This window comes from Allobosea sp. 05T433 (assembly GCF_056396065.1).
On the sequence record NZ_JBFTKS010000024.1, the window covers coordinates 1 to 108,980 of the forward strand.

102 protein-coding genes and 2 tRNA genes are annotated in these 108,980 nt (G+C 65.8%); 41 read left to right on the forward strand and 63 right to left on the reverse strand.

The genetic code is table 11. The features are described 5' to 3' along the window. Positions 1–568: 568 nt before the first annotated feature. Positions 569–1,672, forward strand: a complete 1,104-nt coding sequence (locus AC1DGP_RS26195; RefSeq protein WP_441507407.1) for an NAD(P)/FAD-dependent oxidoreductase — start codon at positions 569–571, stop codon at positions 1,670–1,672. 75 nt (positions 1,673–1,747) lie between these two features. Further along, positions 1,748–2,200 carry a DUF1810 domain-containing protein gene (locus AC1DGP_RS26200; RefSeq protein ID WP_441507408.1) on the forward strand — a complete coding sequence of 151 codons (453 nt, stop codon included), beginning with the start codon at positions 1,748–1,750 and terminating at the stop codon, positions 2,198–2,200. 57 nt (positions 2,201–2,257) lie between these two features. On the opposite strand, the gene AC1DGP_RS26205 is transcribed toward AC1DGP_RS26200, so the two are convergent. From AC1DGP_RS26205 to AC1DGP_RS26245, 9 genes are all read right to left on the reverse strand, one after another. Beyond that, the gene (locus AC1DGP_RS26205; protein ID WP_441507409.1) at positions 2,258–4,087 is read right to left on the reverse strand and encodes a cobalamin-dependent protein; all 1,830 of its coding nucleotides are present in this window, start codon (positions 4,085–4,087) and stop codon (positions 2,258–2,260) included. A 36-nt stretch (positions 4,088–4,123) separates the two neighbouring features. Then, positions 4,124–4,918 carry an aspartate dehydrogenase gene (locus AC1DGP_RS26210; RefSeq protein ID WP_441492764.1) on the reverse strand — a complete coding sequence of 265 codons (795 nt, stop codon included), beginning with the start codon at positions 4,916–4,918 and terminating at the stop codon, positions 4,124–4,126. Between the two features lie 20 nt (positions 4,919–4,938). Beyond that, positions 4,939–5,451, reverse strand: a complete 513-nt coding sequence (locus tag AC1DGP_RS26215) for a cupin domain-containing protein (protein ID WP_476832660.1) — start codon at positions 5,449–5,451, stop codon at positions 4,939–4,941. Continuing rightward, positions 5,448–7,064: an ABC transporter ATP-binding protein gene (locus tag AC1DGP_RS26220; protein ID WP_441492762.1), complete on the reverse strand. Its 1,617-nt coding sequence runs from the start codon at positions 7,062–7,064 to the stop codon at positions 5,448–5,450. Before AC1DGP_RS26220 ends, AC1DGP_RS26215 begins: the two co-directional genes overlap by 4 nt. Then, positions 7,061–7,891, reverse strand: a complete 831-nt coding sequence (locus tag AC1DGP_RS26225) for an ABC transporter permease (RefSeq protein ID WP_441492761.1) — start codon at positions 7,889–7,891, stop codon at positions 7,061–7,063. Before AC1DGP_RS26225 ends, AC1DGP_RS26220 begins: the two co-directional genes overlap by 4 nt. Positions 7,892–7,893: 2 nt before the next feature. After that, complete coding sequence (locus tag AC1DGP_RS26230) at positions 7,894–8,874, reverse strand: ABC transporter permease (protein ID WP_441492760.1); 981 nt, start codon at positions 8,872–8,874, stop codon at positions 7,894–7,896. 28 nt (positions 8,875–8,902) lie between these two features. Continuing rightward, positions 8,903–10,507 carry an ABC transporter substrate-binding protein gene (locus AC1DGP_RS26235; protein ID WP_476832661.1) on the reverse strand — a complete coding sequence of 535 codons (1,605 nt, stop codon included), beginning with the start codon at positions 10,505–10,507 and terminating at the stop codon, positions 8,903–8,905. A 49-nt stretch (positions 10,508–10,556) separates the two neighbouring features. After that, complete coding sequence (locus tag AC1DGP_RS26240; RefSeq protein ID WP_441492758.1) at positions 10,557–11,408, reverse strand: VOC family protein; 852 nt, start codon at positions 11,406–11,408, stop codon at positions 10,557–10,559. Positions 11,409–11,783: 375 nt separating this feature from the next. Further along, a complete protein-coding gene (locus tag AC1DGP_RS26245) occupies positions 11,784–12,551 on the reverse strand; it encodes a GntR family transcriptional regulator (protein ID WP_441507410.1) in 768 nt (255 codons plus the stop codon). Positions 12,552–12,676: 125 nt separating this feature from the next. On the opposite strand from AC1DGP_RS26245, the gene AC1DGP_RS26250 reads away from it, so the two are divergent. Then, positions 12,677–13,453, forward strand: a complete 777-nt coding sequence (locus AC1DGP_RS26250; protein ID WP_441507411.1) for a pyrroline-5-carboxylate reductase family protein — start codon at positions 12,677–12,679, stop codon at positions 13,451–13,453. 11 nt (positions 13,454–13,464) lie between these two features. Here AC1DGP_RS26250 and AC1DGP_RS26255 read toward each other — a convergent pair whose 3' ends face one another. Genes AC1DGP_RS26255 through AC1DGP_RS26275 form a run of 5 tightly spaced genes read right to left on the reverse strand, consistent with a single transcriptional unit; the run spans position 13,465 to position 17,251 of the window. Continuing rightward, positions 13,465–14,220: an SDR family oxidoreductase gene (locus AC1DGP_RS26255; protein WP_441492755.1), complete on the reverse strand. Its 756-nt coding sequence runs from the start codon at positions 14,218–14,220 to the stop codon at positions 13,465–13,467. 23 nt (positions 14,221–14,243) lie between these two features. Beyond that, entirely contained in the window at positions 14,244–15,179 is a 936-nt protein-coding gene (locus AC1DGP_RS26260) for a 3-hydroxyacyl-CoA dehydrogenase family protein (RefSeq protein WP_441507413.1), read from the reverse strand. Between the two features lie 28 nt (positions 15,180–15,207). Then, entirely contained in the window at positions 15,208–16,008 is an 801-nt protein-coding gene (locus AC1DGP_RS26265; protein ID WP_441507414.1) for an alpha/beta fold hydrolase, read from the reverse strand. Continuing rightward, positions 16,005–16,889, reverse strand: a complete 885-nt coding sequence (locus AC1DGP_RS26270) for a hypothetical protein (protein WP_441492752.1) — start codon at positions 16,887–16,889, stop codon at positions 16,005–16,007. The genes AC1DGP_RS26265 and AC1DGP_RS26270 overlap by 4 nt, the downstream gene beginning before the upstream one ends. A 38-nt stretch (positions 16,890–16,927) precedes the next feature. After that, positions 16,928–17,251: an NIPSNAP family protein gene (locus AC1DGP_RS26275; protein WP_441507415.1), complete on the reverse strand. Its 324-nt coding sequence runs from the start codon at positions 17,249–17,251 to the stop codon at positions 16,928–16,930. 275 nt (positions 17,252–17,526) lie between these two features. On the opposite strand from AC1DGP_RS26275, the gene AC1DGP_RS26280 reads away from it, so the two are divergent. From AC1DGP_RS26280 to AC1DGP_RS26290, 3 genes are read left to right on the forward strand one after another with little or no spacing between them, the layout of a single operon-like run. Further along, positions 17,527–18,513, forward strand: a complete 987-nt coding sequence (locus AC1DGP_RS26280; protein ID WP_441507416.1) for a thiamine pyrophosphate-dependent dehydrogenase E1 component subunit alpha — start codon at positions 17,527–17,529, stop codon at positions 18,511–18,513. Further along, positions 18,513–19,487, forward strand: coding sequence for an alpha-ketoacid dehydrogenase subunit beta (locus AC1DGP_RS26285; protein WP_441507417.1), 975 nt, complete (start codon positions 18,513–18,515; stop codon positions 19,485–19,487). Before AC1DGP_RS26280 ends, AC1DGP_RS26285 begins: the two co-directional genes overlap by 1 nt. Before the next feature lie 13 nt (positions 19,488–19,500). Next, complete coding sequence (locus AC1DGP_RS26290; RefSeq protein WP_441507418.1) at positions 19,501–20,775, forward strand: acetoin dehydrogenase dihydrolipoyllysine-residue acetyltransferase subunit; 1,275 nt, start codon at positions 19,501–19,503, stop codon at positions 20,773–20,775. Positions 20,776–21,263: 488 nt separating this feature from the next. Here the strand turns inward: AC1DGP_RS26290 and AC1DGP_RS26295 are convergent. After that, positions 21,264–21,338 (reverse strand) — tRNA-Gly (locus AC1DGP_RS26295). A gap of 194 nt (positions 21,339–21,532) precedes the next feature. Between AC1DGP_RS26295 and AC1DGP_RS26300 the strand changes: the two genes are divergently transcribed. The 4 genes from AC1DGP_RS26300 to AC1DGP_RS26315 all read left to right on the forward strand — a co-directional run bounded on the left by AC1DGP_RS26300 (position 21,533) and on the right by AC1DGP_RS26315 (position 25,177). Continuing rightward, positions 21,533–22,057 (forward strand): prolyl-tRNA synthetase associated domain-containing protein, encoded by a 525-nt coding sequence (locus tag AC1DGP_RS26300; protein WP_441492747.1) that lies wholly within the window; start codon positions 21,533–21,535, stop codon positions 22,055–22,057. Between the two features lie 115 nt (positions 22,058–22,172). After that, positions 22,173–23,072 (forward strand): thioredoxin, encoded by a 900-nt coding sequence (trxA, locus tag AC1DGP_RS26305; protein WP_069878703.1) that lies wholly within the window; start codon positions 22,173–22,175, stop codon positions 23,070–23,072. A 30-nt stretch (positions 23,073–23,102) separates the two neighbouring features. After that, on the forward strand, positions 23,103–23,774 hold the full coding sequence (locus AC1DGP_RS26310) for an LON peptidase substrate-binding domain-containing protein (protein ID WP_441507419.1): 672 nt from the start codon (positions 23,103–23,105) through the stop codon (positions 23,772–23,774). After that, entirely contained in the window at positions 23,771–25,177 is a 1,407-nt protein-coding gene (locus AC1DGP_RS26315; RefSeq protein ID WP_441507420.1) for an MFS transporter, read from the forward strand. Before AC1DGP_RS26310 ends, AC1DGP_RS26315 begins: the two co-directional genes overlap by 4 nt. A gap of 56 nt (positions 25,178–25,233) precedes the next feature. Here AC1DGP_RS26315 and AC1DGP_RS26320 read toward each other — a convergent pair whose 3' ends face one another. Continuing rightward, positions 25,234–27,627 (reverse strand): transketolase-like TK C-terminal-containing protein, encoded by a 2,394-nt coding sequence (locus AC1DGP_RS26320; protein ID WP_441507421.1) that lies wholly within the window; start codon positions 27,625–27,627, stop codon positions 25,234–25,236. Between the two features lie 124 nt (positions 27,628–27,751). Between AC1DGP_RS26320 and AC1DGP_RS26325 the strand changes: the two genes are divergently transcribed. Next, entirely contained in the window at positions 27,752–28,234 is a 483-nt protein-coding gene (locus AC1DGP_RS26325) for an Lrp/AsnC family transcriptional regulator (RefSeq protein WP_043242082.1), read from the forward strand. A gap of 85 nt (positions 28,235–28,319) precedes the next feature. Here the strand turns inward: AC1DGP_RS26325 and AC1DGP_RS26330 are convergent, their stop codons facing one another. The 7 genes from AC1DGP_RS26330 to AC1DGP_RS26360 all read right to left on the reverse strand — a co-directional run bounded on the left by AC1DGP_RS26330 (position 28,320) and on the right by AC1DGP_RS26360 (position 34,735). Beyond that, positions 28,320–29,087: an ABC transporter ATP-binding protein gene (locus AC1DGP_RS26330; RefSeq protein WP_441492743.1), complete on the reverse strand. Its 768-nt coding sequence runs from the start codon at positions 29,085–29,087 to the stop codon at positions 28,320–28,322. After that, entirely contained in the window at positions 29,084–30,097 is a 1,014-nt protein-coding gene (locus AC1DGP_RS26335) for a FecCD family ABC transporter permease (RefSeq protein ID WP_441507422.1), read from the reverse strand. The genes AC1DGP_RS26330 and AC1DGP_RS26335 overlap by 4 nt, the downstream gene beginning before the upstream one ends. A 4-nt stretch (positions 30,098–30,101) precedes the next feature. Beyond that, the gene (locus AC1DGP_RS26340) at positions 30,102–31,136 is read right to left on the reverse strand and encodes an iron ABC transporter substrate-binding protein (protein ID WP_441507423.1); all 1,035 of its coding nucleotides are present in this window, start codon (positions 31,134–31,136) and stop codon (positions 30,102–30,104) included. Continuing rightward, a complete protein-coding gene (locus AC1DGP_RS26345) occupies positions 31,123–31,608 on the reverse strand; it encodes an SAM-dependent methyltransferase (protein WP_441507424.1) in 486 nt (161 codons plus the stop codon). Before AC1DGP_RS26345 ends, AC1DGP_RS26340 begins: the two co-directional genes overlap by 14 nt. Before the next feature lie 11 nt (positions 31,609–31,619). Next, on the reverse strand, positions 31,620–32,438 hold the full coding sequence (locus AC1DGP_RS26350) for a molybdate ABC transporter substrate-binding protein (protein ID WP_441507425.1): 819 nt from the start codon (positions 32,436–32,438) through the stop codon (positions 31,620–31,622). 310 nt (positions 32,439–32,748) lie between these two features. Continuing rightward, a complete protein-coding gene (locus AC1DGP_RS26355; RefSeq protein WP_441492738.1) occupies positions 32,749–33,537 on the reverse strand; it encodes a hypothetical protein in 789 nt (262 codons plus the stop codon). Between the two features lie 64 nt (positions 33,538–33,601). Beyond that, positions 33,602–34,735, reverse strand: coding sequence for a DSD1 family PLP-dependent enzyme (locus tag AC1DGP_RS26360; protein WP_441492737.1), 1,134 nt, complete (start codon positions 34,733–34,735; stop codon positions 33,602–33,604). Between the two features lie 143 nt (positions 34,736–34,878). On the opposite strand from AC1DGP_RS26360, the gene AC1DGP_RS26365 reads away from it, so the two are divergent. Then, complete coding sequence (locus tag AC1DGP_RS26365) at positions 34,879–36,699, forward strand: ABC transporter ATP-binding protein (protein WP_441507426.1); 1,821 nt, start codon at positions 34,879–34,881, stop codon at positions 36,697–36,699. Positions 36,700–36,711: 12 nt separating this feature from the next. Here AC1DGP_RS26365 and AC1DGP_RS26370 read toward each other — a convergent pair whose 3' ends face one another. The 3 genes from AC1DGP_RS26370 to AC1DGP_RS26380 form a co-directional block, all read right to left on the reverse strand. Next, positions 36,712–37,281 (reverse strand): invasion associated locus B family protein, encoded by a 570-nt coding sequence (locus AC1DGP_RS26370; RefSeq protein ID WP_441492735.1) that lies wholly within the window; start codon positions 37,279–37,281, stop codon positions 36,712–36,714. Positions 37,282–37,394: 113 nt separating this feature from the next. Further along, positions 37,395–38,438, reverse strand: coding sequence for a GTPase ObgE (obgE, locus tag AC1DGP_RS26375; RefSeq protein WP_441492734.1), 1,044 nt, complete (start codon positions 38,436–38,438; stop codon positions 37,395–37,397). Positions 38,439–38,483: 45 nt separating this feature from the next. Next, complete coding sequence (locus tag AC1DGP_RS26380) at positions 38,484–39,350, reverse strand: LysR family transcriptional regulator (protein WP_441492733.1); 867 nt, start codon at positions 39,348–39,350, stop codon at positions 38,484–38,486. Between the two features lie 105 nt (positions 39,351–39,455). On the opposite strand from AC1DGP_RS26380, the gene AC1DGP_RS26385 reads away from it, so the two are divergent. Continuing rightward, positions 39,456–40,367 carry a DMT family transporter gene (locus tag AC1DGP_RS26385; RefSeq protein ID WP_441492732.1) on the forward strand — a complete coding sequence of 304 codons (912 nt, stop codon included), beginning with the start codon at positions 39,456–39,458 and terminating at the stop codon, positions 40,365–40,367. Between the two features lie 158 nt (positions 40,368–40,525). Here the strand turns inward: AC1DGP_RS26385 and AC1DGP_RS26390 are convergent, their stop codons facing one another. Genes AC1DGP_RS26390 through AC1DGP_RS26400 form a run of 3 tightly spaced genes read right to left on the reverse strand, consistent with a single transcriptional unit; the run spans position 40,526 to position 45,625 of the window. Next, complete coding sequence (locus AC1DGP_RS26390; RefSeq protein WP_441492731.1) at positions 40,526–43,750, reverse strand: efflux RND transporter permease subunit; 3,225 nt, start codon at positions 43,748–43,750, stop codon at positions 40,526–40,528. A gap of 13 nt (positions 43,751–43,763) precedes the next feature. Further along, entirely contained in the window at positions 43,764–44,963 is a 1,200-nt protein-coding gene (locus tag AC1DGP_RS26395; protein ID WP_441492730.1) for an efflux RND transporter periplasmic adaptor subunit, read from the reverse strand. 20 nt (positions 44,964–44,983) lie between these two features. Continuing rightward, the gene (locus AC1DGP_RS26400) at positions 44,984–45,625 is read right to left on the reverse strand and encodes a TetR/AcrR family transcriptional regulator (RefSeq protein WP_441492729.1); all 642 of its coding nucleotides are present in this window, start codon (positions 45,623–45,625) and stop codon (positions 44,984–44,986) included. Between the two features lie 237 nt (positions 45,626–45,862). On the opposite strand from AC1DGP_RS26400, the gene AC1DGP_RS26405 reads away from it, so the two are divergent. Both AC1DGP_RS26405 and AC1DGP_RS26410 read left to right on the forward strand, forming a co-directional pair. After that, a complete protein-coding gene (locus AC1DGP_RS26405) occupies positions 45,863–46,666 on the forward strand; it encodes a glutamine amidotransferase (RefSeq protein ID WP_441507427.1) in 804 nt (267 codons plus the stop codon). Next, positions 46,663–47,904 carry an NAD(P)/FAD-dependent oxidoreductase gene (locus tag AC1DGP_RS26410; RefSeq protein WP_441507428.1) on the forward strand — a complete coding sequence of 414 codons (1,242 nt, stop codon included), beginning with the start codon at positions 46,663–46,665 and terminating at the stop codon, positions 47,902–47,904. The genes AC1DGP_RS26405 and AC1DGP_RS26410 overlap by 4 nt, the downstream gene beginning before the upstream one ends. A 159-nt stretch (positions 47,905–48,063) precedes the next feature. Here AC1DGP_RS26410 and AC1DGP_RS26415 read toward each other — a convergent pair whose 3' ends face one another. The 6 genes from AC1DGP_RS26415 to AC1DGP_RS26440 all read right to left on the reverse strand — a co-directional run bounded on the left by AC1DGP_RS26415 (position 48,064) and on the right by AC1DGP_RS26440 (position 54,624). Continuing rightward, complete coding sequence (locus tag AC1DGP_RS26415) at positions 48,064–48,849, reverse strand: succinate dehydrogenase iron-sulfur subunit (RefSeq protein ID WP_069878688.1); 786 nt, start codon at positions 48,847–48,849, stop codon at positions 48,064–48,066. A gap of 14 nt (positions 48,850–48,863) precedes the next feature. Then, entirely contained in the window at positions 48,864–50,696 is a 1,833-nt protein-coding gene (gene sdhA / locus AC1DGP_RS26420; RefSeq protein ID WP_043242101.1) for a succinate dehydrogenase flavoprotein subunit, read from the reverse strand. A 5-nt stretch (positions 50,697–50,701) separates the two neighbouring features. Then, positions 50,702–51,094 carry a succinate dehydrogenase, hydrophobic membrane anchor protein gene (gene sdhD / locus AC1DGP_RS26425; RefSeq protein ID WP_069878686.1) on the reverse strand — a complete coding sequence of 131 codons (393 nt, stop codon included), beginning with the start codon at positions 51,092–51,094 and terminating at the stop codon, positions 50,702–50,704. 11 nt (positions 51,095–51,105) lie between these two features. Then, a complete protein-coding gene (gene sdhC / locus AC1DGP_RS26430) occupies positions 51,106–51,501 on the reverse strand; it encodes a succinate dehydrogenase, cytochrome b556 subunit (protein ID WP_441507429.1) in 396 nt (131 codons plus the stop codon). A gap of 156 nt (positions 51,502–51,657) precedes the next feature. Then, a complete protein-coding gene (locus tag AC1DGP_RS26435) occupies positions 51,658–52,731 on the reverse strand; it encodes a MaoC family dehydratase (RefSeq protein WP_441507430.1) in 1,074 nt (357 codons plus the stop codon). Positions 52,732–52,911: 180 nt separating this feature from the next. Next, positions 52,912–54,624: a serine/threonine dehydratase gene (locus AC1DGP_RS26440; RefSeq protein WP_441507431.1), complete on the reverse strand. Its 1,713-nt coding sequence runs from the start codon at positions 54,622–54,624 to the stop codon at positions 52,912–52,914. Positions 54,625–54,724: 100 nt separating this feature from the next. Between AC1DGP_RS26440 and AC1DGP_RS26445 the strand changes: the two genes are divergently transcribed. Next, positions 54,725–55,600, forward strand: a complete 876-nt coding sequence (locus tag AC1DGP_RS26445; protein ID WP_441507432.1) for an HpcH/HpaI aldolase/citrate lyase family protein — start codon at positions 54,725–54,727, stop codon at positions 55,598–55,600. Between the two features lie 109 nt (positions 55,601–55,709). Here the strand turns inward: AC1DGP_RS26445 and ppa are convergent, their stop codons facing one another. After that, positions 55,710–56,246, reverse strand: a complete 537-nt coding sequence (gene ppa, locus AC1DGP_RS26450) for an inorganic diphosphatase (protein ID WP_441492722.1) — start codon at positions 56,244–56,246, stop codon at positions 55,710–55,712. Positions 56,247–56,400: 154 nt separating this feature from the next. Between ppa and AC1DGP_RS26455 the strand changes: the two genes are divergently transcribed. Continuing rightward, positions 56,401–57,123 carry a fused DSP-PTPase phosphatase/NAD kinase-like protein gene (locus AC1DGP_RS26455; protein WP_441507433.1) on the forward strand — a complete coding sequence of 241 codons (723 nt, stop codon included), beginning with the start codon at positions 56,401–56,403 and terminating at the stop codon, positions 57,121–57,123. Between the two features lie 6 nt (positions 57,124–57,129). Here the strand turns inward: AC1DGP_RS26455 and AC1DGP_RS26460 are convergent, their stop codons facing one another. Then, entirely contained in the window at positions 57,130–58,572 is a 1,443-nt protein-coding gene (locus tag AC1DGP_RS26460; RefSeq protein WP_441507434.1) for a lipopolysaccharide biosynthesis protein, read from the reverse strand. 220 nt (positions 58,573–58,792) lie between these two features. Here AC1DGP_RS26460 and AC1DGP_RS26465 point away from each other — a divergent pair, with 220 nt between their 5' ends. Beyond that, positions 58,793–59,800 (forward strand): ornithine cyclodeaminase family protein, encoded by a 1,008-nt coding sequence (locus tag AC1DGP_RS26465; RefSeq protein ID WP_441507435.1) that lies wholly within the window; start codon positions 58,793–58,795, stop codon positions 59,798–59,800. After that, positions 59,800–60,621: a phosphate/phosphite/phosphonate ABC transporter substrate-binding protein gene (locus tag AC1DGP_RS26470; protein WP_441507436.1), complete on the forward strand. Its 822-nt coding sequence runs from the start codon at positions 59,800–59,802 to the stop codon at positions 60,619–60,621. The genes AC1DGP_RS26465 and AC1DGP_RS26470 overlap by 1 nt, the downstream gene beginning before the upstream one ends. Here the strand turns inward: AC1DGP_RS26470 and AC1DGP_RS26475 are convergent. The 9 genes from AC1DGP_RS26475 to AC1DGP_RS26515 all read right to left on the reverse strand — a co-directional run bounded on the left by AC1DGP_RS26475 (position 60,618) and on the right by AC1DGP_RS26515 (position 69,399). Continuing rightward, complete coding sequence (locus AC1DGP_RS26475) at positions 60,618–61,574, reverse strand: ABC transporter ATP-binding protein (RefSeq protein WP_441492717.1); 957 nt, start codon at positions 61,572–61,574, stop codon at positions 60,618–60,620. The two genes, AC1DGP_RS26470 and AC1DGP_RS26475, sit on opposite strands and share 4 nt — an antisense overlap. Next, a complete protein-coding gene (locus tag AC1DGP_RS26480; protein WP_441492716.1) occupies positions 61,574–62,206 on the reverse strand; it encodes an ABC transporter permease in 633 nt (210 codons plus the stop codon). Before AC1DGP_RS26480 ends, AC1DGP_RS26475 begins: the two co-directional genes overlap by 1 nt. After that, positions 62,206–62,835: an ABC transporter permease gene (locus AC1DGP_RS26485; RefSeq protein WP_441492715.1), complete on the reverse strand. Its 630-nt coding sequence runs from the start codon at positions 62,833–62,835 to the stop codon at positions 62,206–62,208. The genes AC1DGP_RS26480 and AC1DGP_RS26485 overlap by 1 nt, the downstream gene beginning before the upstream one ends. Further along, positions 62,832–64,355, reverse strand: a complete 1,524-nt coding sequence (locus AC1DGP_RS26490; RefSeq protein ID WP_441492714.1) for an HAL/PAL/TAL family ammonia-lyase — start codon at positions 64,353–64,355, stop codon at positions 62,832–62,834. Before AC1DGP_RS26490 ends, AC1DGP_RS26485 begins: the two co-directional genes overlap by 4 nt. Before the next feature lie 25 nt (positions 64,356–64,380). After that, positions 64,381–65,280, reverse strand: a complete 900-nt coding sequence (locus AC1DGP_RS26495) for a glycine betaine ABC transporter substrate-binding protein (RefSeq protein ID WP_441507437.1) — start codon at positions 65,278–65,280, stop codon at positions 64,381–64,383. Between the two features lie 130 nt (positions 65,281–65,410). Further along, positions 65,411–66,094: a DUF1684 domain-containing protein gene (locus AC1DGP_RS26500; RefSeq protein WP_441507438.1), complete on the reverse strand. Its 684-nt coding sequence runs from the start codon at positions 66,092–66,094 to the stop codon at positions 65,411–65,413. Positions 66,095–66,345: 251 nt separating this feature from the next. Next, positions 66,346–66,888: a heme utilization cystosolic carrier protein HutX gene (hutX, locus tag AC1DGP_RS26505; protein ID WP_441507439.1), complete on the reverse strand. Its 543-nt coding sequence runs from the start codon at positions 66,886–66,888 to the stop codon at positions 66,346–66,348. Positions 66,889–66,899: 11 nt separating this feature from the next. Beyond that, positions 66,900–67,247: a heme-degrading protein HmuQ gene (hmuQ, locus tag AC1DGP_RS26510; RefSeq protein ID WP_441492710.1), complete on the reverse strand. Its 348-nt coding sequence runs from the start codon at positions 67,245–67,247 to the stop codon at positions 66,900–66,902. Positions 67,248–67,326: 79 nt separating this feature from the next. Further along, positions 67,327–69,399 (reverse strand): TonB-dependent hemoglobin/transferrin/lactoferrin family receptor, encoded by a 2,073-nt coding sequence (locus tag AC1DGP_RS26515; protein ID WP_476767822.1) that lies wholly within the window; start codon positions 69,397–69,399, stop codon positions 67,327–67,329. A gap of 301 nt (positions 69,400–69,700) precedes the next feature. On the opposite strand from AC1DGP_RS26515, the gene AC1DGP_RS26520 reads away from it, so the two are divergent. The 6 genes from AC1DGP_RS26520 to AC1DGP_RS26545 all read left to right on the forward strand — a co-directional run bounded on the left by AC1DGP_RS26520 (position 69,701) and on the right by AC1DGP_RS26545 (position 75,561). Continuing rightward, positions 69,701–70,657 carry a heme/hemin ABC transporter substrate-binding protein gene (locus tag AC1DGP_RS26520; protein WP_441507441.1) on the forward strand — a complete coding sequence of 319 codons (957 nt, stop codon included), beginning with the start codon at positions 69,701–69,703 and terminating at the stop codon, positions 70,655–70,657. Between the two features lie 26 nt (positions 70,658–70,683). Continuing rightward, positions 70,684–71,763, forward strand: a complete 1,080-nt coding sequence (locus AC1DGP_RS26525) for a FecCD family ABC transporter permease (protein WP_476832672.1) — start codon at positions 70,684–70,686, stop codon at positions 71,761–71,763. Continuing rightward, positions 71,756–72,589 carry a heme ABC transporter ATP-binding protein gene (locus AC1DGP_RS26530; RefSeq protein WP_476832662.1) on the forward strand — a complete coding sequence of 278 codons (834 nt, stop codon included), beginning with the start codon at positions 71,756–71,758 and terminating at the stop codon, positions 72,587–72,589. Before AC1DGP_RS26525 ends, AC1DGP_RS26530 begins: the two co-directional genes overlap by 8 nt. 58 nt (positions 72,590–72,647) lie before the next feature. Next, positions 72,648–73,724, forward strand: coding sequence for a tryptophan 2,3-dioxygenase family protein (locus tag AC1DGP_RS26535; RefSeq protein WP_441492706.1), 1,077 nt, complete (start codon positions 72,648–72,650; stop codon positions 73,722–73,724). Beyond that, entirely contained in the window at positions 73,724–74,902 is a 1,179-nt protein-coding gene (locus AC1DGP_RS26540; protein ID WP_441507442.1) for an aminotransferase class V-fold PLP-dependent enzyme, read from the forward strand. Before AC1DGP_RS26535 ends, AC1DGP_RS26540 begins: the two co-directional genes overlap by 1 nt. 173 nt (positions 74,903–75,075) lie before the next feature. Continuing rightward, positions 75,076–75,561: a L,D-transpeptidase gene (locus tag AC1DGP_RS26545; RefSeq protein ID WP_476832673.1), complete on the forward strand. Its 486-nt coding sequence runs from the start codon at positions 75,076–75,078 to the stop codon at positions 75,559–75,561. Between the two features lie 63 nt (positions 75,562–75,624). Here AC1DGP_RS26545 and AC1DGP_RS26550 read toward each other — a convergent pair whose 3' ends face one another. Beyond that, on the reverse strand, positions 75,625–76,572 hold the full coding sequence (locus AC1DGP_RS26550; protein ID WP_476832663.1) for a 2-hydroxyacid dehydrogenase: 948 nt from the start codon (positions 76,570–76,572) through the stop codon (positions 75,625–75,627). Positions 76,573–76,811: 239 nt separating this feature from the next. Between AC1DGP_RS26550 and AC1DGP_RS26555 the strand changes: the two genes are divergently transcribed. After that, positions 76,812–77,129: a DUF2853 family protein gene (locus tag AC1DGP_RS26555; protein ID WP_069878671.1), complete on the forward strand. Its 318-nt coding sequence runs from the start codon at positions 76,812–76,814 to the stop codon at positions 77,127–77,129. 116 nt (positions 77,130–77,245) lie between these two features. On the opposite strand, the gene AC1DGP_RS26560 is transcribed toward AC1DGP_RS26555, so the two are convergent. Both AC1DGP_RS26560 and AC1DGP_RS26565 read right to left on the reverse strand, forming a co-directional pair. Next, positions 77,246–78,547: a class I SAM-dependent methyltransferase gene (locus AC1DGP_RS26560; RefSeq protein WP_441507444.1), complete on the reverse strand. Its 1,302-nt coding sequence runs from the start codon at positions 78,545–78,547 to the stop codon at positions 77,246–77,248. 64 nt (positions 78,548–78,611) lie between these two features. Then, positions 78,612–78,899: a DUF1674 domain-containing protein gene (locus tag AC1DGP_RS26565; protein WP_441507445.1), complete on the reverse strand. Its 288-nt coding sequence runs from the start codon at positions 78,897–78,899 to the stop codon at positions 78,612–78,614. Positions 78,900–79,012: 113 nt separating this feature from the next. Between AC1DGP_RS26565 and htpX the strand changes: the two genes are divergently transcribed. From htpX to AC1DGP_RS26600, 7 genes are all read left to right on the forward strand, one after another. Then, positions 79,013–79,939: a zinc metalloprotease HtpX gene (gene htpX / locus AC1DGP_RS26570; protein WP_441492701.1), complete on the forward strand. Its 927-nt coding sequence runs from the start codon at positions 79,013–79,015 to the stop codon at positions 79,937–79,939. Position 79,940: 1 nt separating this feature from the next. Beyond that, entirely contained in the window at positions 79,941–81,302 is a 1,362-nt protein-coding gene (locus AC1DGP_RS26575) for an RsmB/NOP family class I SAM-dependent RNA methyltransferase (RefSeq protein WP_441507446.1), read from the forward strand. Positions 81,303–81,374: 72 nt separating this feature from the next. Next, entirely contained in the window at positions 81,375–83,102 is a 1,728-nt protein-coding gene (locus AC1DGP_RS26580; protein ID WP_476832664.1) for a heparinase II/III family protein, read from the forward strand. A 100-nt stretch (positions 83,103–83,202) separates the two neighbouring features. Next, complete coding sequence (purH, locus tag AC1DGP_RS26585; protein ID WP_441492698.1) at positions 83,203–84,795, forward strand: bifunctional phosphoribosylaminoimidazolecarboxamide formyltransferase/IMP cyclohydrolase; 1,593 nt, start codon at positions 83,203–83,205, stop codon at positions 84,793–84,795. 79 nt (positions 84,796–84,874) lie between these two features. Next, a complete protein-coding gene (locus tag AC1DGP_RS26590; RefSeq protein ID WP_441507448.1) occupies positions 84,875–86,053 on the forward strand; it encodes a low temperature requirement protein A in 1,179 nt (392 codons plus the stop codon). Between the two features lie 3 nt (positions 86,054–86,056). Further along, complete coding sequence (locus AC1DGP_RS26595; RefSeq protein ID WP_043242153.1) at positions 86,057–86,335, forward strand: hypothetical protein; 279 nt, start codon at positions 86,057–86,059, stop codon at positions 86,333–86,335. Next, positions 86,332–86,799 carry a YbaK/EbsC family protein gene (locus AC1DGP_RS26600; RefSeq protein ID WP_441507449.1) on the forward strand — a complete coding sequence of 156 codons (468 nt, stop codon included), beginning with the start codon at positions 86,332–86,334 and terminating at the stop codon, positions 86,797–86,799. The genes AC1DGP_RS26595 and AC1DGP_RS26600 overlap by 4 nt, the downstream gene beginning before the upstream one ends. Before the next feature lie 6 nt (positions 86,800–86,805). On the opposite strand, the gene AC1DGP_RS26605 is transcribed toward AC1DGP_RS26600, so the two are convergent. From AC1DGP_RS26605 to AC1DGP_RS26620, 4 genes are all read right to left on the reverse strand, one after another. Beyond that, positions 86,806–87,621 carry a DUF72 domain-containing protein gene (locus AC1DGP_RS26605; RefSeq protein ID WP_476832665.1) on the reverse strand — a complete coding sequence of 272 codons (816 nt, stop codon included), beginning with the start codon at positions 87,619–87,621 and terminating at the stop codon, positions 86,806–86,808. 150 nt (positions 87,622–87,771) lie between these two features. Next, the gene (locus AC1DGP_RS26610) at positions 87,772–88,839 is read right to left on the reverse strand and encodes an NAD/NADP octopine/nopaline dehydrogenase family protein (protein ID WP_476767815.1); all 1,068 of its coding nucleotides are present in this window, start codon (positions 88,837–88,839) and stop codon (positions 87,772–87,774) included. Between the two features lie 29 nt (positions 88,840–88,868). Next, positions 88,869–89,444, reverse strand: a complete 576-nt coding sequence (locus AC1DGP_RS26615) for a peroxidase-related enzyme (protein WP_441507451.1) — start codon at positions 89,442–89,444, stop codon at positions 88,869–88,871. Then, positions 89,441–89,944, reverse strand: coding sequence for a CMD domain protein (locus AC1DGP_RS26620; protein ID WP_441507452.1), 504 nt, complete (start codon positions 89,942–89,944; stop codon positions 89,441–89,443). Before AC1DGP_RS26620 ends, AC1DGP_RS26615 begins: the two co-directional genes overlap by 4 nt. A 102-nt stretch (positions 89,945–90,046) precedes the next feature. On the opposite strand from AC1DGP_RS26620, the gene AC1DGP_RS26625 reads away from it, so the two are divergent. The 7 genes from AC1DGP_RS26625 to AC1DGP_RS26655 all read left to right on the forward strand — a co-directional run bounded on the left by AC1DGP_RS26625 (position 90,047) and on the right by AC1DGP_RS26655 (position 100,724). Next, positions 90,047–91,420 (forward strand): ABC transporter substrate-binding protein, encoded by a 1,374-nt coding sequence (locus tag AC1DGP_RS26625; RefSeq protein WP_476832666.1) that lies wholly within the window; start codon positions 90,047–90,049, stop codon positions 91,418–91,420. Next, positions 91,417–93,360, forward strand: a complete 1,944-nt coding sequence (locus AC1DGP_RS26630; RefSeq protein WP_476832667.1) for an ATP-binding protein — start codon at positions 91,417–91,419, stop codon at positions 93,358–93,360. Before AC1DGP_RS26625 ends, AC1DGP_RS26630 begins: the two co-directional genes overlap by 4 nt. Beyond that, entirely contained in the window at positions 93,357–94,709 is a 1,353-nt protein-coding gene (locus AC1DGP_RS26635; RefSeq protein WP_476776556.1) for a sigma-54-dependent transcriptional regulator, read from the forward strand. The genes AC1DGP_RS26630 and AC1DGP_RS26635 overlap by 4 nt, the downstream gene beginning before the upstream one ends. A 194-nt stretch (positions 94,710–94,903) precedes the next feature. Next, on the forward strand, positions 94,904–96,241 hold the full coding sequence (locus AC1DGP_RS26640) for an ABC transporter substrate-binding protein (RefSeq protein WP_441507456.1): 1,338 nt from the start codon (positions 94,904–94,906) through the stop codon (positions 96,239–96,241). Positions 96,242–96,399: 158 nt separating this feature from the next. Continuing rightward, complete coding sequence (locus AC1DGP_RS26645; protein ID WP_476832668.1) at positions 96,400–98,112, forward strand: ABC transporter permease; 1,713 nt, start codon at positions 96,400–96,402, stop codon at positions 98,110–98,112. Positions 98,113–98,114: 2 nt separating this feature from the next. Next, entirely contained in the window at positions 98,115–99,212 is a 1,098-nt protein-coding gene (locus tag AC1DGP_RS26650) for an ABC transporter ATP-binding protein (protein WP_476832669.1), read from the forward strand. A 267-nt stretch (positions 99,213–99,479) separates the two neighbouring features. Continuing rightward, complete coding sequence (locus tag AC1DGP_RS26655; RefSeq protein ID WP_476825031.1) at positions 99,480–100,724, forward strand: Zn-dependent hydrolase; 1,245 nt, start codon at positions 99,480–99,482, stop codon at positions 100,722–100,724. Between the two features lie 30 nt (positions 100,725–100,754). Here the strand turns inward: AC1DGP_RS26655 and AC1DGP_RS26660 are convergent, their stop codons facing one another. The 9 genes from AC1DGP_RS26660 to AC1DGP_RS26700 form a co-directional block, all read right to left on the reverse strand. After that, complete coding sequence (locus AC1DGP_RS26660) at positions 100,755–101,225, reverse strand: aminoacyl-tRNA deacylase (protein ID WP_441492682.1); 471 nt, start codon at positions 101,223–101,225, stop codon at positions 100,755–100,757. 211 nt (positions 101,226–101,436) lie between these two features. Further along, complete coding sequence (locus AC1DGP_RS26665) at positions 101,437–102,672, reverse strand: metal-dependent hydrolase family protein (RefSeq protein ID WP_441507458.1); 1,236 nt, start codon at positions 102,670–102,672, stop codon at positions 101,437–101,439. 27 nt (positions 102,673–102,699) lie between these two features. Continuing rightward, complete coding sequence (locus AC1DGP_RS26670; RefSeq protein ID WP_441507459.1) at positions 102,700–103,188, reverse strand: GAF domain-containing protein; 489 nt, start codon at positions 103,186–103,188, stop codon at positions 102,700–102,702. A 15-nt stretch (positions 103,189–103,203) separates the two neighbouring features. Then, on the reverse strand, positions 103,204–104,118 hold the full coding sequence (locus AC1DGP_RS26675; protein ID WP_441492679.1) for a branched-chain amino acid ABC transporter permease: 915 nt from the start codon (positions 104,116–104,118) through the stop codon (positions 103,204–103,206). Beyond that, positions 104,118–104,981: a branched-chain amino acid ABC transporter permease gene (locus AC1DGP_RS26680; RefSeq protein ID WP_441507461.1), complete on the reverse strand. Its 864-nt coding sequence runs from the start codon at positions 104,979–104,981 to the stop codon at positions 104,118–104,120. The genes AC1DGP_RS26675 and AC1DGP_RS26680 overlap by 1 nt, the downstream gene beginning before the upstream one ends. Positions 104,982–105,000: 19 nt before the next feature. Continuing rightward, complete coding sequence (locus tag AC1DGP_RS26685; RefSeq protein ID WP_441507462.1) at positions 105,001–106,206, reverse strand: ABC transporter substrate-binding protein; 1,206 nt, start codon at positions 106,204–106,206, stop codon at positions 105,001–105,003. Between the two features lie 47 nt (positions 106,207–106,253). Further along, on the reverse strand, positions 106,254–106,979 hold the full coding sequence (locus AC1DGP_RS26690; protein ID WP_476832670.1) for an ABC transporter ATP-binding protein: 726 nt from the start codon (positions 106,977–106,979) through the stop codon (positions 106,254–106,256). Further along, the gene (locus AC1DGP_RS26695) at positions 106,976–107,740 is read right to left on the reverse strand and encodes an ABC transporter ATP-binding protein (RefSeq protein WP_441507464.1); all 765 of its coding nucleotides are present in this window, start codon (positions 107,738–107,740) and stop codon (positions 106,976–106,978) included. Before AC1DGP_RS26695 ends, AC1DGP_RS26690 begins: the two co-directional genes overlap by 4 nt. Continuing rightward, positions 107,737–108,390, reverse strand: a complete 654-nt coding sequence (locus AC1DGP_RS26700; protein ID WP_476832671.1) for a TetR/AcrR family transcriptional regulator — start codon at positions 108,388–108,390, stop codon at positions 107,737–107,739. The genes AC1DGP_RS26695 and AC1DGP_RS26700 overlap by 4 nt, the downstream gene beginning before the upstream one ends. A gap of 175 nt (positions 108,391–108,565) precedes the next feature. On the opposite strand from AC1DGP_RS26700, the gene AC1DGP_RS26705 reads away from it, so the two are divergent. After that, positions 108,566–108,919, forward strand: a complete 354-nt coding sequence (locus tag AC1DGP_RS26705) for a hypothetical protein (RefSeq protein ID WP_441507465.1) — start codon at positions 108,566–108,568, stop codon at positions 108,917–108,919. Here the strand turns inward: AC1DGP_RS26705 and AC1DGP_RS26710 are convergent. Beyond that, positions 108,893–108,969 (reverse strand) — tRNA-Met (locus tag AC1DGP_RS26710). The two genes, AC1DGP_RS26705 and AC1DGP_RS26710, sit on opposite strands and share 27 nt — an antisense overlap. Between the last annotated feature and the right edge of the window lie 11 nt (positions 108,970–108,980).

Sequence of the window (108,980 nt, forward strand, 5' to 3'; positions counted from 1 at the left end):
TGTCTTCAGTTTTCAAACAGCGGTGCGTCTAACAAAGACAAGCAGGCCAACCGATCTCTCGGCTACAAGGCCCGAAGCTCTCATGAAGCGCAGTAGAGCGGCCCCGCCAGCGGCGGCGCCGTCTCGATGGCTGCGTTATAGGCCCCACCATCTCGACCTGTCAACGCCAAAACAAAACTTTTCCGACAGTTCGATGACAGGGCCTCATATTTTGGCAATCCGCCGTCGGGAACGCTGGAATAAAGCCAATGATCGCAATGCCTTGCTGAGTTATCCACTCCCCGGGGCCCGCATCTGCTCCATTCCGAGGCGCGAGACGCCGCCATCGACGGCAGCGAAAGTCCTTGGCACGTGCACCGTCCTTGGGGGCCATCACTGACAGCGACCGGCCATTCCCACGACACGCCCGAGGGTCTGCGCTGCCGGCCTGGACGCCGAACGCGGCGCTCTGCACATTCCCAGGTCTGCCTCGCATCCGCTCGCGGCAGTCCAGGACGCCCGCCGGCAACAAGCCGGCGCGCGAACGGGACCGGATCAAGAGCGGGTTCACACCATGCCGGAGAATACTATGCCTGAGATCATCGTGGTCGGCGCCGGAGTCCTCGGAACCTCCGTCGCCTATCGCCTCGCCCTCGCGGGCGCGCGCGTCACCGTGCTCGAGGCGACACGGGTTGGCGGCGGTACGTCCGGCATCAGCTTCGCCTGGACCAACTCCTGCAACAAGGAGCCTCGCAGCTATCATGACCTGAACGTCGCCGGCATGAAGGCGCACGCAGCATTGAAGGAGGAGTTTGGCGCAACACCCTGGTGGCACGGCGGCGGTCGCGTCGAATGGAAGGCGGAAGCCGAGCGCGACGGTCAGCGCACCAAGGTTTCACGCCTGCAGGACTGGCGCTACGCGGCCGAATGGATCGACCGCAAGCAACTGCTCGAACTCGAGCCGGATATCGATCCCGCGGCGATCGGTGATGCGCCCATCGCCTGGTACCCGAATGATGGCTGGCTCGACCCGGTCGTCTACGCCCACGCCATGATGAGCGCGGCATGCCGGCTCGGCGCTGAGCTGAAGACCCAGACGCGGGTAAGGGCCCTCCTCGTCGAAGGCGGCAAGGTCAAGGGCGTACGCTGCGAAACCGGCGAGATATTTCATGCAGACCTGGTGGTGAACTGCACCGGGCGCTGGTCCAATGACACGATCGGCACGTCCGCTCCCAATGTCCCGCTGGAGCCCACGGTCGGTTTCCTGGTCTTTACACCGCCTGTGCCGGCTTCGATCCAGCGCGTGGTCTCCTCGCCGCTTTGCGATTTCCGACCGGATGGCGCCGGAAGGCTGATGGTGCATTGGGGACCGGCCGACGCGCAGGTGACGCCCGAGGTCAGCGAGCATCCCGGCATGGCGCAGGCTGCGGTCGTGATCGAACGGCTGACCAGGATCCTTCCCGGCATTGCGCCGATCCAACCCGAGGCCACGCGCGTCACCCAGCGCCCCATTCCCAGGGATGGCCTCTCGGCCATCGGGCCCGTGCCTGGCCTCGACGGCTATTATCTGATGGTCACGCATAGCGGCGCGACGCTCTCGCCGGCGCTCGGGGCCATGGCCGCGGACGAGATCCTCACTGGCATTGAACGGCAGGAGCTTGCCGATTTCCGCCCCGCGCGCTTCTTCACATAGAATGGGAATCCGCGGCGGCCCCCGGAGAACCGTCCAGCCGTGTGCTCGTCGCGCCGAATGATGGGAGGGCAAGCCGTGACGGAGGTTCACGACCTTCAGCGCTTCGTTACCGCCCAGGAGCCGATCTTCGAAACCGCGCTTGCCGAGCTGCGAGCAGGCCGGAAGCGGACCCACTGGATGTGGTTCGTCTTTCCGCAGCTGCGCGGTCTTGGCCTTTCGCCGACGGCGGAACGCTACGGCCTGGCGTCGCTGGCGGAAGCGCGTGCCTATCTCGCCCATCCCATTCTCGGCCCCCGCCTCGTCGCGTGCACCGCCGCCATCCTGGAGCTCGAGGGCCACTCAGCCCACACCATCTTCGGCTCGCCCGACGACAAGAAGCTTCGCTCGAGCTTGACCCTGTTTACGCTAGCCGCGGCTAGCGGCGACACTATCTTCCGGCAGGGCCTGCAGCGCTATTTTGGCGGCGAACCGGATCCGCGCACGCTCGACCTGATCGGGCAGCCCCCGTCCGGCGAAATGCGCCCATAGTCCGCAAGCGGCAGATCGCTCACCAGGGGCCGTGAAGCTACCCCTGGAAGCGGATTGTCATTGCCCTGTGCTCGCGGCAACCGGCCGGCCGGGCCCACTCCCCGACCGGAGATCGCCACGCTTCGCGAGGGCCAAGGCTTCAAGCTCGAGGACCATTCGCTCCGGTGTCTCACATGGGAGGGCGCCGAGCACTGAAATCTCGCGGGTCACATCGACCGGCAAGCCCGAGTTCGAGTCGTCGGGAATCTGATTCAGCCGGCCGCCGATGCAGACCGGGATGGACCGGCCGGCCCGCTCGAGAGCGCCCAGTACCTCGCTCGCGAACCGAAGGGCGATGCCGTTATATGTGCTGATGGCGATGACATCGCATCCCCGTGCCAGCGCAATCTCGACAAGATCATCGGGGTCGACCGATGTACCGCCATCGACCGCCTCAACCCCCAGGCTCGTGAGCAGGTGCTCGATCAGATTCTTGCCGTGCTCATGGACATCGCTGCTGGCCACACAGACCTTGAGACCACTCGCTTCGATCAGACGACGGGCACTGACCGGAACCTTCGCCACCCAGGATTCAGTGGCGTGCTGGAGCTCCTCGACCCATTCGGCAAGCACAATGGCCCGCCGCCCGCCCCATGCCGCACGGTCGGCTGCCCCCGCGCCATACAGCGCCTCTAGGCGTTTCGGGCCGATTCGGCGCAGGGCCAACATGAGTGCGGCAGGATCGCGCGTGTCGATTCCGGCTTCCCGCAGGCCCGTCAAGACCTTGCCGGCAAAGGCCCGGCCGCCATCGACGAGGCTTGCGGCCATCCCGTCGACCAAAGCCAGGTCGATCAGGCCGAGATTGGCGGACGCGTGCTCGACCATCCGGGCTGCGAAAACCTGCGCATCGATGATTTCGTCGGTATCGGGTATCCGCTCGTTCTCGGTCACCGGGACCGGATTGATCGCGTGCCCACTCGCCCGGCGCTGCAGCGACCAGATATCGGCCTGGAGGTAGCTCGCCAGACTTGCGAAATTGCCGGCCGGCGTGGATCTGTAACTCACCGTGTTGCCGAAAATCATGCTTCCCGGCGTGTCCGACACCTGCATCAAGGCATGATGGAAGGCGAGCCGCATGAGCGGGGCCGTGAAATGGTGTCCGTAGCAATGCGAGACTTTGGCGCCGATCAACTCATCGACGATATATTTCTCGATCAGCACCATGCCGAGCGCCGAACTCATATCGGCGAACAAACCGGCAAAGCCGTCGTCGAGGTTCGAATGAACCAACACCTCGACGGGTTGAGCAGCGATCAACCCAAGCGCCGTCACCGTGGCCTCGGTGGTGGCGACATCGTCGTCCCAATCGGGGAGGCGGAACGTGAAATATTGGCCGAGATTCCCGACAGTGGTGACCCCGGCTGCCAGCGCGGCCCGGGTATTCTCCACGGCTCCGGGCAAGCCCAGCATGAAGTCGCCGAAATGCGCCGCGGCCGGCACGATGCCGGTGATCCGCGAAAAATCCTCGGGCCCGTCGAGGACGATGCCGGTGCCGCGCGGACGCTGGGAGCGCTGCGCGAGCGGGTACCCCATCGACCAGTCCAGGGTGATGCCGAAGCGATCGACCACCGTGCCGAGCCGGGCGCAGCTTTCATGCACGGTCCGGATTGCGTCCAGCGTTCTGTCGACGCTGCGAAAGCCGATATGGGCGTGCTGCATGATGCGCCCCTGAACGGCAGTCCTGCGCTTGTAAGCCGCCTCGGAAGGAACGCCCATCGTATCGAGGAAAAGATTGCGGCCCACCTGCCAGGTGCGCGCCATGACCGCGCCCTCTGCAAGCAGCTCGGCGCCCGGCCGAAGCGCGCCGGGAACGAGATCCGCGAGAGGCGGCAACACCGTGTTGGTCATGAAATCCTCCCGGCCATGCGCTCCTGAATTCCCGCGTCAGATGGCCACGATGTCGAACTGGCGTCGGATCGCGGCGACCAGACTGGAGGCCGTGATCGCCGAGGTCTTTGGGTTGCCGGCGGAGGGCAAGTTGGTGAAGCGCAGATAGGCCGAGCCGAGCGAGCTCTCCGCCTCGATCTCGTGAATATTTCCCCTGGCAGCGGGATCGGAGACGATCCGCGTCGTCACCCGTGCGGCACGCGCTGCGAGCGCAATGGTGAGCCCGACATTCAGGTTCCTGGGATAGAGCCGCGCCGCTTCCTCCGCGCTGCCTTCATAGAGCACGATCTCGGCGACGAGCGACCGCTCGCTAAGCCCGGCCTGCGCCAGCTCGGCCGCCCACGCGGCCGGTGGCTTGCGCGAGGTGTAGCGAATCCGGGCATCGTCGGCTTCGCGTAGCGCCGCGAGATAGTCGAGCCCCCCGACAGCCCCGGATGGCAGGATGAGCCGCGCCCCGCTCCGTGCCGCGATCCCGGTCAGGCGAGCCAGGAAATCAGTATCGGCAAGGGCGCCCGTCGAAGCCGCAATGACCGGGAGACCAGCGGCCAGAACATCCGGCAAGGCCTCCACGACGGCGGCATGCCCGGCCGCCTCGACAACGAGGTCGGGTCGGCTGGCAATCAGTTCCGGCACCGTCGTGGCGACCTCGACGCCCACCGGCACCGTGGCGCAACTCGGAGAATCCGGCCGCAACAGCACGGTGAAGTGAAAGTCCGCCGACTGTTGGAGGCGCGCATGCACCTCGCGCGCGATCGTGCCGAAGCCGATCAACCCTATTCGCTTCCTGCTCATGGCAGTCCCATTGCGACAGATCAGGGGTTGCGCTGGTCGGTCGGCGGCACGGCGAACACGGTCTGGCGCTCGATTTCGAGAACGTTGTCCGGTCGGGGGAAATTGGCCGGCGCCGCCTCGCCCGCGACCCGCGAACGGCCGATCAGACGGAAGAAATCCTCGAGGCCATTCGGCACGATCAACCAGACCCAGTGCAGGTCCTCGGTCCCCTCGTTGATGAACATATGCCGACGGCTCTTGCCGACGAAGATCGCGGTGCCGGRTTGAAGCGGAACGTCCTTGCCGTCGAGCACGGCACGCCCCTTGCCCTTGATGAAATAAATCACCTCCTCGTGTCGATCGTGGCTGTGTTCACGGACATAGCCACCGGGCGGCACGGTCTGGGTTCCCAGAGCCAATGGGTGATCCATCCGCACCCGCGCGGGGTCGACGACCACCTCGATATGGCCGTTGGCCGGAACCGGCTGCCAATAGCTCGTCGCCTGGCCGGGCTGGATAACGAATGTCTCGCCGGGTTCGTGAATTTCGGTCATGGGGTCATCTCCATTCCGTTGGCTCTTCCCGGGACGGCGGAAAGCAACTTCTGCGTATAAGGATGCTTGGGAGCAGCGAAGATCTCGGCCGTGACGCCGTGTTCGACCACCTCGCCGCGCTGCATGATCGCGATCCGATCGCAGATCTGGGCCGCGACGCGCAGGTCGTGCGTGATGAAGATCATCGACAGGGAGAGCCGATCGCGCAGTTCGACGAGCAGCTGCAGCACCTGCGCCTGGACCGAGACATCCAGCGCCGAAACCGCCTCGTCGGCGACCAGGATCTTTGGCTCGAGCGCAAGCGCTCGGGCGAGCCCGATGCGCTGCCGCTGCCCGCCCGAAAACTGATGCGGCAAACGGTCGGTGGCGCTGGGATCAAGCCCCACCAGCGAGAACAGCTCCTTGGCTTTGGCCAAGGCCTTGTCCTGCTTGACGCCGCGGGCGATCAGCCCCTGGGAGACCAGGTCCCCGGCCGTGCGCCGCGGATTGAGCGAAGCGTAGGGATCCTGAAACACCATCTGGACGAGATGACGCTGGCGGCGCAGCGTCTCGCCGCGAAGCTTGCCGAAATCGACGCCGTCGAGTTCGATCGCTCCCTGATCGGGATCGAGCAGGCGTACGATGCAGCGCGCCAGAGTCGACTTGCCCGAACCGCTTTCGCCGACGATGCCCAAAGTAGCCCGGCTCGGCAGATCGATATCGACCGCCTTCACTGCGTAGGTCACGCGGCGCTGCCGGTCGAACCAACCGCCACCCGTCCGATAGGTCTTGGACAGATCGCGCACCGTTGCGATCGTCCTATCCGGCAACACCCGCGGCGGCGGCGGTGTGATGCTCGGAACCGCTGCGATCAGCGCGCGCGTATAGTCGGCCTTGGGGTTGTCGAGCACCTCGCGGACTGTTCCGCTTTCGACGACGCGACCATGCTGCATCACCATCACCCGGTCGGCGATCTCCGCGACGACGCCGAAGTCATGGGTAATGAACAGAACCGCCATGCCGGTCCGCCGCTGGATGTCCCTGATCAGCGTCAGGATCTGCGCCTGGATGGTGACATCGAGGGCAGTGGTCGGCTCGTCCGCGATCAGGATCTTGGGTTCCAGAGCCAGCGCCATGGCGATCATCACGCGCTGGCGCTGCCCTCCCGACAACTCATGGGGATAGGCCCGGTAGGCCGAAGCCGGCTCGGGAATGCCGACCTCGTCCAGCAGCTTCAGCGCGCGCTCCCGGATCTCCTGCTTCGACAGCTTGGTGTGAGCCCGGAACATCTCCGCGATCTGGTCGCCCGCGGTGCGCAGGGGGTTCAGGGCCGTCATCGGCTCCTGGAAGATCATGCCGATCTCGGGACCGCGGATCGCACGCAGCTCGTCCTCGGAGAGGCCGAGAATGTTCCGCTCGCCGAGCATGATCCTGCCGCCCCGCACCGGCAGGCTGGTGGGAAGCAGCCCCATCAGCGCCGACGCGGTCATCGACTTGCCGGAACCGCTTTCCCCGACCACGCAGACGATCTCGCCCGGCGTGAGGGTCAGCGAGAGCTTCTCGACCGCATAAGGCCGGTCGGCCCCTCCGGGCAGGGCGATGGATAGATCTTCGATACGAACGAGAGGGGTCATCGGCCGCGGAGCCTCGGGTTCAGCGCATCGTTGAGCCCCTGTCCGACAAGGGAGACGGACAGGATCGTCAGCAGGATCGCCACGCCGGGAATCGCGGAGACGTACCACTCGCTGCGCAACACCTTGCGGCCCTGGCCGATCAGATTGCCCCAGGAGGCAATGTTCGGATCGGACAGGTCGAGGAAGGCGAGCGCGCTTTCGAGGAGGATCGCCGTCGCCATCACGACGCTGCCATAGACGATGATCGGCGCCAGCGCGTTGGGCAGAACCTCGCGGAAGATGATCCAGCGATTGGTCAGGCCGAGCGTCCGGCAGGCCTGGACGAACTCGCGATTGCGCAGGGTCAGGAACTCGGCGCGCGTCAGGCGCGCCACCGCCGGCCAGGACACGATGCCGATCGCAATCGTTACCGCCGTCATGTTCGAGCCCACCACCACCACGAGCACAAGCAGCAGGATGAAGTTCGGAAGCGTCTGGAAGGCCTCCGTCATGCGCATCAACGCGTCATCCGTCATGCCGCCATAGAAGCCGGCGATCGCACCGACGACGATGCCGATTGCAATCGCAATCAAGGTCGAGACGATGCCCATCAGCAATGTGGTGCGGGCGCCGTGGGCGATCTGTGCCGCGATGTCGCGGCCCGACGCGTCCGTTCCCAGCAGGAAGCGACCGCCGAGCGAAGGCCATTGCAGCGGCCGACCGGCAAGCCCCAGTGGATCGCGCGGGTAGAGCAGGTCGGCAAAGATGGCGAGGCCGACGATGCCGATGAGCAGGAGCAGGCCAAGCACGGCAGCGGGGCTGAACAGGAAATATCGGAGCGCCTTCATGATCAGGACGCCCCGGCCGTGATCCGCGGATCAAGGCGCGCATAGATGAGATCGACGACGAAGTTCACGCAAATGACCATGATGGCAGAGACAAAGACGATCCCGAGCAGCGTGTTGAGATCGCGCTGAACTACGGATTCGTATGCGAGCCGCCCGATGCCGGGGAGCGAGAACACGCTTTCGATGACGACCGAACCACCCAGCATCGTGCCGGCTTGCAGGCCGATCAGCGTGACCATCGGCAAGAGAGCGTTCCGCAGGACATGCCGCCGGACGATCTCGCTCTGCCTCAGGCCCTTTGCCCGGGCGGTTCGCACGAAATCCAGCGTCGAGACCTCGAGCATCGAGGCGCGCATGATGCGCAGATAGATGGCGAGGAAGATCAGGGAGAGCGTGATCGTCGGCTGGACCAGATGCCGTGCGATATCGAGCACCAGCCAAATGCCCGTCAGCCCGGCACCGATTTCCTGAAAGCCACCGGGCGGGAGCCAGGCCAGCCAGATCGAGAAGACGACGATGCTCATCAGCCCGAGCCAGAAGGACGGCGTGGCATAGAAGATGAGGCCGAGCAGCGAAATCAGCGTATCGGCCCAGCCGTTCACGCGCTGTGCCGAGACGATGCCAAGCAGCATGCCGGCAAAGAAGGCGAAGCTCAGCGCCGAGAACATCAGCAGGAGCGTTGCCGGCAGCCGCTCCAGGATAACGGTGGCGACGGGCTTGTTGTAGATCGCGGAGAATCCGAGATCCAGACGGACGAGCCGCCAGAGATAGTCCAGCAAGCGGACAGCCGCGCTGCCTTCCAGCCCATAGAAGCGACGCAACTCTGCCGCAGTGGCAGGGTCGCCACCGCCCATCTGCGCCATCAATGCATCAACCGTGTCGCCGGGCGCGAACTGAAGCAGCACGAATAATCCGGCGAGCAGGATGAGCAGCGTCGGAACGCTGCTCATCAGGCGTCGTCCGGCCAGTTTGAGAATGTGCATGGCCGTACTTTTCTGGGGCGCGCCAGGATCAGGATTCGATCCAGAGATCCGCCCAGTGGCTCGAAGGCCAGCGCGGATTGTTGTGGTGGTTCTTGAGCTTCTTGCTGGTGACCGAGATGAACTGGCGTTCTGTCGCCATCCAGAGCGGGAGCTCGGTGTTCAGCAGCTTGACGATCTCGGGATAGGCGGCCTTGCGCTTGGCCGGATCGATCTCGAAGGCGGCATCGTCCATCATCTTGTCGGCCTTGGGATCTTCCCAGCCCCACTGGTTGGTGAACGCGGTGCCCTTCGGGCTGCCCGAGCGGTACCAGACCATGGTGCTGATCGCCGGATCGGCGCGATAGATGTGCCAGCCGGTCGAGAGATCATAATTCCAGTCGCGATAGACGGCCGTGAGATAGGTCGCCGCATCGGGACGCTGAAGCTCGACCTTGATGCCGACCTGCTGCAGCGACTGCTGGATGAAGGTCGACCAGAGCGGGATGTCCTCGCCGAAGGGCGGGCTCAGCATCTTGAGCGAGAAGCGCGTGCCGTCGGAGCCGCGCTTGAAGCCAGCCTCGTCGAGCAGGGCGTTGGCCTTCTTGACGTCGAACGGATAGTCGGGCGCTCCCGCCTTGTAGAAATTGGTCGAGACGGACGGAATCGGCCCGTGCGCCCGCTTGCCGTTGCCGTACAGGAAGTTCTCGATGAAGAAATCGGTGTCGACCGCGTGTACGATGGCACGGCGGACCCGGACATCGGCGAGTTCCTTGCGACGCAGGTTGAATTCGATCGTGTTCTGGAAGGGCTGGCGCTCGTTGCCGCGCGAGGAGACCTCGAAGCGGGCGTCCTTGCCCAGCCGATCGATGTCGGCCAGCGGCAGCGAGGAATAGTTGCTCATATGGACCTGGCCGGCCTCGATCGCGGCAGTCGCCGCGGCCTTGTCGGTGATGAAGCGCCAGATGATCTTGTCGAGATAGGGGTAACCCTTGCGCCAGTAATCGGGGTTGCGCTCGGCGATGACATACTGGCCGCGCTCATACTGCGCGAACTTGAACGGGCCTGTTCCGATCGGCGCGACGTTCGCCGGGTTGTCGAGGATGTTGGTGCCTTCGTAGATGTGCTTGGGCGCGATGTAGCCCAGGTCGGGCGCGGCGCCCATGAACAGGTCCATCGGCATCGGACGGTTGTAGCGGAAGATCGCCGTATGCGCGTCCGGCGTATCGACCGCCTCCAGGGCGGAGTGCAGCGCCGTGCCGTAGTTCAGGTGCTTCTTCCACAGCTCCATCGCCGTGTACTGCACGTCAGCGGAGGTGAAGGGCTTGCCGTCGTGCCACTTCACGCCCTCGCGCAGCTTGATCGTGATGGTCTTGCCGTCCGGCGAACCTTCCCAGCTCGTCGCCAACATGGGCTCGAGTTCGCCCTTCTCGTTCAGGTCGACCAGCGGCTCCATGATCTTGGAGGCGATGACATAGACACCGGTCGAGGCCCGCAATGCGGGGTTCGGGATGCGCTGCTCCTGCGGCATGTGCACGGTCACGGTACCGCCCCGCCGCGGCTCCTGGGCGAACGCTCCGATCGGCGAGCCCGCTAGCAGCGCCGCCGCACCGGCCGATGCGAGCATCTGACGACGCGTAAATGTTGATGCAGTCATGTTCCCCTCCATTATTGTGAATTCAGGCCTGCTGGCGTCAGGCGATCGATCAAGGCCGCGCGGACCGCCTTCCGGCTTCCCAGCCAATCAGAGCCCCTTCGACGGAGGCGCAATGCAGCGGCCATTCGCCGGCTATGCTCCATTCGGCGAATGGCTCGGCGGTCGTGCCAGCCGCGACGTCGAGGACAATTCCGCAGCCTGTGCCTTGAGCCTGCGCGCCGACCTGCCAACGCCTGTCGAAACTCGGCGCATCCATGAAGACGAGATCCGCCCCCCGCGGGCGCATAGCGACGCAGAAACCACCGTCCTCGCCCCGCGCGAATGTGAGGCCGAGCATTTGCGCGCAGAGCGCCGCGGCAGCCGGCGGATCCTCAGCCACGATCTCGATGCGGCTCAGGGCGCGGGCACCATTGGCATGGCTGACGAGATCAGGCAGCCAGACGGTCTCGCGCGTCAGATGCTGGCAGGCGAAGAGGCGCACACCGGCAGGCGCTGGCTCGAGCGGCCATTGGAAGATGCGAAACCCCGCCTCTCCCACGCCGCCGCTGCCCAGTTCGACTGGCCGACGGAATTCGAACGGCCCAGTCGCCGAAATGCCGCCTCTCTTGAGCGTATCGAGCGCCGCCTGCGCATCGTCAGTCCGCATCGCGAGGCGTTCCAGCCCCGCTCCCGCGGCGAGGAAGTCGCGGGTCGGCCGATTGAAGTCCGTCGGGGCAAGCACGCCGAGCAGTTCGACGTAGTCGTCCTCGAACATGATCGTGTGATTGGCGGTGCCGAGATAGTCGCTGTGGAGACCACGCGGCGACACCGAAAACCCCAGCGCGCGCCAACGTTCGGCCGATGCCGAGAGTTCGCTCACGGCAACAACGATATGGTCCAGGCCGAGTACGTGATCGAGCATCTCACTACCGTTTTGCGCGGAGCCGCTTCCCCTGACACCAGTGACCGTGTCATAAGTGCATGCAGTTGTACAGGCACTTTTGAAACTTCGATTTCTGGCCGTTGCACAAAGATGAGAACGCGCGTGGCGCAAGGGTGGGCAGGCCCTGCGAGGCCCCGCATCCAGCACCCCGAATCGCGGGGCATAGGGAATAAGAACGATCGCGATGTCAGCAGCTGGTTTGGCAGGCGGGCATTACCTGCACGCAGTCCCGCCTCGCCGGCTGACATTTGCCGGCCGAGTGAGCGCGCGCGCAAACGCGCGGCGGAAGGAAATGCGCGTCAGAGACGCAGCGGGTCTCGCCACGTCCTCATATCCCGTAGGCGGATCGGGATGTCAGTTCCGCGGAACGCGTGCCCGGCGCCGTACCGACCCCGACTCTTCCGGCACGAAAATCTTCAGAAGCGCATCCTTGAGAACACTGCGCGCCTCGGCGAAAGTCAGCGAAATATGTGCGCGCAGAATCTCAATGCCCTTTGCGGCGTCGCGCTCAGCAAGCGCCTGGACGATCCGCGAATGATCCCCGACGAGACTCGAGTGTTGCGGGCCGTTTTCGATCTGGACTCGTCGGATAAACCGGATTCGGGCGTTGACGCCGATAAGCTGGCGCACGACCTCGGGATTGCCGGCAAGCTCGGCGACATGGACATGAAAGGCTTCGTCCAGTTCGAGGATCTCGTCGGGATCGTTGTTGGCGTAGCGCCGACGCGCATCCTCCCAGAACGCCTGAAGGCGCTCGATCCCAGCCTGATCGACGCGCTCGCACGCAAGAGCGAACGCGCCGGTTTCAATGATGGAGCGCATCTCGAACAGATCGACGAGATCGTCGATATCGAGGCCGCGGAAGTAAAAGCCCCTGTTGGGCGTGAAGACGACAAACCCCTCGCTGGCCAGCCTGTTCAGCGCTTCTCGGACCGGCGTGCGCGACAGCTCCAGCATCTGCGCCAGATGAACCTCGTTGATGCGCTCCTCCGGCCGCATCTTGAATTCGACGAGCTGCTGCCGAATCGCGCGATAGGCGCGTTCTGCGCTGTCCGCCGCCCGACGCGGTGGGGCTGCCTTGACGGTCGGGGCCTTCGCGGTCTTCGGCATTCCGTCTCTCATTGTCGACGACGTTTCCCCGCTCTCGCATCACCAAGAAGCGGTCAGTGCAAGCTTCAAATCGCGCAACCGGAAAAAATCAACCAGCGCCCTCCGAATCCGGCCGGCAGCTTCTTCTTGGGATCATCATGACACGGATCGCATTTCTCGGAGTCGGCCATCTGGCCGAGGCGATGATTGAAGGCCTCTTGCGCGACCAGCAGACGGTTCCCCACCTCGCCCTGTCGCCGCGCGGTCAGGGACCGAAACTGGCCGAACGCCATGAGCTTGAGCTGGCCGAGTGCAATTCCACGCTCATATCCGGTGCGGACATCATCTTTCTCGCGACGCGGCCGGCCGATGCCATTGCAGCTATCTGCCATCTGCCATGGCGCCCGGAGCATATCCTGGTTTCGGCCTGCGCGGGCGTGCCCATTGCGCATTTGGAAAGAGCCGCCGCCCCTGCCCGCGTCATGCGGATCATGCCGCTCACAGCCGCATCTCTCGGCGCGAGCCCGACAACGGCGTTCCCGAGTTTTCCCGAAGTCCAGGCGCTGCTCGCACGGCTCGGCCCCGTCATTGTCCTTGAGAATGAAGCCCAGTTCGAGACCGCAACGGTCAGCGCCGCCATCTATGGCTGGGCTCAGAGCCTCATCGGCCTCGGTCGCGACTGGTCCGTCGCTCATGGCATGAGCCCTGAGGCAGCCCGCGAACTTGCCGCGACGACCTTCGTGGCGGCTGGCCGGATGATTGCCGAACGGCCGGAGCCGGTCGAAACGCTGATTGCGAATCTCGCGACGCCAGGCGGGATCACGGAGCGCGGCCTTACGGTGCTGTCCGAGCACGGCGCCAAAGAAGGCTGGACCGCGGCCTGCGACGCCGTTCTTGCCAAGCTCACTGACGGGAGGCCGGGCAGGCGCCCCTGAGCCCCCCTCCTTCAGGCCGGCTGCGACTTGTAGACATGACCGCCCACAGCCTGATCGGTTGGCGACACCTCGATTTCGGTGACGTCGACATGCTCAGGCAGGGCAAGCACGGCCGCGATCGTTTCAGCGATGTCCTGCGGTTTCAGCGCCCGAACGGCGCCATACATCGAATCATGCAGGCGGGCGCGATCGCCCGCGAAGGCCTGCAGATAAATGTCAGTCTCGACGCGGCCTGGAGCGAGATCGGTGACGCGGACATTGCTGCCGGCGAGATCGTAACGCAGAGAACGACCGGCATGGGCGAGCCCCGCCTTGGCCCCACCATAGGCCGACGTTCCCGCAAACACGCCGCGTGCGGCAGTCGTCGTGATATTGATGACATGACCGCGACGACGCTCAACCATGCCGCCCAGTAACGACTGCATCAGCAGCATGGGCGCAGTGAAGTTCACCGCGATCGTCTCGGAGATTTCCTCCGCGGTCTGCTCGTAGAGCGGTTTCACCGAGGCGACCATACCGGCATTGTTGACCAGGATGTCGATCTTGGCCCCGTCGAGCGCGGCGACGATCGCCGCAACATCGCGAACATCGGCAACCACCGGGATGACCCCGGCCTCGGCGACGACGGTTGCGAGTGCATCCTCGCTACGTGCAACGCCGTAGACCGTAAGCCCAAGGGTCGCGAGCTTGCGGCAAATCGCGGCGCCGATTCCGCGCGATGCGCCCGTGACGAGGGCGGTTTGATAGGGGAAGGCGCTCTGCATCATCCGGTCCTCTTCATTGCCTGCGTTCAGAGTGCCGCACGCTGCGACATCACCCGCAGCAGGTCGACCAGCCCGGCATCGCGCTGGCTGCGCAGGTCGTCATCGCTGCGTTCACCGATCGCCTCACGCACGGCTTTCGCCACGCGTGACACGGTCGGGGTATCAAGCCGGGCATCGCCGAGATCGTCCCAGATGTCCTGATAGGTCTTGCCGTATTTGGTCAGGAAGGTTTCGATACCCTCGGCGTTGAGGTGGTTCGAGATGAACGAGCCCTGCAAGGTCCATTTCGGGCCAGGGCCGTAGCAGAAGGCTCGGTCGACATCCTCCGCCGTCGCGACGCCGCTTTCGACGAGTGCGATGGCCTCGCGCCACATCGCTCCCATCAGCCGCAGGGCCAGATGGCCTGTGACCTCGCGCCGGAGCACGGCTGGCTTCTTGCCGAGATCCTCATAGAAGGCACGCGTCTGCTCGACGACCTCCGGCGAGGTCGCCTTCCCGCCGACGATCTCGACGAGCGGCATCAGGTGGACGGGATTGAACGGGTGGGCGAGGACCACCCGCTCGGGATGCGCACAGGCCGACTGCATGTCCGAGACGAGCAGGGCCGAAGAGGAGGACGCGATCACCACATCCGCAGCGATATGCTGTTCGATCTCCGCCAGCAGTGCCTGCTTCAATGGGAGTTGCTCCGGCCCCGATTCCTGGACGAAGCGAACACCGGCCATCGCGGTTGCGAGATCGCTCGCGAAGCGAATGTCTCCCGTTTCGGCCTTGGCCGGCGAAAGACGCTGCAGGTCGTCGGCAAGCGTTGCGCGCAGGGATTGAAAGGCCTCCCAGCGGGCGGGATCGGGATCATAGCAGGATACGTCATAGCCGGCATGGGCAAAGGTCGCCGCCCAGCGCTGGCCGATCGTGCCGAGGCCGACGACGCCGATCGGTCCACGTCCCAGAATGTCTTGCATCGGTTCAGATCCTTGTCATGCGGGCCGGTCAGCCGCGCAGAAAATCGAGTACTGCGTCCCGGTAGAGCGCCGGCTCAGCCCGCATGGCGTAGTGACCGCCACGAGGGAGCACGGCGAGTTCGGCGCCGGGGATGGAATGCGCGAGGCGCTCGGAGTGATAGGGCGGGGTCACGATGTCGTCGGCCGCGACCACGATCCTGGCCGGACAGGCGATCGTATCGAGGGACTCGTCGACACCATGTCCCAGCACAGCCTTGATACGCGCGCGGATGGTCGCGGCGTCCCGTTCGGTCGCAGGCGCACCGCCGGTCAGCTCCGCAGTGACGCGGGCGTCGTTCTCGGCGAGCCAGTACGGCGCGTTCAGCAGGGTGACGGCATGACGTCGATAGGCATCGACGCCGAGCCGGTCGAGGATCTCGATACGGCCGGCGAACAGTCGCTCCATATAGGCGCACGGTCGCGCGAAGGTCGCCGAGAGGACGAGGCGCGAAAGACGTTGCGGATTGTCTATCGCCAATCGCTGCGCGATCGCGCCGCCGGTGGAGTGGCCGAGGATCATCGCTTGCTCAATGCCCAGATGATCGAGCAGGCCAATGAGATCGTCGCACATCGCGGCGATGCTGGTCGATCCGTCCAGTGGGCTCGAACGCCCGACGCCGCGATGATCGTAAGTGATCACGCGGAAATGGCCGGCACAGACGCTGGCGAAATCCTTCCAGAACGACGCGAGCCCGCCCAGCCCTGAGATCAGGACAAGCGGCACGCCGGCGCCGGTCTCGGTGAAGGCGAGCGTGCCGCCATCTTGCAGGGGAGCGAGCGCGCTGGTCATGCCGCTTCGGCCCTCGCGTCCAGTGCCGTGCGGACGGCACCGTTGACGGCCGACCACGGGATCCGCAGGTCGAGCCAGGCTGCGAGACGACCTGCACACAGGATCGCCTCGTCGGTCAGCTCCGCCAGCGCAATCTCCGGGCGCCGGAACGCAGCCTCGAGCGCAAACAGGATTTCGGCGCTCTCACCGAGATGGCAGAAGTCGCGCAGGCGGGTACCGGCCTTGTTGCAGGCCAGCGCGGCGACGCTCCGCGAAACCTGCGGCTCCTCGCTCGCGAGACCGCTGCGGACCCACCACAGCAGCTCCTGCAGGATGCGCGCCTCGGATTCGGCCAGGAAGAGCGGGCCGGAGGGGTGCATGATCGCGCGCGAGGCGAGCATGCCGTCGATATCCGGCGGACTGGCCCGCCACAGCGTCTCGCGCCGCGCGACGAGCGCCTCGGGCAAGCTCGAAGCCGGGGACGCCGTCATCTGTGGCTGCGCGCCCTCGGCGAGCACCAGCCGCCCGTCGAACGCCTTCACTCCATGTCCTTCGCGCAGGCTCAGGCCAAGCGCCTGCAAGGCGGGCAGGCCACCTTCGATCTGGCCCAGCAGCGTGACCGTGGCGGTCTCGGCCTGAAGGGGTGCGAAGGTCAGCTCGAGGAACTGCCGCGCCGGCCAATACAGGAAGGCGCCGGGAGGCGCCTCCATGACATCGACCCCGCCCTCGGCGTCCTCGACGAACGGTGCATGCCAGTAGATGTGCTGGCCTGCGATCTTGGGCGTGTGGAGTTGCAGAGGCGCCGGCAGGGTGGAGGCCAGGGACCGAAGCGTGCGGGGCGCGCGCGCGGTATCGCAGGCGATCCGCCAACTCTCGTTGCCGGCAAAGAAATCGAGTTTCATGAAATCAGGATTCCGCGTGGACCGGCAAGCCGACCGGGTCAAGCCTTCGGGTTGAAGAACGATACCGGCTTCAGAATCTGGTTGCGCATGTCCATCAGCGGATCGGCCTCGACCACCTGGCGGCGATAGGCTTGCCACGCCGGATCGGCCTCCATCGCATCGCGGCGAGCTTCACGGTCGGCGAGGCTGTCGTATTTCCAGAGATGAACGACACGGCTGAGATCGCCGATATGGGTTTGGAAGAAGCCGAAGGGCTCACCCAGATAGTGGCGCTGCATCGGCAGGCCGACATCCTCATAGAGCCGCAGGAAGTCCGGAAGACGGTTTGGTCGGGCCGTGTAGACGCGGTGGTCGAAGATCATCGTGCTTCTCCATGTTTGCGGAAGCGCTCTGCCCGCTCAACTCATGTGGGACAGAGAAACGTCCAAGCCGATCGGGCACGAGGCCCTCTCGAGATCGAACGTTCGCCGCCGTGCAAATAGTGCATTCCATTGTGCGTACACTTATAGCGCTCTGTCGGGAAATGCGCTAGAGCCGATCTCCGAAAACGCTTGGCTTTCTCCACGCATGCGCCGGTCACGCGCGGCGAACGTCTCGCATCAGGACGCTCGACTCGACCGCGCGGAGAACACCGACGATGAGGAATTCGCCCACGATTGACGAACAGATCGAGATGTTGCGCCGCATGATTGCGGTGCGGCATCTTGAGGAACGGCTGGGTGAGCTTCACAAGGCCGGCAAGACCCGCGGCCCGATCCATCGCTGCGACGGACAGGAAGCGGTTGGCATTGGCGCGACTGCGATGCTCGATGCCTCCGATTTGCTGACCAGCACCCATCGCGGCCACGCCCATTACGTCGGCAAGGGCGTCGGACTTCATCCGATCGTGGCCGAGATTCTCGGCCGTTCAACCGGGACATGCGCTGGCCGCGCCGGTCATATGCTGATTGCCGATGTCGCGAACGGCCTTCTCGGGGGCAATGCTATCGTCGGCGGCGGAATCCCGGCAGCCACGGGCTTTGCGGTTTCGCTCCAGATGCGCAATCGCGCCGATGGCGGCGCTCGCGTCGCCATGTGCCTCTTCGGAGACGGCGCCGCACAGACCGGCATCTGCCATGAATCCATGAATATCGCAGCCTTGTGGAAGCTGCCGGTCGTCTTCGTGCTCGAGCACAACCAGTACGGTCTGACCGCGCATCACTCGACCCAGTCCTCGGTTCCGGATCTGGTGGTTCGCGCTGCCGGCTATGGCATGCCTGGCGACAGTGTCGACGGCAACGACATCACGGCCGTCTATCGGGCGGTGGCCGCAGCGGTCGACCGGGCGCGGCGCGGCGAAGGCCCCTCGCTTGTCGAAGCCAAGACCTATCGGATGGTCGGGTTCTCGACCAGCGATGTCGGCGGCTATCAGAGCGCAGAAGACCGTGCAGCGTGGCGCGAGCGCGACCCGATCGTCCTCGCCCGCCGCTCGCTGGCCGCAAGCGTATCGCCGGCACACCTGGATGCTGTCGGCGCCGAAGCACGTGCTGCCGTCGATGCCGCCGTCGACCAAGCGCTGGCTGATCCGTTGCCGGGCTTCGTCGACCATGCCCCGAGCGCCCCCTACTACGCTGGAGCCGTGTGATGGCAATGATGCGTTATGCCGAAGCCCTGCGTGCCGCCCTGCGCGAGGAAATGCAGCGCGATCCCAATGTCTGGCTCTTCGGCGAGGACATCGCGGTCTATGGCGGCGTCTTCAAGGTGACGAAGGACCTGCTCGCGGAATTTGGCCCCGAGCGTGTTCGCGACACACCGATCTCCGAGCAGACGCTGACCGCCATGGCCGTCACTGCCGCGATGGCCGGCACGAGACCCGTGCTCGAAATCATGTATGCGGATTTCTTGCCCCTGAGCATCGACGCGCTCATGAACCAGGCATCGATCTACAACTATATCTGGAACGGTCAGGTCACCATGCCGTTCGTGCTCCGCACCCAGGGCGGCGGCGGGGCTGGTGCCGGGGCACAGCATTCCAAGAGCCTGGACGCGCTCGTCGCCCATATTCCCGGCCTGAAAGTGGTCGCACCGGCGACTGCCGCCGACGCCAAGGGCCTCCTGAAGGCTGCGATCCGCGACGATCACCCGGTGATCTTCCTTGAGCATAAGCTCCTCTACAACAGCCGCGACGAGGTGCCGGACGGCGATCATCTGGTCGAGATCGGCAAGGCCCGCATCGCGCGGGAAGGCAGCAACGTCTCGATCATCGCCTCCTCGCGCATGGTAGTCGAATCGCTGAAGGCGGCCGAACTCCTCGCCGGCGAAGGAATTTCCGCCGAGGTGATCGACCTGCGCAGCCTGCGCCCGCTCGACCGCGACACCATCCGGGCCTCGATCGCCAAAACCCATCACGCCGTAGTGGTCAATGAAGGCTGGCGCTTCTGCGGCTATGGCGCGGAGCTGAGCGCCACCATCATGGAAACGGCATTCGACGAGCTCGACGCTCCCGTCGAACGCGTTGCGACCCACGATATTCCGATCCCCTACAGCGAGCCGCTCGAAAACGCCGTGCTGCCGGATGCGGCCAAGATCGCGGCAGCAGCGCGGCGGGCAGTGGCATGAGCGGAGGCCAGTCATGACGAGCGAGATCAGGCTCACCGGCGGCGCCGGCGAATACATGGAAAGCGCAACCGTGGTGTCCTGGGCGGTTGCCGTGGGCGACAGGGTGAAGCAAGGCGATGTCGTCGTCGTCGTCGAGACTGCGAAAGCAGCGACTGAAATCGAGGCGGAGCGCGACGGCATGCTCGTCGCAATCGTCGCTGCGGCAGGGGCCGAGGTCGGCGTCGGCAGCGTGCTGGGCCATATCGGCAATGACGGGGATGCGATCGGCGAAGCCGACATGCCCGAGCCAACCGTTGCGATTGCCACCCCGGAGCCTACCCGGTCCGCATCAATCAGCCTGTCCAGGGATCGAACCCCGATTTCCCCACTGGCTCGCCGCCTTGCCAGGCAGGCGGGGCTGGACACGACGGCGATGGTTGGCACGGGTCCGGGAGGTCGAATCAAGAGCCGCGATATCGAGCGGATCTTGGCCGAGCAACGGCCCGAGCCAGTACAAGTCGGTTCCGCGCCTCGGCAGGGGAGCCCTGTTGCCCGGCACAAGGGCGGGCTCCCTCCGATAGTCTTCATTCATGGCTTTGGGGCCAATTCGGGCGCCTGGAACAACGTCCGCGCATATCTCGACCCCACCATCGCGTCATTCGCTCCCGATCTGCCCGGCCACGGCCGCACTGCGGCGGCGGGCAGCCCGAGCCTGAACGCGTTGGTGGATGCAACGCTCGCCTATCTCGAGGACACCGGGCTGACGGAATGCCACATCGTCGGGCATTCCCTGGGTGGCGCTGTCGCAGCCGCCATCGCCGCGAATTCGGCGATTCGTGCACGATCCTTGACCCTGATTGCGCCAGCCGGCCTCGGTCCGGACATCGATGGTGAATTTCTGGAGGGTTTCTTAAGGGCCCGCTCGGCAGCCAGCCTGCTGCCTTGGCTGGAACAACTGGTCGCCGATCCCGCCTTGCTTCCCCAAGGCTATGCCGAAGCGGTTTTGCGGGAAAGGTTGCGGCGCGGCGTGGACGCGCCGCAACGGGAACTCGCAGCCCGCCTGTTTCCAGACGCGACCCAGACGATTCAGATCGGGAATGCAATCGCGTCGCTTCACATCCCGACCCGCGTGATATGGGGCAAAGCCGACCGCATCATTCCGGTCTCCCATAGCAGAGGTCTTCCGGGCTTCGTCGCTCTTCACGTGCTCGCCGACATCGGACACATGCCGCATGTCGAAGCCCCCGAGCTCATCTCGCGTCTCATCGTGCAAACGGCCAGGAGTGCGAATCTGCAGGCGGGGCAATAAGCCTGCCGGGCGCCCGACGGCCGGAAGCGAACCATCGCCGGCCGCGTTTCGCGGTCGACCAGGCTGATCGGGACGACGGCACAACCAGCGCGGAACGTAAGGAACCGATCCGTCCGCGGCGCGAGGACCACCGGCTGCGTCGGGCGGCGATATCCTGTCGAAGGCGGTGGCCTGGTTTGCGCACGAGAGCACGGCATGCCGGAACCGGCTCTCCGGCTCCCAAGGGCCCATCGGCGCGCGTTTCCGATCAGGATAATGATCAGCGTCGTCAGGAATTCCGCGCGGGACGCTGGCCTCGACACCGGCACCGAGTGCGAGGGGCCCAGCGTGAACGCCCAAACCGCGAATCGTCTGCGCAAGCGGGTGAGCTCCGGCACCACGGACGTCTGAGCGCCTGTGGCCCCCCTTCAAGCGATCGCCTCGACCTCAAAACGCAAAAAGCGCCGGGAAACCCGGCGCCTGCGACAGTCTTGGTTGGGAAGAATGTCTGGAGCGGGCGAAGGGATTCGAACCCTCGACCCCAACCTTGGCAAGGTTGTGCTCTACCCCTGAGCTACACCCGCATCCGGACATTGGCGCGCCAAGCGGCGCGTGGCGGGCTTATTGCCCAAAGCGCTGCGAAGCGCAAGCGCCTTGTTGCAAAGTTTTTCGCCGATGCCCTGATTGGCGCCCCGCCGGCGCCGGAACGGCGCCCTTGCGGTGATGCCGTCCGGCGGGCTAGGCAACGCCAAGAACTCTTTGTTTCCGACGAGTTACGATGACCTCGCCACTGACACCCGACGAGCTCTGCTCCCATCTGGCCACGCAGGGTATTCCTTTCCACAGGCTCGATCATGAGGCGGTCTTCACCGTCGCCGAATCGAAGTCTCTGCGCGGCACGATCGATGGGCACCACACCAAGAACTTGTTTCTCAAGGACAAGAAGGGCCGGCTTTTCCTGGTCTCGGCCCTGGAGAGCACACGAATCGATCTGAAGCGGCTGCATCAGACGCTGGGAGCCAGCGGTCGGCTTTCCTTCGGCTCGGCCGAACTGTTGGAGGAGAAGCTCGGCGTGACGCCCGGTTCGGTCACCGCCTTTGCCGTGATCAATGATCGCGCCGGTGATGTGACGATGGTGCTCGACGCCAATCTGATGAGCGGCGAGGCGATGAATTTCCATCCGTTGATCAACACCGCGACGCTGCGCATCGCACGCGACGACATGCTGGGCTTCCTGCGCAGCACCGGACATGAGCCGCTGATCGTCGATTTGCCAGCACCGGTCGATGGACAGAACGACTGAACCTCCCCATCTATGTGGCGCGCGGCCTATGGTCATGCGCCCGTTTTCGTATGCCCGACCGTGATCGGCCCAGCGTGGCCGCGGTCGATCTTGTTGACGAGATGAAGGAAGACCCATGCTGCTCAACAGCGATGCGGCCGAGCAACCCGGCCTGATCAAGGATACGACGACACAGGGCTTCCGGCAGGATGTCGTCGCCGAATCGATGAACCAGCCGGTTCTGGTCGATTTCTGGGCCCCGTGGTGCGGCCCCTGCAAACAGCTGACCCCGGTCATCGAGAAGGTGATCAAGGCTGCCGGTGGCAAGGTCAAGCTCGTCAAGATGAACATCGACGAGCACCCGCAGATCCCGGGCCAGCTCGGCATCCAGTCGATCCCGGCCGTCATCGCCTTCCAGCGCGGCCAGCCGATCGACGGTTTCATGGGCGCCCAGCCGGAAAGCCAGATCAAGGCTTTCATCGAGAAGCTCGTTGGACCGATGGGCCCGGGCGCGACCGAAGAGCTGGTCGCCGCCGCGCAGGAGGCGCTCGAGGCCGGCGATGCGGCCGGCGCGGGCGAACTCTATGCCAATGTGCTGGCGCTCGAGCCCGACAATGTCCCAGCGCTCGCCGGACTGGCGCGCCTGCATCTCGACATGGGTGATCTCGACGGCGCCAAGGGCATCCTGGCCACCGCTCCCGAAGCCAAGGCGTCCGATCCGGCGCTGGCTGCCGTGCGTGCCGCGATCGAACTCGCCGAGCAGGCCGCTTCGCTCGGCGATACGGCCGAACTCGAAGCGAAGGTTGCGGCCAACCCCGGGGATCATCAGGCCCGCTTCGATCTGGCGCTGGCGCTGAATGCCCATGACAAGCGCGAAGAAGCCGTCGACCAGCTGGTTGCCATCATCAAGGCTGACCGGACCTGGAACGACGACGGCGCGCGCAAGCAGCTGCTGCAGTTCTTCGAGGCCTGGGGTCACATGGACGACGCCAGCGTTGCAGGTCGGCGCAAGCTTTCGACGCTGCTGTTTTCATAAGGTGCCGCGATGGAAGGGAGCGACACGCCCATGGGCATGAATGCCGTCTATAACGGAGCCCAGGACTGCCCGCTGGTGATCCCGGTCTTCCCGCTGGCCGGTGCGCTCCTCCTGCCGCGCGGGCAGATGCCCCTCAACATCTTCGAGCCGCGCTATATCGCCATGATCGACGATGCGCTGCGGGACCACCGCACCATCGGCATGATCCAGCCCGAGCCGGAAAGCGGCCGCCAGGCCGACACGCCCGGCCTGTTGCAGGTAGGCTGCCTCGGCCGGATCACGCAGTTCGCCGAGACTGGCGATGATCGCTATATCCTGACGCTCACCGGCATCGCGCGCTTCCGCATTGTCGAGGAGCTCTCGGTGACGACGGCCTATCGCCAGTGCCGTGTCAGCTATGACGACTTCGCCATCGATTTCACCGCGCGTGCGGGGGAGGACGAGGTCGACCGCAACAGCCTGCTCAAGGCGCTTCGGTCCTTCGCCAAGGCCAATGACCTCAAGATCGATTGGAAGGGCATCAACGAAGCACCCAACGAGGCGCTGGTCAACGCGCTCTCGATGATGTGCCCCTTCGGTCCGCGCGAGAAACAGGCGCTGCTCGAGGCCTCCAGCCTGAAGAACCGCGCCGACGTCCTGGTCGCGATCACCGAGATCGAGCTGGCGCGCGGTGGCGGCGACCCAGAGACGACCCTGCAGTGAACCTTTCCCACGCGCCTGCGGCGGCACTCGCGCCCGTCACGTATCCGCCACGCCGGGCCGTCACGGCCTGGCTGTTCTTCGACTGGGCGGCACAGCCATTCTTCACGCTGGTCACCACCTTCGTCTTCGCGCCCTTTTTCGCCTCCGCCCTTGCGGCGGACGCGGCAGAGGGACAGGCGCTCTGGGGCTATGCCACGGGTTTCGCGGGTCTCTGCATCGCCCTGCTCTCTCCCCTGCTCGGCGGCATCGCTGACCGCACGGGCCCGCGCAAGCCCTGGATAGCGGCCTTCGGCGCGCTGCTCGTCATCGGCTCGGCCCTGCTCTGGTTTGCAAGGCCCGGCTCGCCCGCCGCGGTTCCGATCGCGCTCGCGGGCTTCATCATCGCCACGATCGGTGCCGAATTCGCCACCATCTTCAACAATGCGATGATGACGCGGCTCGTGCCGCCGGAACGGCTCGGATGGCTCTCCGGCACGGGCTGGGCCATCGGCTATCTCGGCGGTCTGATCTCGCTTGCAATCACGCTGGCGCTGCTCGCCGCAGATCCGCTCACCGGCAAGACGCTGGCAGGCCTCGTGCCGATTCTCGGCCTCGACGCAGCAGCGCGCGAGGGTGACCGCGCCTCGGGGCCGCTCACTGCGCTCTGGTTCGTCATCTTCGTCACACCGATGTTCCTGCTGACACCGGACTCACCGGGAACCGGCATGCGCCTCAGGGAAGCGGCGCAGGGCGGTCTCTCGCGGCTGAAGGCGACCATCGCCGAACTGCCGCGCCTGCCTGCACTTGGGCGCTTTCTGCTCGCCAACATGATCTATCAGGACGGGCTTGTGGCGCTCTTCGCCTTCGGAGGCATCTACGCGGCCGGCGTCTTCGGCTGGCAGACCATCGAACTCGGCATCTTCGGGATCATGCTCACCATCACCGGCACGCTCGGCGCCTGGTTCGGCGGCAAGCTCGATGACCGCATCGGCGGCAAGCCCGTGGTCTTGGGCGCCATCGCCTGCCTGCTCTTCGCCTGCCTCGGCATCCTCTCGCTCGGGCCCGACCGCATCTTCTTCGTGCTGCCGGCTACGCCTCCGGCACCAGGCGACGGGCTGTTCGCCTCGGTGCCCGAGCGGATCTATCTCGCTCTTGGTCTGCTGATCGGCCTGGTCGCCGGTCCGCTCCAGGCCTCTTCGCGCAGCCTGATGGCCCGTCTCGCACCGGCGGGCCGGCATGGCGAGTTCTTCGGCCTCTTCGCGCTGTCGGGCAAGGTGACCTCGTTCATGGGCCCGACCTTCGTGGCGCTGGCGACCACCGTCTTTGCCAGTCAGCAGGCGGGGCTGGCGGTGCTGATCGCGTTCTTCCTTGTGGGCGGCGCGCTGCTCGCAGGCGTCAATGTGAAACAAGGGCTGGCGAAGTAGAGCGCKGGGGCCTTTCGCCACCGCGCCTTGCCTTGCAAGGACTGATACCCCCCCGCCTACGGCAGCGCCTTCAGATAGCGCACCGGCCGGCCTGGCGCCGCGGCCTGCGCCGCATGCACGATCGCGTTCGCGTCGATGCCGAAATGCCGATAAAGGTCGGCGACGGTGCCGGTCTGGCCGAAATGCTCGACGCCAAGGGCCTTCTGCTTGTGGCCGTGCACGCTGCCGAGCCAGGCCAGTGTCGCAGGATGTCCGTCGAGCACCGACACGATACCGCAATCGCGTGAAAGTTCGCCGAGCAACCGCTCGATATGACTGGTCGCGCCATGATTGCCGCGCTGTCGCGCCCGCTCGGCCGCCTGCCAGCCGGCATTGAGCCGATCTGCCGAGGTGATGGCGAGCAGGCCGACATCGCGCCGGTCTTCGCCGAGCAGCCCCACAGCCTCGATCGCCTCAGGCGCAACCGCGCCGGTATAGGCGATGACGACGGAGGCGTTCGGGCCGGGCTTCCTGAGCCAATAGGCACCATCGATGATGTCGCGCTCGAGATCGGCCGTCATTGCCCGTTTCGGCTGCTCGACCTGCCGCGTCGAGAGCCTGAGATAGACGGAGCCGCCGGTCTCATCGCGCAGCCAGGTACGCTCGTCGGGATCGCCCTCGCCATCCTTCTGCAGGTATTCGAAGGACCAGCGCATCATCACGGCGAGTTCGTCGACGAAGGCCGGCTCGAAGGCGCAGAGCCCGTCCTGGCTCATGCCGATCAGAGGTGTCGCGATCGACTGATGTGCGCCACCCTCCGGCGCCAGCGTCACACCAGACGGCGTCGCGACCACCATGAAGCGCGCATCCTGGTAGCAGGCATAGTTCAGCGCATCGAGCCCGCGCGAGATGAAGGGGTCGTAGAGCGTGCCGATCGGGATCAGCCGCTCGCCGAAGATCGAATGCGAGAGGCCAAGCGCCGAAAGATTGATGAAGAGGTTCATCTCGGCGATKCCGAGCTCGATATGCTGGCCCTTCGGCGAGAATTCCCATTTCTGCATCGAGGGAATGCGCTCGTCCTTGAAGGTATCGGCCATCGAGGCCCGGGCGAACAGGCCGCGCCGGTTCACCCATGGCCCGAGATTGGTCGAGACGGTGACGTCCGGCGCGGTGGTGACGATGCGGTCGGCCAGGGGGCCGCCGAGCTTCGCCAGCTCGTCCAGCACCTTGCCGAAGCCCATTTGCGTCGACATCGTCGCCTGGATGCCGGCCTCGAGTTTCGCGGGCACAGGCAGCGACGGTGCCGAGAAGCGACGGCGCCCCTCGGAGAAGAAGGGCACCTTGTCGAGATAGCTGCGGAGCGCGGCTTCGGGCAGCGACAGCCCTTCAAACAGGTCCCACTCATGGCCGGGGCGGATCGTGTTGGCTTTCTTGAAGCCGTCCATCTGCTCCTTGGTCATCAGCCCGGCGTGATTGTCCTTGTGCCCAGCAAGCGGCAGGCCAAAGCCCTTCACGGTATAGGCGAGGAAACAGACCGGCCGGTCGTGATCGATGCCCTCGAAAGCTTCGAGCAGCGAGGGCAGATCGTGGCCACCGAGATTGCACATCAGCTTCGACAGCTCGGCGTCGGAGCGGCTCTCGATCAGCGTCGTCACAGGCCCTTGATCGCCGAGATCATCCATAAGGCGCTTGCGCCAGGCAGCGCCGCCCTGGAAGGTCAGGGCCGAGTAGAGCTGGTTCGGGCAGGAATCGATCCAGGCCTTCAGCCGCTCGCCACCCTTCTCCTTGAAGGCGGCCTGCTGCAGCGAGCCATATTTCAGCGTCACGACATCCCAGCCGAAATTGCGGAACATCGTCTCGAAGCGGTCGTAGAGCCCCTCGCGGATCACCGCGTCCAGGGACTGGCGGTTATAGTCGATCACCCACCAGGTGTTGCGGACGCCGTGCTTCCAGCCCTCCATCAGGGCTTCGAAAATATTGCCCTCGTCGAGCTCGGCATCGCCGATCAGCGACACCATGCGCCCATCCGGCCGGCTTGCGCCCCAGCCATGGGCCTTCACATAATCCTGGGTCAGCGAGGAGAAGAGCGTCTGCGCGACGCCGAGGCCGACCGAGCCGGTCGAGAAATCGACATCGTCGATATCCTTGGTGCGCGAGGGATAGCTCTGGGCGCCCTTGTATCCGCGAAAATTCTCCAGCTTCTCGCGGGTCTGCAGGCCCATCAGATAGTTGATGGCATGGAAGACCGGCGAGGCATGCGGCTTCACCGCGACCCGGTCCTGCGGCTTCAGGGCCGCCATGTAGAGCGCCGTCATGATCGTCGCCAGCGACGCGGACGAAGCCTGATGCCCGCCCACCTTCATCCCATCGCCGTTATCGCGAAGGTGGTTGGCGTTATGGATCGTCCAGGAGGCGAGCCAGAGAATCTTCTTCTCGAGTTCGGCGAGAATCGGCAGACGGGGATCGGTCATTTGGCTTCTCTCGATACGGCAAAGCCATCATGCACGCTTCCGGCAGCGATTTTTGCCAAAGATCGCCGACGATGCTTTCCATCTTAGCGCTTTCCGCTAATCCTGCGAACGAAAGCGAGACAAGATGCCAGACTATAAACTCGACGATATCGACCGGCGTATCGTCCAGGCTCTCCAGGCCGATGGACGCATGAGCAATCAGGACCTGGCCGAAAAAGTCGGGCTTTCGCCCTCACCCTGCGCAAGGCGGGTTCGCCTGCTGGAGGAGGCGGGCATCATCGAGGGTTATGTCGCGGTCGTGAACCAGGACAAGCTCGGCCTCCCGGTCTCGGTCTTCGCCTCGATCAAGCTGGAGCGCCAGCGCGAGGAGGAACTCGACCGCTTCGCTGCGGCGGTGACACGCTGGCCGGAAGTGGCCGACTGCTACCTGATGACCGGCCCGCGCGACTATCTGCTCCGCATCATCGTCAGCGACCTCGCCGCCTACGAACGGTTCCTGAAGGACAAGCTGACCCGGCTCGACAATGTCGCCTCGATCGAATCGAGCTTCGCGCTCGGGCAGGTCAAGCGCTCCTTCTCGGTGCCGGTTGAGCTGGGGCGGGGATAGCCAGGCCAGCGACCGGCCACGCCGACGCTCGATCATATCCTTCTGGATGCCTTCTGGCGGCCCCCGAGGCCACGCTCGGACAGCTCTATTCGCCCGGCAGGAACGCGACGCGGCCCGCGTCGTCCCGCACCGTCTCGATCCCGACGCCGTAGAGCTCCATCAGGCGCACCGGCGTCAGCAAGTCCTGCGCGATCCCGCTCGCCAGCATCCGCCCCTCGCGAATCATCATGACGCGGTCGGCATGCCGCAGCGCCTGATTGGGGTCGTGCGTGGTGAAGAGCACGCCCAGTCCTTCGGCCGCGAGGCGCCTGATCTGCGCCATCACCTTGCCCTGGTTGCCGAAATCGAGGCTTGCGGTCGGCTCGTCGAGGATGACGTAGCGTGGTTCCTGCGCCAGCGCGCGGGCGACCAGCACGAGCTGGCGCTCGCCGCCCGAGATCTGCGTGTAAGGGCGCTCGGCCAACCCCGCGATACCGAGGCGCTCCAGCATCGCCATCGCCACCTCGCGATCATGCCGCGAGGGGGCGGCGAACAGCGCGCCATGAGCGGTACGCCCCATCAGGACGACAGCGAAGACCGAGAAGGCGAAGGTTCCGGCATGTGCTTGCGGCACGTATCCCAGCGCTCGCGCCCGCTCTGAGACCGTCAGGCCAGCAAGCGGCTGCTCGTCAAGGGTGAGCCCGCCGGCATGTGGCGGCAGAAGGCCGAGCAGGGTTTTCAGCAGGGTCGTCTTGCCGCTGCCATTCGGCCCGAGCAGGGCAAGCACCTCACCCGCCCGCAGGGCCAGCGTGATCGCCCGGCCGATCTGGCGCTCTGGATAGCCATAGGCGAGATCGACGGCACTGAGGCTCACGACCAGCCTCCACGCGCCGACGCAAGCAGCCAGATGAAGAAGGGCGTGCCGATCACCGCGGTGAGGATGCCGAGCGGCGTCTCGACCGGGCCGATCGTTCGCGCCAGCGTGTCGATGATCAAGAGGTAGCCGCCGCCGAGGATCGCGGCGGTCGGCACGAGCTTGCCGAAGTCGGGCCCGACGAGAAACCGCGCGAGATGCGGCACGACGAGGCCGACCCAGCCGATGATCCCCGCCGCCGCAACGCTCGCCGCCGTGACCAGCGTCGCGGCCGCGACGATGGCAAGGCGCAACGGGCCGGTGTTCAATCCGAGCGCCCGCGCCTCCTCCTCCGGCAGCGACATCACGTTCATGCGCCAGCGCAGGGCGATCAGAACCACCGAGCCGAGGGCGACCGGGCCGAGCAGCGGCAGGAGATCGGGCTTGGCGGTCCCGGCAAGGCTGCCCAGCAGCCAGAAGGTCATGGCCGGGAGCTGATTATAAGGATCGGCCCAGTATTTCACGAGGCCGATTCCGGCGCCAAGCAGCGAGCCGATGACCACGCCGGTCAGGACGAGCGCCAGCACCGGGTCGCCGCGCCGGATGGTCGAGCCGACGACATAGACGGCGCCGACCGCGATCAATCCGCCGATGAAGGCTCCGAGCTGGATGCCGACGATGCCGAGCGAGAAATAGATGCCGACCACCGCGCCGAGCGCCGCGCCAGACGAAGCGCCGAGGATATCGGGCGAGACCAGCGGGTTGCGGAACAGCCCCTGGAAGGCCGTGCCGGCGATCGCGAGCGCCGCCCCGCAGAGCATGGCCGCAATCACGCGCGGGCCGCGGATATTCCAGATCACCGTTTCCAGCTGCGGCGGCAGGCCCGACGGCTGACCGCTCACCCCCGCCCAGAGGATGCGCAGCAGATCACCGGGCCCGACCGGGAAGCGTCCCAGCGCGAAGGCAAGCACGACGCCGAGCGCGAGCAAACCGAAGGCGAACAGGGTTCCGCGCGCGAAGGATGGCGACAAGGGGCTAGCCTCGCCCAGCCAGGACACGGTCGAGTTGCGCGTCGGTCGGCGTCACCTGATAGAATAGCGTGTGGAATTCGCGGGCGAGCGGGCGGATATCCTCGGGGAACTGGGCGGGATAGAGCAGCTTCGCCAGCCACCACAGCCCGATCATCCGGTTGACCGAAGGCGGGAAATCGACCCAGCCGAAAGGCAGCTTAGGGGAGAGATGCACGCGGCGATCGCGCACCGCCCGGACATTCGCCCAGGCAGGATCGCTGGCGACGCCATCGGCGAAGGCCGGATCGATGGTGACGATCACCTCCGGATCCCAGGACAGGATCTGTTCGAGCGAGACATTCGCAAGCCCGCTGCCCGGGGTCTCTGCCGCGACATTGCGCGCGCCGAGGAAGGAGAGCGTCTCGACATTGATCGAGCCGCCGAGCCCCGTCTCGAGCCCGCGTGGGCCGCGCGCGTAATAGACCGAGGGACGCTTCTCCCCGGGAATCGTGGCGATACGCCCCTTGATCGTCGCCATTGCGGTCTCGCACCAGCGCGCCAGCGTCTCGGCGCGTTCGCCGCGCCCGGCCAATTGGCCGAGGATGCGATAGCTCGCCGGAATCTGCTCGAAGCGACCATCCAGCAGCGCATAGGGAATGCCGGTCTGTTCCTGCACCCGCATTGCCAGCTCGACATAGGTTCTGCCCGTCGAACCGGCATCGACGATCAGGTCCGGCTTGAGGCCGAGCACCGCTTCGAGATTGGCGCTGTTGCCGCGCCCGGTGATGCGACCGACTTCCGGCCTGTCGCCAATTCCAGGCAGCAGGAATTCGCGCTCCTCCGCGCGATTGGCGCGCGGCCAGCCGAGCAGCAGATCGGGCGCAAGCGTATAGAGCGTGATCGCAGCAGGTGGCCCCGCCGGAAAGGCGCGTTCGACCCGGACCGGAATGGCGATTTCACGCCCGGCGCCATCGCGCACGGTTGCAGCACGCGCAATGCGCGGCGCGGCGAGCGTCGCGGCAAGGCCGCCCAGAACGGTTCGACGGTCAGGTCCGCGCATGATCATGCTCCGTGCCGGCGCCCGCTTGCGGGCAGCGGTTCGGTTTGATGTCGAGAAGCGGAGTGCCGTCGACGCAGTCGAGCCCGCGCACCCGCAGCGCGCCCTCCTCCACCCCAATGAGCCTGACCCGCGACAGGGCGATCGGATTGGGCCGGACCGGCGAGCGCAGTGCAAAAGTGCCGAGGATCTGGCCGCTGGATTTCGGGCTCTGGGTCAGCAGATCCCTTCGGGCCAGGTTCATCCAGTACAGCAGGTCGAGATATGCGCAGGCTTCGACGCCGGCCAGCGCCGGCCACCAGGTCGCATCGACCTCGACATGGCAGATGGGCCCTGATTCCGGGTCTCCACGACGCGGGCATTGATCGCGTGAGGCGAAGGGCGTGCGCAGGCGGCCGATGAAGACGAGATGCGCATCCTGCCGATCGGGCAAGGCAGCGATGGTCTCGCCCCGCCGCGTCGCCTGCCAATCCATTGCCAACTCCGTCACTTCGACCCGCTATGTGGGAGCGCCGGCGCGGCAAAGCCGTGTTTCGCCAGAATCTCCTGCCCCGCCCGCGACAGGATGAACATGGCAAGCCGGTAGCCGTTTGGCGAGGCCTTGCTCATCACGGTCAACCCGTAATCGGCCCCCACCGCGAGCGCAGCCGGCAGCCGGACCAGCGTCACGCCGGGCTGCTCCCGGGCGAGTGGCTGGGTATTGGTGCAATAGGCCAGGAAGATGTCGGCCTCGCCACTGGCAAGCTTGTAGCCATAGGCATTGACGTCGTCAGGGGCGGCAACGCTGCTCGGACCGCCCGTCAGCTGCAGTGCCTTGGCCTCGAGCGCCGCCCTTGCGCCCGGCTTCAAGGCCTCGGCCCGCGCGAAGACCTCGAAAGCGTAATCGCCCGAAGGATCCGCTTTCGGCGTCGAGGTGCCGAGCCTGATGGATGGATCGAGCATGCGTTCCAGCAACGTCTCGGCGGTGACCATCAGGCCCGGCCGAACGAAGGCGCAGAGCTCGTTGCGCGCGAAGAGCACGACCGGCCCGGCCAGGCCCGCGTCCGCCAGTGCAGCCGGGTGGCCCATGTTGGCGGAAGCGAACACCTCCGCGGCTTCGTCCTTGGCCAACCGCTCGCGCAGCAATCCCGAAGGGCCATAGGCAGGTTTGACCTGAACCCCGGTCGCGGTCTCGAATGCCTGCGCCATCTCGGTCAAGGCTGCTCGCAAGCTCCCGGCGGCGTGCAGCAGGGCCGGCTGCTGCGGCTCACCGGTAGAAACCGTGTCCTGCGCCATCAGACGCTCGGCGACGACGAGAGTGCGCATAGGCTGATGCATCGGCCTGCATCGCTTTGCATGAGAAGGGCTGCGGCCGGTCGCCCCTGCCATGCGGCGATCGCCTTCTGCCCTTCGGGGCTGATGAACCGATTCACGCCAACCTATCCGTCATTGATCGGGTCTCATGCGGGACTTGGCCAAGCCCCGCGCTCTGACAGGGTACTCGTTGACCTGTGGCTTGTCGCCATTAGCGACGCTGCATGCTCCGTCACGGTGCGGGTGCGGCCGGTCCTATCGCCATCGATGGTCGGCACTGCGCCGCCCTCGGTGCTCGCCCGGCCCAGGCTGACACGAACGGTCAGAGTTCGTGCGTCCGGAAATTCCTCCAGGCGCAGACGCGATGAACATATTCGCGGTCGCTTTCAGCCTCGCCAAAGGGCGCGACGAGCCAGTCCCAGCGTTCATCCGGCGGCGGTAGCGGGACACGGCGCGCCAGATCCAGCCGGTCCGTCACTGTGCCATCGCGGTCGTGCTCGAGCATCTCGACATCGCTGATCAGGCAGACACGTCCCGCGAAGCGCGCAAGGTCCTGGAGATGCCAGGCGATGCAACGCGCCGGCAGATCATCCGGAAGGGCGGTTGCGCGGTCCCCGTTCTCCTCGAGCCAGTCCTCGATCGGCCAGGCGAGCTGCGACATCAGGTTAGCCGAGATTACCAGATCGACCTCCTTGTCCGCACTGAGATCGGCCAGCGGGTCGCTACGCCCCTGGCTCTCCCCCGCAAGCCAGTTCATGACGCCAGTCAGATCACGCGTCACCAGCTCGACATTGCGGCGCAGCGCCATGCGCAGCCTGACCTGGGGCAAATGGACCACGTCGATCAACACGACGCGCTGAAAGCGTGCGCAGAGCAGGTCGAGAGGCACATCGCGCACCAATCCCGAGCCGAGCACGATGGCCGTGCGGTGGCGTCCGAGCTCGCGGACGATCTGCGCGACGACCGCCTGACAGCGCTGGTGGTGCGGTGTCCAGCCTTTGCGCTGGCGTCGCCCGCGCGCCCAGAGCGCAGTGCTCTCCCGCAACAGGCCAAGCTGCCGCGTCATCCGTCCGACCGGGGTCGCAAGGGTCAGCAGGAACTCAGCCAGCATCGGGGCCTGCGTCCGAAACATGGGAAGCGAATTTCGGACGCAGCCATACGCAGTCCCTGTGTCCTCAGGTCAGCGCGCCACGCCCCGCAACTGGCCAAAGCGTCTCGACATGCGCATCGGGACCGTGCAGCCCGCGCACGCCGACATACCAGTCGTGCAGGTTCACCGTCGGGTCGCAATGGCCCGGAATGAGCAGGATGCGGTCGCCGCGATGCGGCAGCGCGATCGGATCACCGGTGAGCACGCCATGCTCGTCAGAGGGTTTGGTGTAGATGACGCCGTCGCGCTGGAACGGCATCGGCATGCCGGAATCGACCGCCGCCGCCTTGTGCCCGGCATCGACGATGGCACGGTCCGGCACGGGCTTGCTCATCACCCCGGCGAGGACGAAGAGCGCGTGTTCGAAGGCCCTGAAGGGGGTGCCGTCCGCCTGCCGATTGCGCGCGTAATCTGCATCCATGAAGATGTAGGAGCCGGCCTGAATCTCGTTCCAGATGCCGGACTGGCTTTCGAGCTCATAGGTACCGGTGCCGGCGCCGCTGACATATTCGCAGGTGAGGCCTGCCTGCCCGAGGCGCTCCACCGCGTTGCGGGCGAGCAGCCCGGCGCGCTCGATCGCCTCGCGCCGCTCGTCGATCGAGCGCATGTGCTGGGCAGCACCGTGATAGGCTTGGATGCCCGTGAAGCGCAGCGAGTTGCTGCGCGCGACCGCCTCGGCGATGCGGACGGCTTCGCCGACTGCGACGCCACAGCGGCGCCCGCCAATATCGAGCTCGACCATAACGTCGAGCATCACGTCGTGCCGCGCAGCCGCCTCCGCCGCCTCGCGCACGCCCTCGGGATGATCGACGCAAAGGCCGATCCGTGCGTTGCGCGCCAGCTTGGCGAGCCGATCGAGCTTGGCTGGACCGACGATCTCGTTGGTGACCAGAACATCGCCGACTCCGCCCGCGACGAGAATCTCGGCTTCGGAGACCTTCTGGCAGCACTGGCCGACGGCGCCATGCGCGATCTGAAGCAGGGCGATATCCGGGCTCTTATGGGTCTTGGCATGAGGACGAAGACGTACGCCATGGGCCTGCGTATAGGCGGCCATGGCGACGAGATTCCGCTCGAAGGCGTCGAGATCGAGAACGAGCGCTGGCGTGTCGATCTCGGCGAAGCTCTGGCCGATCTGGGCCGGCGGGGGCGCGGGCATGAGTATACGCTATCTCCGGAATCAGTTGCAGCACTGTGGCTATGGGACGCCAGCTTCGTGTCTGGAACAAGACCGGAGCGCGAGGAACGCCCCCGCCGCCAAGCCAGTGGCATATCGCGGTCGACCATGTTAGGCCCCGCGCCATGAAGATCGGCCGCGTTACCGACGACACCTTTGCGCTCTTCGCCCGCGTCTGGCGCGAGCGAGTCAACGCCTACCTGCCCCAGATGGCGATGATCCTGGCACTAGTGGTGGTGATCGCCGCGACAACCAGCTTCTACCCGCTTCTGATCAAGGCAGCCTTCGACGCCTTCGCCGACCCCCTATCGGCGGAAGCGACGGGCTTCGTGCGCCGGATGGAGCGTCTCGTTTCGAAGTCGATCGGGATCGAGATCGGCGTGGTCAACGCCGTTGCGGTCGTCGTCGTCATCGTCACTGCGATCAAGGGCTTCTCGCTGCTTACGCAAACGGTGATGACCAACAGCGTGGTCAGCCGAATCGAAGCGGATATGCAGTCCGCGCTCTACGCGCATCTGATCGACGCCGACCTTGCTCAGCTCCAGCGCGAGAACCCCGCGTCGCTGACCCAGCGCTTCACCACCGACTTCACCTATGTGAAGGAGGCACTGACCCGGATCATCAACATCGCCGTGCGCGATGTGATGACCTCCATCGCACTGGTCGGGGCCCTGCTCTGGATCGATTGGCAGATGACCCTTGTCGTTCTGCTGATCGCGCCGATCGTCGCGCGCCCGATCGGCCGGATCGGCAAGAAGTTGCGCCGCATGGCGATGTCGCAGCAGGAGCAGACAGGCATCATGGCAAGCCTCGTCACCGAGAGCCTGCAGGGTGCCCGCGTCGCCAAGACGGACTCGCTCGAGCCCTATCTCAAGGCGCGCGCCGCGCATGCCTTCGAGACGATCCGCTCGCTCAAGATGAAGGCTGCCAATGCCCGCGGCCGGCTCGATCCTCTGCTCGAGGTCGCCGGCGGCATGGCGGTCGCCGGCGTCCTTGCCGCCATCGGGGTCAGGATCACGGCGGGCACCAGCACGATCGGCGATTTCACCGGTTATGTCTCGGCGCTGCTGCTCGCGGCGCAGCCGATGCGTTCGCTCGGCAACCTCAACGCCATCCTGCAGGAGGCCGGGGCCTCGCTGAAACGCTACTATGCCCTGATCGACGAGAAGCCGTTGGTCACCGAGCGCCCTGGAGCGCAGCCCCTCAAGGTCGGTGCCGGCGAGATCGCCTTCCGGCACGTTCGCTTTCGCTATCGCGATGATGCCCGCGCCCTGGAAGGCATCGATCTCGTCGCACAGGGTGGCAGGATGACAGCTCTGGTCGGTCGCTCCGGCTCCGGCAAGTCGACGCTGCTCACCCTGGCGCCGCGCCTTTACGACCCGAACGAGGGCCGCATCGAGATCGACGGACAGGATCTGCGCGACGTCACTCTCGCCAGCCTGCGCGGCCAGATCGGTGTCGTCAGCCAGGATGTCATGCTCTTCGACGATACCGTGCGGGCCAACATCGCCTTTGGCCGGCCGGGAGCGACCGAGGCCGAGATCATGGCCGCCGCCAGGGACGCAGCGGCGCATGATTTCATCATGGCCATGCCCGATGGCTACGATACGCAGGTCGGCGAGCGCGGTTCGAAGCTGTCCGGCGGTGAACGCCAGCGTGTCGCCATCGCGCGGGCCATCCTGAAGGATGCGCCAATCCTGCTGCTCGACGAGGCGACGAGCGCACTCGACACCGAGTCAGAGCGGCTCGTCCAGCAGGCGCTCGCCCGGCTGATGAAGAACCGCACGACACTGGTGATCGCCCATCGCCTCTCGACCGTGCGCGAGGCCGATCTCATCGTCGTGCTGGAAGAGGGCCGGATCGTCGAGACCGGTAGCCATGATGCTCTGATCGAGCATGACGGCACCTATGCCCGGCTGCACCGGCTGCAATTCACCGAGAACTGAAACGCGCCGATCTCAGGGCTCGCGGGCAAGCGCGTCCACTGCGGACTGAAAGCCCTTGAACGAGAAGGGCAGCACGACGGCGCGGTTAGCACCATCCTGATAGCGAAGCTGGCCAGCCTCGCCAAAGCCGCGCCAACGCTTCAGCAGGTCGTCGCTCACGTTCACCTCGGCGAAGCAGCCGCCGGGAAGGCAGCGCTGGAAGTCGGCAAGCGTCCCCTCGTCCTTCTCTCCGAGCGCAAGGCGGATACCGGCCTTGGCGCCGAGGCTCACATTCGGCGGCACCTGCACCACGAGCTTGTAGGGTTCATTGCGCACCGGCCGCCCGAGCGCGATCAACGCCACCGGGCCGCGCTGCCCCTGCACCTCGAGCGTCTGCACGATCTCGCAGATCCGGGTCCCGACGCCCTGCTGGCAGCGATGGGTCCAGTCGCCATAGGTCGCCGTCGTATTGTCCGGCTGCGAAACGCCGCCAGGAGCGGCCGGAGCCTGTGCACTCGCGGAAGGACGCTGCGCCTGGGCAAGGGCTGCGCCACTGAAGATCACGACGGAAACGAACGCGAGAGGCCTAAGCTTCGAAATCACCTGACAAGTCCCCCTTTGACGGTAGCCATGACTTAGATGGTGGCGCGCGTTTCCACGCAAGCCGTTTGGAGCTCGCTGGGAACGGTCGTCAACATCCCGTGGCGAATGACCGGTTATGGGCGCCAGCCGGTTTCCAGCGCCGGAGCATCGGCCTGGGCCTCTTCCTTCCGAGCCTCTTCGACCACCGCGAAGAGGGCGCGCAAGGCATCGTCGACGCCCTGGCCAGACGCTGATGACAGCACGATCGGCGCGCGCTTGGCGGCCCGCTTCAGCCGCGCGACCTGCTCCTTGAGCAGCTCCGGGCTCAGGGCGTCCACTTTAGACAGCGCCACGATCTCGGGCTTCTCGGCCAGGCCCTCGCCATAGGCCTCGAGTTCCTCCCGAACGGTCTTGTAAGCCTTGCCGGCGTGCTCGCTGGTGCCTTCGACCAGATGCAGCAACACGCGGCAGCGCTCGATATGGCCGAGAAAGCGATCGCCGAGCCCATGTCCCTCATGCGCTCCCTCGATCAGGCCAGGAATATCGGCCAACACCATCTCGCGCCCATCGACCCGCACGACACCAAGGCCGGGATGCAGGGTGGTGAAGGGGTAATCGGCGATCTTCGGCTTTGCAGCGGTAACCGTGGCAAGAAAAGTCGACTTGCCGGCATTGGGGAGGCCGACAAGCCCGGCATCGGCGATCAGTTTCAGGCGAAGCCAGACCCAGCGCTCCTCTCCCGGCAGGCCCGGATTGGCATGGCGCGGCGCCTGGTTGGTCGAGGTCTTGAAATAGGCGTTGCCGAAGCCGCCATTGCCGCCCTTGCACAGAACGAAACGCTGGCCGGATTCGGTCAGGTCGGCAATCAAGGTCTCACCGTCTTCGTCGAAGACCTGCGTACCCGGCGGCACCTTGAGCACGATCGGCGGGCCATTGGCGCCGTGCCGGTCCTTGCCCATGCCGTGTTCGCCGATCCTGGCTTTGAAATGCTGCTGGAAGCGGAAGTCGATCAGCGTGTTGAGCCCCTGCACGCATTCGATCACGACATCGCCACCGCGTCCGCCGTCGCCGCCATTGGGGCCGCCGAATTCGATGAATTTTTCACGCCGGAAGGAGACGCAGCCCGCGCCGCCGTCACCGGCCTTCACATAGATCTTGGCTTGGTCGAGGAATTTCATTGCTTCTCAGTAGTGGGCCGCGGGCCGAAGGGCAATGCGGGCGGCTCACGCGGCAAGCCGTGGCGCGGCCATTTCTTCGCGAAGCGCCTGTGCAAAGCGCCGGGCCGCGAGACTAGGGCTAGGCGCGACGATGAGACCGACCGAAAGCTCGAACAGCGGTGGCAGGCCCTCGGCGGCGCCAAGCCGGCGCAGGCTCGGCGGCACCGCACTCTCGGTGATCGCCGTGACGCAGAATCCGGCCTCGACCGCGGAGATCACTCCCGCCGTATGCGAGGAGGAAAAGACCAGCCGATGCGCCCGCCCTGCCCCGGTGAGCGCCGCCAGGACACGAGGGCGCGCCCGGCAGCCTTCGGAAAATAAAGCGAGCGGCAGAACCTCCTGCAATTCCGGGCGATGACCGCGCGCCGCAACCCAGACCAGCGGCTCGCGGCGCAGCGTTTCTCCCTTTGGCCGGACCGGATCCTGCGTGATCACGGCAATATCGAACTCGCCGGCCGCAAGCGCAGGCTCGATCCGTTTCGAGAGATCGCAACGCAGTTCCAGCTCGACACGCGGATGCTCGGCCGCAAATCGTGCGATCAGCGGACGCAAGTAGGCGTCGACATAATCGTCGGGCACGCCGACGCGCAGTCGCCCCGTGGCTGCCTCGCCGCCCAGATCAGCCAGCGCTTCGCGCTCGACCGCGAGCAGGCGGCGGGCATGACCGATCAGCCTTTCGCCGGCGTCGGTCGGTGTCACCCCACGCCGCGAGCGCTCGAGCAGCTTCTGGCCCAATTGCGCTTCGAGATCCTGGATGCGGACCGAAACCGCCGATTGCGTGCGGCCGAGCCTGACGCTCGCTGCCGTGAAACCGCCGGTCTCGGCGACCGTCACCAGCATATCGAGCGCCGCCAGATCGAAATGAGTCGCCATCGCCTCGCTCCATCGGAATTTCGAATGGAACGATGAGAATAATCCGTTTTTCCGATTGAAGGAAGCACCCTATATCGCCGGCACTGCCCGTCGCGGATGACCCTGATGACCACCCCGAGCCTCGCCCTGTCACGTCCGGCTGCACCCGGCCTTGCCATGTTCGTCGCCCTGATGACTGGCGCGACCTGCATCGGCTTTTCCGGCATCTTCGTGCGCTATGCCGATGTCGGACCGGCCGCCGCCGGCTTCTGGCGCATGCTCTTTGCCCTGCCCGTGCTCGCAGCCTGGACCGCGTTCGAACAGCGCAAGCCCAGATCGGGGGCCGCGCGCTCGGGGAGCTGGTGGCCGATCGCGCTGGCCGGGTTCGCCTTCGCCGTCGACGTGACGCTCTACAATGCCTCGCTCGGCTTCACGACGATCGCCAACGCCTCGCTGCTCGGCAATCTCTCGCCGGTCGTCGTCGTCCTGGCGGCCTGGCTCCTGCTCGGTGAGAAGCCGACCGGGCGCATCCTCGGCGCGCTGTTGCTGGCGATCGGCGGTGCGTTGATGCTGGTGCTGCCGAAATTCGCGTCTTCTACGGCCGCGGCCAGTCCGGGCAGCATTTTCGGCGACAGCCTGGCGGTCGGAGCAGCCTTCTCCTACGCCATCTACATCATCGCCATTCGCCGGGCCCGGGATTTTGCCGATGCCGGGCGCATCGGCCTGATCTCCAGCGCGCTCTGCGCCGTCTTCTGCATCGCGGTCGCGATCCTGCTTGGCGAAACCATCCTGCCGCAGAGTCTACAGGGCTGGCTTGCGGTCATCGCGCTCGGACTCGTCTCGCATGCGCTGGGCCAGGGTTTGATCACGCTGGCGCTCGGCCAATACGGCGCCAGCGCCGCCTCGCTGGTGATGGTCTGGCCGGCACTGGTCAGCGTTCTCGCTGCCTGGGCGATCTTTGCCGAGCAGCCCTCGCCCGCGCAGGCCTTTGGCGGCGTGGCGATTCTGGCAGCCGTTCTGCTGGTGCGGAAGGGCTGAGATTTGCTGCCGGACCTGGCCCCGCCCCTCTGAAGCGGCCTGAGATTGCTCCCCCAGCCGCGGAGCACAGCAGGGTTCTGCGGCCCGACCTCGAAACTATAGACGCAAAGCCGCTTCCGCTCGGCTCCGTCCTGCCCGTCGTGTCCTGCCCGTCGACCCTACTCCGCCGCAAGCCGCGGCGGCGGCAGCTTTCCACTCATCGCCTTGGCGCTGGCTTCGCCGGGCGATTCCTCATCCCCCATGGGCTCCCAGGCCGATTCATCCTCCGGCTTGCTGAAGAAGCGGCCGAAGAGCCAGCTGAAACCACGGCCGATATCGTCCATCACCGTGTAGAAGGACGGCACGAAGACGAGGCTGAGCACGGTCGAGACGATCAGACCGCCGATCACCGCGATCGCCATCGGCGCGCGGAACTCGCCGCCATCGCCGACGCCATAGGCGGAGGGCAACATGCCCGCCGCCATCGCGATCGTCGTCATCACGATCGGCCGGGCCCGCTTGCGCCCGGCTTCGAGCAGTGAGGTGATCCGGTCCTTGCCGCGGGCGACCTCCTCCACCGCGAAATCGACCAGCATGATCGCGTTCTTGGTGACGATGCCCATCAGCATCAGCAGGCCGATATAGACCGGCATCGAGACCGGGTTATTGGTCGCGAGCAGCGCAATCACCACGCCGCCGAAGGAGAGCGGCAGCGAGAGCAGGATGGTCACCGGCTGGGCGACCGAGCCGAACAGCAGGATCAGCAGCGCGAAGACCAACATCAGGCCAGTCGTCATCGCCGTGATGAAGCCCTGCACGACCTCGCCCTGGATCTCGGCGTCACCGGTGGCGGCAATCCTGACGCCCGCCGGCAGTCCGACCTCTTTGACGATCTCGTTGAAGGTATCCTGCGCGGTGCCGAGTTCGAAACCACGTTTCAGGTCGGCGCCGATCGCAGCCCGTCGGACGCGGTCATAGCGGTCGATCGAGCTCGGCCCCTCGCCGAAGCCGATATCGGCCACCGCCGTCAGCGGAATCGAGACGCCGCTCGTATTGGTGACACGCAGGGCGGCAATATTCCGGATGTCGGCACGCGCTGCCTCATCGAGCTGGACACGGATCGGCACCAGCCGGTCGCCGGCATTGAACTTGGCAAGATTGGCACCCGCATCGCCGATCGTCGCGATGCGCACCGCTTCCGAGATTGCCTCCGGCGTGACGCCGAGCGTTGCTGCCTGCTCGAGTTTCGGGGTGACGCGCAGCTCCGGCCGGCTGAGTGAGCCAGCGGTCGCGACATTGAGGTAGCCGTCGACCTGGCGCATGCGCGCCTCGATCCGGGCAACCGCCTCGTCGAGCGCATCGCCGTCCTTGGAGAGAATCGAGAACGCCATCTCGCGCTCGCCGCGCTCGTTGACATACCAGGCCCGGGCATCGGGGACGGTGGCGAGCTTCTCGGCGATGACGACCTTCAGGTCCTTTTGCTTGACCGCACGATCGCTCTTTGGCGTCAGCATGATCGTGACCGAGGCGCGCCGGACCTCGCGCTGTCCGGTCGGCGAGGCGCCACCGAGCACGAAGACATGCCTGACCTCGGGAATCGTCTTCAGCGCGTCGACGATCTGGTCGGTCGTGACGCGGGTTTCTTCCAGCGTTGCGCCCGGCGGCAACTCGACGCTGGCGACGACACGCGCAGTGTCCTCCTCCGGGAAGAAGCCCGTCGGCAGCAAGGCCGTCGCCTGGATCGAGGCGAACAGGAAGATGAAGCCGACCACCAGGGTCACATAGGCCATGTTGAATGGCAGCTTGCGCCAGCGCCCCGTCCCATCGAAACGCGGCAGCAACGGCAGGCGGATCCGCGCGAGAGTGAGCCGCAGCAAGCCGACATAGCCGCGCATGAACGGACCAGGCCTGTCATCCTCGTGCTTCACGGGTCGCATCAGATAGGCCGCCATCATCGGCGTGATCAGTCGCGCCACCAGCAGCGAGAACAGCACCGCGATGGCAACCGTCAGGCCGAACTGGCGGAAATACTGCCCGGCGATACCGCCCATGAAGGAGACCGGCGCGAAGATCGCGACGATGGTCAGGGTGATCGCGATGACCGCGAGCCCGATTTCATCGGCCGCCTCCATCGCCGCGCGATAGGGCGATTTGCCCATCTTCATATGGCGCACGATGTTCTCGATCTCGACGATCGCGTCGTCGACCAGGATGCCGGTGACGAGCGTGATTCCGAGCAGACTGACCAGATTGAGCGAGAAGCCCAGCATCTGCATCGCCCAGAAGGTGGGGATGGCCGAAAGCGGTAGTGCGATGGCGGTGATCAGCGTCGCGCGCCAGTTGCGCAGGAAGAGGAAGACGACGAGCACGGCCAGCGCCGCCCCCTCGAACAGCGTCTCCATCGCCGCCTGGTAGTTGCCATGGGTATAGGCGACGGCATCGTCGATCAGCTTCAGCTCGATCGACGGGTAGCGCTTGTTCAGCTCGTCGATGCGCGCTGCAACCACCTGCTTGACCGAGAGCTCGCTCGAACCCTTGGAGCGGAACACCGCGAAGGTGACGACGGGCTGCTTGTCCAGGCGACTGAAGGAACGCGGCTCGGAATTGGAATCCTCGACGCGGCCAAGCTCCTTCAGCCTCACCTCGCGGCCACCGGTGAGCGAGATCTTGGTCTCGGCAAGCTCTGCTACCGTACGTGCCCCGGCGAGCGTGCGAATCGCCTGTTCCTGGCCGCCAACCTCGCCGCGCCCACCGGCGAGGTCGACATTGGTCGCCCGAATCTGCCGGTTGACTTCGCCAGCCGTTGTCCCGAGCGCCAGCAACCGGTCGGGATCGAGCGAAATCCTGATCTCGCGATCGACGCCACCGTAGCGATCGACACGGCCAACGCCCTTCAGCCCCTGCAATTCGCGCGCAACGACATCGTCGACATGCCAGGAGAGTTGCTCCAGCGTCATGCCGGGCGACGATGCGCCATAGCTCAGGACCGACTGGCCCTCGACATCGATGCGCTGGATCACCGGCTCGTCGATGGTGCGTGGCAAATCCGCCCTGACCTTGGCGATGGCGTCCTTGACGTCGTTGACCGCCCGGTCGGTGTTCACCTCCAGCCGGAACTCGATCAGGGTGAGCGACTGGCCGTCGGTCAGCGTCGACATCACATGCTTGACGCCCGTGATGTTGGCGACCGCATCCTCGATGCGCTTGCTGACCTGGCTTTCAAGCTCCGCCGGCGCTGCGCCGGCCTGGGTCACTGAGACCGAGACGAAAGGCACGTCGATATTCGGCATCCGCGTGACCGGCAGTGTCGAAAACGACATCACCCCAAGCACGCAGAGCACCACGAAGAGCAGGATGGCCGGGACCGGTTTGCGGATCGACCAGGCAGAGAAATTGATGTTCATTCCGCCGGCCCCGTCAATTCGTCGCGATCGGGGTAACCGCGTCGCCGTCGCGCACGAAAGTGCCCGCGCGCGCGACCACGGTCTCGCCTTCGGCGAGACCGGAGGTGATCTCGATCCGGCCGTTTCCGGTCAGTCCCAGCGTCACCTTCTTGGTGCTGACCTTGCCGTCCTTGACGCTCTGCACCAGCGCTCCATTGCGCGAATAGGTGATGGCGGAGAGCGGTAGGGTGATGCTCGTCTTGCGCCCGGTTTCGATCACCCCGCGAGCAAAGGAGCCAAGCGCGACCGGCGGATTATCCTTAAGGGCGATTCGCACGCGCCCGAGCCGAGACGCCTTGTCGACCTGCGGTGCAATCAACCTGATCTCACCGACGAGCGGCTTCTGGGCTCCCGCCGGCGTGACTGCGACCCTCTGGCCGAGCTTAAGCGAGCTAAGTTCGACCTCCGCGACATCCGCCTCGAGTTCGATCGCACCATCGGCGATGATGCGGAAGAGGGGTTCGGTAGCGGCCAGGGGCGCCATGGCGCCAAGCTTGGCGCGGCGCTGGCTGACGATTCCGGCTGCGGGAGCCTTGATCTCGGTACGCGCGAGCTTCACGGCGATATCGCGCTCCTGCGCCTTGGCCAGCGCAAGATCTGCTGTCGCGATGGCAAGCGCATGCTGCGCCGAGTTGACGCGGGCGACCGTCGTCCTCGCCGCCGCGGACCGGAGATCGAAGGTCTCGATGCTGGCATTGCCCGAATCGCGCAGGGCCTTGGTCCGCTCGAAAGCATTCTCGGCCTGAACACGATTGGCTTCCGCTTCGCTGACCTGGGCCCTGGCCTGGGCGATCGCTGCTTCGGCACGCGCGATCTGTGCCTCGTTTTGGGTGTGAAGGACGTCAAGCGTCGTCCGAGAGAGGCGTGCCAGCACCTGGCCCGCCGTCACGCGGTCCCCCTCTTCCGCAAGGATCTCGACGAGCGCGAAGCCATCGATCTCTGGCGAAACCAGAACCTCGTCGCGCGCGATCATCGAGCCGGAGACCACGACGCTCTGCACGATTTCCGCGGTCGTGGCCGGGGTAACCGTCACGGCCGGGCCATGGGCGGGAGCCGTTGCCTGCGCGGCCGCGCTGGCTGGCGTCTGGGCCGAGGCCGAGACAGACGGCAGCAGCGCCAGGGTCAGCAGGGACAGGGCAGCCAGGCGCGTCAGCGCGAGGGGAAGCGGCAACATGGTGATAACCTTCGAATCAGTCATGGCTGATTTGTGTGTGGGGATTGCAGGCGCATTGCCTGAGCCAATCCGCGCATCGCGGTGAACATCGTCTCGGCAGCAGCTTCGGTGTCGAAATTCGGATCCAAGGCGCGCCGGCAGAAGAAGCCGTCGGCAAGCATCGACATCGCCTGCAGGAAGCGGACCTCGTCGAGATCGGCCGGCAGCTCGCCGCCGTCCTTGGCCGCGGAGACCGCGACCGTCAGGCCTGTCATGACCATGCCGTCGATATCGGCGCACATCGCCGCCATTTCCGGATTGCGTGCGGCTTCCGCCCAGATCTGCAACGCGATGATGGCCTTTTCGCGCGGCTCATCGACGAGATGCCGCCGCGCAAGTGCCTCGAGCTGGTCAAGGAGGTTGCCGGCGCGCGGATCAAGCGCCGCGAAATCTGCGACGATCGAAGCCCGGTCCCGCTCGGCCATCCCAGCGATGATCACGTCCTTGGAGGCGAAGTAGCGGTAAAGATTGCCCGGGCTCATGCCGGCCTCGGCCGCAACGTCATTCATCGTTGCGGCATGGAAACCGGCGCGCGCGAAGACGCGCTCCGCCGCATCGAGGATGCGCGAATGGCGCTCCGTCAGGGCGCGCTCGGAAGAGGCGAAGGCAAAGGGTGGTGGCAAACGAGGAATCCGAAATGAGAATGAACGTTCATTCTCATGACCTATCGTGAACTTGAAGTCAAGAAGCGTGCGCTCCCGGCGGAATCAGGGCGCCGCCATGCAAAAAACACCTGCGCGCCATGCAACCCTGGCGCATGAATTGCTTGCTCGGTCCCGCATGGAACCGCATTGTCAGTTCATGGATGGATGGTGCGCCACTGGGCGCGACCTTGGCGCGGGAGCGATCCGAAGCCCGTGATGAACGATCAGCCCTTTCGTCTCAGCGCTGCCCGCAAGCTCCGCTCCCCCCTTCGCCCCATCAGGAACAGGCCGGCACCGAAGCCTGTCCTGATCGTCCTGCACCAGGAACATTCGACCTCCGGCCGGGTCGGCCGCCTTCTGGCGGCGCGGGGGCACGCGCTCGATATCCGCAAGCCGCGCTTCGGCGATCCGCTCCCGGTGACCATGCGCGATCATGCCGGCGCCGTGATCTTCGGCGGCCCGATGAGCGCCAACGACCCCGATGATTTCGTCAAGGCCGAGATCGACTGGATCGGCACCTGCCTGAAGGAAGAGGCCCCCTTTCTCGGCATCTGCCTGGGCGCCCAGATGCTCACGCGACATCTGGGCGGCACCGTCTACACGCACCCGCAGGGCCGGGCCGAGATCGGCTATTACGATCTTGCGCTGACGGAAGCCGGGCATTCGCATGCGAGCGAGGCCGGCTTCGCCTGGCCCTCGACCGTGTACCAATGGCATCGCGAGGGCTTCGATTGCCCTAGCGGCGCCGAATGCCTCGCAACCGGGGGCGATTTCCCGGTCCAGGCCATTCGCTCGGGCCCCAAGGCCTATGGCATCCAGTTTCATCCCGAGGTGACCCCGGCGATGATGTGCCGCTGGTCGGTGCGCGCGCATGAGCGCACCCTGATGCCCGGGGCCCAGCTGCGCCATCAGCATCTCGAAGGCTGGTATCGCTATGATCCCGCCGTCAGGGCCTGGCTCGACGGCTTCCTCGACCACTGGCTGCACGTGCCGGTGGATGGAGAGACCTCCCTCGCATGACCCGTACCTCGCTTGTCCTCGGCGCCGGCATTGTCGGCGTCTCCTGTGCGCTCGCGCTGCAGAAACGCGGCTTCATGGTCACCCTGATCGACCGGCGCGAGCCCGGCAGCGAAACCTCCTACGGCAATGCCGGCGTGGTCAGCCCGACCTCCGTCGTCCCGCTCAACAATCCCTCGCTCTGGAAGAGCCTGCCGAACTATCTCGGCAACCAGCACGCTGCCGTGCGCTATCGCTGGGGCCACCTGCTGCGGAATCCCGGCTGGGTCCTGCGCTTCCTCGCCGAGACGCGCCCATCCCGTCTCGCGCCGCGCGTTGCCGCACTCCAGGGTCTGACGGCTCAGGCCCTGACCTTGCACAAGGCGTGGATGGCAGAGGCTGGAATCAGCCATCGCCTGCGTGAAACCGGTACGCTGAAGCTCTGGCGCAGCGAGGCCGGTCAACAGGCTGCCCGCACCGAGCAGCAGTGGCTCGAGGATCATGGCTTTCGTGCCGACTATCTCGATCGGCAGGCCCTTTCGGCGGTCGAGCCCGATCTCAACCCGATCTTTTCGGCCGGCCTGTGGTTGCGGGACAACGGCTCGGTCGACTGGCCGCAGGCCGTGGTCGCAGCCTATGCGGCGCTCTTCGCCGCGCGCGGCGGCAAGATCGTCCGCGCCGCCGCCTCAGGGCTCTCCAGGACACCCCAGGGCTGGCGCGCTACGACCGATTCCGGCAGCTTCGATGCCGGAATCGCCGTGGTCGCGCTCGGCCCATGGAGCACCGACCTGCTGCACCCGCTCGGGCTGAGCGTCCCGCTCAATGTCGAGCGCGGTTATCACCGCCATTACAAGGCAGGCGACGGGCGCAGCCTTTCGCGCCCGTTCTACGACGTCGAATCCGCCTACTTCCTCGCGCCGATGGAAAAGGGCTACCGTCTGACCAGCGGTGTCGAGCTCGCAAACCGGGATGCGCCTTCGAATTTCGCGCAGATCGACGCCGTCCTGCCACGGGCGAAGGAAGCATTTGACCTGACCGAGGCGACCGAAGCCACGACCTGGCGCGGAGCCAGGCCGACCCTGCCCGATTCATTGCCGATGATCGGGGAAGCGCCGCGGAATCCCGGTCTCTGGCTCGCCTTCGGCAGCCAGCATATCGGCTTTGCGACGGGGCCCGTCACCGGCGAAATCCTGGCTGCGCAGATCTGCGGCGAGAAGCCGATCGCCGATCCGGCCCCATTCGCGCCGACGCGATATCTCTGATCCCGAGGATCCGGTCGCGCGCCCAGGCGAGCCCGATATCGCCAATCAGTCTCCGGCGCATCGGGCGAGAGCCGAAGCCTCTCCCCGAAATGCGCCCAGGACGCCTAAGCCGGCGCAGGCCGTCGCGTCAGACGACCACCCCGTCGAATGAGTGGCGCCTCAGACCTGCCGCGCCACCATCATCTTCTTGATCTCTGCGATCGCCTTGGCCGGGTTCAGGCCCTTCGGGCAGGCATTGGCGCAGTTCATGATCGTGTGGCAGCGATAGAGCCGGAAGGGGTCTTCCAGGTCGTCGAGGCGCTCGCCGGTGGCCTCATCGCGGGAGTCGATCAGCCAGCGATAGGCCTGAAGCAGCACGGCAGGACCGAGATAGCGGTCGCCATTCCACCAGTAGCTCGGGCAGGACGTCGAGCAGCAGGCGCAGAGGATACACTCATAAAGGCCGTCGAGCTTCTCGCGGTCCTCCTTGCCCTGCGCCCACTCCTTCTCCGGCGCCGGCGTCGTGGTCTTGAGCCAGGGCTCGACCGAAGCGTGCTGCGCATAGAAGCGTGTGAGGTCCGGCACCAGATCCTTGATCACCGGCATATGCGGCAGCGGATAGATCGCGACCTTGCCCTTCGAGCCGCACTCATCGATGCCAGTGGTGCAGGCCAGCCCGTTCTTGCCGTCCATATTCATGGCGCAGGAGCCGCAGATGCCCTCGCGGCAGGAGCGCCGGAAGGTCAGCGTCGGGTCGATCTTGTTCTTGATCCAGATCAGCGCGTCGAGGACCATCGGTCCGCAATCCTCGCGGTCGACATAATAGGTGTCGGTGCGCGGATTCTCGCCGGTATCCGGGTTCCAGCGATAAACCTTGAACTCGGTCAGCTTCTTGGCGCCGGCCGGCTTCGGCCAGGCCTTGCCTTCGGTCAGTCGTGAGTTCGCGGGGAGATTGAATTCGGCCATCGGTCAGATCGTCCTCAATACACCCGCGCCTTGGGCTTGATGTACTCGATATCGTTCGAGAGCGTGTAGGTATGAACCGGGCGGTCGTCGAGCGTGACGGTCCGCTTCTCGTCGTCGATCCAGGACAGGGTGTGCTTCATCCAGTCCTTGTCGTCGCGTTCCGGATAGTCCTCGCGGGCATGGGCGCCGCGGCTTTCCGGTCGGTTCAGCGCCGAATCCATGGTGACGACGGCCTGCGTGATCAGGTTGTCGAACTCGAGCGTCTCGACCAGATCCGAATTCCAGATCAGCGAACGGTCGGTGGTCGCGATGTCGGAGGCACCGGCCCAGACCTCGTGGATCAGCTTGTGGCCTTCCTGCAGCGTTTCGCCGGTGCGGTAGACGGCGCAGTTGTCCTGCATCGTCTTCTGCATGCGGTTGCGCAGCTCCGCCGTCGGGGTGCCGCCCGAGGCATTGCGGAACTTGTCGAGGCGGGTCAGCGCGAGATCGGCCGAGGACTTCGGCAGCTCGGGCTGCTTTTCGCCCGGCGTCACGATTTCGGCGCAGCGCAAGCCGGCGGCACGTCCGAAGACGACCAGATCGATCAGCGAGTTCGAGCCGAGGCGGTTGGCGCCATGCACCGAGACGCAGGCCGCTTCGCCGATCGCCATCAGGCCAGGCACCACGGTATCGGGATTGCCGTCGACCTTGGTCAGCACCTCGCCATGATAGTTCGTCGGGATGCCGCCCATGTTGTAGTGCACCGTCGGCAGGACCGGGATCGGCTCGCGGGTGACGTCGACACCGGCGAAGATCTTGGCGCTCTCCGAGATGCCCGGCAGGCGCTCGTGCAGGATCTTCGGGTCGAGATGGTCGAGATGCAGGTAGATGTGGTCGCCGTTCTTGCCGACGCCGCGTCCGCCACGAATCTCCATGGTCATTGAACGCGAGACGACGTCGCGAGAAGCCAGATCCTTGGCGGAGGGAGCGTAACGCTCCATGAAGCGCTCGCCCTCGGAATTGGTGAGATAACCGCCCTCGCCGCGAGCCCCCTCGGTGATCAGGCAGCCGGCGCCATAGATGCCGGTCGGGTGGAACTGCACGAACTCCATGTCCTGCAGCGGCAGGCCGGCACGCAGCACCATGCCGCCACCGTCGCCGGTGCAGGTATGGGCCGAAGTCGCCGAGAAATAGGCGCGGCCATAGCCGCCGGTCGCCATGATCGCCATCTTCGAGCGGAAGCGATGCAGCGTGCCGTCATCGAGCTTGAGCGCGATCACGCCGCGGCAGACGCCATCCTCGTCCATGATCAGGTCGATGGCGAAATATTCGATGAAGAACTCGGTGTTGTAGCGCAGCGCCTGGCCATAGAGCGTGTGCAGCATGGCGTGGCCGGTGCGGTCGGCGGCAGCGCAGGTGCGCTGGGCCGGAGGACCGTTGCCGAAATCGGTGGTCATGCCGCCGAAGGGACGCTGATAGATCTTGCCGTCCTCGGTGCGCGAGAACGGCACGCCCCAATGCTCGAGCTCATAGACGGCCGCCGGCGCATTGCGCACGAGATACTCGATCGCATCCTGGTCGCCGAGCCAGTCCGACCCCTTGACGGTGTCGTACATGTGCCACTGCCAGGTGTCCTTGCCCATGTTGCCAAGCGAAGCGGCAACGCCGCCCTGCGCCGCGACGGTGTGCGAGCGGGTCGGGAACACCTTGGAGATACAGGCAGTCCTCAGGCCCGCCTGCGAGCAGCCGACCGTCGCGCGCAGTCCCGCGCCGCCGGCGCCGACAACCACGACGTCGAAGGTGTGATCGGTGATCGGATAGGCCTGGCCTGTATAGGCCGGGACCGATTGGGCTCTGGTGATCGCCATCGGGTTCAGCCTCCGAAAGAGAGTTTCAGGATCGCGAAGACGCAAGCTGCGCCGATCGCGATCGCAAAGAAGGTGTTGGCCATCACGGCGAGGATCTTCAACCCTTCGTGGTGGACATAGTCCTCGATCACGACCTGCATGCCGAGACGCATATGGACCGCGCCCGACAGGGTGAAGAGCAGCATCAGGATCGCGACCAGCGGGTGCGAGAGCGTCGCGACAGCAGCCGCATAGGGCTTGCCGAAGAGCGAGATCACAACGCCGAGGAAGATGATCGTCAGAAAGACGTTCGCCACGGCGGTGACGCGCTGCAGCCAGAAATGGCCGGTGCCGGACTTGGCCGAGCCGAGACCGCGAACGCGGCCGAGCGGGGTACGCATGGAAGAATTTGACGACATGACGAAACTCCTCAGCGCATCGCGTAGGCGACGATCCAGAGCAGGATCGTCAGGCCCGCCGAGACGAAGACGCTGTACTTCGCCATATTCATGCGCGTCTCGGGGTCGTAGCCGTACCCCATGTCCCAGACGAAATGGCGCAGGCCGCCGACCATGTGGTGCAGCAGCGCAAAGGAATAGCCGAACAGCACGAGGCGCCCCAGGAAGGAGCCGGCGATCGCCTGAGCCGTTTCATAGGCCCCCGGCCCCGAGGCGGCGGCCACGAGCCAGGCGGCGATGAGGACCGTGCCGGCATAGAGCGCCGAGCCGGTGACGCGATGCGCGATCGACATCGCCATGGTCCAGGACCAGCGGTAGATTTGCAGATGCGGCGAAAGCGGGCGCGCGATCGGTTTGGTTTGGGCCAAGGTGAACTCTCCGACTCTGCGGCCCGCCGGGGCCCCGATCCATTTGGGAATGGTTCTAGAGTGATTGGCTCTCTATAGAAACCGTTCCCGCGCTGCAATGCGAGGCAGCGAATCGGTGGTTACATAAATCTCAATCTGTAACTTTATGCTTACGCGTCAGCGCGGCAACAGCACCCAATAATCGAGATCGAGGATGACACCACCGGCATATTGATCGCCCAGCTTCAAGGGGTACTCCCCGCAAGGCAGGTTCTTGGTCGCGACGAGACGCAGACGCAGGGCGCCGACATCGCTGCGGCCCGGCAACTCGGCCTTCTCCAGCACCTCGCTCCAGGCATAGACCGTATCGCCCGCGAAAAGTGGCGCGACATGCCTGCCACCATTGATCGCCGCGATGTGAAGGCCGTTTCCGAGACCGTTGTACGATAGGGCACGGGCCAGGCTGATGACATGGCCGCCATAGATCAATCTCTTGCCGAAACGCGTCTCGCGCGCGCCGTAGGCGTCGAAATGCACCTTTGCGGTGTTCTGGTAGAGACGGGTGGCAAGCTGATGCTCGGCTTCCTCCACGGTCATGCCGTCGACATGGTCGATGCGTTCGCCGACCGCATAATGGCCCCAGCGAAACGCCGAGCCCGCGAGCGCATCGTCATAGGCGGTGAGATCCAGTGTCGGGCAGCCCTCGCCAAGCTCTTCGGGAGCGACGACCTTCGGAAGTTCGGGCACCTGCTCGGCATGCGCCGGGGCTCCCGGTTCGCGTTTGCGCACCAGCACCCAGCGCGCATAGCTCAGCACGATTTCGCCCAGTTGGTTCCGGCCGATCGAGCGGACATAGACGATGCCGGCATCGCCCGCCGAGGTCTGCTTCAGGCCGATCACCTCCGAGGTGGTCGACAAGGTGTCGCCCGGATAGACCGGCCTGAGGAAGCGCCCATCCGCATAGCCGAGATTGGCGACGGCATTCAGCGAGACGTCCGGCACCGTCTTGCCGAAGACGATGTGGAAGACCAGCAGATCGTCGACCGGCGCCGCGGGATATCCGACCGCGCGTGCAAAACTGTCCGAAGACTGGACCGCGAAGCGCGGCCCATAGAGCGCCGTATAGAGCGAGACGTCGCCGCTGGTCACGGTCCGTGGCGTGGCATGGACGATCGTCTCGCCCAGCCGGAAATCCTCGAAAAAGCGGCCAGGGCTGGTTTTGGAAGCGGGCAGCGTCGCAGTCTGGGACATCGGCGTCTCGCGTCTGGTCGGGCAGGCGGATTGTGCGCCGCCGTGAGAGCCTGCGTCCAGCCCCGTGCCGCTGCGACGATGGGGTAATGCGCACGCCCGGAATGGTCGGCCGAGCGACGACCATTCATCGAACGAGCCTCGCGGCCCTCCGTCGCGCCGCGACAGGAAGAGGCGCGCAGCCTAGGCTACAATCGCCTGCAGCTTGGCGAGATCGACATTCGCGCCGCAGACCAGAACGCCCAGGCGCTCGCCCGGAGCCGGCTTGTAGGCTCCCGAGATCAGCGCGCCGAAGGCGGCCGCGCCACCGGGCTCGACGGCCAGCCGGAAATCGCGCCAGAGCCGCGCCTGCGCCTCGGTGATGGCGGCATCCGGCACGAGCGCAACGTGATCGACCGTGTCCTTGCAGGCGTCATAGACCAGCTGGCCGACATTGCGGGCGCCGAGCGAATCCGCGGCCACCGAGGCGACATCGACCGCGACCGGTCCCTTGGCTTCGAGCGCCGCCTGCAAGGCACGCGAGCCCGCGGGTTCGACGCCGACCACCTTGACCTTCGATCCCGCGAACCAGGAGGCGATTCCCGAGATCAACCCGCCGCCACCGACTGCGACAAGCACCGTATCGAGATCGGGCTCCTGCAAATCCCACTCGCGCCCGAGCGTGCCCTGACCGGCGATGGTCTCGACCGCGGCGAAGGGATGGATCTTGAGCGCGCCGTTTTCCGCGACGAAGCGATCGCAGGCAGCCTGCGCATCGTCATATTGCGCGCCGCCGACCACGGCCTCCGCGCCGAAGCGCCGGATCGCCTCGATCTTGGCCGCGGGCGAAATCTCCGGCACGAATATCGTCGCCTTCACGCCGCGTTCGCGCGCCGCATAGGCCACCGCCGCACCGTGGTTGCCCCCGGATGCAGCAGAAACCCCTGCAGCAGGCACCGGCAGGGACAGCAGGTTGTTGAAGGCGCCGCGCGTCTTGAAGGACCCCGCATGCTGCAGGCATTCGAGCTTGAGCGAGATGTCCCCCACGGACCCGAGCGCCCCCTTGCCCAAGCGCATGATCGGCGTCACGCGAGCATGGCCGGCGATGCGCGCGGCAGCCGCCTCGATCATGGAATGGGACACCGGACGGTCGGACATGGCGCGATCCTGATAGGCTGGGCGATCCGGCGCGAAGGTCCAGATCGCGATGGGAAGCCCGTGGCTATCGCGTCCCGGCGGATCGGGGAAGGGCTTTCCACGCCCGCCCCGGATGTGCCTGGCGACGATCAGCGCCGCGAACGCATCCAGCATATCGTCTGCAGCAGCTCCCCGCGGCGGCCGTGCGTGAACGCTCTCGACCGGCAAGCCTGCCGCGATCAGAAGTGCCCGTCGTTCGGCCATGCCCTCGGGGTTGATCGCCCCTCGGACCTTCTTCGGGCTCAGAAGAGGAGCGCCGCGCATCGTCCGAAAGGCAAGTTCGGGATGGGTTTCATAGACGTGCTCGCGCCACACCGGCTCCTGCCTCAACAAGCCGTCGATCTCCCGGATCTTTGGGAACAGAAAGAAGCCCTGCTTGGAGACCTTGCGCGGTGGCTCGGAGGTCCCGACGGCCACGCCGCAAGCCTCCAGATACTCTGCAGCCTGGACTGCCGAGCGCGAGGGAATGGAGAACACCGAGGATTGCCGCTCGCCGAGCAGGCTGCGCACCGCCTGCTCGGGGCCACGTCCGGAGCCGACAATCCGGTCCGGCAGGCCGATCGGCATATCGACCGCCACGAGATCGGGCGGCGCCGATCCCGCAAAGAGCTCGGAGAAATGCGAGATCACGCGCAACTGCGGACGCAGGGGCGTAGCGTCGCCCAGGATCGCAGCGATCCAGCCCGCCTTGCAGCCGTCGACGCCGGCGATCCAGCCCATTCGCCCCCCTCTTCACCTTTCGATGAACTGTCGTTGCATTGCAGTCACGTCTAGTGTGCACTGCAGCGAAATTCGATCAGCCGTCGTTAAGGAGTATCCCATGACAGCGATCCGCCCACGCCGCAGCGTCCTGTATATGCCTGGTTCGAATGCCCGTGCGCTCGAAAAGGCTCGCGAGATTGCCGCCGATGCGCTGATCCTCGATCTGGAGGATGCCGTCGCCCCGGATTCCAAGGACATGGCGCGCGAGCAGGTCTGCGCCGCGGTGAAGGCCGGAGGCTATGGTCGGCGCGAACTGGTCATTCGGGTGAACGGCGTCGACACGCCCTGGTTCGAAGCGGACCTCGCCGCAGCGACCGAGGCCAGGCCCGACGCGATCCTGATCCCGAAAGTGTCGGCCCCCGAAACCTTGATCGAGATCGGCCACAAGCTGACCGGCCTTTGGGCAGATCCGGCCATCCGGATCTGGGCGATGATCGAAACGCCGCTCGCCGTCCTGGACGCGGCGCGGATTGCCTCGGCGGCGAAGGATCCCTCGACGCGGCTCGCCTGCTTCGTGATGGGCACGAACGATCTCGCCAAGGAAACCCGCGCTCGCTTCGTGCCTGGCCGTGCGCCGATGCTGCCTTGGCTGGTGACGGCCATCCTCGCCGCCCGTGCCCATGGCATCGACATCGTCGACGGCGTCTACAACGATCTCAAGAACGAGGATGGCTTTGCGGCCGAATGCGCGCAGGGCCGCGATCTCGGCTTCGATGGCAAGACGCTGATCCATCCCTCACAGGTCGCTGCGGCCAACGCCGCCTTCGCGCCGGATGATCATGAGCTTGCCCGCGCCAAGGCGATCATCACCGCCTTCGAACAGCCGGAGAATGCCGACAAGGGCGCGATCCAGCTCGACGGCCGCATGGTCGAGCGGCTTCATGCCGAGATGGCCAGGCGCGTCGTGGCGCTGAGCGAGGCGATCGCGGCGTAACCTGCGCGATGCCCGGCCTTGCGCCGGAGGCCCGTATTGATCGGGGTAACGGGACGAGATCATGGCCGGGACAGGCCCGGCCATGATGGAGAATACCGGGCGTCTGCCCTCAGCCCTTGGCCTTCTTTGCCCGCTCCATCGCCTCGACGATGAGCTGCTTTGCCTTGGTGGCGTCACCCCAGCCGGTGAGCTTCACCCATTTGCCGGGCTCGAGATCCTTGTAGTGCTCGAAAAAATGCTGGATCTGGTCGAGCGTGATCTGCGGCAGGTCGGTGTAGTTGTGCACGTTCTCGTAGCGCTTGGTGAGCTTGGGCACCGGCACGGCGATGATCTTCTCGTCACCGCCGCCCTCGTCCTCCATCATCATCACGCCGATCGGCCGGACCGCGATGTAGGAGCCGGGAATCAGGGGGCGTGTATTGGCGACCAAGACATCGCAGGGGTCGCCATCCTCGGACAGCGTATGCGGGATGAAACCGTAGTTCCCGGGATAACGCATCGGGGTGTAGAGGAAGCGATCGACGAAGAGCGTGCCGGCTTCCTTGTCCATCTCGTACTTGATCGGCTCGCCACCAATGGCCACCTCGATGACCACATTGACTTCGTCGGGCGGATTCTTGCCGATGGAGATGGCATCTAGGCGCATGGGTCATACCTGTTGAGACAAAAAACTGGCGCGCCTTATGCGCGCTGTAGCGCAAAAGTCCAAGCCCGACCTTTAGGCGGACGGGGCATCAGGGTTTGCGCATGGCACTTCCCACTGATATCGGGCTGCAGATGATCAAGGATGGAACTTTGTGGTGTTGAACCTGCTGCGCCGCAACGATCAGCGTTATGCGCGGCGAATGGCCCGCATCGCGCGCTGGGACCGGCCGCTTACCGGCCGGGTCGACCGGCTGCGCGCCTGGGCCAATATGCTGCTGGTCGATCATGGCATCTTCCGCCTGGCCTATCTCAATGCCCACCGGGTCACGCCGCGCCTTTGGCGCGCCGCCCAGCCCGCGCCCACCGACGTCGCCTGGTTCGCCCGCCAGGGCGTCAAGACGATCGTCAACCTGCGCGGCGGTCGCGAGCACGGCGCCTGGCCGCTGCAGCGCGAAGCCTGCGAACGCCACGGCATCGCACTGGTCGAATTCGTGCTGCGTTCGCGTGGTGCACCTGACCGCGAGACGATCCTCGGCTCCAAGGCCTTCTTCGAGGGCCTGAAGGAACCTGCGCTGGTGCATTGCAAATCGGGCGCGGACCGGGCTGGCTTTTTCTCGGCGCTCTATCTGCTGGTGCACGAGAACCGCCCGCTCGACGAAGCCATGAAACAGCTCTCGTTGCGCTACGGCCATTTCCGCTTCGCCAAGACCGGGATCCTCGACGCGTTCTTCGAAGCCTATGCCCGCGAGGGCGAGGCCAAGGGCATCGCCTTCCTCGACTGGGTCGAGCGCAGCTACGATCCCGAGGCGCTCGAGAGAGACTTCAAGACCGGCTTTCTGTCTTCGCTGATCGCCGACCGCCTGATCCGGCGCGAGTAGACCTGCTCAACGCGCCGCACGCGGCAGGGCAGGAGCGCCCCCCATCCGCGTCCAGGTAAACTGGATATGCGCCATCATGCGCGCGAACGAAACGCATCCGATCGCGGTGAGCAGCGCCACCGACAAAGTCCCGAACCACCACATAACCAGCGCGGCACCGGCCAGCGAAACCGCATTCGTCATCATCTGCCGTCGCGGATACAGCGACAGTGAACCGATCTCGTGCAGCGGTCCGACCAGGGTACTGCAGCCATAGAACAGCGAGAGCAGCGCCATGGTCTCGCCGACCCCTTCCCATTGCGTGCCCTCGAGCACGTAGTCGGCCCCGAGTGCGACGATGGCGACGCCGGCGAAGAGCACGACGACAATGGCAACCATGCCCATGGTGATCCGACGGGCCCAATGTTGCCGATCCGCTCCCTCGCGCTTGCGCAGATCATTCATCGCCAGCGGCGTGACCGCCGCGTTGAATAATTGCATCGGCATTTCCAGCAGGCGCATGGCAAGCGCGACATGCGCCGCCAGAAGGGCGTTGCCGGCGAAGGGCAACGCCAGCAGCGGCGCCACCATGAAACCGAAGGACAGCAGCGCCGAGGGCAGCAGATAGGTCGGCGCCGTGCGCCAGCGTATCGCCGACTCCATCAGTTCTCGGTGCGACCAGCAGCGCAGCCTCACGAAGCCGATCAGCGCCTTGTGACGGCGCCAGACCAGGTAGATCGCAGCCATTGCGTGGCCGAAGGCATCGGCGGCGAACAGCGCAAGCGCCGTCGGGCCGAGCGGCCAGATCAGCAGGATCATCATGGCCGGCTGGACGATCGCCTGCACGACATTGCTGTTGCCGATCGTCGTGAAATCACCCTCGGCGGTCGCCTCGGCGGTCATCAGCCTGATGGCCGCACGGCTGGCCAACGAAATCAGGAAGAGCGCACCAAAGCCGCGCAGGACCCAGCCCGCGGACGCCGCGAACAGAATTGCCGCAGTCATCCCGGCAAGGAAAACCATTCCCGCAGCGAAGGCCAGTCGAAACGCCCTGCCGAGACGCACCCTGTCATTGCTCTGAAAGAACACGGCCTCGAAGCGCAGCAGAACTGCGATCGCGACGAAATTGGCCAGCGCCGAAAAGATCGCGAAATCCGCGAAAACCTTGGGTGGGCACAGGGCCGCTGCGAAGAGCAGGCCCCATACCGAAAGAATCCGCGCCTGGACGAAGCGCAGCGCCAGCATCAAGCCGTTGCGGAGACCGGTGCGCCTGACGGGAGAGCCATCGGCCGCGATCGGCTCGGCCGGAACGGGCGCCGACGCGGCCGCTGCAAAGCCGCCCCTGTCCAGTGCGAGTTGCGCAGCCATATCCACGTCCCCGGTCGGGATGTCGGGCAGGTCGTCTTCGCTCGACCGGGGGCCGTGGCGCTCGCCTGCCGGAGTTCGCTCGCGATCAACCCCTTCGATCACGTCGCTTCACTCCGCAGGCTGCACGCTGCGCCGGTATGGTTAACGCACGGTAAATTTGCAGGCACTTTCGCTGGTCGCGCCGGGGAGGGTTCTCGCTACCATGCGAGCTGTGGCGGAAAAGTGGCAAAACCCGTCATTTATCAGCGTTCTAACTGAGCTCCATTGTCATCTGAGGACGTCCCGGTCAGTGTTTCCCTCGCAGCTTGAGAGGCTTGATCCCATGACGCGCGCCCCCATCCACCTCGATTTCCTGAATGCGCTGGACGTCGAGGCACTAGGGTTGACCGACCCGCAGATCATCTCCGCAGTGGAGGCTGGGCTTGCGGCGCAAGGACGCGGGGAAACCGTGATCGAACCGCGCATGCACCTGATTCCAGGCGGCAGCAGTGGTCATTTCAACGTGCTGAGGGGCGCGTTTCGAGCGCCGATCAACCTGGCGGGCGTCAAGGTGATCGGGGACTTCGTCGACAACTACAAGGAGGACTTGCCCTCGGAGCTTGGCCTGCTCCTGTTGATGGACCCGTCCAATGGCGTGCCCAGGGCCATCATCGACGGGAGCCATCTCACCGATATGCGCACCGGCGCAGTCACAGCCATCGGCGCGAAATACCTTGCGCGCAAGGCTGCCAAGGTGCTGGGGCATATCGGAGCACGCGGCACGGCCTACTGGAACGTACGCCTGCTCGACTCGCTGTTCGACTTCGACGAGATCCGGGTGCATTCCCGCCGACAGGAAAGCCGCGAGGCTTTCGGAGCACGGCTCACAGCTGATCTCGGCAAGCCCGTCATCGTGACCGAAGACTGGCGCTCCTGCGTCGACGGCGCCGATATCGTTGTCGAAGCCTCGCGCCTCGATGCTCCCGAGCCGCTGCTGAGGACGGACTGGATCAAGCCGGGCGCTTTCGTCGTGCCCTACGGCACGATGAGTGCCGTCGAGCTTTCGCTGACCGATATCATGAGCAAGCTCGTCGTCGACGATTGGGGCCAGTGCCGATCGGGCCAGTTCGGCGCGCTACGTGCCCATGTCGAGGCCGGCAAGCTCTCGGAGGCGACCCTTCATGCCGAGATGGGCGAAATCGTCGCCGGGCTGAAGCCCGGCCGCGAGAGTGACGACGAAACCATCCTGTTCTGGCATCGCGGGCTCTCGCTCTCCGACATCGCGCTTGGCCATTTCATGCTGGAGAAGGCCGGGCGCATGGGGATTGGCCAGAGGCTGCGTTACGCCTGATGAACCCTGCCACACCGCACCTTGTCGCCAATGCGCGGATGTATGCCGTCAACCCGGCGGTTCATGCTGCCTGGACCGATCTCTTCGCCTGGATCTCAAGCCGGTCGGGGGTGCCGCTGACTGTCGTCGACCATGCCGCACCGGCTCCATTGGAGGACCTCTGGCGACGCGGCGATCTCGGCCTCGCCTTCATCTGCGGCTACCCCTTCGCAAGCGGTCGCTTTCCCGTGCAGCCGATCGCGGCTCCGATCCCGGCCGCAGCGCTTGCGGGCGGGCGGCCCTTCTATGCAACTCATCTCGTCACCCGCGCCGAAAGCCCGATCGCCACGCTCGCCGGGAGCTTCGGTCAGCGCCTTGGCTGGACGGTCGAGCACTCCCAGTCCGGGTTCAACGCCTTGCGCAGCCACCTGCTCCCCCATTGGAAGGCCGGGCCGTTGTATCGGCAAAGCATCGGCCCGCTTCTGACGCCGCGCCGGGTGATTGCCGCGTTGCTCAACGACGAAATCGATATTGGTCCGCTCGACTCGTATTTTCACGACCTGTTACTCGCGCATGAGCCTGAAACCGCTGCACGGCTGCGGACCATCGAGACGACGCTCCCAAGGCCGATGCCGCTCCTGGTCGCCTCGGACACGCTGGACGCGGCCCCGCTTGCAAACCTTCGCGATGCGCTGCTCGACGCAGCAGCCCAGCCTCAGGCGCAGGCTTTGCTGGCTCGCCTTAAGCTCTCCGGTTTCGCAGCCATAGAACGCAGCAGCTATGACGTGCTGCTCGAGGATGCACGCAGCGCGGAAGCCGCCGGATATGGTCGGCCGGGCTAGGGTTCGGCCGGGCGCCCGGCACTGCGCGCCCGGATCGCCGCAAGCGTGATACGCCCGAGCGGCCGGCTGTCGCCATCGACGATGGTCGCCCCGTCTCGCCCCTCGGTCAGAAGCGCGGAGAGCACGTTGCGCAGATTGGCCGATGCCGGAAGCCGCAGGTCGGAAACCTCTGGCGCTCCCTCTTCGACCGCATCTGCGGCGCTGACCAGAGAGAGGCGCCGTAGCGCGGCGTCAGCACCGACGAAATCGGCGACGAATGCGTCAGCCGGAGCCGCCAGCAGGCGGTCGGGTGTGTCATACTGCACTAGGCCGCCATCCTTCATGATGGCGACGACATCGCCCATGCGGATCGCTTCGTCGATGTCATGGGTGACGAAGATCACCGTCTTCTTCAGCCGGCGCAGGATCGCAACGAACTCCTCCTGGAGGCGTCCCCGCACCACGGGATCGACCGCACCGAACGGCTCGTCCATCAGCATGACCGGCGGGTCGGCAGCCAAGGCGCGCGCAACCCCGACACGCTGGCGCTGTCCGCCGGAGAGATGGCGCGGGTAGCGCGCCAGGAACTGCTCGGGCTCCAGCCCGACGAGTGCCAGCATCTCCTCCGAGCGCGACCTGATCTTCTCCGCCGGCCAGCCCAGCAGTTTGGGCACGGTCGCGACATTCTCGGCGATGGTCATGTGCGGGAACAGGCCGACCTGCTGAATGACATAGCCGATGCGGCGGCGAAGCAGCACCGGATCGGCCTGGGTGACATCCTCACCCCCAACGATGATCCGGCCGGAACTCGGTTCGATCAGCCGGTTCACCATCCGCATTGTCGTGGTCTTGCCGCAGCCGGATGGGCCGATCAGCACGCAGGTCCGGCCTTCGGGCACAGAAAGATCGAGGCTGTCGACCGCGGGACGCGCGATGCCTGGGAAGAGCTTGCTGACATTCTCGAGACGGATCATCAGGCCCCCATTCGCGCGGAACGCGTCATGGCGCGCTCGACGCTCGCAAAACCGATCTCGACCAGCAGCGCGAGCAAGGCGACCGCGACCGCTCCGGCAATCAGCTGCGGAAAATTGAAATTCGCCATGCCGGCAGTGATCAGTTCGCCGAGACCGCCGCCGCCGATGAAGGCCGCGAGCGTCGCCGCCGAGACGACCTGCACGGCGGCCGTGCGGATGCCCGCAAATATCACCGGCAGCGCCAGCGGGATCTCGATCCGCGTCATAACCTGCGCATCCGAAAGTCCCTGCCCGCGCGCCGCCTCGACGATGTCGCGGTCGACTTCGCTCAGGCCCGTATAGGTGTTGAGCAGCAGGGCCGGCAGGCCGTACAGCGTCAGCGCCACCACAGACGGCAGGAAGCCGGTGCCGAGCAGGGGCAGCATGATGACGAGCAAGGCCAGGCTCGGCACGGTGCGCAGGATGTTGACGATCGCGATCGCCGAATTGGCGAAGCTGCGATGACGCGTCAGCGCAAGTCCGAGCGGCAGTGCGATCAGCACCACGGCGAGAAGCGCCACGCCCGAAAGCCAGAGATGATTCTCGACCGCTGTCCAGAAGATGCGGGGATTGGCGGAGATCCAGCCGAGCATCAGGCGCCCTCCGCCTGGGCCGCCCGCAGGCCGAGCTCGAGCCGACGCAAGATCTCGTCGCAGGCGATGGCAAGCAGCGAGGTCATGATCGCGCCGACCACGACCTTCTCGCCGAAATCCTGGGTGATGCCCTGGAAGATGATGTCGCCAAGGCCGCCGGCATTGATGAAGGCGGCCACGGTCGCGACCGAGACCATGGTGACGACCGTGATGCGGATGCCGGCGATGATCACCGGCAACGCCAGCGGGAGCTCGATGGCGAAAAGCCGACGCCAGCGGCCATAGCCCATGCCGTCGGCGGCATCCAGAATCTCGGGCGCGATCTCGCGCAGGCCGGTTGCCGTGTTCCGGATGATGATCAGCAGGGCATACATCACGAGCGCAACGATCGCCGGGCCAAAGCCCAGCCCGAGGATGGGAATCAACAGCGCAAAGATCGCCAGTGCCGGCACCGTGTAGAGGGCGCCCGAAATCAACAGCACGACGAGGTAGAACGTCGGCCGCCGCGCCGAGATGATCCCGAGCGGCAGGCCGATGACGAGCGAGATCGCGAGCCCGATGCCAACGAGCTGGATATGCTCCCAGAGCGCGATCAGCAGGCGGTCGTAATTCTCAATGATCCAGGTCATGCCGGCAGGTCCGAAAACGCTGCGGCAAGCTCTCCCGCCGCCAGGCGTTCGGCCAGCGCCTCGAACTCGCGCCCCATCGGCCGGTCATCGTCGAGCCGGGCGACATGGGCGCGGACGAAGCCAAGTGCGAGAGTGGTGCCGACGCCGAGCCTGATGCCCTCGCGCTGCTCGGCGGCCTCGGCGGCCACGACGAGTTCGATCGCAGCAAGCCGCGCCAGGTGCTCGGCGATCATCGCCGTCTTTGCGACGATGCGCGGCGTCATCGGCGCGTAATCCTCGACACCATCGGCAACCGGCATGGTCATCGGGCCGAGCGGCAGGGCGAGATGGCGGATCTCCGCTTCCAGGGCTGCGGTCGTCTTCTGCGTGGTCGCAAACCCCGCATGCGTGCCGCCATGGCGTGTCAGGAAGCGCGGCAACCCGCTGGACGCAGGCGACATCAGCTTGGTGATACGGAACGCCGAGATCGTCGCGGCGTGGGCGACTGCCAGTCCGAGCCCCTCGAGCGCGAGTGCAAGAGCCGTCGTGTCGAAATTGACGGTCGAACGCAGGACATCCTCGGTGATCAGCACCGCCGGGCTGTCGCCGGCCCCGTTGAGCTCGACTTCGACGAGCGCCCGCGCCGTATCGAGCGCGGCGGATGCGGCTCCGTTCACGGGCGCCAGGCAGCGAAAGGACAGCGGGTCCTGCACGCGCCTGGCAGCGCCTTCATCAAGGAGATCGCTGCCGGCCAGGAGTTCGCGCAACTTCGCCGCGCCAGTGACATGGCTCGGCACCGGCCGAAGCGCGACCAGATTGCTGCCGATGGGCGAGAGATTGGCGCGGTAAGCCTCCAGCGAGAGTGCGCCTGCTGCCGTCAGCGCCTGCAGCGCCATGGTCATGGCGCGAAGCGCGAGCGCAGCCAGGCCCGCGCTCTCGGCATTGGCATTGAGCAGCGCGAGCCCGTCCTTCGGCCCCAGGGCCGGAAGCGCTATGCCGGCCAGGCGCATGGCCTCGGGGCCGGGGCGAATCCGCCCGTCGAACTCGGCCTCGCCTTCCCCTGTCAGCGGCAGAAAGAGCTGGGCCAGCGAGCTGAGGTCGGCCTCACCCAGCGAGCCGATGCGCCGGACGACAGGATGAACCCCGGAATTCAGCATCGCAGCGAGCGTCCCGACAAGGCCCGGCGAGATGCCCGACGCGCCCTGCGCAAGACCGGCAAGCCGCGCCAGCAGCACGGCCCGCACCTCGCCCCGTGACAGGCAATGCCCGACCCCGACGGCCCGCGCCCGAACGGCCCGCTGCTGGAAGGCAGCAATCTGATCCGCCGCCAGCCGCGTATCGACCGCAGCCCCGAGGCCCGTCGTCAAGCCGTAGACGGCCTCGCCGCGTTCGAGGCTGCGCTCGACCACCGCGCGAGCCCCGCTCAGCCGCTCATGCAACGCGGGAGCCAGCATGATCTGCGCAGCATCATGCGCGACGGCATGGACCTGTTCGATCGAAAGCGGCCCGGCACCGATGACGACGGCGGGGGCCGCTTGCACCAGCTCCATCCGCAGACCGCCCGCCTTAGCGGACAAGACCCTTGGCTTTCAGGAAGGCGGCGGCGACGACGCGCGGCTCCTTCTTGTCGACCTCGACCTGTCGGTTCAGCTCCTGCATCGTCGCATTGTCGAGCGCCGCCCCGACCTTCTCGAGGATCTCGACGACCTTGGCATTGCCGGCAATCTCCGGACGCACGACCGGGGCGAGGAAATAGGGCGGGAACAGCGACTTGTCGTCGTCCAGGGCTACGAACTTCTCCGCCGCGATCTGCCAGTCGGTGGAGAAGCCGTTGGCGATGTCGACCTGCTTTTGGTTCAGCGCCTCGTAGCGCAGCCGGAGCGCAGCGAACTGCTTGAACTCGGCAAACTCGGCGCCATAAACCTCCTTGAGACCCGCGATGCCATCACGGCGGTCGACGAATTCGGTACCGGCACCGAGCCGGAGCTTGGACGAGACCTTGCCGAGATCTGTCAGGGTCTTGAGGTTGTATTCCTTCGCCGTCTCCGGCCGCACCACGATGGCATAGCCGTTATTGATGCCGGAAGGCTTCAGCCAGGTCAGGTTGAACTCCTTCTCGTAGAAGGCCTTGACCATGCCGCGCACCTTCTCCGGGTCGGTTTCGGTCACGCCCTGGGCCTTCATCACGGCGTTGAGGCCGGTCCCGGTATATTCCGGATAGAGATCGATCGCGCCGCTCTTCAGGGCCTCATGCGCCACCAGCGTGCCACCGAGATTGATCTTGCGCTCGACCTTGAAACCAGCGCCCTCGAGGGCCGCGGCATAGAGCTCGGCAACGATGAACTGCTCGGTGAAATTCTTGGAACCGATCTTGATCGTCTGGGCCGCTGCCGCCGACAGCCCGACCAGGATCATGGCGGCAACAGTACAGACCGTCTTCGCGAAGCGCATGCTGACAAGTTTCATGGCTGCCTCCTGTGATGGCTCAAGGGGTTAGCTAACGAGGGATCGAACAGCGATGCAAGTTTCGGGCTCGTGAAGGAGAAAAGCGCCTTCGCGATTCCAGTCTCGGAGAACGAACGCCCCGGGCAAGCGCTCAACTGAGGGGATTTCGTTCGCCCGCGCGGATGGCGGCGGGCAGGCGATTCTCGATGGGCGACAAAGGGCAGACCCAGGCCTCGGAATAGGCGCAGGACGGGTAATAGGCGAAATTGAAGTCGAGGATCGTACGCCCCTGCGAAGTCGCGCCGAGATCAGCGCTCTTGATCGTGTCGAGCAGGTAGCGGCCGCCGGCAAAGGTCTCCTCGCCATTGCTCGCATCGCCGAAGGGCAGGAAGGTCCCGCCGCCATAGCCCTCGATCCAGTAAAGCGTCAGCTCCCGAGCGAGCGCGCCCTCCAATCCGTCGGTCAGCGCGTAGGGCCGGAGCACCATGGCGCCGTCCTTTCCGGCTTCGACCCGAATGGTTTCACGCCCGATCGCGGGCCGGAGCCCGACCTCGAAGCGCAGCGCCGGATCGTAGGAGAAATAGCGGATGCCCCTGAAGCGCTGCCGCCGAGCGGCCGCAAGCGGCGACTGCCGATGCTCGCGAAACAACCGGTCGCGTACGCTTCGCCACTGCGTCCAGCCCGCTTCCGTCGGCATCGCCCGGACCGCTGCGTAGAGATCGGCCACCTGCCGACGCCAATCCTGGAGCGAGGCCATGTTCTCGAGTACCGCGCTCGCAGACAGGCGAGCCCCTGATCTGGTGGATTCCGCTCCGGCAATGATCTGGTTTTTCATGGAGTGCAGCCTTCGGTTCGACTGAACGGGATCGCTTAGGCACGAGAACCGCCGCCGCCGGTCAACGCGTCGGCGACGCAGGCGTTCCCACATCGCCCATTGTGCCGATCCTGCTGTCAGGCCGTGTCAGCGTTCCCGGCGGTGCCAGCAAAAATCGTCGCGTCGAGGCACAAAGCCAAGGCCAATGAAGAACGCCGCCGTCACGAGATCGCGACGACGGCGTTGAACTGGCGGATCGGAAGCCCGAGCTGTCAGGAAAATTGCGTCTTCAGGCCTTCGAAGAGCGCAACCTGCTCGGCAATCAGCGCACGCTTCTCGTCGCGCCGCACGAAGACCTTGAACATCGCTTCGCCGGCAGCATTGAAGAACTGGACCGAGCAGGAGCGGCGGCCATGGAACTGTCGATCGACCAGGTAGATCGCCGTGCAGTTGCCTGCCTTGATATGTCCGCCGATCGGGCTGTCGCCATGAATGTTGTAGTAGCCATGGCCGAAGGAGCCGACGGGCAGCGAGCCTTCACATTCCAGCACGATATCGGCGGTGTGGACGATGAAGAGCACCTCGCCCCAGGTCGAGAGCGCCTGCCACAGCGCCTCGAAGCGCTCGGCAGCGATGAAATGGCGCTGGTCGGCCGGCGCTGCCTCGAGCACCGCGAGCGTCGGCACGCCGACCTCGCGGGCGATGGCCTCGATCACGCCATCCGGCTTGGCTGCCAGCGCCTGCCTGACGCGCTCCATCGGGTCTGTCTGTGACGGGTCCTGGACCGCCGCTGCACTCGCCTGCGAGATCGACATGCCGTCCTCCCTCACTCTGCCGCCTGGCGGGGCAAATGCGGATTGGCCTCGCTGAGCACCGTCTCGAAACCTTCGAATTCGGGATGCCCGAGATACATCGGCGTAGCCCTGGGCTGGCCGGCATTGCGGTGTGATTCACGGAACTGGTCGGACTTCGTCCAGGCCGTGAAATCCTCCTTCGAGGCCCAGGTCGTGTGCGAGGAATAGAGGGTATGGTCCTCCTTCTCCGGCCCCTTGAGCAAATGGAAGGCGATGAAGCCGCTCATCTCGTCGAGGCGGGTCTTGCGCGAGGACCAGACAGTCTCAAAAGCGGCCTCCTCTCCCTTGACGACCTTGAAGCGATTCATGGCGATGAACATGGGTGTTTTCCTCAGTTGGCTGGCTGTTGGCTGGCTTGGTTGAACGGGAAGCGGGCAGTGCCTGGCGGCATTGCAGTCCTCATGTGCCGAAGCGCGTCGAGAAGCCGATCTTGCCGACGAAGCCCGGGCTGTTGTCACCGTCGCGGTAGCGGCGATAGCGAACGTCGCCGACATTCTCGAGCGAGAGATAGGCGCGGGCATCCGGCGTGATCTTGTAGTCGGCGTAGAGATCGACCAGCGCATAGGCCTTGCTCGCGAGCACCTGCGATCCAGGCGGCAGGCGCTTTTGATCGTCGACCAGCGTCAGCCGGGCGCCCACCGTCAGCTTCTCCTCAAAGAAGCGCAAACCGCCGTTGAGGACCAGCTTGTCAGGATAGATCGACTCCAGAGGCTGGTTCAGCGTCCTGTTGTCGCCGCGGATGGTCGAGCCGGCAAGGGTCATGAACCAGCGCTTCGCGTCGTAGCCGAGTTCGGCCTCGAAGCCGGTGATGCGCGCCTTGGCAACGTTCTGGTACGAGAAGAAGGCATCGTTGCAGGCGCCCGGGATCGGCGCGCCGCAGGGAGCACCGGGATCGACGAAGATACCGTCGATATAGTTCTTCACGTCGTTCCTGTAGACGGCGAGCTTGCCGCGGAAGCGGTCGCCCTCGCTCAGGATGTCGTCATATTTCAGATTGACGCCGGCCTCGAGCGTCTTGCCCACTTCCGGCTTCAGGTTCGGGTTCGGCCGGAAGATGAAGCTGGCAGGAGCCGGATGCGGCCCGTCTACCAGCGTCTCGGTCACCGACGGCGCCCGATAGCCCTCGGCATAGGTGCCATAGACCTGCAGCCCCTGCAGCGGGGTGACGCCGAGCGTCAGCTTGGGCGAGATGCGGTTGCCATCCGACGAGGTGCGACCGCCGCTGAGCTCATAGGCGTCGTAGCGCAGCGCGCCGATCAGGTCGAAGATCGAATACTTGACGTGGCTCTGCACGAAGCCGCCATAGACGCTGCGCTTGCCGGACGGCGTTGTCTCGTCGCCATTGCTGACCGGATCGCTGGTCCTGACGCGATCTTCGAACCAGTCCGCGCCGTAAGTCAGATTCAGCGCTGCCGCGCCCAGATCGAATTTCGAGGTGTTGTAGATGTCGAACCCCGTGGTCTGGACCTTGAAATAGCGCTTCGCGCCCAGGGCCGCGCCCGTACCCGAGATCTGGGTCTGGTCTGTGTCCGTCGAGGTCGAATACGCACCGATGTTCAGGTTCAGCCACGGGATGTCGGGCCGCGAGAAGCTGTAGCGCGCCGTGTAGTTCTGCGTCGTAACCTCGTTGTCGCGACGCGGGGCCGTGGGGGTGCCGACACCGTTGGAGAAATCGTAACGCTGGTACTGGCCACCGAGCTTGAGCTCCTGGCCTTCGCCGGGCGTGATCACGATCTTGCCGAGACCTGAAACCAGGTCCTGCCCGGTATCGGCGATCTTGGTGCCATTGCCGTCGCGATAGGGATTGAGTGAGCGGAACGAAAGCCCGACCAGGCCCGCGACGACGTCATTTGGCCGGAAGGCGCCGATGGCATTGCCGAAGACGCCGGTCTGGCGAGCGAACACACCGGTACCGCCGATCTCGGCCGCTGCGCGCTCGCCGGGCCTGAGGATGTCCTTGGGATCGACCGTCTCGAAGGACACGACGCCTCCGATCGCGCCTGAACCGTAGATGTTGGCAACCGGGCCGCGCGTCACGTCGATGACGCGTACGAAAGAGGGATCGAGGAAGAAGGCGCCATTGGCATTATGGCCCGATCGCTGGAAATTCTGGCGCGCGCCGTCGACCGTCACCGCGACGCGGCCGAAATCCTGCAGGCCACGAATATTGATCGCGGTCGCGGGGTCGTTCGGGTTTTCCTGTGTCGAGACGCTGGGCATCTGGTTGAGGAGGGTCCCGAGCCTTTGCGGCTGCTGCGAACGGATCTCGTTGCGCGTCATCACAGAGACCGAGGCCAGCGCGTCGATCGCGCGCTCTTCCTGCTTGCTCGCCGTCACGGTGATCTCGTCCAGCGCAATCGGCGTAGCAGCGGAGGCTGGCGCCGGCTGGGATTGAGCATGAGCGCCGAGCGACCATAGCGCGATGGCAGCCACGGAAACGGAAGCGCGCAACAGCGCGGCGTGAGAATTCATACGTCCAGCCCCGAACCTGACCTGAAGATTTTGCAGCGACTGGCTGGCTGGACGCGGGCTGCGTGTGGCTGGCTGGCGCGGGCGGTCGCACCGTCCCGGCGCGCCGCTCTTGACCCTTTGTAGTAAAGCTGAATATCACCGTCAACAACGCTTAAGATTTACCCTTCCTTAGAATAATTAAAAACTGACAACTGCTTTAGATCACCTTTAGACGACGAGATGTCGCGCACTCTTGGCTAGACGAGATCGATTCCGATCCCATCTTCCATTGACGCGCAACCCGTGAAGCGGAGAGACCATCATGCCAAGCCCCCTGGCGCCTTCAAGGCCGCTCGGCGCACGGCCCCATCGACGCGAACTGAGCGCCGCGATCGGACTGACGTTTCTGGCCGCCGCCGGCCTCTTTGCCCCGTCCACGCTCCCCAGCCCGGCCCAGGCACAAACTCCGGATCGCATCGTCGCTGTCGGCGGCGTGATCACCGAGGTGCTCTATGCACTCGGCCTGCAGGACCGGATCATCGGTGTCGACACCACCAGCCAGTTCCCCCCCGAGGCCCTGCGCGACAAGGCCAGCGTCGGCTATGTCCGTGCACTTTCGGCCGAAGGTGTGCTCTCCCTCAAGCCTTCGCTGGTTATTGCACTCGAGGGCGCCGGACCTCCCGGAGCGGTATCGCTGCTTAACGAGGCCGGGCTGCGCCTCGCCAGCATTCCGGAAGACAACTCGCCTGATGGCGTCGTCACCAAGATCCAGGCGATTGGCGCCGTCGCAGGTGCGGCCGAACCCGCGGCGCGCCTCGCGCAGCAGACGAAGCTGCGTTTCGACGAACTTCAGACGCTGCGCTCCAGCCTGCCGGCCAAGAAGCGCGTGCTCTTCGTCCTGTCGCTCCAGAACGGCCGCGTGCTGGTCGGCGGCCGCAACAGTTCGGCCGATGCGATCATCCAGATGGCCGGCGGCGTCAACGCCGCGACTGCGGTCGAGGGCTTCAAACCCCTGAACGACGAGGCCATCATCGCGGCCGCCCCCGACGTGATCCTGATGATGCGCAACAGCAGCAGCCATAATGCATCGCCGGAGGAAGTATTCGCCATGCCGACCTTCTCGCAGACCCCGGCCGCGGCGAAGATGGCGCTGGTCAGGATGGATGGCCTCTACCTGCTCGGCTTCGGGCCGCGCACACCGGCGGCAGCCCGCGACCTGATGGCAGCGCTCTACCCCGAGGCCGCGATCCCGCCGCTCAAGACCGCCGCTGCACCATGACGCTGGCCGTCCGTCCAGCCGACACGATGGCCACGGCCGCGCTCGCCAGCTTCGCAGCCGGACAACGGCGGCAGGCCGTTCTGGTCATCGTCGGCCTTGTTCTGCTCTGCGGCCTGTTGATGATCGTGGCCGTCGGGCAAGGTGCGTTCTCGATTCCGCCTGGCCGGGTCGCCGAGATCCTCTGGGCCAGGCTGACAGGCGAGACCGCCCTGCTGGAAGGGCGCGACGCGCTCGTCGTCCTCAATATCCGCCTCCCGCGCGTGCTGCTCGGCGCCCTCGTTGGCGCCGCAYTCGCGATTTCCGGAGCCCTGATGCAAGGGCTCTTCCGCAATCCGCTCGCGGATCCCGGCCTCGTCGGCGTCTCCGCCGGCTCCGGCCTGGCAGCGGCTGCGACCATCGTGCTCGGTGACCGCCTTCTCGCCGGCCTGACGATGAAGCTGCCTTTTGCAGCCCTCCCGTTCGGCGCTTTCTGCGGCGGCCTGATTTCGACCCTGACCCTCTATCTCATTGCGACCCGCCAGGGTCGGACCTCGGTCGCGACCATGCTGCTCGCCGGTGTCGCGCTCGGCGCGCTTGCCGGCGCGCTGACCGGCGTCCTCGCCTTCATTTCCGACGACCGACAGCTGCGCGACCTGACCTTCTGGTCGCTCGGCAGCCTTGGCGGCGCGAGTTGGACCAAGCTCGTGGTCATCGCGCCCATCGTCCTGCCGCTGCTGCTGGCGGTGCCCCTCCTGGCCCGCGGGCTGAACGCTTTGATGCTCGGAGAGGCCGAAGCCTACCATCTCGGCATCCCGATCCAGCGCATCAAGGCGCTGGCGATCCTGCTCGTGGCCCTGGCCGTCGGCGCCAGCGTCGCCTCGGCCGGCGTGATCGGCTTCGTCGGCATCGTCGTGCCGCATCTGATCCGCCTCGCCATCGGCCCCGATCACCGGCTGTTGCTGCCGCTCTCGGCGCTCGGCGGAGCAACGCTTCTCGTCGCCGCAGATATCGTCGCGCGCCTGATCGTCGCCCCGGCCGAATTGCCGATCGGCATCGTCACTGCAGCACTCGGCGCGCCCTTCTTCCTGTGGCTCCTGCTGCGTCGCGCGGATGGTCTCGATGTCTGAGCCGATCAACAACGAGCYGATCCTCTCAGGCCGGTCCCTGAGCTTCATGGCCAGCGGGCGCGCGCTGGTCAGCGAGGCTTCGCTCGATCTCAAACCGGGCAAGACCACGATCCTGATCGGCCCCAACGGCGCCGGCAAATCGACCCTGCTCAAGCTGGTCACCGGCGAACTGAAGCCTGCCAATGGCGAGGTCCTGCTCGACGGCGAGCGCCTCTCCGCGATCCCGTCCTGGCGCCTGGCCTGCCAGCGGGCCGTGATGGCGCAGCACACGCGGCTCGCCTTTCCCTTCAGCGTCTATGAGGTCGCACGCCTCGGCGTGGACGGTGTCGGGCGCGCCTTGTCGCGTCAGCGCCGCGAAGCCCTCGTCGGCGAATGCCTGGCCTCGGCCGGCGTCGCCGAGCTCGCCGCGCGGCGTTATCAGACCTTGTCCGGTGGCGAGCAGCAGCGCGTGCAGTTCGCCCGCGTGCTCTGCCAACTCGAGGCCGGTCGCAGCGTCGCGGCGCGGCAGACCCTCTTCCTCGACGAGCCGATCGCCAGCCTCGACCTCTGCCATCAGCTCGCCCTGCTCGATATGGCACGCGCGATTGCGGCCCGCGGCGTGGCCGTGCTGATCGTGCTCCACGATATCAATCTCGCCGTGACCTATGCCGACCACCTCGTCGTGATGGACCGCGGCCGCATCGTCGCCCAGGGGGCGCCGGCAGCAACGCTGGATGACGCCTTGCTGCGCAATGTCTTCAAGGTCGACCTCAGCTTCAGCCGCGCGCCCGCCGCCGGCCTGCCCTTCCTCCTGCCCCAGCAGCACCGCGCCAACGCAGCCGCTTGATCCCCCGGAGCGGTTATTTTAAGCTTGAAATAATTGCTCCGAACCGGGGTCCGCGATCATGTCCGCTTCACCGCGCAGATTGTCCTACGGACGTTATCTTCAGGTCGACGATCTGCTGGCCTGCCAGACCCTGGAGAGCGTGAAGGCCGGCACGCCGGCCCATGACGAGATGCTCTTCATCATCGTCCATCAGGCCTATGAGCTCTGGTTCAAGCAAATCCTGCATGAGCTCGACCGCATCCAGCTCGACTTCTCGGCGAGCCCGGTCGCCGACGAGAATCTTGGCCGCATCGTCGCGGGCCTCGGCCGCATTCATGAGATCCTGAAGCTTCTGGTGGGCCAGCTCGACGTCCTGGAGACGATGACGCCCGCCGGCTTCCTCGAATTCCGCGACCTGTTGACCCCGGCCTCGGGTTTCCAGTCCGTGCAGTTCCGGCTGATCGAGAGCCGTCTCGGTCTCGCCGATACGCTCCGTCTCCGGATCGACGATCAGAGCATGCGCGAACGCCTCGCGCCCGAGGATCGTGCCAAACTCGACGCCGAGCATAGACCGTCCCTGCTATCTCAGCTTGACGCCTGGCTCGCGCGCACGCCCTTCGTCGCACTTGGCGACTACAGTTTCCGTGAAAGCTATCGTGCCGCCGTGACCGCGGCGCTACAGCGCGATGCGCGCAGCGTCGGCACCGATCCGTCCCTGCCGGAAGCGCAGCGCCAGGCCGATGCCGCCGCGATCGAAACGGCGCTCGCCCGCTTCCAGGCCCTGTTCGAGCCGGACGCCGCCGGCACGACCTGGCACATGTCGGCGCGCGCGATCGAAGCAGCCCTATTCATCGCGCTCTATCGCGACATGCCCGTGCTGCAGCTGCCCTTCCGGCTCCTGCAAAACCTGATGGACATCGACGAAAGCCTGACGCTCTGGCGCCTGCGCCATGCGCTCATGGTCGAGCGCATGATCGGCGTCCGGCCCGGCACCGGCGGCTCCTCGGGCTCGGGTTATTTGCGCGCCACGGCCGAGAAGCACCGCATCTTCATCGACCTCTTCCATCTCTCCAGTTATCTGCTCGCCGCCCGGGACCTGCCGGCCCTGCCCGAGGGGGTACGCCGGCGCATGGGCTTCAGCTACGGGGCGGCCTGATGCACGGCGACTGGACAGCTCATTTCAGCCGTTTCCGCAACGCGGCACCGGAGCGGATCAACCTCGCGGCGCATAGCCATCACGACTGGCCCGATGTCAGTTTCGCGGCGCAGGAACAGGCCTGGACCGACGCCGCCCGCCTCGCAGGCCATAAATGGAGCCTCGTCTTCGGCGAGCTGATTCCGGCGGTTCAGGCCGGCATCGCCCGCGAGCTCCGGCTTCCCGATCCGTCGAGCATCGCCTTTGCGCCGAACACCCACGAATTCCTGCGTCGCCTCCTCTCCTGCCTGCCAGCCGACCGCACCCCTCGCATACTGACGACGAGCGCCGAATTCCACACGGCTCGGCGGCAGCTCGCCCGACTGGCCGAAGAGCGACTGATCCAGCTCGACGAGATCGCCGCAGAGCCCTTCGCAACATTTCACGAGCGCCTCCGGACGGCGATCATCGCCGGTGGCCACGACCTGATCTATGTCAGCCAGGTCCTGTTCAATTCGGGAGCGACCTCAGGCGATCTCGCAGCGCTTGCCGGCGCAGTACCGTCCGAGGAAACCCTGGTCGCGATCGATGGCTATCACGGCTACCTCGCCCTGCCGACCGACCTTTCGGCGATTGCGGACCGCGTCTTCTACATCGCCGGAGGCTATAAATACGCGATGGCCGGCGAGGGCTGCTGCTTCATGCACTGCCCGCCAGGTTATGGCCCGCGCCCGCGCGACACCGGCTGGTTTGCAGCCTTCGGCGCGCTCGCGGCTCCCCCCGGCAGCAGTGTCGGCTACTCCGCCGACGGCGGTCGCTTCCTCGGCGCCACCTTCGATCCCAGCGGGCTCTATCGCATGCGAGCCGTGCTGGCATGGCTGCAGGCCAACAGTCTCGCTGCGCATCACGTCCACGAGCACGCCATCTCCCTGATGCGGCAGTTCCTCTCCGGCCTCGATACGCTGACAATTCCCGGGCTATCCCCGGCCCAACTGATCACGCCCGTTGGCAATCCTGCGGCACATGGCAATTTCCTCGCCTTCCGCACCGCGGGAGCCGGAGCGCTGGAGGCGACACTGGCGAAGCACGGCATCGCCACGGATCATCGCGGCGACGTGTTGCGGTTCGGCTTTGGACTGGCGCTGTCGGACGGAGATGTGGCCGAGGCTCTCGATCGGATGAAGGCCCTGAACGCCTGATCGAAATCATCGGAATGATCGATTTTACGCCGGATTCATCGTGAATCCAGGCTTCACCATATCGCTCAACCGCCGGTTCACGGTCGCAGCGCCACATCTCCCGCAGAACCCGAAGCGGGAGATGAACCGTGACCAGACGCCTCGCCCCCATCGACCTGCTGCTTGCAGGCGCGATGTCCCTGCTGGCCCTTGCCTTCGCCGGCCGCCCCGCGCTCGCTCGCGAACTCGTCCAGTTCCAGGACCAGCGCTACTACCCAGGCACGATCGTGATCCGCACCGGCCAGCGCAGCCTCTATTTCGTCACGGCGCCTCGTGAGGCGATCCGCTACCAGATCGCCGTCGGCAAAGCCGGCAAGCAATGGCGCGGCGTCAAATATGTCGAGGAACTCGCAGTCGAGCCAGCCTGGAGTCCTCCGGCCGAGGTCAAGCGCGCCCAGCCGAACCTGCCCAACGTCATCGCCGGCGGCTCGCCCCGCAACCCGATGGGGGCCCGTGTCATCGGCCTCGGGCCGGGTGGTGAATACGCCATCCACGGCACCAACGCGCCGGGCACGATCGGAACAGCGGCCTCCTTTGGCTGCTTCCGGATGCACAACCCCGACGTGATCGATCTCTATGCCCGCGTCCGCATGGGCACGCCCGTGGTGGTCCTGCCTTAGATCATCTCTAGTGATTGCATCGGCTGTCCGCGAAAGCCGCAATCCACTTTTCGGACTGAGGCTTCAGAGGGCAACCGGCGACAATAATGGCCTTCCGGAAAAGAAGGCCGCGAGGTTGCCGATGAGCAAATCCTGCTGGGCATGCTGCGCCGATTCCGCGTTGGCGCCGATATGGGGCGTCAGCACCGCATTCTCGCAGGCCCGCAACCGCTCGGAGACATGCGGCTCGTTCTCGTAGACATCGAGCGCCGCACCCGCGATCACGCCCGCCTCGAGCGCGTCGCATAGCGCAGACTCATCCACGGCGATGCCGCGCGAGATATTGACGAGATGCGCTTGCGGACCGAGCGCCTTCAGTACCTCCGCGTTGATCGCGTAGCGGTTCTCGGCACTGGCACGCACCGAAACGACCAGCAGGTCCGCCCAGTGAGCCAGCCCGAGCAGGCTGTCGTGATAGAGATAGGGCAGGTCTGCGCGCGGCGACCGATTATGGTAGCCGATCGTCATGTCGAAGGCCGCAGCGCGACTGGCAATGCGGGCACCAATGGCGCCAAGTCCGTAAATGCCCAGCTTGCGACCAGCCAGTCCAGGCACATGCGCCATCCGCGCGACCGCATTGCCTTGCCATCGTCCGGCGCGCAGGAACCGGTCTCCGCTATTGATCTGCCGCGCGCTGGCCAGGAGCAGGCCGATGGCAAATTCCGCGACGCTTGTCGCGTTGCTGTCGGCGGCATTGCTCAGCAGGATGCCGCGCTCCTTGGCGCGCACCCGGTCGACCCCCTCGAAACCCGTGCCGTAGCACGCGATCAACCGCAGCTTCGGCAGGGCATCGATCAACGCCGCATCCGTCTTGTGGCTGCCGATGGTCAGGAGAGCCTGAACCTCCTCGGCCCCTGCCGGCAACGCATCCGGAGCTGAGCGCGCCATCGGGCCAAGCAATGTGTAGCTTTCGTTCAGACGCGCGACGAGCCGATCAGGCAGGCGCGGCGCCATGAGGATGGTCGGCTTCATCAGGAATCAAGCTCCATGGCGGTGTTGCATCGCAACATCGAACGGCAGCTTGCTCAACCCGTTTCGGAGCGGGGACCGCCATCTCGCCGACGCAATGCAACCGCTCTGAACGCCTCGCCGAAAAAGGCCAACATCGCCTAGCGTAACCTCTCGCCTGCGACAAAGAAGCGCGTTAACGTTTGCTTGCACGACTTCAATCGCGCTCGGGCCTGAAGCACCGAGCCCAACAGGGGCTATCGATGGATCATCTCGCCGACGTCAAGAAATACGCCAGGAAGGCCGTCAACGAAGCTGCCTTTGCCGGTATGTCCAAATCTTACGCGCTCGTCATGGGCAAGCCCGACACCCGCTTCGTCGCCTGCACGGATCCGGCCGAACTGGAGCGCGTCCGCGAGAACTTCCTGAAGAAGAAACTCGGTCTCAAGAGCGCCGATCTCGATGCATCCATCAAGGCAACCTGCGAGCATATGAAGGACGACAAGACCAAGTCGCGCCTGACCTTCTACTACCTGCTGGCCGAGCACTACGGGAAGCTGGATCTCTTCGTGAAGAAGTAAGACGCGCCCTGCGCGCATGCCCGGGCTGGCCCCGGGCATCCTGGATCACAAATCTATTCCAGGACGAGATGGTCGGCTCCAGGCCGACCATATTGCCTATCCGCTTCTCGCCACGCTCAGCGATAGAGGTCCGCGCGCGTCAGCGGCAGACCCGATGGTCCCTTGCGCCGCTTCGAGACCAGCGTCTGGTTGATCAGCGCGCCACCGCGCTCGAAGGCGAGCGAACAGCCCGCGAGATAGAGCAGCCACATCCGCGTCCGCTCGGGACCGATCTCCGCCTCGGCCTCGGCCTTGCGTGCATTCAGCCGCTCGAACCATAGCCGCGTCGTGCGCTGGTAATGCTCGCGCCACCCCTCGACATCATGCACCTCGAAGCCATGGCGCTCGAGATTGGCGATCGACATGCCGAGATGGTCGAGTTCACCGCCCGGGAAGATATAGCGCACCAACGCCCGGTACTCGGCCGGCATCTTGTTGAAGGCGCGCTCGGTCTTCTTGGCTCGCCGCGAGATCGTATGGTGCAAATAGAGACCGCGCGGCTTGAGCAGCCGGTTCACCGCCTGGAAATAGGCCGGGTGATTGCGGATGCCGACATGCTCGAACATGCCGATCGAGGAGATCTTGTCGAAGACCCCCTCCATCTCCGTGAAATCCTTGAGATGCAGCGTGACCTTGTCCTGAAGACCGAGTCGCTCGACCTTCTCGCGAGCCAGCGCGAGCTGCTCCTCGGCAAGCGTCACGCCATGCGCCTCGACACCATAATGCTGCGCGGCATGGCAGATCAGCGCGCCCCAGCCGCAGCCGATATCGAGCAGCTTCTCGCCGGGCTGCAGGCGTAGCTTGCGGCAGATCATGTCGAGCTTGTCGCGCTGCGCCCGCTCGAGATCGGTATGATCCTCGGTAAAATAGGCGCAGGTGTAGACCATCTCCTCATCGAGGAAGAGCCGGTAGAACGCGTTCGAAACGTCGTAATGATAGGCGATATTGGCCTTGTTGGTGGCGGGAGCGCCATCGCGGGTGGCCTTGTCGCCCTGCAGGTGCTCGACGGCCTGCGGCGCAGCGCCGGGCGCGAGCAGGAAGCGCCTCACGACATCGAACACCGCCGATTTCGGGATACCGCGCGCCAGCCGCGCGACCTTTCCCTCCGGGCGCGCCGCCGCGAGATCGAAGATCGTTCCGTTCACGATCGCGATCCGGTCGGTGACATGCAGATGCAGCAGCGTGTCGAGCTTCGGCTTGCGGAGCAGCGCTGCAACGGCGCCGGAGTCGCGGATCGCGATCGCAAGGCCGTCCTCAGGCCACTCGGAGGGGATGCGGCTCCCGTCCCATAATGCGAAGCCGAGCTTCAATCCAAGTTTCTGGTGTGCCTCGGTCAGAAGTCGCCGCAAGGCGGCGAGGCGTTTGGTGTCGCGATCCATGCGTGGCCGATCCATCCCCGTCCCGACCTGTTTGACGGCAGGCGTGGGGCTTGGCAACCACCCGTCAGAAATCGCTCGCGATTCCCTTCACTTCCCAGTCGTCGTAGCGCACCGGATCGAGACCACCGCGGCCGTTGAGCTCCTTGTCACGCTTTGCCGCCGCCGCCTTGGCGTCGATCTCGGCGCGTCGCGCCTGTGCTTCGGCCAATGCGCGCTGCGCCGCCGGCGAAAGGCTCCTGGCCCGATCGGTCTCGCTCGTCAGGACTGCGGCTTGATCCTTGGCCGAGGCTTGATCCTTGGCCGAAGTTTGATCCTTGGCCGAAGTTTGATCCTTGGCAATGTCGTTCGGCATTGGCACAGCGCTCTCTTGCGGGATCGGCATGGTCTTCACCACATAAGGCGCAAATCCGCATTCGGGGAGAGCGAATTCATCATCCCGGACTGCGACCGACAAAGGGGACCAAGATGAACTACGTCCGCACCGGCATCCTGATGGCCGGCCTCACCGCGCTCTTCGCCGTGGTCGGCTATCTGCTCGGCGGCGCGGGCGGCATGCTGATCGCGCTCGGGATCGCCGCCGCGACCAATCTCTACAGCTACTGGAATTCGGATCGGCTCGCGCTCGCCTCCCACAATGCCCATGAGGTCGACGAGCGCAGCGCCCCCGAACTCTATGGCATGGTGCGCGACCTTGCCGCGCGCGCCAACATGCCGATGCCGAGGGTCTACCTGATCGACGAGGAGCAGCCCAACGCCTTCGCCACCGGGCGGAACCCGCAGAACGCAGCCGTCGCCGCGACCACGGGCATCCTGCGCACGCTGAGCTACGATGAGCTCGCCGGCGTGATGGCACACGAGCTTGCCCACATCAAAAATCACGACACCCTGACGATGACCATCACCGCGACCATGGCGGGCGCAATCTCCTCGCTCACCACCTTTGGCATGTTCTTCGGCTCGCGCGAGAACCGGCCGGGATTGCTGGTGCAGATCCTGATTTCGGTGCTCGCGCCGATGGCCGCGATGGTGATCCAGATGGCGATCTCGCGTTCCCGCGAGTACGAGGCGGACCGGCTCGGCGGCGAAATCTGCGGCAATCCGGTCGCGCTCGCGGACGCGCTTGCCAAGATCGCCGGGGGCGTCGCGCATATTCCGAACGAGACGGCGGAGGCCAAGCCTGCTACGGCCCACATGTTCATCATCAATCCCCTGAGCGGACGCGGCATGGATTCTCTGTTTTCGACCCACCCCGACACCGGCAATCGAATCGCCGCCTTGATGGAACAGGCGCGCGCCATGGGTATCGGCCGGGGTCGCAATGCCGGCGGCTTCACCAGCCAGGCCGCACAGAGCCCGTGGAACGGCTCCCACAAGCCCGGCCCGTGGGGCTGAGATGACTGAACAGGACAATTCGCGCGGCAAACCGGCACCGGCTCCCGCCCGGCCAGCCGATGATGCCCCGGGTCTGCCGGCGCGCCGCCTTGCAGCGAACCTGATCGACGAGGTGCTCCGGGCCGGCACCGCGCTCGACGAAACCTATGAACGCATGAGCCCGGCCTTCGGGCTCGACGCCGCCGACGCAGCACTGGCGCGCGCCATCGCCATCACCGCCTTCCGCCGGCTCGGCACGATCCAGCACGCCATCAATGCGCGGCTCGAACGCGGCAGCCCGAAGAATTCGGGCCCGTTCGAGCCGATTCTGGTCGCCGGCGCGGCCCAGATCCTGTTCCTCGACGTGCCGGATCATGCCGCCGTCGATCTCGCGATCCGCCATCTCCACGAGGATGCGCGTTCGGCCCGCTATGTCGCGCTGGGCAATGCGTTGCTGCGCCGGCTTGCCCGCGAGCGCGACGCGATCCTGAACGGAAGCGCCGCCCCCTTTGCCGACACCCCGCCCTGGCTCGCCGAAAGCTGGCGCAGCGCCTATGGCGATGAAACGGCCGCCGCCATCGCAGCAAGCCACGCCGACGAGCCGCCGCTCGATCTGAGCGTGAAGGGTGACGCCGAAGGCTGGGCCGAGAAACTCGGCGGCATCGTGCTGCCGACCGGATCGGTGCGTCTGCGCGAACGCTCGCCGGTGCCGAGCCTGCCTGGCTTTGCGGAAGGCGAATGGTGGGTGCAGGACGCCGCCGCCGCACTGCCGGCGCTGCTGCTGGCGCCCAAGCCGGGCGAACGCATCGCCGATCTCTGCGCCGCGCCGGGCGGAAAGACGGCACAGCTCGCGGCAGCCGGCGCCGCCGTGACCGCAGTCGATCGTTCGGCGCCGCGCTTGCGCCGCCTGCGCGCCAATCTGGAACGGCTCGGGCTCACGGCCGAGATCCTGGCGACCGACGCCGCAAACTGGCAGGCCGAGCCGTTCGACGCGGTTCTGCTCGACGCCCCCTGCAGCGCCACGGGCACGATCCGCCGCCATCCCGATGTCGCCTGGACGAAGACACCCGAGGATCGCGACAAGCTCGCCGCACTCCAGGCCCGGCTGCTCGACGCGGCGGCGCGCCTGACGCGGCCCGGCGGCCGCCTGGTCTACTGCACCTGTTCGCTTGAACCGGAAGAGGGCGAGAACCAGATCGACGCCTTCCTCGCCGCGAACCCGGATTTTGCGCGCGTGCCGATCAAGCCCGAGGATATCGGCGGCCTCCCTGAGGCGATCAACGCCGCCGGCGACCTTCGTACCTTGCCGCATCAGCTTCGCGGCGAAAGCCCGCGGCTCTCAGGATGGACAGGATTTTACGCAAGCCGTCTGATCAGGCTATGACGAAACCGGGATTCGCAGGGCGCGACCACGTCCTCCGGGACGATTCGCATCGGGACGGGGTGAGCGGGGGCATTGAACGGCTGGACTGAGCGTAGGGGGCTTGCCCAGGCGGCGATCGGTCGGGCTGCGCGGCGTACGCGTGGCCAGTTCGTCGGCGCCGCGCGGAAGCTCTGGCCTTTCGGCCATGTCCAGGCCACCCGTCTGCTCTTTGCTCCGCATGATTTGCGCACCGCCGATCCGACTACGGCCGGCGATATCTATTCCGGGTATTATGCTTTCGCCGGACGCACGCTGAGAACCCATGGCGAATCGCCCTTCGACTGCCAGCCGCCGAGCGAGGGCTGGTCCGAGGCCCTGTACGGCTTCTCCTGGCTTCGGCACATGCGCGCCGCCGATACCGCGATCGCCCGCGCCAATGCGCGCGCGCTGGTCGACGAGTTCATCGACAGGCGGCACGACCGCAGCGAGATCGCAAGGCAGCCGGCTGTCGCCGCGCGTCGACTGATCTCCTTCCTGTCGCATTCGCCGCTCCTTCTCGAGGGCGCAGATCACGCTTTCTACGAGCGCTTCATCCGCCATGTCGGGCGGCTGACGGAGCGGCTGACGCTGACGCTGTCCGGCGCGGTCGATGGCGCAGCGCGGCTGCAATGCCTGATCGCAGTGACCTTCGCCGCGATCAGCCTCGACGGCCAGGAGCGCCGGCTGAGGCGCGCCGAGGCCGCCCTGTCCGACGAGCTCGACGTCCAGATCCTGCCCGATGGCGGCCATCTCAGCCGCAATCCGCGGCTGATCATCGAGTTGCTGCTCGATCTCCTGCCCCTGCGCGAGACATTCGTCGCGCGCGGGCTCGAACCTCCGCGCAGTGTCCTCATGGCGATCGAGCGGATGATGCCGCATCTGCGGCTGTTCCGGCATGGCGACGGCTCGCTCGCCCTCTTCAACGGCATGGGCATTACCCCGCCCGATCTGATGGCTACGCTCGCGGCCTATGACGACGCCCGCGCGCGGCCGATCGAGCATGCCGCCTATTCCGGCTATGATCGGCTCGGCGCCGGCCGCAGCACCGTGGTGGTCGATGCCGGCGCGGCGCCGCGAGGGGCCAACTCGGTCGAGGCCCATGCAGGTTGCCTGTCCTTCGAGTTCTCAAGCGGCAGCCAGCGCATCATCGTCAATTGCGGCGCCAGCCGTTTCGGACCGCCCGAGCTCCGGCTGGCCGCGCGTAGCACCGCAGCCCATTCCACGGTGATCCTGGCGGAGCGCTCCAGCGCCTCCTTCGGCCTCGTACTCGGTGAACACCGCATCATCGCCGGCCCCTCCGACGTGCGCGTCGCGCGGCAGGACAGCGAGGCAGGCCATGAATGGGTCGCGAGCCATGATGGCTACCATCGCAATCTCGGCGCCCTGCACACCCGCCGCCTGCTGCTCAGCAATGACGGCACGACGCTGACAGGCGAAGACGAGATCGCCCTGCCCAAGGGAACCGAAACCCTGCCGGCCGTGGCACGCTTCCACCTGCACCCCGGTATCCGAACGAGCCTGATCCGCGAGGGCGAAGGCGCCCTGCTCGCGCTGCCATCCGGCGAAGTCTGGGAGTTCGAAGCCTCCGGCCTTGCCGTCACGATCGAGGAAAGCATCTTCCTCGCCGCAKCCGACGGCAAACGGAGAACCGAGCAGTTGACGATCAGCTTCGACGCTGCCGTGACGCCGCAAGTCACCTGGCGCTTGACCCGCGTCGGCACGGCACCGCGGGCAACGCGGTCGCATGAACGGGGCGGACCCGAGGCACAACTGCCGCTTTGACGGCGGGACGCCGCTCCGGACACCGCCCTTTGCATCCAGGGCCCGGCATGATACGGCCCCGCCAAGCCGCCTTCATTGCACTGCACACCGGATTGTCCCGATGCCGACTGAGCTTCGCCGCGTCGAACGCGCCCTTCTTTCCGTCTCCGACAAGACGGGGCTGATCGAATTCGCGCGCGCCCTTCACCGTCTTGGCATCGCGCTGGTTTCGACCGGCGGCACCGCCAAGGCGATCGCCGAGGCCGGCCTGCCCGTCACCGATGTCTCCGATCTCACCGGTTTCCCGGAAATGATGGACGGTCGCGTCAAGACGCTGCACCCCAAGGTGCATGGCGGCCTTCTCGCCATCCGCTCGCATCCCGAGCATCAGGCCTCGATGCTCGGCCACGGCATCGCGCCGATCGACCTGCTCGTCGTCAATCTCTATCCGTTCGAAGCAACCGTCGCCGCCGGCCGCGCCTATGACGACTGCATCGAGAACATCGATATCGGCGGCCCCGCGATGATCCGCGCCGCCGCCAAGAACCACAACGACGTTGCCGTCGTGGTGGACGCGTCGGACTATGCCGCCGTCCTTGGGGAACTCGAGAGCCAGAAGGGCGCGACCACGCTGACGCTGCGCCGCAAGCTCGCCCAGAAGGCCTATGCCCGCACCGCCGCCTATGACGCCGCGATCTCGAACTGGTTCGCCAACGAGCTGGCGGAGACATCCCCGGCCTACCGCGCCCTCGGTGGCGGCCTCGCCGAGACGCTGCGCTACGGCGAGAACCCGCATCAATGGGCCGCGTTCTACCGCACCCCCGAGCAGCGCCCCGGTGTCGCGACTGCCCGCCAGGTCCAGGGCAAGCAGCTCTCCTACAACAACATCAACGACACTGACGCCGCCTTCGAATGCGTCGCCGAGTTCGATCCTGCAGTCTCGGCCGCCTGCGTCATCGTCAAGCACGCCAATCCCTGCGGCGTCGCCAGCGGCAGCTCGCTGCTCGAGGCCTATGAGAAGGCGCTGGCCTGCGACCCGGTCTCGGCCTTCGGCGGCATCGTCGCGCTCAACCGCAGGCTTGATGCCGAGGCGGCACGGAAGATCGTCGAGGTCTTCACCGAAGTGATCATCGCGCCCGAGGCCGATGACGAGGCGATCGCGATGATCGCCGCCAAGAAGAACCTGCGGCTGCTGCTGACCGGCGGCCTGCCCGATCCGCGCGGCGGCGGGCTGTCGCTGCGCACCGTTTCCGGCGGCTTTCTCGCACAGGCTCGGGACAACGCCGTCGTCGACGACATGGAACTGCGGGTCGTGACCAAGCGCGCGCCGAGCGAGGCCGAGCTCGCCGATCTTCGCTTCGCCTTCCGCGTCGCCAAGCACGTCAAGTCGAACGCCATCGTCTACGTGAAGGGTCAGGCGACTGTCGGCATCGGCGCGGGCCAGATGAGCCGCGTCGATTCCTCGCGCATCGCGGCCTGGAAGGCGAGCGAGGCTGCGAAGGCTGCTGGCGTTGCCGAGAGCCTCGCCAAGGGCTCGGTCGTGGCCTCCGACGCCTTCTTCCCCTTCGCCGACGGCCTGCTTGCCGCGGCCGAGGCCGGTGCCACGGCGGTGATCCAGCCCGGCGGCTCGATGCGCGACGACGAAGTGATCAAGGCGGCCGACGAGGCCGGCCTCGCCATGGTCTTCACCGGCCATCGCCACTTCCGCCACTGAGGCGCGGACGCCGCAAGGGCCGCTCTCGACCACGGGCGCGGCCTGGTCCTATTCTGCCGGCGTCGCGAGCGAGGCCGGCATGACGCAGACCCATCAGCGGCGCACGCCCTTGCGGACGCGCGTTGCACACGAACACGCCAAGGTCAGCTTCGTCGAGCTGTTCTTCGATCTCGTCTTCGTCTTCGCGATCACGCAGATCTCGCACACATTGCTGGAGCATTTCACGCTGCTTGGGCTCGCCCAGGCCACGCTGCTGCTCGGCGCGGTCTGGTGGGCCTGGGTCTGCACGAGCTGGGTGACCAACTGGCTCGACCCCGACTCGACGCCGGTCCGTCTGATGCTGTTCGTGCTGATGTTCATCGGCCTGGCGCTCACGACCTCGCTGCCGGGCGCATTCGAGGATCGCGGCCTGATCTTCGCCTGCGCCTATGTCGCGATGCAGCTTGGACGCAGCGTCTTCACGCTGATCAGCCTACGGGGCCGCAGCCCCGCCAACTACCGGAACTTCCAACGCATATGCCTCTGGTTCGCGCTGTCCGGCGTGTTCTGGATCATCGGCGGATTAGCCGATGGCGGTCTCCGCTTCGGGTTCTGGGCGCTCGCACTTGCGCTTGAATATGGCGCGCCCTGGATCGGCTTCAGGGTGCCTGGTCTCGGCCGCTCCAGCACCGCCGAATGGGATATCGAAGGCGCGCATCTTGCCGAACGATGCGCGCTCTTCATCATCATCGCGCTCGGTGAATCCGTACTGGTGACGGGCGCCACCGCATCGAAGCTGGCAGCAACGCTGCCCAATTCGCTTGCCTTCGCCAATGCCTTTCTCAGCTCCGTCGCGATGTGGTGGTTGTATTTTCATGTCGGCGCCGAGCGCGGCAGCCAGCGCATCTCCATGGCGGAAGATCCGGGCTCGCTGGCTCGCAGCGCCTACACCTTCATCCCTCTGCCTCTCGTCGCCGGAATCATCCTGGTCGCCGTCGGCGACGAGTTCGTGCTCGCGCACCCGACCGGCCACACCGAGCTCAAGGTGGCGATCGCCGTCATCGCGGGGCCGATCTTCTACGTGATCGGAAATCTGCTCTTCAAGAAGGCCACGGCAGGATGGTATCCGCTGTCCCACCTCGTCGGGCTTGGACTGCTGGTCCTCTGGGCTCCGACGGGCGCGATCCTGCCGCCGCTCGCGCTGAGCTTCGGTGCAACGCTCATCCTGGTCCTGGTCGCGGCCTGGGAAACGCTCTCGCTTCGGCCGAAGGAGGCCTGACGCATGCATACGATGAAGATGCTCTCGGCCGGCTTTGCGCTGCTCGGCCTGCTGCTGTTCCTGGCGCCGCGGTTGAACCGCAGCAGCGCGCACCCCATCGCCTATGCGGTCAAACTGTTCATTCCGCTCTGGCTCGCGGTTTCGCTGATCAATCTCGTCGTTGGCGTGACCCGCGCCGGCTACACGGTTCTCGAGGAGGCTCCGATCCTGCTCATCGTCTTCGGCATCCCGATGGCGATCGCGCTGCTGCTACGCTGGTTCTTTGGAAAGGCCTCGGCATGAGTCTCGAATCGGTTCGCTCGTTCTTCGCGGAGCACGCGCCGGACATCGCCATCATCGAGACTGCAGAGAGCAGTGCGACGGTCTCGCTAGCCGCGGCGGCTCATGGCGTCGAGCCGGCGCAGATCGCCAAGACGCTCTCGCTCCGGATCGGCGAGCGGGTCGTGCTGGTCGTCGCGCGCGGCGATGCGCGGCTGGACAACCGCAAGGCCAAGGCGGCCTTTGGCGGCAAGCCGCGCATGCTCGATGCCGGCGAGGTCACCGAGATCACCGGCCATCCGGTCGGAGGCGTCTGCCCCTTCGGGCTTGCCTCCCCGCTGCCGGTCTATTGCGACATCACGCTGAAGGCCTTCGACGAAGTCGTGCCGGCTGCCGGATCCACCCAGAGCGCACTCCGCATCAGCCCGCAACGCATGGTCGAGCTGACCAAGGCCGAATGGGTCGATGTCTGCCAGGAACCGGCCTGACGGGCCTCAGCCCTTGCCGCCGACGCGCTCGATCAAGGCCATTGCAGCAGCCGGGTTGCGGATCTTGTCGCCGCTGATGACATATAAAAAGACATCGCGGCCGCCCTGCACTCCTGCGGGCGTCGCGACTGTGTCGAGATCCTTCGGCACCTCGCCTTCCGCCCAGCGACGGGCACGCTCGGCCCAGGCGTCCAGGTCTGTGGCCGAATAGCCGTTTGGTTCGGCCTCCTGCGTGCCCATGATGCGGCTATAGACGAAAGGCGCCGTCGGATCGGCAATCTGCGTGTATTTGGAATCCGCTGCAGTGACGACCGCTACGCCGTATTCGCGCAGCAGCGCGACGAAGTCCGGCGAGCGAAAACTGTCATGGCGAACCTCGACGGCGTGGCGGAGCGCGCGGCCTTCGACGGATTTCGGCAGCAGTTTCAGGAAAGCCTCGAAATCCACCGGGTCGAAGGCCTTGGTCGCCATGAACTGCCAGTTGATCGGGCCGAGCTTCTCCCTGAGCTCCAGCACGCCGCCCGTGATGAATTTCTCGATCGAGGGGCCAGCTTTCGCAAGCACGCGGCGGTTGGTGATATAGCGTGAACCCTTCAACGAGAAGACGAAGCCGTCCGGCGTCTCCTCGCGCCATTTGGCGAAGCTTTCGGGCTTCTGCGAGCCGTAATAGGTTCCGTTGATCTCGATCGAAGTCAGCTTGCTGCTGGCATATTCGAGCTCACGCTTCTGGGAGAGACCGTCAGGGTAAAAGCTGCCGCGCCAAGGCTCGAAAACCCAGCCTCCGATGCCGATCCTGATGGCGCCCTTTGCTGCTGCGGACATGACGGCTCCTCGTTCAAGCTGGCTGGCGGCATTCTTGTCGCAAACGGGCATTGAGACCACCCGCTTTCGGAGAGCCGTCCCAACCCGTCTCGTCATATCGTGGCCAAACGGCTTGTCAGCGCCTGTCAGCAGGCGTTCGACGACCCGGCCTCAGCCGTCGCGCAACCGCTTGTGCAGACCAGCGGCGTCCAGGCCGCCCAGATCCAGCAACGGCAGGAGATCGTTCTCCGCCCTGAAATCCCGCGCGCAGACCGCATTGAACAGCGCGATGCCGGCCTGATGCAACGGCACTGCCACGCCCGTGACGGCACCGAGCAGTTCGAGCGGCACGAGCCCGAAGGGCACGTCCTCGGTGATGAAGCGGGTATCGAGCGTCTTCGGCCCCATCAGCTCCGGGCGCATGGCATAGACCGCGGCAGCCATCTCGCCGACAGGGCCAGGCGTGACGCCGAAGGACAGGGCATAGTGATCCTGCACACTGCGCACCGCGAGTCCGAAGGCCGCCGCAAGCGCGAGCCGCTCCGCGTCCATCGCATCGATGATGCGGCCGACGCCGCGCGTCGTGCTCCCGTAATTCGGCCAATCCTCGCCCTGTTCCGCGCGGGTCAGATTGCACAGCATGCTCGCCATATGGCCGGGCGGATTGAGGTTGCTCAGCATGATGGCGAGCAGGTCTTCACGGGGCTCGAACCGATCGCCGAACAATGCCTGGCAGATCGAGTGCCCCTCCGCTGCGAAGCGTCGCGGCACGGTCGCGACGTCGAGCCGGGCACGGATGCCGGAGATGTTGACGCTGCGCGGCCCCGTCTTGCGCGCGGTCAGCGCGGTCGTCGCCCAGGCGGCAATCGGCAGCGTGATCCCGCGCTTCGCCAACAGGTCATGCATATAGAGTGCGGCAAAGGAGCTATGCGCGCTGATGACCACGCTCTGGCCGTGATGCAGATGCTCCGAAAGCGTTTCCAGCACGGTTCGGAAGCCATTGGCCGGCACCGCCACGATGACGGTTTCGGCGCCCGCCACGGCGTCCGCACAGCTCTGCGCGACCGCGATGGGCAAGGATGCGACGATCTTCCCGGTTACCGTCAGTTCCGCGCGCCCGGCGAAATCCGCCAGCTCCGCTCCGCTCGGCGACCACAGCACCGGCTGATGCCCCTGTTGCGTCAGATAGGCGGCATAGCCTCGGCCGATACCGCCGGAGCCGATGATGGCGACACGCATGTTCGATGGACTCTTGCTGCGTGGACGGCTCAGTCGCGAACCGGTTCGCCGAGCGTATGCATCAGCCGGTTGGCCCAGCCGAAGATCGAGGCGGAAAGGATCAGGTCGAGGATTTCAAGCTTCGACAGTCCAAGATCGCGCAACGCGGCAATATCCGCCGGTGTCGCCTCGGACGGCGTCTTCGAGAGCCTGACCGCGAAATCGAAGATCGCCTGCTGGTGTTCCTCCAGCTCGGCATCGACGCCATCGGCGAAGATTGCTTCGATCACGTCTGTCCGCTTCGTCAACTGGTTGAAGCGCGAGGCATGCACTGCCGCGCAATAGACGCAGCGATTGACGATCGAGGCGCCGACTGCCCCAAGCTCCCGTTCGGCCGAGGACAGTCCGCCCTTGCCATACATGATCGCGTTGAAGAGCGGCGAGCGCACCTTCAGGGATTCGGGATCATGCGCGAGCGTGAGGACATAGGCCGAAACCTTCTTGTTCGACGGCGTGATCTGCAGCGCATCGAGCTGCTCCGGCGTTGCGTCCTCGAGCGCGACCGGCGTGACATAGGGCGACCAGCGCGGCACCTCGGCCGTGAACTCATGGACCGGAACGCTCACAGGACCTCCTCCAGCAGCCGCAGGCCGGCAATCACGCGGACCTGATAATTGACGAAGGCAGCAAGCTCGGCGAGCCGGACGATGTCGGGCTCCGCGATGCCTGCCGCCTTGAGCGCCTCGATATCCGCCCGCGTCGCGTCCTTGACCGTCTTCGTCAGGATGTCGACATGACGCGTGACCGCGATGAGCCGCGCATCCGCGCCGTGTTGCTCAAGGGCCGCGCCCGAAGCGATCGCCGCCAACGCGGAGGTCTCTCCGGCTTGGCCGAGCAGTTCCCGGTAGTGAGCGGCCAGCCCGGAATCCCCGTTCCATCGGGCCATCCTGACCGCCAGCGCCGCACGTTCGGCATGGCTCAGACCGCCCGGCTCGCGCGGCAGCAGGACCGCGTCATGGCTGGCCTGGCTCATCTCCATGATCCCGGAGCGCTCTGATACGGCGTCCGCAAGTTGGGAGCCCGCCTTCAGCCCCGCCAGGCTCTCGATCAGATTCGTCCCGCTCAATCCCATCTCCCCTCGCCGTGACGAGCGATGTTTAGGATCGGCGAAGGCGAAGGTCCACCCGTCGATCTATGCGGGTCCGGTTGCCGGCTATATGACAGATTCATGATCCGACGCGCGGCACGTCTCTGCCTTGCCTTTGCGGCTTTCGCCTGGCTTGCCGCCGGCCCGGCAGAAGCTCGCCGCGTCCAGATCATCACCTCGTTCCCGCCCGCCTTCTTCGAGCCCTTCCGGACGGCCTTTCGCAATCGGCACCCGGACATCGCGGTCGAGGTCGTGCAGCGCAAGACCACCGCAGCCGTTGCGGATATCCGGACGCAGCAGCGTCAGGAGGCCGATCTGTTCTGGGCCTCGGCGCCCGACGCCTTCGAGTTGCTGAAACGGAGCAGGCTGCTGGCACCGCTGCAGGCCCGGGCGACCGGCGCCCCCGAGACCATCGCGGGCTACCCCGTCAACGATCCGGATGGGCACTATCTCGGCTTTGCCGTCTCGGGCTACGGGCTGGTCTACAACCCGTCCTATCTTGCGGCGCGTGGGCTCCCGGTACCGCGCAACTGGGCCGACCTTGCCGCCCCCGCCTATGCCGGCCATATCGGCCTGACCTCGCCGGCCCGCTCCGGCACGACGCACCTGATGGTCGAAGCCCTGCTGCAATCGCTCGGCTGGGAACGTGGCTGGGCGCTCTGGTCCGAGATCGGGGGCAATCTCGGCACCATCACGGCGCGCAGTTTCGGGGTGACGGCCGGTGTGGCGCGCGGCCGCTTCGGCATCGGTATCTCGATCGATTTCCTGGCAGAAACCGCCGGCGCGGAGGGCGAGACCAGCCGCTTCCTGCTGCCGGAGGAGACGCTCTTCGCACCAGCCAGCATCGCACGACTGGCAACGTCACCCAATCCGAAGGAAGCCGAGCTCTTCATCGACTTCGTGCTCTCGCCCGAGGGCCAGAAACTGCTGCGCGAGCCGCGGATCGGCCGGCTTGCGGTCTCACCGGCTGCCTATGGTGCCGACGAGGCGCCGCCGCATCTTTCGGACCTGTCGGGGCTCTTCAACCGGACACGCTTCGATGCCGGGCTGTCGGCCGGCCGCTACGAATTGGTCAACATCATCTTCGACGAGTGGATCACCTTCCGCCGCGCGGAGCATGCCCGGCTCTGGCGCAGCCTCCAGGGGCTGGAGGCCGCGCTTCTCGCCTATCCCGACGGGAAGGCTGCCCGCCTCCTAACCGAAGCGCGCAGAGCGCTGGTGCGGCCGCCCATCTCCGCCTCGGAACTCGGCCAGCCCGAACGCTTTCGCGATCTTGTGCGTGTGCCTCGGGGCCTGGCCGTTCCCGAGGCGCAGGCGCGTATCGAAGCCGAGATCCGCAGCGCAATCGCAGCCCAGGCCGCGGACGCCGCCGTCAGGTTGCGACAGGCTGCCGAGCGGCTCGCCGCCGCAGGGTGGACCAACTCGGATGACGGGCTGGCCGGAGGGCTGCCATGAGGCGCCTCTGGCAAGGCCGGCGCTTCGGCATCGGCGAACGCCTGATCGCCGCCTTTCTCGGCGTCGGTCTGTTCGCCGTCGGCGCCGGCATCGTCGGCGTCATCTCCTATGAGCGCCTGAGCACGGAACTGGCAGCCATCGCCCGCGATCATCTGCCGGGCCTGGCCTCGTCGGCGAGGCTCGCCGAAGCCAGCGCGCGCGTCATCGCCAGCATGCCCGAGCTTGCCAATGCCGAGCGGCGCGACGCCTATGAACGCAGCCGACGACTTGTCGGAGAACGGCTGGACGAGCTCGATCGGGTCCTGGCCGAGCGGGCCGAGGGAGGGTTCGCTTCGCCCGCCCTCGCCGCGGTTGCGACGGAAATCCGCAGCAATCTCAAAGCCATCGATGCGGTCTCGGGGCGGCGCTTCCCGCTTGGCGAGCGCAATCGCGCCATCGGTGAGGAACTGCGCTGGCTCCAGGCCGATCTCCTCGACGAAATCGAGCCGCTCACCGACGATGCCCGCTTCAATATCGAGACGGCGCTCGGCCAGGCCGGAACCGATGCACCAAGCGCGGCCAAGCCGAATGCCATTCGCGAGGAGACCCGCAAGAGCGCGGCGTTGATGACGCTGAATGCCCAGGCGAACCTGATCGTCGGACTTTACGGGCGGCTCGGCGTGGTCCGCACCCGCGAGGATATGGAGCAGACGGGCCACGTCATCGGCGAGGCGGTCGACCAGCTCGAAATCGAGGCCAGGGCACTGAATGGCTGGCCCGATACCATTACCGTCAGGCAGATTGCCCAACGGCTGATCGGACTTGCCGATGCCGGCACCGGATTACCCGCCATCAAGCGTGCCGAGCTGGCGGCCCAGGCCGACGCGCAACGCCTGATCACGGAAAGCCGGCGGCTGGTCAGCGAGCTCGGCACCCTGGTCTCCCAGGAGGTCCAGAGAACGGAAGCAACCGCGAAGGCCGCTGCCGAGCGTTCGGCCACAGCGATCAGGCTCGGCCGCAACCTGCTCCTGGCGATCGCCGCCGCCTCGCTGATCGGAGCCCTTCTCATCGGCTGGTTCTATGTCCGCCGGCATCTCGTCGCGCGGCTGCGCGTGCTCACCGAAGCCGCGACCAGCATCGCCAGCGGGCAGTCCTCGGCTGTTCTGCCCCACGCCGGCAATGACGAGCTCGGCGACCTCGCCCGGGCGCTTGCGGTCTTCCGGCAGACCCGCGACGACCTGATCCAGGCGGCCAAGCTGGCCGCGCTCGGCCAGATGGCCGCCGGCCTCAGCCACGAACTCAACCAGCCGCTGGCGGCGATTCGCTCCCATGCCCATAACGGCGTGCTGCTGCTGGAGCGCGAGCGTCCAGACGAGGCCCGCCACGCCATCATGCGCATCCAGGCGCTGACGACGCGCGCCGCCGAGCTGATTGCTCACCTCAGGCGCTTCGCCCGCAAGCCGGGCGTGACGCTTTCTCCCGTCGAGGTCGGCGGTGTGGTCGAGACGGCGCTGTCGCTCTTCGGTCCGCGTCTCGATGCCGGGCAGGTGACGCTGAAGCAGGACATGCCAGGCGAAAGGCTCTATGTCCGCGCCGAGGAAATCCGGCTGGAACAGGTCCTGGTCAACCTCATCGCCAATGCCCTCGATGCCATCGCCGGCCGGCCGGACCCGACGCTCGCGATCGGCGCGGCCCAACGCGGCAAGGCCGTCGAGATCTGGGTCGAGGATAACGGGCCCGGCATCGACCGCGCGCATCTGGAGCGAATCTTCGACCCGTTCTTCACGACCAAGCCGGTCGGCTCGGGGCTCGGCCTCGGCCTCTCGCTCTCCTACAACATCATCAAGGACCTTGGCGGCACGCTCGCCGTCGCCAGCTCCGGTCCCGCCGGCACACGCTTTCTGATTATGCTCGAAGCCCTGCCGAATCGCGCAATGGCTGCCATGGAAATTGACGCATGAATGCGCCGAGGATTGTTCTCGTCGACGACGATGCCGAGGTTCTCGAGGCCTGCCGGCTGACCTTGGAGCTCGAAGGCTTCGAGGTCGCGGCAAAGCGCTCGGCCGACGCCGCCCTGCCCCTGCTGACGCGCGACAGCCCCGTCGTTCTGGTGAGCGATGTCCGGATGCCCGGCCGCGACGGCTTTGGCCTGCTGGCGGCGGTCAGGGCGATCGACCCGGAAATTCCGGTCGTGCTTGTCACCGGCCATGCCGACGTCCCCATGGCGGTGAAGGCGATCCGCGACGGCGCCTGGGATTTCGTCGAGAAGCCGGCCGATCCCGTGCTCCTCACTGAGACCGTCCGCCGGGCGAGCGATTACCGCCGGCTGATCATCGAGAACCGGCTGCTGCGTGCCGGAGCCACCCCCGACGACCCGTGGGTCGCGCGGCTTGTCGGCGCCTCGCCGGCGATCGTCCGTTTGCGGCAGCGGCTGACCCTCATGGCCGATGCCGATGCCGACGTGCTGCTCTTCGGCGAAACGGGGACCGGCAAGGAGGTCGCGGCCCGCGCGCTGCACGATCTCGGCAAGCGCCGCAGCGGCCGCTTCGTCGCGGTGAACTGCGGCGCCATCCCCGAAACCATGATCGAGAGCGAGCTTTTCGGCCATGAGGCCGGCGCCTTCACCGGCGCGCGCGAGCGGCGCATCGGCAAGATCGAGCATGCCAGCGGCGGCACGCTCTTTCTCGACGAGATCGAGTCGATGCCGATGGCCGCGCAGGTCCGGCTGCTGCGCGCGCTCCAGGAGCGACGCATCGAACGCCTCGGCTCCAACCGCGAGATCGCGGTCGATATCCGCATCGTCGCGGCAACCAAGGCGGACCTCGCTGCATTGGCCAAGGCCGGCGGATTTAGAGAGGACCTCGTCTATCGCCTCAATGTCGTGACGCTTCGCCTGCCGCCCCTGCGCGATCGGCGCGAGGACATTCCATTGCTGTTCCAGCACTTCCTCGGGCTCGCCGCCGCTCGCGTCGGCCGCTCCGCCCCGCTGCTCGGCCGCGATCTGCTGCAGCGCCTGTCACGGCAGGACTGGCCCGGCAATGTCCGCGAATTGCGCAACGCCGCCGAACGCAGCCTGCTGGGGATGGACGAGGATTTCGATGATCACGAGACCGTCGCCGGACCATCGAGCGCCGAACTGACGCTGGAAGAACAGATCGCGCTCGCCGAAGCCGAGGTGATCGGCGCGGCGTTGAAACGCCATGGCGGCCGGATCGGCGTCACGGCAGCCGCCCTGGGCATCACCCGCAAGACCCTTTACCTCAAGATGCGCCGCTACGGATTGAGTGGCGCGGCAGCGCTTCCCGACTGACGTCGCGATGTTACCGTCCTGACCCATCCCGCCGACGCGACGGTTACCGCAACGACCCGCAGAGACCGCGAACTGCGCGCGCAAACCGGGATTTCCTCAACATAATCAATACGACGCCCGGTTGGCATCGTCGTTGCTGACAGATGAGCATCGGCCTCGACGCCGGGTGAGCAAAAACTGTCTTGGAGGAAATCATGGTCAATCGCAGGGTCGCACTCGCGGCCGCCCTCGGCCTGTCGCTCAGCACGTCATTCGCAACCATCGCCCTCGCCCAGGCTCCGGCCGGCAAGGTCACCGTCGTCACCTCCTTCTCCAAGGACGTGACCGACCCGATCAAAAAGGCCTTCGAGAAGGCGGTTCCGGGCGTCACGCTCGAGGTTCAGAACCGCAACACCAATGCCGGTGTGAAATATGTCGAGGAGACAAAGGCCAACAACCAGGTCGATCTCTTCTGGGCATCGGCTCCTGACGCCTTCGAAGTGCTCAAGGGCAAGAAGCTGCTGACGCCCTACAAGCCCAAGGCGGCCGGCATCCCCGAGAAGATCGGCTCCTATCCGATCAATGATCCGCAGGGCTTCTATTTCGGCTTCGCGGCATCGGGCTACGGCATCATGTGGAATGATCGCTACGCCAAGGCCAACAAGCTGCCGGAGCCGAAGGACTGGCAGGATCTCGCCAAGCCGGCCTTCTACGACCATGTCTCGATCGCCTCGCCGGCCCGCTCCGGCACGACGCACCTGACCGTCGAGACCATCCTTCAGGGCGAAGGCTGGGAGAAGGGCTGGCGCACGCTCAAGGAGATGTCGGGCAATTTCCGCTCGATCACGGAACGTTCGTTCGGAGTGCCGGAGGCGGTGAACTCCGGGCAGGTCGGCGTCGGCATCGTCATCGACTTCTTCGCCTTCTCGGCGCAGGCGTCCGGCTTCCCGGTCAAGTTCGTCTACCCGACCGTGACCACCGTCGTGCCTGCCAATGTCGGCATCATCGCGAACCCACCGAACAAGGCGGCGGCCGAGGCCTTCGTCGAGTTCCTGCTCTCGCCGGCCGGCCAGGAGGTCCTGCTCGACCCCGGCATCCGCCGCCTGCCGGTCAATCCGGCCGTCTATGCCAAGGCCGGCGCCGACTATCCCAACCCCTTCACCGATCCGCGCTTCCAGAAGATGATCGGCTTCGACGTCGACAAATCCGAAGCCCGGACCGCTGTCGTCGACACTCTGTTCGACCAGCTGATCTCCTTCCAGCTCGATGCGCTGAAGGGCGTCACCAAGACGCTGCACGAGGTCGACGCCGCGCTGGCGAAGAAGCCCAACGCCCAGGCCAAGGCTGCAGCCGATGAGGCACGCAACCTGATCGCAGCCATGCCGGTCTCGGAAGCGCAGGCTGCAAGCGCGGAACTCCGCGGCGCCTTTACCGGCGGCAAGGAGAAGGGCGCCAGACAGGCGGAGCTCGAGAGCCAGTGGGCCAATGCCGCCCGCGAGAATTACGCCAAGGCCAAGACCAAGGCCGAGGAAGCCCTCAAGCTCGCGCGCTGAGCCGTCGCCGCTGCCGTCATCCCTGCCGTAGCGACGTGAAGAGCCGGGATCCATGCCGGCCTCCCATTGGGGGCTCGGGCATGGATCGCGGATCTCCGCGCGGCCGTCTGGCATGATGGCGCGGGCTTTATCGATCGAGCCTCTTTCGGGAACTCCCCATGACCGCCGTCCCCGCGCTCTCGCGCCCCAAACGCATGTCGGCGACGCCTGGCCAGATCGCGCTCGCGCTGGCCATTGCAGCCTTCCTGCTGTTCTTCCTCGTGCTGCCGGTGGCAACGGTGATCTATGTCGCCTTCACCGAGAAGGGTACGAACAGCTTCACGCTGATCAATTTCTACGACTTCTTCCGCACCGAGCTGTTCATCCGGTCGTTCTGGAACTCGGTCTATGTCTCGGCCATGTCGGTGGTCTGGGCGTCGGTCTTCGCACTGCCGCTGGCCTATCTGACGACGCGTTTCGTCTTCCGCGGCGCTGCGGTCGTCCAGACGCTGGGTTTCCTGCCCCTGATCATGCCGCCCTTCGTCGGCGCCGTGGCGATGCAGCTCTTCTTCGGCCGCAACGGCTCGATCAACCTGCTGCTGGATGATTGGTTCGGCTTCAAGATCGGCTTCATGGAAGGGCTGAACGGCGTCATTTTCGTCCAGTCGGTCCACTACTTCCCGTTCATCCTGATCAATCTCTCGGCGGCGTTGCGCAATATCGACCGGGCCATGGAAGAGGCCGCGCAGAATCTCGGCTCCTCCGGCTTCCGCCTCTTCCGCCGCATCGTCTTCCCGCTTGCCATGCCGGGCTATCTCGCCGGCGCCTCGCTGGTCTTCGTCAAGGTCTTCGACGATCTGGCGACCCCCCTCCTGCTCAACGTCAAGGACATGCTGGCGCCGCAGGCCTATCTGCGGGTGACCTCGATCGGGATTGCCGACCCGATGGGCTATGTCATCTCGGTCGTCCTGATCATCGCCTCGGTCGTCGCCATGTGGCTGTCGGCGCTGGCGCTGAAGGGCCGCGACTACGCCACGACCCAGCGCGGCGGCGGCGGCCTCGCCAAACGTGTGATGTCACCGACTGAGGCCATCTTCGGCTATGGCGTCGTCATCCTGATCCTGGCGCTGGTGCTCGCGCCGCATCTGGGACTGCTGCTGCTCTCCTTTGCGACGATCTGGTCCTATTCGCCGCTGCCGGACGCCTTCACCGTCGCTCATTACGCCCGCGTCTTCGGCGAGAGCTCCGTCTACATCAAGAACACGCTGATCTATGCCAGCATCGCAGGCGGGATCGACATCGTGCTCGGTGTGGCGATCGCCTATCTCGTGCTGCGGACGAAGCTGGTCGGCCGCGAATGGCTGGACTGGACGGCGTCGGCGGCACTGGCGATCCCGGGTGTGGTGCTCGGCATCGGCTACCTCCGGACCTTCTACGGCATCACCTTGCCGGACGGCACGCCGCTCGCCTCGCTCTGGATCACCATCGTGCTGGCGCTCGCGATCCGGCGCCTGCCCTATGCGCTGCGCGCCTGCCACGCGGCGCTGCAGCAGATCTCGGTCTCACTTGAGGAGGCGGCGGAGAATCTCGGCGCCACCAAATCCCGGACAGTGCGGCGCGTCGTCGTCCCGCTGATGGCAGGCGGCATTCTCGCCGGCTTCGTCACCAKCTTCTCGACCGCGGCGGTCGAGCTCTCGGCCACGCTGATGCTGGTGCAGTCCAACTCCGACGCGCCACTGGCCTATGGGCTCTATGTCTTTATGCAGTCCGCCGCCGGACGTGGGCCTGGTGCGGCGCTTGGCGTCGTCGCGGTCATCCTCGTCGCGGCCTGCACCTTCCTCTCCCATCTCATCATCGAACGCAGCCAGAAGGCCAAGGGAATGGGCCACTGATCATGAACGCCATCGCACCGCTCGCTACCAAAGCCGTCGCCGTCGATATCGAGAGCATCAATCTCTCCTACGGCACCAATCATGTGCTGAAGAACGTCAACCTCGCGATCCGGCCCGGTGAATTCTTCGCCTTTCTCGGGCCATCGGGCTGCGGCAAAACCACGCTGCTCCGCCTTATCGCCGGCTTCAACCAGGCCGATACCGGCCAGGTCCGGATCGGCGGCCAGGACATTTCCACCCTGCCGCCCTGGAAGCGCGATGTCGGCATGGTCTTCCAGTCCTATGCACTCTGGCCGCATATGACAGTCCGCAAGAACGTCGCCTTCGGTCTTGAGGAGCGCGGCGTCGCCCGCGCCGAGATCGAGCGGCGCGTCGGGGTCGCGCTCGACCTGGTCGGGCTCGGCCATCTCGGCGACAGGCGCCCATCCCAGCTCTCCGGCGGCCAGCAGCAGCGCGTCGCGGTCGCGCGCACCGTCGCGGTCGAACCGAAGGTCCTGCTGCTCGATGAGCCGCTCTCCAATCTCGACGCCAAGCTGCGCGTGCAGGTGCGGCGCGAGCTGCGCGACCTGCAGCAGCGCCTCGGCCTGACGACGATCTTCGTCACCCACGACCAGGAGGAGGCCAACACGATCTGCGACCGCATCGCGGTGATGAACGAGGGCATCGTCCAGCAGGTCGGCACCCCGATGGACCTTTACGAGCGCCCGGCCAATCTCTTCGTCGCGAATTTCCTTGGTACCGCCAATATCCTCGAGGGCAAGGTTGTCGGCAGCGGCACCGAACGCGCCTTCGAGGTCAAGGGCGGCGCGAAGCTCCCGATCCCGGGTGATGTAGCGGTCCCGACCGGCGCCAAGCTGGTCTTTCGTCCCCAGCATGCGACTCTCGGCGCCGCAGGCGCCACGCATGCTGGGCAAGTCGCGTTGCCGGGCAGGATCGCGCATCGCGAGTTCCTGGGATCGAGCATGCGCTACGGCGTCACGATCGGCGAAACCGAAGTCTCGGTCGACCTGCCCTTCCAGTCGGGCGGCGACCTGCATGAGGTCGCGGCACCCGTCAGCCTGTCGCTGTCGCCGAGAACCGCGCTCTGGCTGGAGCGCTAAAGCATCGGCCCGGAAAGTGAATTGAGGTTTTCGGGGAAAGCCGATGCAAGCACGGAAGCCTGGATCATCGGACCGGATACGGTATCCCGTCAGATGATCCAGCCCTGGCGAGAATCACGACCAATGCGCGGCGCCGGGCAAGGCCATGACGAATATCCAGTTGCCAGAACGGTGTCGCGCCGCTCAGAGTTGATGCATCCCGTGATGCCGTGACGGCTATTTGCTTGCGCGGCATCGCTCGCCGACCTTGCGCAAGAGATCTTCGCCATGAGCCCGCCTGCCGCCGCCCGCATCGACATCGAGCGCTTCTGGACGACAATAGAACGGTCGGGCGAGATCGGTCCGGGCCGGCCGGGCGGTCTCTCCAGGCTTGCCTTGTCGGATGCCGACAAGCAGGTCCGCGACGAGTTCGTCGGCTGGTGCCGGGAGGCCGGCCTCACCGTCCGCATCGACGGAATCGGCAATATCTTCGCCCGGCGTCAGGGCCGCGACGACACGCTGCCTCCCGTCGTGATGGGAAGCCATCTCGACACGCAGGTGAATGGCGGCCGCTTCGACGGCATCGCCGGCGTGCTCGGCGCGCTCGAAGTCTGCCGCACGCTCGATGCGCTCGGCCATCGCACGCGCCGCCCGCTGGAGATCGTGAACTGGACCAATGAGGAGGGCGGCCGCTTCTCCCCGCCCATGGTCGGCTCGGGCTGCTTCACCGGCACCTACACACTGGACTGGGCCCGCGGTCGCACCGACGATGACGGAATCAGTCTCGGCCAGGAGCTGCAGCGCATCGGTTATCTCGGCGAGATGGAGGCAAGCCCGCACGCCTTCGACGCCTATTTCGAGTTCCATATCGAACAGGGCCCGATTCTCGACCGCGAGGGCATGCAGGTCGGCGTCGTTACCGGCGGCTACCCGAGTTGCGGCATGCTCGTCGAATTCCGAGGCGAGACCGCCCATACCGGTCCCTGGCCGATGGAGCGGCGCAGGAACGCCCTGGTGGCCGGCGCGCGCCTTCTCACTGCGGTCGACGATATCGGCTGGGAGAACGCCGGCACGGGCGGCAAGGCGACAGGTTCGCGGCTCGTCGCCTGGCCGAACAAGCCCGGCATCCTGTCGGACTGGGCGCAGGCGGTTTGCGACGTCCGCCATCCCGACGCGGAGACGACCCTGGTCATGGCCGAGCGCGTGCGCCGCGCCATTGGCGAAGCCGCAGCACGCGGCGGCTGCACGGCCGAAATCCTCGACACCTGGAACTGGGGCGGACGGATTTTCTCGGGCGAACTGATCGAGGGCATCCGCTCTGTCTCGCTCGGGCTGGGCTACCGGACGCAGGATATCCTGAGCCAGGCCGGGCACGACGCCTATTTCGTCGCCCGCCATGCTCCGACGGCGATGATCTTCGCGCCGTGCAAAAACGGCATCACCCATAACAACCTGGAACTCTGCACGCGCGAGGATCTGGAGCCCGGACTGAATGTCCTGTTGCGCTCCGTCGTCGCGCGTGCCGATCGATAGGGGCTCCGTCGCCCCGCGCGATGCCGATGTCTAGGACGGGTGGCTGAAGCGAGCGACCCGCGCATCCTTCATCAGGTTGCAAAAGTCAGGTCCACTGACGCGCACCAACGTCCTGTGGTCACCACCCTCGAAATAGACGTCCCTGGCGTCATGAAGGCTTTCATCGAGGATCACCGGCACGTCATAGGCCGATCCGATCGGCGGAACCGCACCCAGGTCGCAATCGACGAACAGCGAACTCACCTCATCCTCCGAGGCGAGGCCGAGCCGCTGGTGTATCACATCCTGCAAGGTGGAGAGTTCGATCCGGTGTGTGCTGGGAACGACGGCCAGGACGTAGCCACTCTCATGGTGAACCACCACGGATTTGGCCAGCCTGCTGCCCGGGACATGCGCGGCTTGCGCCGACTGGCTGCTGGTCGCCGTACGGTGATGCGCGACGGTGTCGTAGGCGATGCCTTCGCCGTCGATATAGGCCTGGAGTTTCTTTGCGATTGTCATCGGAGGCGCCCCTTTGTTGTCTGGCGACGCGTCAGGACGACATCCTCCTCTCCTCCTCCGCGAAGTCAACGGCGAATGGGCTGCCAGGGCCGGGGCACAGGCTCCGCCCGTGCGAGCCGGCGAGCCTTTGACACGCGGCTGTGGATCCGGGCTCCGGGCCTCGGCTAACCGATCGTCCCGGAACCTCTCGATTGTCTGCCCGCCAGCGGCCTCAGCTCAGGCTTGAGCGCTTCATGAAGGCGCCGCCCTTCATGATCAGCGGCATATGCCGGCCCTGGCGGGTCAGCAACGCCAGGTCCTTCAGCGGGTCGCCGTCGACGACGACCAGGTCGGCATGGGCGCCCGGCGCGACCGTACCGATCTTGCCTTCGAGCCCGAGCAGCTTCGCCGCGACATGGGTGGCCGCACCGATCACCTCATGCGCCGGCAGGGCGCGGCCGCGAATGACGAACTCCTCGGACTGATGACGATGCATCTCGCCGAGAAGATCGCTGCCATAGGCCATGGGCAGGCCCGCCTTCCTCATGATGGCGAGCGAATCCATGCCGGCGACACGGACATTCTCGACCTTGGCGATGGAATCCGGCGGGAAACCGAGCTTGCCGCCTTCGCTGGCGAGCTTGTCATAGGTCACCAGGGTCGGCACGGCGACGGCGCCCTTCGCGGCGGCGAGCTTGGCTGTATCCGCCTGGATCAGGTTGCAATGTTCGAGCGAGTGGACGCCAGCCTCGACGCAGCGGCGGATCGCCTCGTCCGTATAGACATGGGCCGAGACATAAGTGCCGGCCATCCGGGCTTCCTCGACGATCGCCTCGAGCTCGCTCACGGAATAGCCGAGGAAATGGATCGGATCGGTCGGAGAGGCACAGCCGCCATTGGCCATGATCTTGATGAAATCGGCTCCGCCCTTGAGCTCCTCGCGAGCCGCCCGGCGCACTTGGTCGATGCCGTCGCAAATGCGGCCGAGAGCGCCGAGCCGATGACGGGTCGTCACCGCCTCGCGATCGTCATAGCGGCCGCGGAAATCGGCATGGCCGCCGGTCTGGCTCAGCGCCTTGCCGGAAATGACGAGGCGCGGTGTGGGGAAATGCCCCTCCTCGGTCGCAACCTTCAGCCCGAAATCGGCGCCGCCGACATCACGCACCGTGGTGAAGCCGCGCAGCAGCATCTCGCGCATGATCACGAGGGAGCGCACCGTCACGAGGGAGTCCGGCAGCGCCGCATTGCGCCCGAGATCGGCGACGCCGGCGATGACATGCACATGCGCGTCGATCAGCCCGGGCATCAAGGTCCGGCCCGCCAGATCGATCACCTTCGCCTTGCCGGCGGACACGGTCTTGCCGACCTCGCGGATCGTCCCGCCCTCGACCAGGACTGAAACCGGTGCACCGCGCTCCGGCGCGGTGCCGTCGACGATGCGGGCATTGGTGAAGAGGGTGGAAGCCACGGCAATTCTCCAGTCGGATGGGAGCTGTCAGACAGCGCGCGCTGCTGCGCGGGCAGCCAGGAATGCGGGAACCAGCAGAGGCGCCAGCCGCTCAACCAGCGGCACATGCTCCTCGCGATAGAAGCCTTCCGGCGCGAGCAGGTTGATCGTGCCAACGACCTTGCCGTCATAGAGCGCCGGGACATTGATGACCGAGCCGAGGCCCATGCTCTCGATCAGCACGTGATCGAAGAAGGCCCAGCGGATTCCGGCCTTGTCGCGCCCGAGATAGGGCTTGCGCCCCTTCAGCACATGGTCGCCCCAGGGCGTCGGCCCCATCGTCTTGCGGCCCGAGACCGGATATTCGGCCGGGCGGTTCGAATAGATCCGCGCGACCTCCTCGCCATCGACGTAGAGCAGGGTGAAGAGCTCATGCCCGACGAGCTGCTTGGTCACAGCCTCGAAGGCCTTGAACAGCGTGTCCGGCTGGCCGGGCTCTGCAAGCAGGCGCGACAGGGCGGCAAGATCATCGGACATCGTGAACTCCGGGATTCAGGCTTTGAAAGGAACGGGTTTGGGTGCACGTGGAATGCGTTCGGGCAGGAGCCCCTGCGGCCGCAGGTGCAGGACGAGGATCAGCGCGAGCCCGACCAGGATCTCGCGCAGTGCCGCGACCTGGACAGGCTGCAGACCTGGCACCCATTCGGTGGCGAAGCGCGTCGCCTCGAGGAAGATCACGACGAGATAAGCGCCCACGACCGCGCCGCTCGGGCGACCGACACCGCCGGCAGTCACCGCCAGGAAGATGTAGATCGTGATCAGCGGCTGGAAATGGTCAGGCGACACATAGGACTGGAAATGCGCATAGAGCGCGCCGGCCAATGCCGCGATGGCAGCTGAGAGCGCGAAGGCCTGGAGCTTGAAACGCAGCACCGTCTTTCCGGCGAAGGCCGCAAGCTGCTGATCCTCGCGGATCGCCTTCATCGCCCGGCCATAGGGCGAGCCGTCGAGCCGACGCAGCAGCAGCCAGACGCCGGCCACGATCAGCGTGACCAGACCGAGATAGAACAGGTTGAAGCCCATGAGGCCGAGCTCGGCCTTCAGAGGCGCCTTGATCCCGGAAATGCCGTCGGATCCCTTGGTGAGCCAGCGCTCGTTCAATGCAACGAGCCGGATCACCTCGGCAAAGCCGAGCGTGACGATGGCGAGATAGTCGTCGCGCAGGCGCAAGGTCGCGAATGTGACGACAAGCCCGACCACCGCGCCGACCGCGAGCGCCGCGGTCCAGCCGAAGAGCACCGGCGCCCCTGCCCCAGTCGCCAGCGCAGAAGCATAGGCTCCGACCGCAAAGAACCCGGCAAGGCCGAGATTGACCAGTCCGACGCCGCCCCAGATCAGGTTCAGGCTGAGCGCGAGCAGCGCGTAGATACCACAGAGCGTCAGGGTGAAGATGACATAGGACAACATCAGACCGCCCTCTCGCCCAGGATGCCGCGTGGACGGAAGGTCAGCATGATCAGGATCGCGATGAAGCCGACGGCGGTGCGATAGGTTGCGGGCACCGCAATCAACGCCAGTTCTTCGGCGATGCCGAGCGCAAGCGCTCCAACCACGGCGCCAGGGATCGAGCCGAGCCCGCCGAGCACCGCGGCGGCGAAGACCGACAGCAACACGCGATAGCCGGTGAGCGGGTCGATCGAGGTATCGAGGCCGATCAGCACGCCGCCGACACCGGTGAGCCCAGCGCCCAGGAAGACGGTGACGATGGCGATCCGGGCAGGATCGATGCCCTTCAGCCGGGCGAGATCGGGATTGTCGGCGACTGCGCGCATGGCCTTGCCGAAGCGCGTATAGCGCAGGAAGGCAAACATCGCGGCCATGATCACGACCGCCAGCGCAAGGCTCTGCAGCTGCTGCGGGCCAATCCGCAGATCGCCGAAGCGCATGTCGCGCATCAGGGGCAGGTCATAGCCGCGCATGTCGTTGCCGAAGACGAACCGGACGATATTCTCAAGCACGAGATTGAGCGCGATCGAGGCGATGGCGACGATGAGCGCCCCGTTCCCGCGCAGGCGGCTGAGCGCACTCTCCTCCGCGACCACGCCGACGGCTCCGGCGATAGCAAACGCAATCACGAGAGCCGGAATAATCGGCAGCCCCAGCACCACATTCGCCCACCATGCGGCAAAGGCGCCAATGGTGGCATAGGATGCGATGGCGAAGTTGGGATAGCGCAGCACGGCGAAAATGGCCGAGAAGCCGACAGCCGGGACGGCAATCAACGCCCCAGTCATCAGCCCGTTGATGAGCGCCTGCAGGAAAAGGGTCACGCGCGCGGGTCTTTCGGGATCAGGCGATCTTGACCAGAACGATCTTCCCGCCCTGGACCTGCTCGTAGCGGAACTTCGAGTCGCTGATATCGCCGGTCTCGGTGAAGTCGCACGGGCCGCTGGCGCCGTCATAGTCGACAGGCTGCTTGGCTGCGATCGCCTTCAGGCCGTCAATCGCATTATCGATCTTGGCACCGCCCGGCGCCTGGCTCGCCTTGCGGATCGTGTCCTTGATCGCCGTACCGGACGCATCGCCGGCCAGCGCGATCGCCATCAGCACCAGGTTGATCTGGTCATAGATCTGCGTCGTGTAGGGATCGGGCGAAGCCACGCCGATCAGCTTGACCAGGCGCTCATAGGCCTTCGAGCCTTCCGCCGACGAGGGCGAGATCGTGTAGGTCTTGTCGACGACATCGGCCGGAACGCTGTCGACGAGCTTCTGGTTCACCGAATAGCCGAAGGCGACCTTGAGCCCGCCGAAGCCGGCCCGGAAGAGGTCTTTCAGCATCACGGCGGTGTCGGGCGTATAGCCGCCGAACACGACCGCGTCGGGCTTGAAGCGCAGCACCTCGTCGATCTCGGTGCGATAGGCAGGCTTCTTGTCGTCATAGATCAGGGACGCCGTCTCGCCGCCGCCCTTCTTCACGGCCTCGGTGATATTGTCGAACTGGCTCTTGGCGAAGGGCGTCTGCGGCGACAGGAAGAAGACGCGCTTGGCCTTCTCGGCGATGACGAACTCGCCGAACTTGCGGCCCTGCAGCGTCGTCGTCGGCTGCGTGCGGATCAGATAGCCCTGATGCGGCAACTGCGTGATCGAATCCGCGCCCGAGACGGTCGCCAGGAAGGTCTTCGATTCCCAGCAGAGCGGCGCGACCGCGGTCGTGACCGAGGAGGCCCAGGTGCCGAGAATGGCCGAGACTTTGTCGACGTCGATCAGCTTGCGCGCCGCGCGGACGCCGGCTTCCGGATTGGTCTGGTCGTCCTCCGAGATCAGCTCGATCTTGCGCCCGAGCACGCCACCTGCCGCATTCACCTCATCGATGACGGCCTTGACCGCCTTGACCATCACCGGGCCATAGGGACCACCCGAGCCGGTCAACGGCGTCAGGGTGCCGATCCTGATCGGCGCGCCCTGGGCGAGCGCGAGCTTCGGTAGCGCACTGACACCGGCAAGCGCGGCGGCACCCGTCAGAAGCGTCCGGCGGTTCGTCATGAAATCGGTCATGGTGATCCCCTTGTCCTTATGTTTCTTGAACTGTGTCGGCGTCGGCTTCAGCCGCCCAGGAAGAGGCGGCGGATATCGGGGTCGGAGGCGAGAGCAGGTCCCGCCCCCTCTCGGCTGTTGCGGCCAGAGACGAGCACATAGCCCCGCGTCGAGATTTCGAGCGCTTCGAGCGCGTGCTGCTCCACCATCAGGATCGGCAAGCCCCCCCTGTTCAGGGCGACGATCGCCTCGAACAGTTCATCAGCCGCCTTGGGCGAGAGCCCGGCTGTCGGCTCGTCGAGCAGCAGCAGGCTCGGCGCATTCATCAGCCCCATCGCCATCGCCAGGATCTGCCGCTGTCCGCCCGACAGCGTACGCGCCAGCGCGCGCCGCTTCTCCGCCAGCATCGGATAGCGCTGATACATCTCTTCGCTGCGCGTCCTGACTCCGCCGGAATCCTGGAAACCGCTGATCTCCAGGTTCTCGGCAACCGTCATCGCACCAAAGACATTGCGTTCCTGCGGTACGAAGCCGATGCCGGCCCGCGCCCGGCCAAGCGCATTCGCAGCCGTGATATCCGCGCCGTTCAGGCTGATCTGGCCCTTGCGCGCCGCAACCAGCCCCGCGACGGTCTTGAGCAAGGTCGATTTACCGGCCCCGTTCGGCCCGATGATCGAAACGATCTCGCCTGGTGCGACCCTGAGCGACGTGCCCTTGAGAATTTCTTCGGCCACGCCATAGCCGGCGACAACACCTTCGACCGAGAGCAGGGCGGCGCCCGCAGCCGCGCTCAATGCCGCCTCCCGAGATAGGCTTCCTGCACCCGGATGTCGGCGGCGACCTCCTCGAACGAACCCTGGGTCAGGGTCCTGCCCTCGGCCATGACGACGACCGGTTGGCAGAGGCGCTTGATCAGCGCCATGTCATGCTCGATCAGGCAGATCGTCAGGCCTTCACGGTTGAGCCCGACGAGATGCTCGGCGATCTCGTCGGCCAGGCTCGGATTGACGCCCGCCATCGGCTCGTCGAGCAGCAGGATTTTCGGCTTGGCCATCAGGGCTCGCCCGATCTCGACCAGTTTTTTCTGACCGCCGGACAGCGCCGTGACCGGATTATCAAGCACGTGGTCGAGCTTCAGCCGGCGCGCAATCTCGAAGGCGCGCCCTGCCAGCTCGGCTTCGCGGCGGCGTGCGGCAGCAGAGCCGAACAACCCCGCGAGCAGATTCTCGCCGGGCTGATCCGCGCCATAGAGCATCAGATGTTGGAAGACGCTGAGCTTGGGGAAGCCCCGTGCCAGCTGAAAGGTCCGCACAAGCCCCGCCGCGACGAGTTCTTCCGGTGCCAGGCCCGTTGCATCCTTCGGCCCCAGCGCGACTGTACCGCCCTTGGGCCGGTACAGTCCGGATACAGCATTGAACAAGGTCGATTTGCCGGCACCGTTGGGGCCGATCAGGCCGGTAAAGCTTCCGGCCGGCACGGCGAGATCGACACCGCGCAGCACATGCACGCCGTAGAAGTCGAGCTTCAGGCCCGTGACCGTCAGCAGCGGCGTCATGAAGCCTGTGCCCCCGCAACCGACCGGCGTGAGGGCGATGTCTGTGTCGGAAAATGCTGGCGGACCTGAAGCTTCCAGAAATTCAGCATCTCGGCGTAATAGGCTGGGTCCTTCCGCAGCACGGTCTGGGCGATCATGCCGCGCACCAGGCACATCGTGGCGTTCATCACCACGCGGGTATGGTCCGCATCGACCTTGGTGCGGGCGGCGAGTGCGGTCCAGACCGCATCCAGACCAGCGTGGAATTCTCGCACCACGGGCACGAGATCAGCCCGGAACTCGTCATTGTGCCGCGCCTCCGGCAGGAACTCCATGGTCACATAGAACAGCCGGTCCGACATCATCTGCCAGATGTAGTCGACGATCTCGTCGCTGGAGCCACCCCGCTCTGCGAAGGCCTCGGCGAAGCGATGCAGGTTGCGCGAGGAACGCCCGAGCAGATCGGCGACAGAAGCCGTGATGATCGCCTCGCGCCCGGCAAAGTGATGCGTCAGCGCGCCACGCGAGACGCCGGCGGCGCGGGCAATTTCGGGGGTGGTCGTGCGTGCGAGCCCGCAATCATGCATCAGATCGATCGTCGCATGCATCAGCCGCGCAGAGGTGTCCGCGCTGCGTTCCTTCTGCGATCGCCTCTTGCCGGTTCCGGTCAAGCTGCCCCTCCACTTTCAGCCGAGAGCAAGCCTGCGATCGCATTTACAAACAGTCAAGACTGTTTCTACGACGACGGTGCTGAGTTGCGTGCTGAACGGGTAAGCGGCAAGACACACTGAGGATCCGGCCAAAGCCAAGGCCGGTCAGCCCGCGGATTCTGCAGGGAGCCATGGCATGTCGTTCAGCTGGGACGAGGCCGTTGCCTACGCACTGACGCTTCCTGGCGCCGGGATTTCAACCAGCGACGGCCTGCTGGCGGTGAAGGTAAACGGCCGGGATCAATCGCGCCCGCGACTGGAACGCCAGCCGCCCGCGCTTGCGGGTGAAGCGGTAGCGGCCAGCCGCAGCGCTTTATCTGGTCCTGGCGCCAGGCCGGCGGGAGTCGGTCGGTCCATCCGCGGGACCATGCTGATCCGCGTGCCGAGCCTTGTGTTCCGCGGCTTAGAACGCAGAAAGCCCGCAGCGTTTATCGCGGCGGGCTTGAGTGTTTTTTGGGATTTTTGGTTGCGGGGGCCAGATTTGAACTGACGACCTTCAGGTTATGAGCCTGACGAGCTACCGGGCTGCTCCACCCCGCGGTAATGGGAAC

What these genes read in the sequence shown, in the direction of transcription:
- AC1DGP_RS26635 (WP_476776556.1), top strand. Translation starts at nt 93,357, where the DNA reads ATGAATGCGCCGAGGATTGTTCTCGTCGACGACGATGCCGAGGTTCTC.
- AC1DGP_RS26270 (WP_441492752.1), bottom strand. Translation starts at nt 16,889, where the DNA reads ATGAAACTCGATTTCTTTGCCGGCAACGAGAGTTGGCGGATCGCCTGC.
- AC1DGP_RS26655 (WP_476825031.1), top strand. Translation starts at nt 99,480, where the DNA reads ATGAGCCCGCCTGCCGCCGCCCGCATCGACATCGAGCGCTTCTGGACG.
- AC1DGP_RS26500 (WP_441507438.1), bottom strand. Translation starts at nt 66,094, where the DNA reads ATGAAAAACCAGATCATTGCCGGAGCGGAATCCACCAGATCAGGGGCT.
- AC1DGP_RS26475 (WP_441492717.1), bottom strand. Translation starts at nt 61,574, where the DNA reads ATGATCCGTCTCGAGAATGTCAGCAAGCTCTTCCCAGGCATCGCGCGT.
- AC1DGP_RS26280 (WP_441507416.1), top strand. Translation starts at nt 17,527, where the DNA reads ATGAGGAATTCGCCCACGATTGACGAACAGATCGAGATGTTGCGCCGC.
- AC1DGP_RS26255 (WP_441492755.1), bottom strand. Translation starts at nt 14,220, where the DNA reads ATGATGCAGAGCGCCTTCCCCTATCAAACCGCCCTCGTCACGGGCGCA.
- AC1DGP_RS26675 (WP_441492679.1), bottom strand. Translation starts at nt 104,118, where the DNA reads ATGTTGTCCTATGTCATCTTCACCCTGACGCTCTGTGGTATCTACGCG.
- AC1DGP_RS26365 (WP_441507426.1), top strand. Translation starts at nt 34,879, where the DNA reads ATGAAGATCGGCCGCGTTACCGACGACACCTTTGCGCTCTTCGCCCGC.
- AC1DGP_RS26250 (WP_441507411.1), top strand. Translation starts at nt 12,677, where the DNA reads ATGACACGGATCGCATTTCTCGGAGTCGGCCATCTGGCCGAGGCGATG.
- AC1DGP_RS26605 (WP_476832665.1), bottom strand. Translation starts at nt 87,621, where the DNA reads ATGTCCGCAGCAGCAAAGGGCGCCATCAGGATCGGCATCGGAGGCTGG.
- AC1DGP_RS26275 (WP_441507415.1), bottom strand. Translation starts at nt 17,251, where the DNA reads ATGATCTTCGACCACCGCGTCTACACGGCCCGACCAAACCGTCTTCCG.
- AC1DGP_RS26235 (WP_476832661.1), bottom strand. Translation starts at nt 10,507, where the DNA reads ATGACTGCATCAACATTTACGCGTCGTCAGATGCTCGCATCGGCCGGT.
- AC1DGP_RS26285 (WP_441507417.1), top strand. Translation starts at nt 18,513, where the DNA reads ATGGCAATGATGCGTTATGCCGAAGCCCTGCGTGCCGCCCTGCGCGAG.
- AC1DGP_RS26625 (WP_476832666.1), top strand. Translation starts at nt 90,047, where the DNA reads ATGATCCGACGCGCGGCACGTCTCTGCCTTGCCTTTGCGGCTTTCGCC.
- AC1DGP_RS26670 (WP_441507459.1), bottom strand. Translation starts at nt 103,188, where the DNA reads ATGTCCGATGATCTTGCCGCCCTGTCGCGCCTGCTTGCAGAGCCCGGC.
- hutX (WP_441507439.1), bottom strand. Translation starts at nt 66,888, where the DNA reads ATGTCGATCTCGCAGGCGAGTGCAGCGGCGGTCCAGGACCCGTCACAG.
- AC1DGP_RS26240 (WP_441492758.1), bottom strand. Translation starts at nt 11,408, where the DNA reads ATGCTCGATCACGTACTCGGCCTGGACCATATCGTTGTTGCCGTGAGC.
- AC1DGP_RS26565 (WP_441507445.1), bottom strand. Translation starts at nt 78,899, where the DNA reads ATGCCGAACGACATTGCCAAGGATCAAACTTCGGCCAAGGATCAAACT.
- AC1DGP_RS26225 (WP_441492761.1), bottom strand. Translation starts at nt 7,891, where the DNA reads ATGAAGGCGCTCCGATATTTCCTGTTCAGCCCCGCTGCCGTGCTTGGC.
- AC1DGP_RS26520 (WP_441507441.1), top strand. Translation starts at nt 69,701, where the DNA reads ATGCCAAGCCCCCTGGCGCCTTCAAGGCCGCTCGGCGCACGGCCCCAT.
- AC1DGP_RS26640 (WP_441507456.1), top strand. Translation starts at nt 94,904, where the DNA reads ATGGTCAATCGCAGGGTCGCACTCGCGGCCGCCCTCGGCCTGTCGCTC.
- AC1DGP_RS26405 (WP_441507427.1), top strand. Translation starts at nt 45,863, where the DNA reads ATGAACGATCAGCCCTTTCGTCTCAGCGCTGCCCGCAAGCTCCGCTCC.
- AC1DGP_RS26695 (WP_441507464.1), bottom strand. Translation starts at nt 107,740, where the DNA reads ATGACGCCGCTGCTGACGGTCACGGGCCTGAAGCTCGACTTCTACGGC.
- AC1DGP_RS26220 (WP_441492762.1), bottom strand. Translation starts at nt 7,064, where the DNA reads ATGACCCCTCTCGTTCGTATCGAAGATCTATCCATCGCCCTGCCCGGA.
- AC1DGP_RS26340 (WP_441507423.1), bottom strand. Translation starts at nt 31,136, where the DNA reads ATGCGCGGACCTGACCGTCGAACCGTTCTGGGCGGCCTTGCCGCGACG.
- AC1DGP_RS26545 (WP_476832673.1), top strand. Translation starts at nt 75,076, where the DNA reads ATGTCCCTGCTGGCCCTTGCCTTCGCCGGCCGCCCCGCGCTCGCTCGC.
- AC1DGP_RS26575 (WP_441507446.1), top strand. Translation starts at nt 79,941, where the DNA reads ATGACTGAACAGGACAATTCGCGCGGCAAACCGGCACCGGCTCCCGCC.
- AC1DGP_RS26705 (WP_441507465.1), top strand. Translation starts at nt 108,566, where the DNA reads ATGTCGTTCAGCTGGGACGAGGCCGTTGCCTACGCACTGACGCTTCCT.
- AC1DGP_RS26445 (WP_441507432.1), top strand. Translation starts at nt 54,725, where the DNA reads ATGACAGCGATCCGCCCACGCCGCAGCGTCCTGTATATGCCTGGTTCG.
- AC1DGP_RS26395 (WP_441492730.1), bottom strand. Translation starts at nt 44,963, where the DNA reads ATGTTGCCGCTTCCCCTCGCGCTGACGCGCCTGGCTGCCCTGTCCCTG.
- trxA (WP_069878703.1), top strand. Translation starts at nt 22,173, where the DNA reads ATGCTGCTCAACAGCGATGCGGCCGAGCAACCCGGCCTGATCAAGGAT.
- AC1DGP_RS26535 (WP_441492706.1), top strand. Translation starts at nt 72,648, where the DNA reads ATGTCCGCTTCACCGCGCAGATTGTCCTACGGACGTTATCTTCAGGTC.
- AC1DGP_RS26600 (WP_441507449.1), top strand. Translation starts at nt 86,332, where the DNA reads ATGAGTCTCGAATCGGTTCGCTCGTTCTTCGCGGAGCACGCGCCGGAC.
- AC1DGP_RS26325 (WP_043242082.1), top strand. Translation starts at nt 27,752, where the DNA reads ATGCCAGACTATAAACTCGACGATATCGACCGGCGTATCGTCCAGGCT.
- AC1DGP_RS26210 (WP_441492764.1), bottom strand. Translation starts at nt 4,918, where the DNA reads ATGAGCAGGAAGCGAATAGGGTTGATCGGCTTCGGCACGATCGCGCGC.
- AC1DGP_RS26630 (WP_476832667.1), top strand. Translation starts at nt 91,417, where the DNA reads ATGAGGCGCCTCTGGCAAGGCCGGCGCTTCGGCATCGGCGAACGCCTG.
- obgE (WP_441492734.1), bottom strand. Translation starts at nt 38,438, where the DNA reads ATGAAATTCCTCGACCAAGCCAAGATCTATGTGAAGGCCGGTGACGGC.
- AC1DGP_RS26265 (WP_441507414.1), bottom strand. Translation starts at nt 16,008, where the DNA reads ATGACCAGCGCGCTCGCTCCCCTGCAAGATGGCGGCACGCTCGCCTTC.
- AC1DGP_RS26610 (WP_476767815.1), bottom strand. Translation starts at nt 88,839, where the DNA reads ATGCGTGTCGCCATCATCGGCTCCGGCGGTATCGGCCGAGGCTATGCC.
- AC1DGP_RS26470 (WP_441507436.1), top strand. Translation starts at nt 59,800, where the DNA reads ATGAACCCTGCCACACCGCACCTTGTCGCCAATGCGCGGATGTATGCC.
- AC1DGP_RS26390 (WP_441492731.1), bottom strand. Translation starts at nt 43,750, where the DNA reads ATGAACATCAATTTCTCTGCCTGGTCGATCCGCAAACCGGTCCCGGCC.
- AC1DGP_RS26540 (WP_441507442.1), top strand. Translation starts at nt 73,724, where the DNA reads ATGCACGGCGACTGGACAGCTCATTTCAGCCGTTTCCGCAACGCGGCA.
- ppa (WP_441492722.1), bottom strand. Translation starts at nt 56,246, where the DNA reads ATGCGCCTAGATGCCATCTCCATCGGCAAGAATCCGCCCGACGAAGTC.
- AC1DGP_RS26380 (WP_441492733.1), bottom strand. Translation starts at nt 39,350, where the DNA reads ATGGCGACTCATTTCGATCTGGCGGCGCTCGATATGCTGGTGACGGTC.
- AC1DGP_RS26595 (WP_043242153.1), top strand. Translation starts at nt 86,057, where the DNA reads ATGCATACGATGAAGATGCTCTCGGCCGGCTTTGCGCTGCTCGGCCTG.
- AC1DGP_RS26465 (WP_441507435.1), top strand. Translation starts at nt 58,793, where the DNA reads ATGACGCGCGCCCCCATCCACCTCGATTTCCTGAATGCGCTGGACGTC.
- AC1DGP_RS26435 (WP_441507430.1), bottom strand. Translation starts at nt 52,731, where the DNA reads ATGTCCCAGACTGCGACGCTGCCCGCTTCCAAAACCAGCCCTGGCCGC.
- AC1DGP_RS26230 (WP_441492760.1), bottom strand. Translation starts at nt 8,874, where the DNA reads ATGCACATTCTCAAACTGGCCGGACGACGCCTGATGAGCAGCGTTCCG.
- AC1DGP_RS26290 (WP_441507418.1), top strand. Translation starts at nt 19,501, where the DNA reads ATGACGAGCGAGATCAGGCTCACCGGCGGCGCCGGCGAATACATGGAA.
- AC1DGP_RS26415 (WP_069878688.1), bottom strand. Translation starts at nt 48,849, where the DNA reads ATGGCCGAATTCAATCTCCCCGCGAACTCACGACTGACCGAAGGCAAG.
- AC1DGP_RS26495 (WP_441507437.1), bottom strand. Translation starts at nt 65,280, where the DNA reads ATGAAACTTGTCAGCATGCGCTTCGCGAAGACGGTCTGTACTGTTGCC.
- AC1DGP_RS26195 (WP_441507407.1), top strand. Translation starts at nt 569, where the DNA reads ATGCCTGAGATCATCGTGGTCGGCGCCGGAGTCCTCGGAACCTCCGTC.
- AC1DGP_RS26590 (WP_441507448.1), top strand. Translation starts at nt 84,875, where the DNA reads ATGACGCAGACCCATCAGCGGCGCACGCCCTTGCGGACGCGCGTTGCA.
- AC1DGP_RS26345 (WP_441507424.1), bottom strand. Translation starts at nt 31,608, where the DNA reads ATGGATTGGCAGGCGACGCGGCGGGGCGAGACCATCGCTGCCTTGCCC.
- AC1DGP_RS26650 (WP_476832669.1), top strand. Translation starts at nt 98,115, where the DNA reads ATGAACGCCATCGCACCGCTCGCTACCAAAGCCGTCGCCGTCGATATC.
- AC1DGP_RS26310 (WP_441507419.1), top strand. Translation starts at nt 23,103, where the DNA reads ATGGGCATGAATGCCGTCTATAACGGAGCCCAGGACTGCCCGCTGGTG.
- AC1DGP_RS26205 (WP_441507409.1), bottom strand. Translation starts at nt 4,087, where the DNA reads ATGACCAACACGGTGTTGCCGCCTCTCGCGGATCTCGTTCCCGGCGCG.
- AC1DGP_RS26360 (WP_441492737.1), bottom strand. Translation starts at nt 34,735, where the DNA reads ATGCCCGCGCCCCCGCCGGCCCAGATCGGCCAGAGCTTCGCCGAGATC.
- AC1DGP_RS26555 (WP_069878671.1), top strand. Translation starts at nt 76,812, where the DNA reads ATGGATCATCTCGCCGACGTCAAGAAATACGCCAGGAAGGCCGTCAAC.
- AC1DGP_RS26485 (WP_441492715.1), bottom strand. Translation starts at nt 62,835, where the DNA reads ATGACCTGGATCATTGAGAATTACGACCGCCTGCTGATCGCGCTCTGG.
- AC1DGP_RS26660 (WP_441492682.1), bottom strand. Translation starts at nt 101,225, where the DNA reads ATGACAATCGCAAAGAAACTCCAGGCCTATATCGACGGCGAAGGCATC.
- AC1DGP_RS26480 (WP_441492716.1), bottom strand. Translation starts at nt 62,206, where the DNA reads ATGCTCGGCTGGATCTCCGCCAATCCCCGCATCTTCTGGACAGCGGTC.
- AC1DGP_RS26355 (WP_441492738.1), bottom strand. Translation starts at nt 33,537, where the DNA reads ATGCTGGCTGAGTTCCTGCTGACCCTTGCGACCCCGGTCGGACGGATG.
- AC1DGP_RS26550 (WP_476832663.1), bottom strand. Translation starts at nt 76,572, where the DNA reads ATGAAGCCGACCATCCTCATGGCGCCGCGCCTGCCTGATCGGCTCGTC.
- AC1DGP_RS26350 (WP_441507425.1), bottom strand. Translation starts at nt 32,438, where the DNA reads ATGCGCACTCTCGTCGTCGCCGAGCGTCTGATGGCGCAGGACACGGTT.
- AC1DGP_RS26440 (WP_441507431.1), bottom strand. Translation starts at nt 54,624, where the DNA reads ATGGGCTGGATCGCCGGCGTCGACGGCTGCAAGGCGGGCTGGATCGCT.
- htpX (WP_441492701.1), top strand. Translation starts at nt 79,013, where the DNA reads ATGAACTACGTCCGCACCGGCATCCTGATGGCCGGCCTCACCGCGCTC.
- AC1DGP_RS26385 (WP_441492732.1), top strand. Translation starts at nt 39,456, where the DNA reads ATGACCACCCCGAGCCTCGCCCTGTCACGTCCGGCTGCACCCGGCCTT.
- AC1DGP_RS26685 (WP_441507462.1), bottom strand. Translation starts at nt 106,206, where the DNA reads ATGACCGATTTCATGACGAACCGCCGGACGCTTCTGACGGGTGCCGCC.
- AC1DGP_RS26560 (WP_441507444.1), bottom strand. Translation starts at nt 78,547, where the DNA reads ATGGATCGCGACACCAAACGCCTCGCCGCCTTGCGGCGACTTCTGACC.
- AC1DGP_RS26260 (WP_441507413.1), bottom strand. Translation starts at nt 15,179, where the DNA reads ATGCAAGACATTCTGGGACGTGGACCGATCGGCGTCGTCGGCCTCGGC.
- AC1DGP_RS26410 (WP_441507428.1), top strand. Translation starts at nt 46,663, where the DNA reads ATGACCCGTACCTCGCTTGTCCTCGGCGCCGGCATTGTCGGCGTCTCC.
- hmuQ (WP_441492710.1), bottom strand. Translation starts at nt 67,247, where the DNA reads ATGTTCATCGCCATGAATCGCTTCAAGGTCGTCAAGGGAGAGGAGGCC.
- AC1DGP_RS26300 (WP_441492747.1), top strand. Translation starts at nt 21,533, where the DNA reads ATGACCTCGCCACTGACACCCGACGAGCTCTGCTCCCATCTGGCCACG.
- sdhD (WP_069878686.1), bottom strand. Translation starts at nt 51,094, where the DNA reads ATGTCGTCAAATTCTTCCATGCGTACCCCGCTCGGCCGCGTTCGCGGT.
- purH (WP_441492698.1), top strand. Translation starts at nt 83,203, where the DNA reads ATGCCGACTGAGCTTCGCCGCGTCGAACGCGCCCTTCTTTCCGTCTCC.
- AC1DGP_RS26515 (WP_476767822.1), bottom strand. Translation starts at nt 69,399, where the DNA reads ATGAATTCTCACGCCGCGCTGTTGCGCGCTTCCGTTTCCGTGGCTGCC.
- AC1DGP_RS26245 (WP_441507410.1), bottom strand. Translation starts at nt 12,551, where the DNA reads ATGAGAGACGGAATGCCGAAGACCGCGAAGGCCCCGACCGTCAAGGCA.
- sdhA (WP_043242101.1), bottom strand. Translation starts at nt 50,696, where the DNA reads ATGGCGATCACCAGAGCCCAATCGGTCCCGGCCTATACAGGCCAGGCC.